107 protein-coding genes, 5 tRNA genes and 2 pseudogenes (1 of these 114 running past the window's edge) are annotated in these 113549 nt (G+C 61.7%); 65 read left to right on the top strand and 49 right to left on the bottom strand.

Features of this window, described 5'->3' with window-relative positions; all coding sequences use genetic code 11:
* Positions 1-60: 60 nt before the first annotated feature.
* The 8 genes from ROSMUC_RS00835 (at position 61) to gap (ROSMUC_RS00805) (ending at position 8959) form a co-directional block, all read left to right on the top strand.
* The gene (locus ROSMUC_RS00835; protein ID WP_052115205.1) at positions 61-1857 is read left to right on the top strand and encodes a calcium-binding protein; all 1797 of its coding nucleotides are present in this window, start codon (positions 61-63) and stop codon (positions 1855-1857) included.
* 109 nt (positions 1858-1966) lie between these two features.
* The gene (locus ROSMUC_RS21245; protein WP_102105824.1) at positions 1967-4777 is read left to right on the top strand and encodes a nidogen-like domain-containing protein; all 2811 of its coding nucleotides are present in this window, start codon (positions 1967-1969) and stop codon (positions 4775-4777) included.
* Positions 4778-5019: 242 nt separating this feature from the next.
* On the top strand, positions 5020-6021 hold the full coding sequence (gene gap, locus ROSMUC_RS00825) for a type I glyceraldehyde-3-phosphate dehydrogenase (RefSeq protein WP_037268494.1): 1002 nt from the start codon (positions 5020-5022) through the stop codon (positions 6019-6021).
* Positions 6022-6225: 204 nt separating this feature from the next.
* A complete protein-coding gene (locus ROSMUC_RS00820) occupies positions 6226-6474 on the top strand; it encodes a PepSY domain-containing protein (protein ID WP_037268493.1) in 249 nt (82 codons plus the stop codon).
* Positions 6475-6544: 70 nt separating this feature from the next.
* Entirely contained in the window at positions 6545-7084 is a 540-nt protein-coding gene (locus ROSMUC_RS00815) for a cytochrome b/b6 domain-containing protein (protein ID WP_037268491.1), read from the top strand.
* The gene (locus ROSMUC_RS00810; RefSeq protein WP_037268490.1) at positions 7081-7602 is read left to right on the top strand and encodes a helix-turn-helix transcriptional regulator; all 522 of its coding nucleotides are present in this window, start codon (positions 7081-7083) and stop codon (positions 7600-7602) included. The genes ROSMUC_RS00815 and ROSMUC_RS00810 overlap by 4 nt, the downstream gene beginning before the upstream one ends.
* Positions 7603-7669: 67 nt before the next feature.
* Positions 7670-7813, top strand: a complete 144-nt coding sequence (locus tag ROSMUC_RS20925) for a hypothetical protein (RefSeq protein ID WP_037268488.1) — start codon at positions 7670-7672, stop codon at positions 7811-7813.
* Positions 7814-7906: 93 nt separating this feature from the next.
* A complete protein-coding gene (gap, locus tag ROSMUC_RS00805) occupies positions 7907-8959 on the top strand; it encodes a type I glyceraldehyde-3-phosphate dehydrogenase (protein WP_037268486.1) in 1053 nt (350 codons plus the stop codon).
* A gap of 6 nt (positions 8960-8965) precedes the next feature.
* Here the strand turns inward: gap (ROSMUC_RS00805) and coaD are convergent, their stop codons facing one another.
* From coaD to ROSMUC_RS00790, 3 genes are all read right to left on the bottom strand, one after another.
* Positions 8966-9457: a pantetheine-phosphate adenylyltransferase gene (gene coaD, locus ROSMUC_RS00800; protein WP_037269746.1), complete on the bottom strand. Its 492-nt coding sequence runs from the start codon at positions 9455-9457 to the stop codon at positions 8966-8968.
* A gap of 62 nt (positions 9458-9519) precedes the next feature.
* On the bottom strand, positions 9520-9954 hold the full coding sequence (locus ROSMUC_RS00795) for a CBS domain-containing protein (protein ID WP_037268481.1): 435 nt from the start codon (positions 9952-9954) through the stop codon (positions 9520-9522).
* A 60-nt stretch (positions 9955-10014) separates the two neighbouring features.
* A complete protein-coding gene (locus ROSMUC_RS00790; RefSeq protein WP_037268478.1) occupies positions 10015-10911 on the bottom strand; it encodes a LysR family transcriptional regulator in 897 nt (298 codons plus the stop codon).
* A 104-nt stretch (positions 10912-11015) separates the two neighbouring features.
* Between ROSMUC_RS00790 and ROSMUC_RS00785 the strand changes: the two genes are divergently transcribed.
* On the top strand, positions 11016-12515 hold the full coding sequence (locus ROSMUC_RS00785) for a CoA-acylating methylmalonate-semialdehyde dehydrogenase (protein WP_037268477.1): 1500 nt from the start codon (positions 11016-11018) through the stop codon (positions 12513-12515).
* 67 nt (positions 12516-12582) lie between these two features.
* Here the strand turns inward: ROSMUC_RS00785 and ROSMUC_RS00780 are convergent, their stop codons facing one another.
* Positions 12583-13443, bottom strand: coding sequence for a hypothetical protein (locus ROSMUC_RS00780; RefSeq protein ID WP_037268476.1), 861 nt, complete (start codon positions 13441-13443; stop codon positions 12583-12585).
* 231 nt (positions 13444-13674) lie between these two features.
* Here ROSMUC_RS00780 and ROSMUC_RS00775 point away from each other — a divergent pair, with 231 nt between their 5' ends.
* Positions 13675-14235 carry a L,D-transpeptidase gene (locus tag ROSMUC_RS00775; RefSeq protein WP_037268475.1) on the top strand — a complete coding sequence of 187 codons (561 nt, stop codon included), beginning with the start codon at positions 13675-13677 and terminating at the stop codon, positions 14233-14235.
* Positions 14236-14430: 195 nt separating this feature from the next.
* Here ROSMUC_RS00775 and ROSMUC_RS00770 read toward each other — a convergent pair whose 3' ends face one another.
* The 4 genes from ROSMUC_RS00770 to ROSMUC_RS00755 form a co-directional block, all read right to left on the bottom strand.
* Entirely contained in the window at positions 14431-15042 is a 612-nt protein-coding gene (locus tag ROSMUC_RS00770) for a DNA-3-methyladenine glycosylase I (RefSeq protein WP_037268472.1), read from the bottom strand.
* A 3-nt stretch (positions 15043-15045) separates the two neighbouring features.
* On the bottom strand, positions 15046-15333 hold the full coding sequence (locus ROSMUC_RS00765) for a YciI family protein (RefSeq protein WP_037268470.1): 288 nt from the start codon (positions 15331-15333) through the stop codon (positions 15046-15048).
* A 10-nt stretch (positions 15334-15343) separates the two neighbouring features.
* Positions 15344-15916, bottom strand: a complete 573-nt coding sequence (locus tag ROSMUC_RS00760) for a TetR/AcrR family transcriptional regulator (protein ID WP_037268468.1) — start codon at positions 15914-15916, stop codon at positions 15344-15346.
* An 81-nt stretch (positions 15917-15997) separates the two neighbouring features.
* Complete coding sequence (locus tag ROSMUC_RS00755; protein ID WP_052115204.1) at positions 15998-16774, bottom strand: AraC family transcriptional regulator; 777 nt, start codon at positions 16772-16774, stop codon at positions 15998-16000.
* 87 nt (positions 16775-16861) lie between these two features.
* On the opposite strand from ROSMUC_RS00755, the gene ROSMUC_RS00750 reads away from it, so the two are divergent.
* The 3 genes from ROSMUC_RS00750 (at position 16862) to ROSMUC_RS00740 (ending at position 18338) form a co-directional block, all read left to right on the top strand.
* Positions 16862-17398 carry a peroxiredoxin-like family protein gene (locus tag ROSMUC_RS00750; RefSeq protein WP_037269742.1) on the top strand — a complete coding sequence of 179 codons (537 nt, stop codon included), beginning with the start codon at positions 16862-16864 and terminating at the stop codon, positions 17396-17398.
* Positions 17399-17468: 70 nt separating this feature from the next.
* Positions 17469-17726: a hypothetical protein gene (locus ROSMUC_RS00745; protein WP_037268465.1), complete on the top strand. Its 258-nt coding sequence runs from the start codon at positions 17469-17471 to the stop codon at positions 17724-17726.
* Between the two features lie 135 nt (positions 17727-17861).
* On the top strand, positions 17862-18338 hold the full coding sequence (locus ROSMUC_RS00740) for a hypothetical protein (protein WP_037268462.1): 477 nt from the start codon (positions 17862-17864) through the stop codon (positions 18336-18338).
* Between the two features lie 154 nt (positions 18339-18492).
* On the opposite strand, the gene ROSMUC_RS21240 is transcribed toward ROSMUC_RS00740, so the two are convergent.
* Positions 18493-18708, bottom strand: a complete 216-nt coding sequence (locus ROSMUC_RS21240) for a hypothetical protein (RefSeq protein ID WP_245875083.1) — start codon at positions 18706-18708, stop codon at positions 18493-18495.
* Positions 18709-18717: 9 nt separating this feature from the next.
* On the opposite strand from ROSMUC_RS21240, the gene ROSMUC_RS00735 reads away from it, so the two are divergent.
* The 3 genes from ROSMUC_RS00735 (at position 18718) to ROSMUC_RS20775 (ending at position 21363) form a co-directional block, all read left to right on the top strand.
* Positions 18718-19296, top strand: a complete 579-nt coding sequence (locus ROSMUC_RS00735) for a GNAT family N-acetyltransferase (RefSeq protein WP_245875082.1) — start codon at positions 18718-18720, stop codon at positions 19294-19296.
* A gap of 266 nt (positions 19297-19562) precedes the next feature.
* Positions 19563-20750, top strand: a complete 1188-nt coding sequence (locus ROSMUC_RS00730; RefSeq protein WP_037268459.1) for a DUF262 domain-containing protein — start codon at positions 19563-19565, stop codon at positions 20748-20750.
* Positions 20734-21363, top strand: a complete 630-nt coding sequence (locus ROSMUC_RS20775) for a HEPN domain-containing protein (RefSeq protein ID WP_146005657.1) — start codon at positions 20734-20736, stop codon at positions 21361-21363. The genes ROSMUC_RS00730 and ROSMUC_RS20775 overlap by 17 nt, the downstream gene beginning before the upstream one ends.
* Before the next feature lie 59 nt (positions 21364-21422).
* Here ROSMUC_RS20775 and ROSMUC_RS20770 read toward each other — a convergent pair whose 3' ends face one another.
* Positions 21423-22325: a hypothetical protein gene (locus ROSMUC_RS20770; RefSeq protein ID WP_146005656.1), complete on the bottom strand. Its 903-nt coding sequence runs from the start codon at positions 22323-22325 to the stop codon at positions 21423-21425.
* A 358-nt stretch (positions 22326-22683) separates the two neighbouring features.
* On the opposite strand from ROSMUC_RS20770, the gene ROSMUC_RS00710 reads away from it, so the two are divergent.
* The 10 genes and pseudogenes from ROSMUC_RS00710 to ROSMUC_RS00670 all read left to right on the top strand — a co-directional run bounded on the left by ROSMUC_RS00710 (position 22684) and on the right by ROSMUC_RS00670 (position 32625).
* The gene (locus ROSMUC_RS00710; protein WP_037268450.1) at positions 22684-23826 is read left to right on the top strand and encodes an acyl-CoA dehydrogenase family protein; all 1143 of its coding nucleotides are present in this window, start codon (positions 22684-22686) and stop codon (positions 23824-23826) included.
* Positions 23823-24872 carry an enoyl-CoA hydratase/isomerase family protein gene (locus ROSMUC_RS00705; protein WP_037268448.1) on the top strand — a complete coding sequence of 350 codons (1050 nt, stop codon included), beginning with the start codon at positions 23823-23825 and terminating at the stop codon, positions 24870-24872. The genes ROSMUC_RS00710 and ROSMUC_RS00705 overlap by 4 nt, the downstream gene beginning before the upstream one ends.
* Positions 24869-25741, top strand: coding sequence for a 3-hydroxyisobutyrate dehydrogenase (gene mmsB, locus ROSMUC_RS00700; protein WP_037268447.1), 873 nt, complete (start codon positions 24869-24871; stop codon positions 25739-25741). Before ROSMUC_RS00705 ends, mmsB begins: the two co-directional genes overlap by 4 nt.
* Complete coding sequence (locus ROSMUC_RS00695) at positions 25741-26394, top strand: Crp/Fnr family transcriptional regulator (protein WP_037268445.1); 654 nt, start codon at positions 25741-25743, stop codon at positions 26392-26394. The genes mmsB and ROSMUC_RS00695 overlap by 1 nt, the downstream gene beginning before the upstream one ends.
* A 126-nt stretch (positions 26395-26520) precedes the next feature.
* Positions 26521-27507, top strand: coding sequence for a cobaltochelatase subunit CobS (cobS, locus tag ROSMUC_RS00690; protein ID WP_037268442.1), 987 nt, complete (start codon positions 26521-26523; stop codon positions 27505-27507).
* 21 nt (positions 27508-27528) lie between these two features.
* The gene (locus ROSMUC_RS00685) at positions 27529-27915 is read left to right on the top strand and encodes a hypothetical protein (RefSeq protein ID WP_037268439.1); all 387 of its coding nucleotides are present in this window, start codon (positions 27529-27531) and stop codon (positions 27913-27915) included.
* The gene (locus tag ROSMUC_RS20765; RefSeq protein ID WP_146005655.1) at positions 27909-28403 is read left to right on the top strand and encodes a hypothetical protein; all 495 of its coding nucleotides are present in this window, start codon (positions 27909-27911) and stop codon (positions 28401-28403) included. The genes ROSMUC_RS00685 and ROSMUC_RS20765 overlap by 7 nt, the downstream gene beginning before the upstream one ends.
* Positions 28404-28422: 19 nt before the next feature.
* Entirely contained in the window at positions 28423-30300 is a 1878-nt protein-coding gene (gene cobT, locus ROSMUC_RS00680) for a cobaltochelatase subunit CobT (RefSeq protein ID WP_037269736.1), read from the top strand.
* Between the two features lie 116 nt (positions 30301-30416).
* Positions 30417-32220: pseudogene (locus ROSMUC_RS00675) on the top strand (aminopeptidase P family protein).
* Between the two features lie 63 nt (positions 32221-32283).
* The gene (locus tag ROSMUC_RS00670; protein WP_037268438.1) at positions 32284-32625 is read left to right on the top strand and encodes a DUF427 domain-containing protein; all 342 of its coding nucleotides are present in this window, start codon (positions 32284-32286) and stop codon (positions 32623-32625) included.
* A gap of 70 nt (positions 32626-32695) precedes the next feature.
* On the opposite strand, the gene ROSMUC_RS00665 is transcribed toward ROSMUC_RS00670, so the two are convergent.
* Positions 32696-34339, bottom strand: a complete 1644-nt coding sequence (locus tag ROSMUC_RS00665; RefSeq protein ID WP_245875081.1) for a chloride channel protein — start codon at positions 34337-34339, stop codon at positions 32696-32698.
* A gap of 181 nt (positions 34340-34520) precedes the next feature.
* On the opposite strand from ROSMUC_RS00665, the gene ROSMUC_RS00660 reads away from it, so the two are divergent.
* Entirely contained in the window at positions 34521-35897 is a 1377-nt protein-coding gene (locus tag ROSMUC_RS00660) for an FAD-binding oxidoreductase (RefSeq protein ID WP_037268437.1), read from the top strand.
* A 75-nt stretch (positions 35898-35972) separates the two neighbouring features.
* On the opposite strand, the gene recN is transcribed toward ROSMUC_RS00660, so the two are convergent.
* The 3 genes from recN to ROSMUC_RS00645 all read right to left on the bottom strand — a co-directional run bounded on the left by recN (position 35973) and on the right by ROSMUC_RS00645 (position 40258).
* On the bottom strand, positions 35973-37622 hold the full coding sequence (gene recN, locus ROSMUC_RS00655; protein ID WP_037268435.1) for a DNA repair protein RecN: 1650 nt from the start codon (positions 37620-37622) through the stop codon (positions 35973-35975).
* A 37-nt stretch (positions 37623-37659) separates the two neighbouring features.
* Positions 37660-38508, bottom strand: coding sequence for an outer membrane protein assembly factor BamD (locus tag ROSMUC_RS00650; protein WP_037268433.1), 849 nt, complete (start codon positions 38506-38508; stop codon positions 37660-37662).
* Between the two features lie 151 nt (positions 38509-38659).
* Positions 38660-40258, bottom strand: coding sequence for a phosphoenolpyruvate carboxykinase (locus tag ROSMUC_RS00645; RefSeq protein WP_037269732.1), 1599 nt, complete (start codon positions 40256-40258; stop codon positions 38660-38662).
* Between the two features lie 296 nt (positions 40259-40554).
* Here ROSMUC_RS00645 and ROSMUC_RS00640 point away from each other — a divergent pair, with 296 nt between their 5' ends.
* From ROSMUC_RS00640 to ROSMUC_RS00630, 3 genes are read left to right on the top strand one after another with little or no spacing between them, the layout of a single operon-like run.
* A complete protein-coding gene (locus tag ROSMUC_RS00640) occupies positions 40555-41082 on the top strand; it encodes a flavin reductase family protein (protein ID WP_037268430.1) in 528 nt (175 codons plus the stop codon).
* Positions 41083-41092: 10 nt separating this feature from the next.
* Positions 41093-42565, top strand: coding sequence for an aldehyde dehydrogenase (locus ROSMUC_RS00635; protein ID WP_037268427.1), 1473 nt, complete (start codon positions 41093-41095; stop codon positions 42563-42565).
* Positions 42566-42580: 15 nt separating this feature from the next.
* Entirely contained in the window at positions 42581-43639 is a 1059-nt protein-coding gene (locus ROSMUC_RS00630; protein WP_037268420.1) for an LLM class flavin-dependent oxidoreductase, read from the top strand.
* A 37-nt stretch (positions 43640-43676) separates the two neighbouring features.
* Here the strand turns inward: ROSMUC_RS00630 and ROSMUC_RS00625 are convergent.
* Together ROSMUC_RS00625 and ROSMUC_RS00620 are read right to left on the bottom strand one after the other, a co-directional pair.
* Positions 43677-43753 (bottom strand) — tRNA-Asp (locus tag ROSMUC_RS00625).
* 127 nt (positions 43754-43880) lie between these two features.
* Positions 43881-43957: transfer RNA gene (locus tag ROSMUC_RS00620), tRNA-Asp, on the bottom strand.
* A 201-nt stretch (positions 43958-44158) separates the two neighbouring features.
* Here ROSMUC_RS00620 and ROSMUC_RS00615 point away from each other — a divergent pair.
* On the top strand, positions 44159-45637 hold the full coding sequence (locus tag ROSMUC_RS00615; protein ID WP_037268418.1) for an ABC transporter substrate-binding protein: 1479 nt from the start codon (positions 44159-44161) through the stop codon (positions 45635-45637).
* A 234-nt stretch (positions 45638-45871) separates the two neighbouring features.
* Here ROSMUC_RS00615 and ROSMUC_RS00610 read toward each other — a convergent pair whose 3' ends face one another.
* Positions 45872-46513, bottom strand: coding sequence for a helix-turn-helix transcriptional regulator (locus ROSMUC_RS00610; RefSeq protein ID WP_037268415.1), 642 nt, complete (start codon positions 46511-46513; stop codon positions 45872-45874).
* 227 nt (positions 46514-46740) lie between these two features.
* On the opposite strand from ROSMUC_RS00610, the gene ROSMUC_RS00605 reads away from it, so the two are divergent.
* The 5 genes from ROSMUC_RS00605 to ROSMUC_RS00585 all read left to right on the top strand — a co-directional run bounded on the left by ROSMUC_RS00605 (position 46741) and on the right by ROSMUC_RS00585 (position 52216).
* Positions 46741-47949 carry an aminotransferase class V-fold PLP-dependent enzyme gene (locus ROSMUC_RS00605; protein ID WP_037268413.1) on the top strand — a complete coding sequence of 403 codons (1209 nt, stop codon included), beginning with the start codon at positions 46741-46743 and terminating at the stop codon, positions 47947-47949.
* Between the two features lie 12 nt (positions 47950-47961).
* Positions 47962-48903: an HpcH/HpaI aldolase/citrate lyase family protein gene (locus ROSMUC_RS00600; protein WP_037268412.1), complete on the top strand. Its 942-nt coding sequence runs from the start codon at positions 47962-47964 to the stop codon at positions 48901-48903.
* Between the two features lie 42 nt (positions 48904-48945).
* A complete protein-coding gene (locus ROSMUC_RS00595) occupies positions 48946-50136 on the top strand; it encodes a malate--CoA ligase subunit beta (protein ID WP_037268411.1) in 1191 nt (396 codons plus the stop codon).
* A complete protein-coding gene (gene sucD / locus ROSMUC_RS00590) occupies positions 50136-51017 on the top strand; it encodes a succinate--CoA ligase subunit alpha (RefSeq protein WP_206018408.1) in 882 nt (293 codons plus the stop codon). Before ROSMUC_RS00595 ends, sucD begins: the two co-directional genes overlap by 1 nt.
* A 149-nt stretch (positions 51018-51166) precedes the next feature.
* Positions 51167-52216 (top strand): zinc-dependent alcohol dehydrogenase family protein, encoded by a 1050-nt coding sequence (locus ROSMUC_RS00585; RefSeq protein ID WP_037268409.1) that lies wholly within the window; start codon positions 51167-51169, stop codon positions 52214-52216.
* A gap of 292 nt (positions 52217-52508) precedes the next feature.
* On the opposite strand, the gene ndk is transcribed toward ROSMUC_RS00585, so the two are convergent.
* Entirely contained in the window at positions 52509-52931 is a 423-nt protein-coding gene (ndk, locus tag ROSMUC_RS00580) for a nucleoside-diphosphate kinase (RefSeq protein WP_037269730.1), read from the bottom strand.
* A 135-nt stretch (positions 52932-53066) separates the two neighbouring features.
* Between ndk and ROSMUC_RS00575 the strand changes: the two genes are divergently transcribed.
* Positions 53067-54914, top strand: a complete 1848-nt coding sequence (locus tag ROSMUC_RS00575) for an ABC-F family ATP-binding cassette domain-containing protein (protein ID WP_037268407.1) — start codon at positions 53067-53069, stop codon at positions 54912-54914.
* A gap of 4 nt (positions 54915-54918) precedes the next feature.
* Here ROSMUC_RS00575 and ROSMUC_RS00570 read toward each other — a convergent pair whose 3' ends face one another.
* Positions 54919-55287 carry a hypothetical protein gene (locus tag ROSMUC_RS00570; protein WP_037268405.1) on the bottom strand — a complete coding sequence of 123 codons (369 nt, stop codon included), beginning with the start codon at positions 55285-55287 and terminating at the stop codon, positions 54919-54921.
* A gap of 77 nt (positions 55288-55364) precedes the next feature.
* On the opposite strand from ROSMUC_RS00570, the gene ROSMUC_RS00565 reads away from it, so the two are divergent.
* Genes ROSMUC_RS00565 through ROSMUC_RS00555 form a run of 3 tightly spaced genes read left to right on the top strand, consistent with a single transcriptional unit; the run spans position 55365 to position 57050 of the window.
* The gene (locus ROSMUC_RS00565; protein WP_170062540.1) at positions 55365-55784 is read left to right on the top strand and encodes a MarR family winged helix-turn-helix transcriptional regulator; all 420 of its coding nucleotides are present in this window, start codon (positions 55365-55367) and stop codon (positions 55782-55784) included.
* 43 nt (positions 55785-55827) lie between these two features.
* Entirely contained in the window at positions 55828-56454 is a 627-nt protein-coding gene (locus ROSMUC_RS00560) for a MarC family protein (RefSeq protein WP_037268403.1), read from the top strand.
* A 17-nt stretch (positions 56455-56471) separates the two neighbouring features.
* The gene (locus ROSMUC_RS00555; protein WP_037268401.1) at positions 56472-57050 is read left to right on the top strand and encodes a TIGR02281 family clan AA aspartic protease; all 579 of its coding nucleotides are present in this window, start codon (positions 56472-56474) and stop codon (positions 57048-57050) included.
* Positions 57051-57089: 39 nt separating this feature from the next.
* Here ROSMUC_RS00555 and ROSMUC_RS00550 read toward each other — a convergent pair whose 3' ends face one another.
* The 9 genes from ROSMUC_RS00550 to lptF form a co-directional block, all read right to left on the bottom strand.
* Complete coding sequence (locus ROSMUC_RS00550; RefSeq protein ID WP_037268399.1) at positions 57090-58412, bottom strand: pyruvate dehydrogenase complex dihydrolipoamide acetyltransferase; 1323 nt, start codon at positions 58410-58412, stop codon at positions 57090-57092.
* Positions 58413-58425: 13 nt separating this feature from the next.
* Positions 58426-59796 (bottom strand): pyruvate dehydrogenase complex E1 component subunit beta, encoded by a 1371-nt coding sequence (locus tag ROSMUC_RS00545; RefSeq protein WP_037268397.1) that lies wholly within the window; start codon positions 59794-59796, stop codon positions 58426-58428.
* A gap of 15 nt (positions 59797-59811) precedes the next feature.
* Positions 59812-60822: a pyruvate dehydrogenase (acetyl-transferring) E1 component subunit alpha gene (pdhA, locus tag ROSMUC_RS00540; RefSeq protein ID WP_037268395.1), complete on the bottom strand. Its 1011-nt coding sequence runs from the start codon at positions 60820-60822 to the stop codon at positions 59812-59814.
* A gap of 130 nt (positions 60823-60952) precedes the next feature.
* On the bottom strand, positions 60953-61804 hold the full coding sequence (rsmA, locus tag ROSMUC_RS00535; RefSeq protein ID WP_037268386.1) for a 16S rRNA (adenine(1518)-N(6)/adenine(1519)-N(6))-dimethyltransferase RsmA: 852 nt from the start codon (positions 61802-61804) through the stop codon (positions 60953-60955).
* Entirely contained in the window at positions 61801-62772 is a 972-nt protein-coding gene (gene pdxA / locus ROSMUC_RS00530) for a 4-hydroxythreonine-4-phosphate dehydrogenase PdxA (RefSeq protein ID WP_037268384.1), read from the bottom strand. The genes rsmA and pdxA overlap by 4 nt, the downstream gene beginning before the upstream one ends.
* The gene (locus ROSMUC_RS00525; RefSeq protein WP_037268381.1) at positions 62769-64013 is read right to left on the bottom strand and encodes a peptidylprolyl isomerase; all 1245 of its coding nucleotides are present in this window, start codon (positions 64011-64013) and stop codon (positions 62769-62771) included. Before ROSMUC_RS00525 ends, pdxA begins: the two co-directional genes overlap by 4 nt.
* 5 nt (positions 64014-64018) lie before the next feature.
* Complete coding sequence (locus ROSMUC_RS00520) at positions 64019-66190, bottom strand: LPS-assembly protein LptD (protein ID WP_037268378.1); 2172 nt, start codon at positions 66188-66190, stop codon at positions 64019-64021.
* Positions 66187-67278, bottom strand: coding sequence for an LPS export ABC transporter permease LptG (lptG, locus tag ROSMUC_RS00515; RefSeq protein ID WP_037269725.1), 1092 nt, complete (start codon positions 67276-67278; stop codon positions 66187-66189). Before lptG ends, ROSMUC_RS00520 begins: the two co-directional genes overlap by 4 nt.
* Positions 67275-68396, bottom strand: coding sequence for an LPS export ABC transporter permease LptF (lptF, locus tag ROSMUC_RS00510; RefSeq protein ID WP_037268376.1), 1122 nt, complete (start codon positions 68394-68396; stop codon positions 67275-67277). Before lptF ends, lptG begins: the two co-directional genes overlap by 4 nt.
* 149 nt (positions 68397-68545) lie before the next feature.
* Between lptF and ROSMUC_RS00505 the strand changes: the two genes are divergently transcribed.
* Entirely contained in the window at positions 68546-70033 is a 1488-nt protein-coding gene (locus ROSMUC_RS00505) for a leucyl aminopeptidase (RefSeq protein WP_037268372.1), read from the top strand.
* Positions 70033-70491 (top strand): DNA polymerase III subunit chi, encoded by a 459-nt coding sequence (locus ROSMUC_RS00500; RefSeq protein WP_037268369.1) that lies wholly within the window; start codon positions 70033-70035, stop codon positions 70489-70491. The genes ROSMUC_RS00505 and ROSMUC_RS00500 overlap by 1 nt, the downstream gene beginning before the upstream one ends.
* Positions 70492-70497: 6 nt before the next feature.
* On the opposite strand, the gene ROSMUC_RS00495 is transcribed toward ROSMUC_RS00500, so the two are convergent.
* A complete protein-coding gene (locus ROSMUC_RS00495) occupies positions 70498-70794 on the bottom strand; it encodes an FtsB family cell division protein (RefSeq protein ID WP_037269723.1) in 297 nt (98 codons plus the stop codon).
* A 129-nt stretch (positions 70795-70923) separates the two neighbouring features.
* Between ROSMUC_RS00495 and ROSMUC_RS00490 the strand changes: the two genes are divergently transcribed.
* The gene (locus tag ROSMUC_RS00490; protein ID WP_037268357.1) at positions 70924-72555 is read left to right on the top strand and encodes an acyl-CoA dehydrogenase family protein; all 1632 of its coding nucleotides are present in this window, start codon (positions 70924-70926) and stop codon (positions 72553-72555) included.
* 38 nt (positions 72556-72593) lie between these two features.
* Here the strand turns inward: ROSMUC_RS00490 and ROSMUC_RS00485 are convergent, their stop codons facing one another.
* Complete coding sequence (locus ROSMUC_RS00485) at positions 72594-73310, bottom strand: PA1136 family autoinducer-binding transcriptional regulator (RefSeq protein WP_037268351.1); 717 nt, start codon at positions 73308-73310, stop codon at positions 72594-72596.
* Positions 73307-74173, bottom strand: a complete 867-nt coding sequence (gene hchA, locus ROSMUC_RS00480) for a glyoxalase III HchA (protein WP_037268348.1) — start codon at positions 74171-74173, stop codon at positions 73307-73309. The genes ROSMUC_RS00485 and hchA overlap by 4 nt, the downstream gene beginning before the upstream one ends.
* A 291-nt stretch (positions 74174-74464) precedes the next feature.
* Between hchA and ROSMUC_RS00475 the strand changes: the two genes are divergently transcribed.
* Positions 74465-74899: a DsrE family protein gene (locus ROSMUC_RS00475; protein ID WP_037268345.1), complete on the top strand. Its 435-nt coding sequence runs from the start codon at positions 74465-74467 to the stop codon at positions 74897-74899.
* Positions 74900-75021: 122 nt separating this feature from the next.
* Here ROSMUC_RS00475 and ROSMUC_RS00470 read toward each other — a convergent pair whose 3' ends face one another.
* The 3 genes from ROSMUC_RS00470 to ROSMUC_RS00460 all read right to left on the bottom strand — a co-directional run bounded on the left by ROSMUC_RS00470 (position 75022) and on the right by ROSMUC_RS00460 (position 78608).
* The gene (locus ROSMUC_RS00470; RefSeq protein WP_037268341.1) at positions 75022-76818 is read right to left on the bottom strand and encodes an ABC transporter transmembrane domain-containing protein; all 1797 of its coding nucleotides are present in this window, start codon (positions 76816-76818) and stop codon (positions 75022-75024) included.
* Positions 76819-76918: 100 nt separating this feature from the next.
* Positions 76919-76992: transfer RNA gene (locus ROSMUC_RS00465), tRNA-Gly, on the bottom strand.
* 56 nt (positions 76993-77048) lie between these two features.
* On the bottom strand, positions 77049-78608 hold the full coding sequence (locus ROSMUC_RS00460) for an asparagine synthase-related protein (RefSeq protein ID WP_037268338.1): 1560 nt from the start codon (positions 78606-78608) through the stop codon (positions 77049-77051).
* Positions 78609-78790: 182 nt separating this feature from the next.
* On the opposite strand from ROSMUC_RS00460, the gene ROSMUC_RS00455 reads away from it, so the two are divergent.
* Positions 78791-79684 (top strand): hypothetical protein, encoded by an 894-nt coding sequence (locus tag ROSMUC_RS00455; RefSeq protein ID WP_037268336.1) that lies wholly within the window; start codon positions 78791-78793, stop codon positions 79682-79684.
* Here ROSMUC_RS00455 and rlmB read toward each other — a convergent pair.
* A complete protein-coding gene (gene rlmB, locus ROSMUC_RS00450; RefSeq protein WP_037268329.1) occupies positions 79666-80442 on the bottom strand; it encodes a 23S rRNA (guanosine(2251)-2'-O)-methyltransferase RlmB in 777 nt (258 codons plus the stop codon). The genes ROSMUC_RS00455 and rlmB overlap by 19 nt on opposite strands.
* Before the next feature lie 135 nt (positions 80443-80577).
* Here rlmB and ROSMUC_RS20920 point away from each other — a divergent pair.
* The 4 genes from ROSMUC_RS20920 (at position 80578) to ROSMUC_RS00435 (ending at position 84110) form a co-directional block, all read left to right on the top strand.
* Positions 80578-80661 (top strand) — tRNA-Tyr (locus ROSMUC_RS20920).
* Positions 80662-80870: 209 nt separating this feature from the next.
* Positions 80871-82283, top strand: a complete 1413-nt coding sequence (locus ROSMUC_RS00445) for a metal-dependent hydrolase family protein (RefSeq protein ID WP_245875080.1) — start codon at positions 80871-80873, stop codon at positions 82281-82283.
* Positions 82283-83014, top strand: coding sequence for a porin family protein (locus tag ROSMUC_RS00440; protein WP_037268321.1), 732 nt, complete (start codon positions 82283-82285; stop codon positions 83012-83014). Before ROSMUC_RS00445 ends, ROSMUC_RS00440 begins: the two co-directional genes overlap by 1 nt.
* A 91-nt stretch (positions 83015-83105) precedes the next feature.
* Positions 83106-84110, top strand: coding sequence for a hypothetical protein (locus tag ROSMUC_RS00435; protein WP_037268318.1), 1005 nt, complete (start codon positions 83106-83108; stop codon positions 84108-84110).
* A 21-nt stretch (positions 84111-84131) separates the two neighbouring features.
* Here the strand turns inward: ROSMUC_RS00435 and ROSMUC_RS00430 are convergent, their stop codons facing one another.
* The 7 genes and pseudogenes from ROSMUC_RS00430 to ROSMUC_RS00400 all read right to left on the bottom strand — a co-directional run bounded on the left by ROSMUC_RS00430 (position 84132) and on the right by ROSMUC_RS00400 (position 90530).
* Positions 84132-85061 (bottom strand): AEC family transporter, encoded by a 930-nt coding sequence (locus ROSMUC_RS00430; protein ID WP_037268315.1) that lies wholly within the window; start codon positions 85059-85061, stop codon positions 84132-84134.
* Between the two features lie 5 nt (positions 85062-85066).
* Positions 85067-85864, bottom strand: coding sequence for an MBL fold metallo-hydrolase (locus ROSMUC_RS00425; protein ID WP_037268313.1), 798 nt, complete (start codon positions 85862-85864; stop codon positions 85067-85069).
* Positions 85864-86655 carry a TatD family hydrolase gene (locus ROSMUC_RS00420; RefSeq protein WP_037268310.1) on the bottom strand — a complete coding sequence of 264 codons (792 nt, stop codon included), beginning with the start codon at positions 86653-86655 and terminating at the stop codon, positions 85864-85866. The genes ROSMUC_RS00425 and ROSMUC_RS00420 overlap by 1 nt, the downstream gene beginning before the upstream one ends.
* 20 nt (positions 86656-86675) lie before the next feature.
* The gene (locus ROSMUC_RS00415; protein WP_037268307.1) at positions 86676-87800 is read right to left on the bottom strand and encodes a DNA polymerase III subunit delta'; all 1125 of its coding nucleotides are present in this window, start codon (positions 87798-87800) and stop codon (positions 86676-86678) included.
* Entirely contained in the window at positions 87797-88423 is a 627-nt protein-coding gene (gene tmk, locus ROSMUC_RS00410) for a dTMP kinase (protein ID WP_037268304.1), read from the bottom strand. Before tmk ends, ROSMUC_RS00415 begins: the two co-directional genes overlap by 4 nt.
* Complete coding sequence (locus tag ROSMUC_RS00405) at positions 88420-89583, bottom strand: D-alanyl-D-alanine carboxypeptidase family protein (protein ID WP_037268302.1); 1164 nt, start codon at positions 89581-89583, stop codon at positions 88420-88422. Before ROSMUC_RS00405 ends, tmk begins: the two co-directional genes overlap by 4 nt.
* Before the next feature lie 15 nt (positions 89584-89598).
* A pseudogene (locus ROSMUC_RS00400) lies at positions 89599-90530 on the bottom strand (SPOR domain-containing protein).
* Positions 90531-90799: 269 nt separating this feature from the next.
* Between ROSMUC_RS00400 and ROSMUC_RS00395 the strand changes: the two are divergent.
* Positions 90800-90887, top strand: a tRNA-Ser gene (locus ROSMUC_RS00395).
* Between the two features lie 15 nt (positions 90888-90902).
* Here the strand turns inward: ROSMUC_RS00395 and ROSMUC_RS00390 are convergent.
* Both ROSMUC_RS00390 and ROSMUC_RS00385 read right to left on the bottom strand, forming a co-directional pair.
* A complete protein-coding gene (locus tag ROSMUC_RS00390; protein WP_037268301.1) occupies positions 90903-93242 on the bottom strand; it encodes a Tex family protein in 2340 nt (779 codons plus the stop codon).
* A gap of 84 nt (positions 93243-93326) precedes the next feature.
* Positions 93327-93797: an Rrf2 family transcriptional regulator gene (locus tag ROSMUC_RS00385; protein WP_037268299.1), complete on the bottom strand. Its 471-nt coding sequence runs from the start codon at positions 93795-93797 to the stop codon at positions 93327-93329.
* 58 nt (positions 93798-93855) lie between these two features.
* Between ROSMUC_RS00385 and ROSMUC_RS00380 the strand changes: the two genes are divergently transcribed.
* The 8 genes from ROSMUC_RS00380 to ROSMUC_RS00345 are packed head-to-tail and all read left to right on the top strand — an operon-like array spanning position 93856 to position 103015.
* Entirely contained in the window at positions 93856-94323 is a 468-nt protein-coding gene (locus tag ROSMUC_RS00380) for a hypothetical protein (protein ID WP_245875079.1), read from the top strand.
* 11 nt (positions 94324-94334) lie between these two features.
* On the top strand, positions 94335-96542 hold the full coding sequence (locus ROSMUC_RS00375) for a NosR/NirI family protein (RefSeq protein WP_245875078.1): 2208 nt from the start codon (positions 94335-94337) through the stop codon (positions 96540-96542).
* Positions 96543-96544: 2 nt separating this feature from the next.
* Positions 96545-98497 carry a TAT-dependent nitrous-oxide reductase gene (gene nosZ, locus ROSMUC_RS00370; RefSeq protein WP_037269721.1) on the top strand — a complete coding sequence of 651 codons (1953 nt, stop codon included), beginning with the start codon at positions 96545-96547 and terminating at the stop codon, positions 98495-98497.
* Positions 98498-98500: 3 nt separating this feature from the next.
* Entirely contained in the window at positions 98501-99835 is a 1335-nt protein-coding gene (locus ROSMUC_RS00365) for a nitrous oxide reductase family maturation protein NosD (RefSeq protein WP_037268292.1), read from the top strand.
* Positions 99804-100697 (top strand): ABC transporter ATP-binding protein, encoded by an 894-nt coding sequence (locus ROSMUC_RS00360; protein ID WP_037268290.1) that lies wholly within the window; start codon positions 99804-99806, stop codon positions 100695-100697. Before ROSMUC_RS00365 ends, ROSMUC_RS00360 begins: the two co-directional genes overlap by 32 nt.
* Positions 100694-101527: an ABC transporter permease gene (locus ROSMUC_RS00355; protein ID WP_037268289.1), complete on the top strand. Its 834-nt coding sequence runs from the start codon at positions 100694-100696 to the stop codon at positions 101525-101527. The genes ROSMUC_RS00360 and ROSMUC_RS00355 overlap by 4 nt, the downstream gene beginning before the upstream one ends.
* Entirely contained in the window at positions 101524-102099 is a 576-nt protein-coding gene (locus tag ROSMUC_RS00350; protein ID WP_037268286.1) for a nitrous oxide reductase accessory protein NosL, read from the top strand. The genes ROSMUC_RS00355 and ROSMUC_RS00350 overlap by 4 nt, the downstream gene beginning before the upstream one ends.
* 1 nt (position 102100) lies before the next feature.
* Positions 102101-103015, top strand: coding sequence for an FAD:protein FMN transferase (locus ROSMUC_RS00345; RefSeq protein ID WP_037268283.1), 915 nt, complete (start codon positions 102101-102103; stop codon positions 103013-103015).
* Positions 103016-103021: 6 nt separating this feature from the next.
* Here ROSMUC_RS00345 and ROSMUC_RS00340 read toward each other — a convergent pair whose 3' ends face one another.
* Entirely contained in the window at positions 103022-103480 is a 459-nt protein-coding gene (locus tag ROSMUC_RS00340; protein WP_037268281.1) for a GatB/YqeY domain-containing protein, read from the bottom strand.
* Between the two features lie 163 nt (positions 103481-103643).
* Between ROSMUC_RS00340 and carA the strand changes: the two genes are divergently transcribed.
* Together carA and ROSMUC_RS00330 are read left to right on the top strand one after the other, a co-directional pair.
* Positions 103644-104792 (top strand): glutamine-hydrolyzing carbamoyl-phosphate synthase small subunit, encoded by a 1149-nt coding sequence (carA, locus tag ROSMUC_RS00335; protein WP_037268278.1) that lies wholly within the window; start codon positions 103644-103646, stop codon positions 104790-104792.
* Positions 104793-104910: 118 nt separating this feature from the next.
* Positions 104911-106818: a glycosyltransferase gene (locus tag ROSMUC_RS00330; RefSeq protein ID WP_245875077.1), complete on the top strand. Its 1908-nt coding sequence runs from the start codon at positions 104911-104913 to the stop codon at positions 106816-106818.
* Here the strand turns inward: ROSMUC_RS00330 and ROSMUC_RS00325 are convergent.
* Positions 106759-107403, bottom strand: coding sequence for a GntR family transcriptional regulator (locus ROSMUC_RS00325; RefSeq protein ID WP_037268274.1), 645 nt, complete (start codon positions 107401-107403; stop codon positions 106759-106761). The genes ROSMUC_RS00330 and ROSMUC_RS00325 overlap by 60 nt on opposite strands.
* Before the next feature lie 108 nt (positions 107404-107511).
* Here ROSMUC_RS00325 and ROSMUC_RS00320 point away from each other — a divergent pair, with 108 nt between their 5' ends.
* The 3 genes from ROSMUC_RS00320 to ROSMUC_RS00310 all read left to right on the top strand — a co-directional run bounded on the left by ROSMUC_RS00320 (position 107512) and on the right by ROSMUC_RS00310 (position 109696).
* Positions 107512-108156, top strand: a complete 645-nt coding sequence (locus ROSMUC_RS00320; RefSeq protein WP_037269719.1) for a pyrimidine 5'-nucleotidase — start codon at positions 107512-107514, stop codon at positions 108154-108156.
* 86 nt (positions 108157-108242) lie between these two features.
* A complete protein-coding gene (locus ROSMUC_RS00315; RefSeq protein WP_037268273.1) occupies positions 108243-108461 on the top strand; it encodes a hypothetical protein in 219 nt (72 codons plus the stop codon).
* Between the two features lie 32 nt (positions 108462-108493).
* On the top strand, positions 108494-109696 hold the full coding sequence (locus tag ROSMUC_RS00310; protein WP_037268272.1) for a UbiH/UbiF family hydroxylase: 1203 nt from the start codon (positions 108494-108496) through the stop codon (positions 109694-109696).
* Positions 109697-109699: 3 nt separating this feature from the next.
* On the opposite strand, the gene ROSMUC_RS00305 is transcribed toward ROSMUC_RS00310, so the two are convergent.
* The 3 genes from ROSMUC_RS00305 to ROSMUC_RS00295 form a co-directional block, all read right to left on the bottom strand.
* Complete coding sequence (locus ROSMUC_RS00305) at positions 109700-110827, bottom strand: aminotransferase class V-fold PLP-dependent enzyme (protein ID WP_037268267.1); 1128 nt, start codon at positions 110825-110827, stop codon at positions 109700-109702.
* Positions 110828-110891: 64 nt separating this feature from the next.
* A complete protein-coding gene (locus ROSMUC_RS00300) occupies positions 110892-111350 on the bottom strand; it encodes an Lrp/AsnC family transcriptional regulator (protein ID WP_037268264.1) in 459 nt (152 codons plus the stop codon).
* Positions 111347-111802: an Lrp/AsnC family transcriptional regulator gene (locus ROSMUC_RS00295; protein WP_037268261.1), complete on the bottom strand. Its 456-nt coding sequence runs from the start codon at positions 111800-111802 to the stop codon at positions 111347-111349. The genes ROSMUC_RS00300 and ROSMUC_RS00295 overlap by 4 nt, the downstream gene beginning before the upstream one ends.
* A gap of 127 nt (positions 111803-111929) precedes the next feature.
* Here ROSMUC_RS00295 and ilvC point away from each other — a divergent pair, with 127 nt between their 5' ends.
* A complete protein-coding gene (gene ilvC / locus ROSMUC_RS00290) occupies positions 111930-112952 on the top strand; it encodes a ketol-acid reductoisomerase (RefSeq protein ID WP_037269717.1) in 1023 nt (340 codons plus the stop codon).
* Positions 112953-113018: 66 nt separating this feature from the next.
* A protein-coding gene (locus tag ROSMUC_RS00285; protein ID WP_037268253.1) for a DMT family transporter crosses the window boundary here: on the top strand, positions 113019-113549 show its 5' portion. 387 nt of this gene lie beyond the right edge of the window; only the first 531 of its 918 coding nucleotides appear in the window; its start codon is at positions 113019-113021; its stop codon lies off the right edge, out of view.

The following is a 113549-nucleotide window of genomic DNA, read 5'->3' as shown; positions in this document are numbered from 1 at the left end:
CTTAAAATCATGGGACAAATTAGGTAGCGACCAGAACTTCCAATACAAGGACCTGATATTTTGGACAATTTCACCGCGAACTCGCAAACGCCAGGCTTTTTGGAAATTGGTGGATTTGTCAGTGGCAGCGTTGAGGACGGGATAGACTGGATTGCGGTCAACCTAGAGGCAGATACGGCCTATAAGTTCGAGATCGACATGGGGCTTCCCTTCGTTCAGATCCTGTCCCCTGACGAAGTTCGGTTGATGAACAATACCGGGGACCCAGAGCTTCGGTCTGACCAAGACAATGTCTTTATTTATTCGCCGAGGGAAACCGGCCGACATTTTATCACAATCCACGCGACGTTCGGACCCATGGGGGGCGGATTGGACAACTACGTCATCCGAGCAACCGTGTTTCACGACGAGGTTCCCGGCGATGTGACCACGCACGCAACCCTGGCGCCCAACACCTCGATCCAAGCGCAGATGGATTTTGGCAACGACTATGACTGGTTCGCAGTGGAATTGACCGCGGGTGAGGCCGCGAGCTTTGAACTGGACGGCATCGCGTTCTCCGATCTGTCGGTGCGGGATGCCGATGGAGAAAGCCTCGCAAGCTCGGATGCGCGAGCGACAAACAAGTATGTGACCTACATTCCAGACGAGTCCGGCACATTCTATGTCAGCGCGCGATATGCAGTGGGATACGACAGATATGCCAACTTTTTTCCCATCCCCTATTCCGTCACATGGGTAGACGCAATTCTCCCTGTGACCGAAGTCGGCACTCTTGGGAATGACACGCTTTTGGGCAATCGTGATGATGATTTCCTTAACGGTCTTGCCGGTGATGATCGTCTCGCGGCGGACGAAGGGAACGATACGCTTTTGGGTGGCGATGGCAACGACACACTCTTTGGTCAGGAGGGCGATGACGAGATATCCGGCGAAAGCGGGGATGACCGCCTGAACGGCAGTCTCGGCCACGACACCCTCAACGGCGGTGAAGGTCACGACTCCCTCAGCGCCGGATTGGGGGATGACTCGATCACCGGTGATGCTGGAAATGACAATATTGGTGGCGGGCTGGGCAATGACACGATTGACGCAGGCGATGGCGACGACATCGTTGGCGGTGGCTCAGGAAACGACCTGATCACCGGCGGTCTCGGGGATGATTTTCTGTCCGGTGGCTGGGACCGTGATACCTTGGACGGTGGCGACGGCCATGACACGCTGACAGGGGCCAGCGGCGCGGATCACCTCTCGGGGGGTGCGGGCGATGACATAGTTGCCGGTGCGTCCGGCAATGACCGCATCACGGGCGACGCGGGCAATGATCGCCTGTCCGGCAGCGCGGGCGATGACCGGGTTGATGGGGGCGACGGGGCCGACCGGATTGGAGGCGGCTCAGGCCGAGATACGATCATCGGCGGCGCAGGTGACGACCAAGTCGGCGGCGGCAAAGGCGACGACAGCATCCAAGGCGGGAGCGGCAATGACGACCTCTCGGGTGGCAGCGGTGCGGACACGATTGAGGGCGGCGATGGCAATGACACGGTCAACGGCGCACGTGGCGACGACGTACTCAGCGGCGGCACGGGCGCGGATCACTTCGAATTCACCGTCGCTCAAGAAGGAGAAACCGATAGCGTTCTCGATTTCGAAGATGGCGTCGACCATATCGTCATTCGGTTCATGGCCATCGAGACACCAGACGTGAACATTGCCCCCCCGGCGGCAGAACCCTTCGAGATGCTGCGCATCTCCGACACCGCCAGTGGTGCAGCGATTTCCTTCAACGGACAGACTGTAACCGTCCAAGGTATCACCGCCGCGCAACTCACAGTGGACGATTTCACGTTCCTCTGATGGCAGCTCTGAATTAATGCATGCGAAACTCCGAATATAAATCACTTCACAGAATCGTGAGCATGCTGTTTGATAGGGGTGGCAATTGTAAAACTGGGGAGTTTTCATCATGGAAGGCCTTAACATACCGGGAACAATCGAGGCGGATAACCTCCTCGGCACAGCCGATGACGATACCATCACCGCGAATAGCGGCGATGACACGCTCACCGGCGGCGGCGGCAACGATCTGTTGGATGGCGGCGCAGGGTTCGACACGGCAGTCTTCGTGGGCAATGCCGCCGATTATACCGTGGGATTGAACGCGAGCAATCAACGCACGATCACCCAGACGGCGACCGGCGACACCGACATCTTGCTCAACATCCAGCGCCTGCAATTCGACGACATCAGCACCGATGTCCTGCTCAACCCCGACAACACCAGCCCCGGCCTGATCCGGGGTCTGGGCGGCGACTCCGGATTTGGCGAGGATTTTCTGGACCGCAACGACGACGGCTCGACCGGTCAGATCGACATTACCCCGATCTTCGAGAACGGGCTCAATTTCTTTGGAACCGTTTACCAAGGTCTCTGGATCAACAACAACGGCTCCGTGACCTTTGGCGCGGCGCGCAGTACCTTCACACCCGACGTCATCACGGGGGTATCAAATAACCCCGAGATCACGCCCTTCTTCGCCGATGTCGATACGCGCGGGACCACAGTCACCCCCACCCCGGGCGGCAATTCGCAGGGCACCAACCTTGTGCATTGGGATTTCAACACTCTGGGCGACCAGTTGATCGTGACTTGGGACGACGTGGGGTATTTCAGCAGGAGCACCGACCTGCTCAACGCCTTCCAACTCATCCTGACAGATCGCGGCAACGGCGATTTCGACATTCAGTTCCGCTATGAAGACGTGAACTGGACCACAGGTGGTGCCAGCGGCGGCACCAACGGCCTTGGCGGCACGGTGGCACGCGCAGGCTATACCTCGGGCACAGGCGTCGAAGGCACGTTCTTTGAACTGCCGCAATCCGGCAATCAGGATGAAATCCTCAGCCTGGATGTGATCCCCGGCAATACCGGTCTGATCGGCATCTGGAACTTTGCCGTGCGCAACGGCGGCGTGGTCGAGTCCATCGTCCCGCTTCTGCCGCCGGTCGGCGCGGGCGGCTGGGTTGCGGGTGACCCGCATTTGGCGACACTCGACGGGGTTGGCTATGACTTCCAGGCGGCGGGCGAATTTGTCTTGCTGCGCGGCACTGACAGCGATTTCGAGCTTCAGGCGCGGATGGTGCCGGTGGGCGACAACGTCAGCATCAATCAGGCCATCGCCACCAACCTCGGTGGCACGGCGGTGATGATCGACGCCAATGATGCAACACCGCTGCATATCGACGGCGTGGCCACTGAGCTTGAGGATTTCGGCTCTGTCGCGGTCGGCAATGACCGCATCTTCCGCGAAGGCGATACTTATATCATCGTCTATGCGGGTGCGGATAACGTGGTCAATGATGGCGACAGCCAGGTGCGCGTGATCGTGCGTGACGGGCGGGTCGACATCGACGTGCGCCTCAACGAGGAGTTGCTGGGGCGTCTGGAAGGTCTGCTGGGCGATGGCGACGGCGACGCCAGCAACGATGTCGCGCGCGCGGATGGCAGCGTACTGGCGCGTCCCTTTGCCTTTGCCGATCTCTACGGACAATACCGCGAGGATTGGCGCGTCGCCTCGGACGCGCAAAGCCTCTTTACTTATGACACAGGCGAAAGCCTCGATGGCTTCTATCTGCCGGAATTTCCGGGCGAGATCGTCAGCCTCGATACGCTCGATCCCGCTATTCGGGATGCGGCGATTGCGGCGGCGCTCAATGCGGGCTTGATCGAAGGCACCCCCAATTTCGAGAACGCCGTGCTCGACTTTGCCCTGACGAACGACAGCTCGTTCTTCGATTCGGCAGCCGAAGTGCCCGCAACCGTGACCGAGACCGTCACAACCGCCGATCCGGTGTCGCTCAACCTGACGGGAACCGAAGGCAACGATACCCTGCTCGGCGCAGCTCTTGACGACACGCTCAGCGGTCTGGGCGGCGATGACCGGCTGGAAGGGCGCGGTGGCAATGATCAACTCAGCGGCAGCGAGGGCGATGACACGCTCGACGGGGGCGATGGCGATGATCGGATGTCGTCCTCGGACGGCAACGATCTGGCCATTGGCGGTCTTGGCAACGACAACATCGGCGGCGGCCTGGGGAATGACACCATCGACGGTGGCGACGGTGACGACATCATGGGCGGTGGCTTTGGCGCGGACAGCATCACCGGCGGCAATGGCAATGACGTGGTCGCGGGCGGGGCGGACAATGACACGCTCTCGGGGGGTGACGGCAATGACAGCATGTCCGGCAGCTTCGGCAATGACCTGATCGACGCGGGCGATGGCAATGACGACATTGGCGGCGGCACCGGTCAGGATACCATTGACGCAGGCGCGGGCGACGACAGCGTGGGTGGCGGCGAAGGCGATGACAATATCCTTGGCGGCGACGGCAACGACTTCCTCGCCGGCGGTGGCCGTGACGACATCATCGACGGCGGCGCGGGTAATGACACGATCAACGCAGGCGCCGGCAATGACCAGATCACCGGCGGCACCGGCGCGGATCAATTCGTCTTCTCGTCCTTCTTTGACGGTGAGGTCGATGTAATCACCGATTTCGAGGATGGCATCGACAGCTTCTTCATCCGCCGCATCGATCCCGACACCGGGCTTCAAAATATCGACAACGGCGGCAACGGCCTTGCCGGGTTCGTGACGGCGATGAATATCGTCGATACCGACGCGGGCGCGCAGATGACCGTGAACGGCAACACGATCCTTGTCGAGGGCATCACGGCGGCGCAGCTGACCGTGGATGATTTCACGTTCCTGTAAGACGGACGCGCCAATCAACGACAGGGGCACCTTCGGGTGCCCCTATGTTTTTGGGGCAGGTTTGCGCCACCATCCCGCACACGCCCGCCATCCTGCGTTAGCGCAATCACCGGCACGCCCATACACAGGACCTAAAGGTTAACGCTAACATCCTGTATTTCAACTGGAAACCGACTTTTACCGCTTTCCGGTCCGCTTTGGCGCGTCTATACGGACGCCAATTCAGCTATCAGGAGTCGCCCATGACCATCACCGTAGGAATCAACGGTTTCGGCCGTATCGGTCGCGCCACGCTTGCCCATATCTCCGAGAGCCTGCGCAATGATATCAAGGTCGTCAAGGTGAACGCGACCGGCCCCATCGAGACGGCGGCACATCTGATGCGCTATGACAGCGTGCATGGCCGCTTTGCCCATCCGATCACCGTCGAGGGCAACACCATGGACCTTGGGCGCGGTCCGATCCAGATGTTCTCGACCTATGACATGAACGAACTCGACTGGGACGGGGTCGATGTCGTGCTGGAATGCACCGGCAATTTCAACGACGGCGCCAAGGCCAAGACGCATCTGGAGCGCGGCGCACGCAAGGTGCTGATCTCGGCCCCGGCCAAGAATGTCGACCGCACCGTGGTTTTCGGCGTCAACCACGATGCTCTTCTGGCCTCCGAGCGGATGATCTCGAACGGCTCTTGTACAACCAATTGCCTCGCCCCCTTGGCCAAGGTGCTGAATGACAGCATCGGCATCGAGAGCGGCATCATGACCACGATCCACGCCTATACCGGCGACCAGCCGACGCTGGACCGCCGCCACAAGGACCTCTATCGCGCCCGTGCTGCCGCCATGTCGATGATCCCCACCTCGACCGGGGCCGCCAAGGCATTGGGCGAGGTGCTGCCGGAACTGGCGGGCAAGCTCGACGGCTCGGCCATTCGCGTGCCCACCCCCAATGTCTCGGCGGTGGACCTGACCTTTGTCGCCAAGCGCGACGTGACCAAGGCCGATGTCAACGCCGTGGTTGCCGAGGCCGCCGCAGGCGCGATGAAGGGAATCCTCGGCTATGATCCCGAGCCCAAGGTCAGCATCGACTTCAACCACACCGAGGAAAGCTCGATTTTCGCGCCCGATCAGACCAAGGTGATCGGCAACCGTCTGGTGCGTGTTCTGGCATGGTATGACAACGAATGGGGCTTCTCCTGCCGCATGGCGGATGTCGCGGTGGCCATGGGCCGGTTGCAGTAATCACAGCCTACGCGCCAACAGTCGCCCCCGGTGCCATGCGCCGGGGGTTTTTCTGTGCCCCTGCCCCAGATTTGCACCCTAAACTCCGGTTATAGAGGGCGATTTTGCACCTCTAGTCCAATGGCCCGGCGTAATCGCACCCTGCATATGAGGTCCCACCGAGGCAGTCCCGCCCCGGTCTGCTACAGCAAAAGGACCCTTCCCATGACACGTATCATCGCTCTTGCCCTTGCCCTCACTTTGGGTGGCATGGCTCATGCCTCCGATGGCAAGGCCGTGGATGGCGCCAAAGCCGAAGAGATCAAGGCCACGCTGACTGAACAAGGCTACGAGGTTCGCAACATCAAGACCGAAGACGGCATGTACGAAGCCTACGCCATCAAGGATGGCGTGAAATACGAGATCTACCTCAACGAGGCGCTCGAAGTGGTCAAGACCAAGCAGGACAATTGATCCGCGACCGTCCCTCCGGGACCGGGCCGTCAGCGCCCGGTCTCTCCCCTTTAGAACACAGGAAATTCCCATGACCGATCACAAGATCTGGGACCCGTTCATCCGGCTCTTTCACTGGTCGCTTGTCGCGGGATTCGCGGCCAACGCCCTGATCCTCGATGACGAAAGCAAGGTCCATGAATGGGTGGGCTATGCGGTGGTGGCGCTTGTCGGGCTACGGTTGCTCTGGGGCTTTGTCGGCCCGCTCAGCGCCCGGTTTGCCAGTTTTTTTCCCAGCCAAACCGCCGTCATGGAACAGATTGGCGATATCGCCACGCATCGCCGCCGGGCCCATCTGGGCCATAGCCCGCTGGGGGCCTTGATGATTTTCAATCTGCTGGCCGTGATGCTGGCCATCGGCGTCACAGGCTATATGATGACCACCGATGCCTACTGGGGTGTCGAATGGGTTGAAGAGGCACATGAAATGCTCGTTGTCTGGGCAGAAATCTCGGTCGTTCTACATATCGCGGCGGTCGTCTTTGAAAGCTGGAGAACGGGCGTCAACCTGCCGCGTGCCATGATCACGGGCAAGAAATCCGTGCCCGACGACGTTCGACTCGCCCGATGAAGCAAACCGTCAGCAGCCATCCGGTCACGCTCGTCCTCTTGATCGCGGTGCAGAGTTTCTGCGCCGCGTTCTTTCTTTGGGATGTGGCCTCGGATCTTGCGCCAGACGGCGTGCGCGCTCTGGCCCATCTGCATCTTGCCATCGAGACGGGGGCGGCTCTGGCGCTGTTGTCCGCCATCGTGTTCGAAGCGCGCTATCTCATGGCCCTTCTGCGACGCAAGGCGCATCTCGAAGAGCAGGTCTCGATTGCAACCGGCGCCTTTCATGACATCATTCTTGCGCATTTCGACCGTTGGACCCTGACCCCGGCGGAACGCGATGTAGCCATGTTCGCGATCAAGGGATTCTCCGTCACCGAAACGGCCGAGTTGCGCGGCTCGGCCCCCGGCACGGTCAAAGCTCAGCTCAACGCGGTTTATCGCAAGGCCGGAGTTTCCGGTCGGGGTGCGCTCCTTGGGCTGCTGGTCGATGAGTTATTGGCGGGTCCGCTGGTCGAGGCAACGCCGGACCGCCCCTGATCCGCCTTGCATGGACACAGGCTCTGCGGCATACCCATGCTGAACGGACGAAGCGAAAGCGCGCGGCATGACCAACACACTCGCGATCAGCCTTGGGGGGATTATCCTTCTGGCTCTCGGGGCCGACGCCGTGCTGAACGACAGCACCGCAACCCTGTTCCTCGGGCGCAAGCTGATTGATCTGATCGAGTATCTCGCCTTCTGGCGATAAACCTCCTGTGACCCCCCCCGGCATTGACTCGTTTCGAAATTCGTTTATGTTCGCTTTAAATTGTTAGCGCTAACATTACTCTCGGAGGATACCATGCCCCTGAAACTCGCCATCAACGGATTTGGCCGCATCGGCCGCAACGTGCTGCGCGCGTTGCTCGACTCGGGCCGCGATGACATCACCGTTGTCGCCATCAACGATCTGGCCCCGGTCGAAACAAACGCCCACCTGCTCGAATTCGACAGCGTGCATGGCCGCTTTCGAGGCCAGATCACCACGACCGCCGACAGCATCGACGCCGGGCGCGGGCCGATGCGTGTCACCGCCCTGCGCGACCCCGAGGCACTGCCTTGGGCAGATGTCGACATCGTGCTCGAATGCACCGGCATTTTTACCGACCGCGACGCAGCCGCCCGCCACCTCAAGAATGGAGCGCGGCGCGTGCTGGTCTCTGCCCCCTCGGCGGGGGCCGACCGCACCGTGGTTTACGGCGTCAATCACGCGGATCTGACCGCCGCCGACGTGATCGTGTCGAACGCCTCTTGCACCACCAACTGCCTCGCCCCCTTGGCAAAGGTGCTGCATGAGAGCATCGGCATCACCCGTGGTTTCATGACCACGATCCACAGCTACACCGGCGATCAGCCGACACTCGACACCATGCACAAGGACCTCTACCGCGCCCGCGCGGCGGCGCTCAACATCATTCCCACCACCACCGGTGCCGCCCGTGCCGTGGGTCTTGTGCTGCCCGACCTTGCCGGGCGGCTCGACGGCACCGCCATCCGCGTGCCCACCCCCAATGTCAGCGTCGTGGACCTGACATTCGAGGCCGCGCGCGACACCAGCGTGGATGAGATCAACACCGCCGTGACCCGGGCAGCCAAGGGCGCGCTCTCGGGCGTGCTCGATGTCACCACCCGCCCGCTGGTCTCGTCGGACTTCAACCACGATCCGCACAGCTCGATCTTTGCCACCGATCAGACGCGGGTGATGGAGCGGCGGATGTGTCGCGTGCTCAGTTGGTATGACAACGAATGGGGCTTTTCCAATCGCATGCTCGATGTCGCCGCCGAAATGGGCCGTCACCTCGACTCCGGGCGTGGCCCTGCGCCACGCCACGCACGGGTGATGGAACCCACCTGAACGGCGTCAAGAAAACTTGGCCAGCAACGCCTCGCGGACCGGGGGTGTGACGAATTTGGTCACATCCCCGCCCAACCGGGCGATTTCCTTGACCAATTTCGAGGCAATCGCCTGATGATTGGCATCGGCCATGAGAAAGACAGTCTCGACCGAATTGTCCAGCGCCCGGTTCATGCCGACCATCTGGAATTCATATTCGAAATCCGCCACCGCCCGCAGCCCGCGCACGATCACCTGCGCGCCCACATCATGCGCGCAATTGATCAGCAGGTTCTCAAACGGATGCGCCACAATCTCGGTACCGGTCTGCGCGCTCAACTTGGCGCATTCCGCCTCGATCATTTCAACCCGCTCTTCCAGCGTAAAGAGCGGCCCCTTGTCCCGGTTGATCGCAACCCCCAGAACCAGCCGGTCCACCAGCACTGCCGCACGGCGGATAATGTCGATATGGCCCAGGGTGATCGGGTCGAACGTGCCGGGATAGAGACCAATGCGCATGCGGCCCTCCATTGCTGCAATCGCCGCTCACGCAACAATACTATGCAAGGGGATGCAAGTGCTTAGTAGCCCATGATCATGCCTTCAAGGGCAGTCTTCTCCATCGCCAGCTCTTCCAGCCGCGCCTTGACCACGTCGCCAATGGTCACGATCCCCACCAGCTTGCCCGCCTCGACGACCGGCATGTGACGAAACCGGCCATCGGTCATCCGTGCCAGCACCGCATCGGATGTATCCTGCCGCGAACAGCAGACCGGGTTGCGGGTCATCATCTCGGAGACGGTTTCGGTCATGCAGGCCACGCCGCGCACGGCCAAACTGCGCACGATGTCACGCTCTGACAGGATGCCCTCTACGCCCTCACCGTCACGCGACACGACCAGACCACCAATTCGGCGCTCGGCCAGTATCTGCGCCGCCTCCGAAACCTTGGTCTGCGGTGTGATCGTGATCACCGCGCTATCGCCCTTGGATTTCAGGATTTGCTGCACCAGCATGACACGGCCCTCCGCAAGAATATGTCCATTAAATCAGCGTGATCTATAATAAAATTTCTGTCAAGTGCGCGCCTCCAGGGCCTGCACCTCTTGGCGCAGCCCCTCGACCAGCGCCGTGGCGAAACGGTTCTGCCGTTCCAGCCGCCGATCATCGGCATGGCGCACCAGATAAAAGCTGCGGGTGAGCGAAAATTGCGCGGGCAGCACCTTTTGCAGCCCCCGCGCCCAAGGCAGTGAGAAATCGTGCAACACCCCGATCCCGCCCCCCTGCCGCACCCAATTGAGCTGCACCGACACCGAATTCGACGCAAGGCCGACACGCTCGATCCCCGCCTCGCTCAGATAGTCCAGTTCCTTGTCAAAGATCATATCGGGGATATAGCCCACCATCCGATGCGCGCGCAGGTCCGCCAGCGTCGAAATCGGGGGATGCGACCGAAGATAGCGCGCTGTCGCCGCCAGATGCAGCCGGTAATCGGTGATCTTCTGCACCGTCAGCCGTCCCGCCGTGGGCGGGCTCACCGCGATCACCATATCCGCCTCGCGCCGGGTCAGGTTAAAGACGCGCGGCAGCGCCACGATCTGAATCTCCAGATCCGGGTTTTGCGCGCCAATCGCGGCGCAGACCTGCGGCAACAGGAAATTGGCGCAGCCATCCGGCGCACCGATGCGGATCTGCCCCGCGATTCCCCCCGCCTGCCCGGCCATTTCTTCAGCGGCCTCCTGCATGGCGGTTTCCGCCCGCAGCGCCGGCCCCATCAACCGTTGCCCCGCCTCGCTCAAAACATACCCCGTGGGCGATTTGGCAAAAAGGGGCGCGCCCAGCTCTTCCTCCAGCCGCGCAATGCGCCGCCCGACCGTCGCCGGATCAATTCGCAATATCCGCCCCGCCCCCGACAGGCTCTCGGAGCGGGCAACTGCGAGGAATATGCGAATATCGTCCCAATGCGGCGTCATTCCCGGCCCCCTTTGCAGAAATGCAAATCACTTTTGGAACATTGCCTCTTTCCGCAGGAGTTTTGCAAGACTACCCTGCCGCCAACCAAGGAGGAGGAATCCCGATGCAAGAGCTTACTCATTATATCAACGGTCAACACGTCAAGGGCACTTCCGGGCGCTTTGCAGATGTGTTCAACCCCGCAACCGGCGAAGTGCAGGCCAAATGCCCGCTCGCGAGCGTCGAAGAAATGGATGCCGCCGTCGCCGCGGCACAGGCCGCCCAGCCCGCATGGGCCGCCACCAACCCACAGCGCCGCGCCCGCGTGATGATGGAATTCGTCCGCCTGCTCAACCGCGATATGGACAAGTTGGCCGAGGCGCTCAGCCGCGAACACGGCAAGACCTTCCCCGATGCCAAGGGCGACATTCAGCGCGGCCTCGAAGTGGTCGAATACTGCATCGGCGCGCCGCAAATGCTCAAGGGTGAATTCACCGATGGCGCGGGCCCCGGCATCGACATCTATTCCATGCGTCAGCCGCTTGGCGTGACGGCAGGTATCACGCCTTTCAACTTTCCGGCCATGATCCCGATGTGGATGTTCGCCCCGGCTCTGGCCTGTGGCAACGCCTTCATCCTCAAGCCGTCCGAGCGTGACCCCTCCGTGCCGCTGATGCTGGCCGAACTGATGGAAGAGGCAGGTCTGCCCAAAGGCATCCTGCAGGTCGTCAACGGCGACAAGGTGGCCGTGGACGCGATCCTCGATCACGAGGTGATCCAGTCCATCGGCTTTGTCGGCTCGACCCCGATTGCACAATACATCTACGGGCGCGGCTGCTCCAACGGCAAGCGCGTGCAGTGCTTTGGCGGTGCCAAGAACCACATGATCATCATGCCCGATGCCGATATGGATCAGGCCGCCGATGCGCTGGTTGGCGCAGGCTATGGCGCGGCGGGCGAACGCTGCATGGCGATTTCGGTCGCGGTTCCGGTGGGCGATGAAACCGCCGACCGCCTGATCGAAAAGCTGGTGCCGCGCATCGAAAAGCTGAAGGTGGGGCCCTACACCGCTGGCAATGACGTGGATTACGGCCCGGTCGTGACCGCCGAGGCCAAAGCCCGCATTCTCGGACTTGTCGAGACAGGCATCGCACAGGGTGCCAAACTCGTGGTCGACGGGCGCGATTTCAAATTGCAGGGCTATGAGGATGGCTTCTTTGTCGGGCCGCATCTCTTTGACCACGTGACACCCGATATGGACATCTACACGCAGGAAATCTTTGGCCCCGTGCTCTCGACCGTGCGCGCAGGCTCTTACGAAGAGGCCCTGAAGCTGGCGATGGACCACGAATACGGCAATGGCACCGCGATCTTTACCCGCGACGGCGACGCCGCGCGCGATTTCGCGGCCCGTATCAATATCGGCATGGTCGGCATCAACGTGCCCATCCCCGTGCCGCTGGCCTATCACACCTTCGGCGGCTGGAAGAAATCCGGCTTTGGCGATCTCAACCAGCACGGTCCGGATTCGTTCAAATTCTACACCCGCACCAAGACCGTGACCGCCCGCTGGCCGTCCGGCATCAAGGAAGGCGGCGAGTTCAATTTCAAGCCGATGGATTGATCCTCAACCACCACTCACGGCTCAGGGCCCCGGCATCACGCCGGGGCCTTTTTCATGACCTCACCCGTTATCCCACCGGCCCGATCTGCATCGCCTGTTCGATCATCGCCGCGACCGAGCCGTGGACATCGGAATCCGCCCAATAGGCATTATGCGACAGCGGGTTCCACGCGCTCAGCGCATTGCCCGCGCTGATCCAGCGATCCCGCAACTCTCCGCGCTCTTTCAGCGCCGCATAACCCCCGCCTGCCCCCGCCAGAGGCATTCCCAGAATGTCATTGCGACTATTGAGGTTGATCCACCACGGCTTGAACCATTTGCCCGCCGGAATGGCGGTGCCGGGACGGTCGATGGCCTTGACCTCTCCGGGCCTGCAACTGAACGTAAAGACCGGGATATTACAGCCAAAGGTGATCACTCCCGCCATGGTCTCGAACCGCTGAAACGGGGTGGGGGCGGTGGTGTGCCCCTTCTGCAAATCCCAGATATGGTTCGAGATGATGTGCCCGCCCAGCGAATGCGCCAGCACGATCAGCGGCGCGCGGCCCCCCGTCACCCCTTCCAGATGCGCGATGGCGTTCGACACGCGGGCATGGACCTCCGGATAGACATAGGCGTGATCGCCCTTCTCCCACCGGTAAGAGGCAGCATCGGCCAGCCGGTGCATCACGAAATCCCGCCAAGCCATCCAGTTGGCCTCGCCCGCCAATGCCTCATCCATATACTGCTGTTGCCGCTCTTGCAGGATGTCCGACCAGAAAATCTCGCGCCATCCGACCAAGGTGTCAAAGCGCGTAGCCCCCATCCGCTTGCGCAAGCCCGCGTAAAGATCGCGGGAAAAGCTGACGGCATTGGCCGCCTGCGGCCGGTCGCCTTGGCTGCCCATGCCGTGAATGACCGCCACGGCAACCCGGTGTTCCTCTGGCATCGCAATGCCCCCTTGAAATATGTATGCTGAAATCAAAGCGCCTTATCTTGGCAAGAGACCATAAAACCGCCTGTCGCGCAATCTTGGGGCGAATGGCATGGCGACATCAAAAAGCTCTCCATGATGACAATCCCGTGAGCGTGTCCGGGTATCCGCCCCCGCAGCTCTTCGCTTTTGCCGCCATCCTCCTTAAGTAGCGTGCAGCAGTCACCACAGAGAGGATGAAATCCCGTGAAACCCGGCCTTCTGACCCGCCGCCATGCCATAGCCACCGGCGTTGCAGCCCTTGCAACCCCCGGTATCCTGCGCGCCGAACCCGAGACCACTAACCGCCGCAACGCGTCCGCCTTTGTCACCCGCGACTGGCGCGACCATTTCGACAGTTTGGGCAAGGGCGCTCTCTTGGCCGATATCGACAGCCGCGCGCTGCATTACTGGGGACCGGATGGCGAGACCTACGCGCTATATCCCTCCTCCGTGCCGATGACCGAGGACCTCACGCGCCGCGGCTATACAGAGATCGTGCGCAAGCGCGTCGGCCCCGACTGGACACCGACCCAATCCATGCGCGAACGCGATCCTACCCTGCCCGCCTATATGCCCCCCGGCCCCGGCAACCCGCTGGGCACCCATGCGCTCTACCTCAGCTGGCCCGCCTATCTCGTCCACGGCACCCACGACACCCGCAAGATCGGGCGGCAATCCTCTTCGGGCTGCATCGGCCTCTATAACGAGCATATCGAGGAACTCTTCGCCAAGGTCGAGGTCGGCACGCAGGTGCTCTTGCTCTGAGTGGATCGGGCCAGCGTGTCCCAATCGCAGCCCGCCGCACATAGACCCCAGAGGCCGCCGGGATCAGCCCGGCGGCCTTTTCCGTGACGTGCGGGGGGGGGCGGGTGTTGCAGGGGCGTTGCACCTGCGCCGAATGCTGCCCCCTGATCTTCGGTGCAAGGCTGGATTGAGCCCACCTCTACTCTGTGGCGATCCTCAACAAGGCGGCCTTACAAATCCATGTCTTGCCCGCTCCACCTTGTCGCGAATGACGCACCCCTCCGCATGATCGTTCATGAGTCCAGTCGCCTGCATGAACGCAAAAATCGTCGTGGGTCCCAGGAATTTCCAGCCCCGCCTTTTCAGTTCCTTTGCCAAAGCGCGCGAGGCGGCGGAGGTCGACATGGTCTGGGGCTCCGCAAGGGTATCTGGTGCGGGTTCAAACCGCCAAACGAATGCCGCAAGCGAACCTTCTTTCTCGACCAGTTCCTCCATACGCTGCGCGTTGTTGATGGTCGCCTCGATCTTGCTCTTGTTTCGGACAATCCCTGTGTCCGCCATCAGGCGCGCCCGGTCCGCATCCCCGAAGGCCGCTATTTTCGTGTAGTCGAAACCGGCAAAAGCCGCGCGAAAATTCTCGCGTTTGTTCAGGATCGTGCGCCAGCTCAGGCCGGACTGAAAACTCTCAAGGCAGAGCTTTTCAAACAGCCGAATGTCATCAGAAATCGGAAAGCCCCATTCGGTATCATGATAGTCGAGAAATTCGGGCGCAGCATTGCACCAGCGACAACGAGGCTGGCCATCCGGCCCTGTGACCAACTTCTCCATCGCTCAGCCTTTCAAGGCGTCGAGGCCCGGTGCCGTCTTTTTGACGTCCACTTCAATGAATTCGGCGGTGACGACGTCGTTGATGACGAATGGATCGGCCTTCACGCGTTTCTCAACCTCCCCACGGCTTTCGCCGATAGCCAGGATCGCGCCGCCCCCTTCGGGCGTCAACGAGCCAACGCATTGAAAAACACCGTCGGCAAAACCGTTTGCAATCCATTGGTTGTGTCCCGCCATAAAGTCTTTGGCGGCGGCTTTGTTCGCGGAGAACTTGAGCAGGATAATGAACATGGTTAGCCTTTCAGCGATGTTTTGTCGTGACAGTATCGAGCCAGTCTTCAAGTGCGGCCACTTCGGCCCGCAGATAGGTTTCATCACGATAGGCAGAGGCCATGACCGCAATGCCCTGCGAACGCCCAAGAAGGTGGAGTGCAAGAGATACGGACTCGTCGCCATGGCCCAACGCATGAAATTGGTCGGCGAGCCAATCCCGAAACAGGGTAAATACCTCGGCGGCACGCGATTGCGCGACGTGATCAAGTTTTGCAAGTTCTGTCGTGAGCGTACCCACGGGACAGCCAAAGGCCATGATCCTGGTCTGGTTGGTCAGCAGGATGCGAATGAAGGACAAGATGCGCGCCTGGGGCAATTTGTCGGCGTCCCAACTCTCGAGCATGCGCGCCGTCTTTGCCAGCCTCCGGTCGATGACGGCGTCAAGGATGTCGTGTTTGGATTTGAAGTGGTGGTAGAAGTTGCCCCGCGAAATCCCGACCGCATCCGCAATATCCGCGAAGGATGTCGCCTCGAACCCATTCTCATAGAACAGGTCGTCCGCTTTTTGCTCGATAAGGTCACGCGTCTTGGTTCGGGTCATGGGCACCTGCCTGAAGGTCAGATAAGGTCAGATAAGGTCAGATAAGGTCAGATAAAATTTAGGACGATTGTCCTAATTTTGTCAATCCTTCAAAACCGGACGCTCGTTCTTCGTATATGCGCCTTGTGCACGCCGCAGCGCGATCGGCGTCTCGCCGTGGTGCTTTCTGAACGCCCTTGAAAATCCCTCCACTGACGAGAAACCATAGCGTCGCGCAACCACGTCGACCCGGTGTCCTTTCGCGATGTCTTGCCGCGCCAATGTCAGCCGCCAGCGCCGAAGATAAGAGGCTGGTGGTTCGCCCACTTCCGCCAAAAACCTCTCGGCGAACCGGCTCAGGGACATGCCGGCGAGCAGCGCGAGATCCTCGTTGCGCCACGCCTGCCCCGGACGGTCGTGCATCGCGACGATGGCCCGGCTCAGGCGCTGATCCGAGAGGCCGGCGAGAAGTCCGGGTCGTGTGTGTCCGGCCTCGATCTGCGCACGCATCATCCGCACGATCAGCACTTCGCCAAGACGGCTCAACACGGAGTCCACGCCGCATCGTTGCCCGATGATCTCGGATTGCATCATTCGCACCAGTCCAATGCTGTCCGGATCACGCTGCAGATCAATCGCGACCGTTTCGGGAAGCGCGGTCAGAAAGGGATTTTGCGCACCGCTCCAATCGACGAGCGCCCAAAAGAGGACCGGGGCCTCATTCGTTGGCAAACCGGTGCCGCGCGTCCGAAAGCACGCCTGGTGCGGTGTGCCGTCGGGGGCCGTGCAGACAACCAGGTTCGCGTTTTCCGCCAGCGCTGGCCTCACAGCCAGCTTGAACCTGTCGATCAGGGTCGTAAGTCGGTCGTATCGTTCCATCTGGGTTTTTCGGTCTGATTTTCAGGATTTTGATGATCATAAGTCTGATACTGAGAGGGCGCAACCTTCCTAATGGAGAGACACCTGATGCTTGTTCCCCGCCAGAAAACCCCGGATCTGAAGCTTCCGACGCTCGATCACGGCACCTTTGAGCTGTCGTCCGAGACCTCGCCCCGCGGCACCGTGATCTGTTTCTATCGCGGGCTGCATTGCCCGATCTGCGCCACCTACCTGACCGAGTTCCAGAAACGGGTCGCCGATTTCGCCGAACGCGGTGTCGGCACGATCGCGGTCAGCTCGGACGGCGAGGATCGCGCCCGGGAGATGGCCACCAGGATCGGCGCGGACACATTGCGCTTTGCCTACGACCTCTCTCTGGCGAAGGCGCGCGAATGGGGGCTGTATATCTCGACCTCGCGGGGCAAGACCTCGATCGGGATCGAAGAGCCGGCTCTCTTCTCTGAACCGGGCCTCTTCATGGTCACACCGGAACAGTCGCTTTATTACGGTTCGGTCCAGACCATGCCCTTCGTTCGGCCGCATTTCTCGGAACTCGTCGGAGCGCTGGATTTCGCGATCAAGAACAACTACCCGGCGCGCGGAGAATATACAGGCGCGGTCTGACGGCGGCCGCCCAAGTGGACGCCTTTGGCCGCTTGCGCCGCCAAGGCTTCAAGTGCCGCGTGGTGGTGACATGAAGCTCGCCATTCACCACGCGAGCCCCATTCCCGACACCTATCGCGCCGCCCGGGTCTCCAGCCTCTTCAACGTCGAGGGCGACGCGGATTTCCGCATCGAGGTCGAGGCTGATCTGGCCGCCCGCCCGTGGCAGATCGGCCTCATCGTCGGCTCCTCGGGCAGCGGGACATCCTCGCTCGCGCCCCTGGCTCGAGCACGTCCGACCCGCGTTCGAATGACCGGATCTTGCCCTTTGATCCGCCCAACTCAGTAAGCGCCAACGACAGCAAACACCACTATGGATTGAAATAATTTGATTTTATGCACTTTATAGCTGAAGCTTCAGTCAGCCAAGTGCGTGTCGAAGCGATTCGATGAGGCACATGGCAAATTGACAAGGAGAGATTTAATGGACGCCAAAGAATTTTCACCAGATCATACGATCTATAAAAACCTGCTGATGGAAGGCGGCCTGAAAGGCCGTGTGCCCGAAGGCGAGCTGAAACATTTCGTCGCGCAAGCGACGGCTGCCACGGCGCTCGCGCCCATAGGTGCGAAGGGATCAGTTGTCATGGGTTTGATCTACGGCAACGTGACCTGCAATCCTACGGAAGATCCATACAAGGTCTGGTCATTCGACGAGTCAATTTGGGGCCTCGGCGCAGCGGGCGGTTCTGCAATTGGGTTCCTCTACACCGCCTATACTGCTTGGGATCCGTTCTTCAAAAGAACAACTGGGTTCCACGTACAGGGCGCCGGTGAAGGCGGTGGCATACTCCAGATCAACTTTCTAGAGGGTGCCACGCCTATCGGCCAGTTCAATGGTGCGATGGCCGGTGCCGGAGCCCTCGAGGGCGGCGCGAACGGCCGTTGGAAACACTCCTGACAGACGGATGAAAACCGAGGGGGTGATGGAGTTTCAACTCCCCCTCAAGAAAACTGCCAAGTATGACCCTATCCTGTCTGCGCTCTTCAAATCGTCGTTGAACTTCACAACAATCAGCTTGCTGAAATTCCACGCCACGCTGATTGCGGCAAAGTCATTGGCTTTGAACGGAATTATTGCCTAACCTCACCTCTCGACCGGCGAGCAGTTCCGCGCCGAGCTCGCGCGCATTCTGGCCGAGCGGCCGAGCTTTGCCATTCTCGACGAATTCACCTCGACCATCGACCGGCGCGTCGCCCAGATCGGGGCCGCCGCCTTTGCCAAGGCATGGCGGCGCGGCACCGGCCAGTTCGTCGCCGTCACCTGTCACGAGGACGTGGTGTCCTGGTTGCAGCCCGATTGGGTGATCGACACCCGCCGCGCCGAGTTCCGCTGGAGGCGTCTTCGACGGGCACCGCGCATTGCCATGGACATTCACCAGACAGACGGCTCCTTCTGGCCCGCCTTTGAGCCGCATCACTACCTGAAGCTGCCCCGCATGATCGCGGCCAATTACTACGTGGGGTTCGTCGACGGCGCGCCGGTGGCGCATCTTGCCGTCTCGACCCGGCCGGGGCTGGTCGAGGGGCGCGCCTGTCGCCTCGTCGTCATGCCCGAATGGCAGGGCGCGGGGCTGGGCCTGCGCTTTCTCAACGAGGTCTGCGCCCTCTGGCGGCGCGGCGTGAACCGCTATGACAAACCGATGCCGATGCTCTTTCACACCTCGCACCCGGGCCTCGCCGCCGCCCTGCGCCGCGATCCCCTCTGGGCGCAGGTCTCGGCCATCCTCTACGCCGAATCGAAGGAGCGCAGCATGAAGACCCTCGCCGCCGCCCGGGCGCGCAAAGGCCTGAAGCCCGCCGGGACCGGCTACGGCGGGCATTTCCGCGCCGTGCAGGGGTTTCGGTATGTGGAGTGAAAGGGGGTGTTTAGGGGGGTGTTTAAGAGGGGTTGAAACTGTCGTTCGCATTCCGGAACAATGATCGGATTCAGCCCGAGGCGGGCCGATAGCAGGCTCTCAGAAATCCGGCGCAGGTAGGGCGGAACTGCGGGCACTAGCTGCATTTGCAGCGCGTAAAACCTCGAACAAAGGAAGCGGACAAGCGCAATACTGCAAAAAGTCGACAGTTGATTGACTGCTAGCCGGTTACACTTAGAGTGAGATAAAATGAGCAGGAGGTTGGTATGGCTTACGAAGACAGAGACGAGCAATTCGAGGAATTGGAACCAACCGAAGAAGGTGAAAGCTCGAATGTAACGGCAGCGGAGTTCTCGTCTCTTTTGATCTCACCGACCGACTGGACAATCGAGACTCTGTATAGACAAATCGGCAGCCAAATAAACCTTTCACCAGAATTTCAACGTCGAAATGTATGGTCTTCAAGAGCCAAGATTAGCTTCATTGAGTCACTCTTCTTAGGGATTCCGATCCCGCAGATTCTTCTATCGGCCAGTGGTGGTAGCAGTAAGTCATTCTTAGTTCTGGACGGCAAACAAAGACTGTTGACCATCAAGGAATTTATAGATGGAGAATTACCCAGCGGGCAAAAGTTCCGACTGAAAAACCTTAGAGTACTATCTGACCTTGAGGGACAGACATGGGAAGAAATTGAAAAAAATGAGGACTGGCGGTTCGAGTTACTAAACCAAACACAAAGGACAGCGGTGATCCGAGGCTGGGAAGACGATAGAATACTATACGAGATATTCCATCGTCTCAATTCGGGTTCCGTGAAATTATCTCCGATGGAACTGAGGATGTCGCTGTATCCGGGAGATTTTTTGAAGTTCATCATTCAATGGACAGATCAAGTTGGACCGCTACACGAGTTGATTTCCAAGAAAAGCCCAGACCCAAGAATGAACGATGTCGAGTTAGCCGCGCGGTTTCTCGCGTTTTCTGATCCGAAGCTCACTTACGCTGGCGATCTAAAGAAGTTTCTTGATGAGTTATGCACACGCTACAACACCGAGATGGCTGAAAATGAAGGCGCGATTGAAGCTATTAAATCACGTCTGAGCAACATGAATGACGCCATCGCCGCAGGTATAGAAATTTTTCCCGACAAGAAGTTTTGTCGGAAATTTGTGGATGGAGTATACGAAAGCCGATTCAATAGAGCGCTTTTTGATGTCCTTGTCGGAGCATTGGCGAACCCTGAAGTTCGGGCTTGGGCACGCAACAATTCGGCAGAATTTGTCAACGGTTTTGAACAGACATCAGCAACAAATGCTTTCAGGAGGGCTGTTGAGACAACGACCAAGTCAGTTGCCTCAACACACACAAGGTTCGCTAGTTTTTATGCAAAAGTTTCTGAAATAACTGGTGTTCAACTCAATCTGCCGGCGATTGCAAATGAAGTCACCAACTGAACCATACAAGTCGCTTGTCGCGTCCCTCAGAAATATTCGAAAAATTCTCGCACGAGTTCCTGAGAGCGAATGTGTAAGCCCGCTTGATCACTTGAAAGTACAATCCTACGTGCTTCTAGCTCACGCCGCCTTTGAACAGTACATAGAGGAAATCGTCACGGTCGTATCCCGAAATGCGCATTCGCAGCTTAAAAAGGACGACAGAGTCTGTCGAGCAATGTTGAGTCTTGTTACCTCTGAGGCGATGCACCAAGTTGAAGGTGACGTTGCGCGGCGCAAAATAAAGTCTTCGATGGCGTCCGACCTACTTGGGTTTGCTTCAAGTGCAGTGGCAAATCTCACCCTTGATATTCAAGCGAACCACGGCGTTACCACTGCCGATCAGAGAAAACTGCTTTTGCAGATTGGAATTGATCCCGAACAGGTTGATCTAACCGTATCCGCTGCATTGAACGCCTTCGGAACAAAAAGGGGCTCCATCGCCCATAAAGTCAAAATGAAAACCTCGGAGACTAGGAGCTCTGTTTTGTCAGAGACAACGCAGATCCTTACTGGGTTGCTTGCATTTGACGCTGCCGCTTGCTTGCAGCTCCAAGAGGGAATGGTGAGATAAAAACAAAGAGCGTATGGTTAATAGTAGCGCTTGGAGATCGATGAGCGAAGCTATCCGTGTCAAAACCAGATTTCATCTCCGTGAATCTCTTTCTGAGTATGCTCAACAAATCTCTCAACAACACAAAGGGTCTCTGCAACATAACCTTTAGTCAGGACAGTTAATTTATGGCCCTCTTTGTCTACGCCATTCCTATGGACACAGTCGTGCCGATAACCGATGTCGATCTTTAGTCGTTCCAGGTCTACCCTATTTGGAACGATGGATATTTTCAAAGCGTTCTCGTATAGTCGTGCGACTTCGGCAACTTTGTGATAAAGTCGGTTTCGAAGGCTCATTTGTATTTCATCTTTAACAATTTCCGGGTTTGCCAAAATGTCAGTCAGCGGAAACTTAGCTTGCGATAGAGGCCCATCTTTTGCGAGCAGCAACTGCATGGCTGTTGTAGAAGCCGTTACATTCTTTATCAGTGTATCACAGAAATATGCTTCGAAGGCTGTAATCGCCTGTGAAAAGACCATGCGAATAAGAAGGCCTTTTACATGATCGTTCACGTGGTCTTCCAAAATACCCCTTAGCTGTCCAATAGTAGACCTGAAAATCTCATGCGGGTTCTCTGGAATGACATAGTTTTCCCATTCATCCGCATCAGATGGCTGTGAATAGTATGGCATATCTGCATGCACAGCGGTGTTGGGATGGTCAGGAATATGAATGTCGCAATGGCTGGGGCCAGCATATGCATAGCCGTCAAAAACTGCGTCACATGCAGTACAGTGTAACTCCACTTCACCGTCCGAAATCATGTCTGAGGCTTTTTCACCGGAAAAATCCGGTTCCGGTACTCTGACTGTGATATGCACGTCCGTTTCACATTCGGGGCATTGAAACCAAACCTGAGAATCAAACGACTGACTATTGAATAAGCCTTCGTCGATAGCCTGATCCTTTACTCCGCTCAATATAACGCTCCCTATTTGTGCTGCTCAATCTACACGATCCGGGAACACGACCAAAGTCCGCTTTTTCCGCTTTGCTGTCGTATGAAGCCTGCAATTGTTGCGCTCGAGATCTAATGACCGGTTCCGTGAAGCTGCGGCGCGAAACCGGACTTTCAGGCAGACGGCAGCTCTGGGCCGGCGATGAGAGCCGCCGCTCTCTCAAAAACCGGTTGCTGTAAACTTCACTGTAATTCACTGCAAACTTCGCTGTCACGCTACACACACGCTACATTCGCTGTCACGCTACACCCCCCTTTGCAATAGTTCTGAAATAGTTTTTAATTAAACAGCCGTTCATTTCAGCGTAGAGGAGCCGCCGATGGATTTCGCCCTTACCGAGGAACAGACCGCCATTTTCGACATGGCCCATGCCTTTGGACAGGACCGCATCGCGCCCCATGCCCGCGATTGGGAACGGGCCGGCACCATCCCCAAGGAGCTTTGGCCGGAAATCGCGGCCCTTGGCTTTGGCGGTCTTTATGTGAGCGAGGAGGCGGGCGGCTCGGGGCTCTCGCGCCTTGATGCGACGCTGGTGTTCGAGGCGCTGTCGATGGCCTGCCCCTCGGTTGCGGCCTTCCTGTCGATCCACAACATGTGCGCCAAGATGATCGACAAATTCGCCAGCGCAGAGATGAAGGCGCGCGTTCTGCCCCGCGCCCTGACCATGGAAACGGTCCTGTCCTATTGCCTGACCGAGCCCGGTTCCGGCTCTGACGCTGCCGCCCTCAAGACCCGCGCCGAGCGCACCAACGAGGGCTATACGCTCAACGGCACCAAGGCTTTCATCTCGGGCGGCGGCTATTCCGATGCCTATGTCGTCATGGTCCGCACCGGCGCTGACGGCCCCAAGGGCATCTCGACCGTCTATGTCGAAGCGGGCACAGAGGGCCTCAGCTATGGTGGGCTCGAGGATAAAATGGGCTGGCGCAGCCAACCAACCCGACAGGTACAATTTGACAATTGCAACATTTCTGCCGAGAATCTGGTGGGCGAAGAAGGCAAAGGTTTCACTTATGCGATGAATGGCCTTGACGGCGGGCGGCTCAACATCGCCGCTTGCTCGCTTGGTGCGGCGCAGCAGGGTCTCACCCAAACACTCGCCTATATGGCCGAGCGTCGCGCCTTTGGCCGGCCCATCAACGACTTTCAGGCGCTGCAATTCCGCCTCGCCGATATGGAGATCGAGCTTCAGGCCGCCCGCACCTTCCTCCGTCAGGCGGCGTGGAAGCTCGACAATGACGCGCCCGATGCCACCAAATTCTGCGCCATGGCCAAGAAATTCGTGACCGAAACCGGCAGCCGCGTGGTCAACCAATGCCTGCAACTGCATGGCGGCTACGGCTACCTTGCCGATTACGGGATCGAGAAACTGGTCCGCGACCTGCGCGTCCATGAAATTCTCGAAGGCACCAACGAGATCATGCGCCTGATCGTGGCGCGGCAGTTGCTGGCGGACCAATGAGCGCCGATATCCACATCCGCAAAGAGGGCCGCGCCGGGCGCATCACCCTCACCCGCCCCAAGGCGCTGAATGCGCTGAGCTATGACATGGCCACCGCCATCGAGGCGGCACTGGATGACTGGCGCGACCAGGATGACGTGGCCCTCATCCTGATCGACGCAACAGGCGACAAGGCCTTTTGCGCCGGCGGTGACATCCAGCAGCTTTACGACACCGGGCGCGCGGGCGACTACGACTTTGGCCGCCGCTTCTGGGCCGATGAATACCGGCTCAATGCCAAGATCGCGCACTATCCCAAACCCTATGTCGCGCTGATGCAGGGCTTTGTCATGGGCGGCGGCGTGGGCATTTCCTGTCACGGGTCGCACCGCGTCACCTGCGAGAGCACGCAAATCGCCATGCCCGAATGCGGCATCGGCCTTGTGCCCGATGTAGGCGGCTCGCTGATCCTTGCGCGCGCCCCCGGACGCTTGGGCGAATACCTCGGCACCACCGGCAGCCGCATGGGGCCGGATGATGCCATTCATGCCGGTTTCGCAGATACTTACGTGCCAGAGCTCAAGTGGCCCACCCTCACCGCCGCCCTGGTGGAGACCGGCGATCCGGCCGTGATCGCCGTCCACGCCGAGACACCGGCCCCCGGTGCCTTGCGCGCCCTCAGCCCCCGGATCGACCGCCATTTCGGTGGCGAGACCCTGCACGACATCCTCAACGCCCTGCGCGCCGAGGATTGCGATTTCGCCCGCGACACATTGAAACTCCTCAGCCGCAATTCGCCCCTCTCGATGGCCTGCGCCATCGAGATGATCCACCGCCTGCGCGGCCCCGCCGCCGATATTACGCGCGCCCTTGGCCTTGAATACCGTTTCACCTATCGTGCGATGGAACAGGGCGATTTCCTCGAAGGCATCCGCGCCGCGATCATCGACAAGGACAGAAAACCGAACTGGAAACATGGGCTTGACAGCCTGCCCGGCATAGCGGTCGCGCAGATGCTGCAACCCTTGGGCAAAAACGCCCTGACGCTGGAGGAGACAGGAACATGAAGATCGGGTTTATCGGGCTGGGCAACATGGGTGCGCCGATGGCGGCCAATCTGGCCCGCGCGGGCCATGACGTCACCGGCTTTGACATGGCAGAGGTCAAGATCGACGGCGTGGCCATGGCCACAAGCGCCGCAGAGGCCGCGCGCGATGCCGCCGTTGTCATCACCATGCTGCCCAACGGGGCCATCCTGCGCCGCGTCGCCGCCGAGGTGATCCCGGCCATGACCCCCGGCGCCGTGCTGCTCGACTGCTCCACCGTCGATGTCGCCAGCGCCCGTGATGTGGCGGCAGAGGCACAGGCGGCGGGTCTCTCGGCCCTTGATGCGCCCGTGTCGGGCGGCGTCGGCGGGGCCACAGCAGGCACGCTCACCTTCATGGTCGGCGGTGATGAGGCGGGCTTTAACGTCGCCCGTGAACTCTTTGACATCATGGGACAAAAGGCGGTGCATTGCGGCCCCTCCGGCAATGGTCAGGCGGCCAAGATCTGCAACAACATGATCCTCGGCGTCACCATGATCGCCACCTGCGAGGCCTTTGCCCTGGCCGACAAGCTGGGGCTTGATCGGCAGGCGATGTTCGATGTGGTCTCGACCTCTTCGGGCTATAGCTGGTCGATGAACGCCTATTGCCCGGCCCCCGGCGTGGGCCCCAAATCCCCCGCCGACAACGATTACAAGCCGGGCTTTGCCGCCGACCTCATGCTCAAGGACCTGCGCCTGTCGCAACAGGCGGCCGAGGCGGCGGATGCCGACACGCCGATGGGCCGCGCCGCCTGTGACCTCTACACGCAATTCGTCGAGACCGAGGATGGCGCGGGCCGCGATTTCTCGGCCATGCTGCCCCGGTTCGAGAAACGCGGGCGCGGCTGATGGCATGGGTGGCGCGCGCGCCCGGCCTGCCGCCGCTCGACCCCGAGGCGCGCGCCCTGCTCGACCGCCTGACGCCGATGGCCGCGCCTGCGGGCACCGTGCTCTTTCACCCCGGCGATACGGTCAAGGGCTTCGTGGTCATGCTCTCGGGCCGGGTCGATGTCTATCTTACCGGCGCTTCGGGGCGCGAACTCCTGCTCTATGCGGTCGAGCCGGGGCAGAGCTGCGTGCAATCCACCCTGGGCCTCATGGGCGGCGACGATTACTCCGGCGAGGCGATCACGCGCACGGCTTGCGAACTTGTGCTCGTGCCCCGCGACACATTCTTGCGGCTCATGGATCTCTCCGACGCATTCCGGCATTTCGTCTTCGCCGCCTTCGCGCAACGTCTGCAATCCATGATGCACCTGCTCGACCGCGTGGCCTTTCAGCGTATTGAGACCCGCCTCGCGCAATGCCTACTCGACCGGGCGGCGGGCGGCACGCTCCATGCCACCCATGCCGAAATCGCCGTGATGATCGGCTCTGCCCGCGAAGTGGTCTCGCGCCGCCTCGATGCGTTGGCGCGGCGTGGGATCGTGACCGTTGAGCGCGGCATGGTGCGGATTCTCGACCCCGAAACCCTCGCCGACATCGCTCAAAGCACCGACTGACCGCGGGATCAGGCCAAACGCACCCCCGTCATAAGGCCAGCGCAATCTTGCCCCTTCCCCTTGCCCTCTGCTGCGATATGTTGCACGACGAGACCTGAGAAACGACCCGATTGAAGGACCGGCGTAATGGCTGACGGAATGATGGACATCAACGCGAAACCGACCGAGGAAATCTCGGTCCGCGAGACATTCGGCATCGACACCGACATGATCGTCAAGGGTTTCGCCACCCGAACCGAGCGCGTGCCGGACTTGGACTCGACCTATAAATTCGATCCCGACACCACGCTTGCGATCCTCGCCGGATTTTCACACAACCGCCGCGTGATGATCCAAGGGTATCACGGCACCGGCAAATCGACCCATATCGAACAGGTCGCCGCGCGGCTCAACTGGCCCTGCGTGCGCGTCAACCTCGACAGCCACATCAGCCGGATCGACCTCATCGGCAAGGACGCGATCAAGCTGCGCGACGGCGTGCAGGTGACGGAATTCCACGAAGGCATCCTGCCCTGGGCGCTGCGCAACCCGACCGCCATCGTGTTCGACGAATATGACGCAGGCCGCGCCGACGTGATGTTCGTGATCCAGCGCGTGCTCGAGGCCGACGGCAAGCTCACGCTTCTGGACCAGAACGAGGTGATCTCGCCCAACCCCTATTTCCGTCTTTTCGCCACGGCCAACACCGTGGGTCTGGGCGATACCACCGGGCTTTATCACGGCACCCAGCAGATCAACCAGGGCCAGATGGACCGCTGGTCGCTCGTTGCCACGCTGAACTATCTCAGCCATGATGCCGAAACCGCCATCGTGCTGGCCAAGAACCCGCTCTACAACACCGCCGACGGGCGCAAGACCATCAGCCGCATGGTGACGGTCGCGGACCTCTCGCGCACCGCCTTCATGAATGGCGAACTCAGCACCGTCATGAGCCCCCGCACCGTCATCGCATGGGCACAAAACGCCAATATCTTCCGCAATGTGGGCTACGCCTTCCGCCTGACCTTCCTGAACAAATGCGACGAGTTGGAGCGTCAGACCGTGGCCGAATTCTACCAGCGCTGCTTTGACGAGGAACTGCCCGAGAGTGCCGCGAATGTGAAAGTGCGGTAACTACAACCAATAGGAAAAAACATGAAGCTTTTGACATTCCTGTCGACACTCGCCGTGATAGCTCTGGTGGGGTGTGGCCAATCAACCTCCCCCGAGCAACGCGCACAAATCGCGAAGAACAAAGCTACCAATGACGCCATCTGGAAGACCCGTAAAACTACAACGGTGAATGGAGTTCCATATGAAGTCGCTGTCAGCCCAGATCGGTCTTATGCCCTTGTCGCCCCTGCCGGGAGCAAAATCTGGATCATGTCTGATATGGTTACAGCCGTTAATAATGTTTCTGGCTGTAAGGGCCAACCTGACTTTCTTTTGAGTATGATGGCGGGCGGCAATCTGAGCCAGCCAATCGATATGACAAAAGTAAAGACGAACATCGATCAAATGCGTTCCGATTTGAAATGTTGACGCTCAGGATTGCTCTTTGCTTATCCATTCTGATAATTTCGGGTTGCGCAACGCCGCAGCCCAACACAAGGGCGGTTGCGATTAATGAAGTTGCAGCGAGGAACATCGAATTTGAAAACTACCCAGAGGCCGGAAACACTTACCTTTCATTTTCCTCGGCCCATGGTTTTCAAGTGAATTATATCGCACGGAATGGAAATGCATGGCTCTGGTATCCGGGTAATCGCGCGGCATTGAAGGAAGAGTGGATGCTTGATCCACAGCGTAACGCGATATGCTGGCGCCACCCGGAAAACAGTTATAATCCGGTTACAAAATCAAGAGGCGGCGCTTTTGCCTGTAGCGATCTGCGTTTTGCGCGAAAAACGATCGTGTCACAGCTGTCCGGCGATGCGTTCAATCTATCATCAGGACGTATTCCTTATGTCGGAGAAAAATGCTCGGCTCCCCGTGAGTTTGCATTTGACCACGAGCGTTTCTCCTGTTGATCGCGAAGGAGGCGAGAGCTTGAACAAACCCACCGACAACCCCGCCGATCCGTTCAAAAAGGCGCTCGCCAACGCCACCAAGGTGATGGCGGACGATTCCGAGCTGACGATCAGCTATTCGGTGGACCCCAGCGGCCTCTCGGGCGAGGCGATGCGCCTGCCGCAGGTCTCGCGCCGCATGAGCCGCGAAGAGGTGCTCTTGGCGCGCGGCACCGCCGATGCGCTGGCGCTGCGCCACAAATTCCACGACGCGGGCACCCATGCCCGCTACGCGCCCCCCGGCGACATGGCGCGCGACCTCTACGAGGCGATGGAAACCGCCCGGTGCGAGGCGGTGGGCGCCCGCGACATGCCCGGCACCGCCACCAATATCGACGCCAAGATTGCGCAGGACGCCAATCGTCTGGGGTTCGAGCGCATCACCTCCACCGCCGACGCCCCCCTGCCCGCCGCCGCAGGCTACCTCATCCGCCACCTCGCCACAGGCCGCGACATGCCCGCAGGCGCGCAAAACGTCATGAACCTCTGGCGCGGCTTCATCGAGGAACAGGCCGGCGGCACGCTCGGCGCGCTTCAGGATACCCTCGCCGACCAGACCGCTTTCGCCAAATTCGCCCGCCGCATCATCGAGGATCTGGGCTACGGCGACCAGTTGGGCGATGACCCCGACAGCATGGACGACGACCAGCAGGACGAGGCCGAAGAAACAGGCGAAGAACAGGAAGAGCCCGACAGCACCGGTCAGGACGACAGCCAGGAAACCGAGGCCGAAGCCGACCCCGAGCGCAGCCAGGACGAACAGCAGGACGCGGCTCAGGCGCAGGTCAGCATGGAGGATATGGCCGACGAAGAGATGCAGGACGAAACCGAGCTGCCCGAGGGCGAAGCCCCGCTCGAGCCGCCCGCCCCTGCGCCCATTTCGGATGCCGATCCCCATTACACCGTCTACAACACCGCCTTTGACGAGGAAATCCGCGCCGAGGATCTGGCCGACCCGGTCGAGCTCGAACGCCTGCGCGCCTATCTCGATCAACAGCTGGAACCGCTCAAGGGCGCGGTCAGCCGCCTTGCCAACAAGCTGCAACGCCGCCTTCAGGCACAGCAAAGCCGCTCGTGGGAATTCGACCGCGAAGAGGGCATCCTCGACGCAGGCCGTCTTGCGCGCGTGGTGGCCAACCCCACCACTCCGCTCAGCTTCAAGGTGGAAAAGGATACAGAGTTTCGCGACACGATGGTGACGCTGCTTCTGGACAATTCCGGCTCGATGCGCGGTCGCCCCATTTCCATCGCCGCCATCTGCGCCGATGTTCTGGCGCGCACGCTGGAACGCTGCTCGGTCAAGGTGGAAATCCTCGGCTTCACCACCCGCGCCTGGAAAGGCGGCCAAAGCCGCGAAAAATGGCTGGCCGAGGGCCGCCCGCAATTGCCCGGCCGCCTCAACGACCTGCGCCACATCGTCTATAAATCCGCCGATGCCCCCATGCGCCGCACCCGCGACAATCTCGGACTGATGATGAAAGAGGGGCTCTTGAAGGAAAACATCGACGGCGAGGCGCTCGAATGGGCGCACCGCCGCATGATCCAGCGCAAGGAAGCGCGCAAGATCCTGATGGTGATCTCCGACGGCGCGCCGGTCGATGACTCGACGCTCTCGGTCAACCCCGCCAATTACTTGGAAAAACACCTGCGCGACGTGATCGCCATGGTCGAGCGCCGCAAACAGGTGGAACTGCTGGCCATCGGCATCGGCCATGACGTGACCCGCTATTACCAGCGCGCCGTGACCATCACCGACGCCGACCAATTGGCGGGTGCCATGACCGAGCAGCTTGCCGCGCTTTTTGACAGCGACCCGCGCGCCCGTGCCCGCGTCATGGGCATCCGCCGCGCGGGCTGATCCCGCCTGTTTCCTTTGGCCCGGTTTCATCTGGCCCGAAATACCTCGGGGGAGGCCCGGATGAAATCCGGGACGGGGGCAGCGCCCCAAACCCCGACCGCCCCGCAGGAGAACGCATGTTTCAATCCTTCACCCAACCCGCACACCCCGATCAGGGCCCGCCCCGGCTGGCGCACCTGCGCCGCGCCATGGCCGAGGCCGGGCTTGCGGGCTGGCTCGTGCCCCGCGCCGATGCCCATCAGGGCGAATACGTGGCCCCCTGCGATGACCGTCTGGCTTGGCTCACGGGCTTTACCGGTTCTGCCGGGTTCTGCGCGGTGCTGCCGGATGTGGCGGGTGTATTTACGGACGGGCGCTACCACGTGCAGGTCCGCGGCGCAGGTCGCCATCCCGCATTTCACCCCCGTTGATTGGCCCGACACCCGACTTGGCCCCTGGCTGCGCGAGCATCTGCCAGAGGGCGGCACGGTGGGCTTTGATCCCTGGCTCTATACCCCCGAACAGATCGACGCCCTGACCGAGGCGCTGACCGGCACCGCAATCCGCCTTGAACCCCATGCCAACCTGATCGACGCCATCTGGTCCGATCGCCCCGCGCCCCCGCAAGGGGCCATCACCCCTTGGCCCGACACGCTCGCCGGGGCCAATTCTGCCGAGAAACGCGCAGCCTTGGCCGAAACCCTGCGCAAGGCTGGCCAGAAATCGGCGGTCCTCACCCTCACCGACTCGATCGCGTGGCTCTTCAATATCCGGGGCCGTGACATCCCCCGCAATCCGGTCGCACAGGGCTTTGCCATCCTGCACGATGACGGGCGCGCCGCCCTCTTCACCGACCCCGCCAAGCTGGATGCCGCTGCCCGCGCACATCTGGGACCAGAGGTCACGCTCAGCCCCCCCGACGCGTTCGAGGCGGCGCTGGCCAACCTCCCCGGCCCGGTGCGCCTTGACCGCGCCTCTGTGCCTTTGCGCGTGGCTCAGGTGCTCGACGCCGCCAATATCCCCCATGTCTGGGGCGCTGATCCCTGCCTCCTGCCCAAGGCGCGCAAGACGCAAGCCGAAATTTCCGCCACCCGCGCCGCCCATCTGCGCGACGGGGCCGCGATGTGCGAGTTCCTCAGCTGGTTCGACGCACAATCCCCCGGCACGCTCACCGAAATCGACGTGGTGCGCCAGCTCGAGCAGGCCCGCGCCACCACTGGCAAACTGCTCGACATCAGCTTTGACACCATCGCCGGCTCGGGCCCCAACGGCGCACTGCCGCATTACCGCGTGACCGAGGCCAGCAACCGCCGCCTCCTTGACGGCGAGTTGCTCGTGCTCGACAGTGGCGGGCAATATCTCGACGGGACCACCGACATCACACGGACCCTGCCCATCGGCACCCCAGGTGCCGCCGAGCGCGCGGCCTTCACCCGCGTGTTGCAGGGCATGATCGCCATCTCGCGCCTGCGCTTCCCAAAGGGGCTGGCCGGGCGCGACCTCGATGCTATCGCGCGCATGCCGCTATGGCTCGCGGATCAGGATTACGCCCATGGCACAGGCCACGGCGTTGGTGTGTATCTCTGCGTCCACGAAGGCCCGCAACGCCTCTCGCGCCTCTCGGAAACTCCGCTTGAGCCGGGGATGATTCTCTCCAATGAGCCGGGCTATTACCGCGAGGGCGCTTTTGGCATCCGAATCGAGAACCTCATCGTCGTGACGGCGCTCGACCCGGCTCCGGGCGGCGACGGGGCGACCCAGCTTGGGTTCGAAACACTGACCTATACCCCAATAGATACCCGCCTCATCGACGACACTCTGCTCACGAAACCCGAACGGGACTGGCTCAACAGCTATCACACCGCCTGCCGCGACAAGATTGGCCCTCTGCTTTCGCCTCCGGCCCGGCTATGGTTGGACAAAGTAACGCAGACAAGCTGACATATTCCTGTTAGGTTCCTGCGTCAGACCAAAATCAAGATCAAAAGAAAAAGGGGATGGACAATGGCACGTATCACGATTCGCAAGGCCGAGGGCACCTGGACGGTCCGCGCCGGGGGCGCCGTTCTGGCCGAGAGCCGCAATGCGCTGGAATTGACCGAAGGCGATTATCCCTTCGTGATCTATTTTCCGCGCGCCGACATCGCCATGGCCTTTCTCGACGAAACCGAACAATTCAGCCATTGCCCCTACAAGGGCGACGCGCGCTATTTCTCGATCATCACCAAGAGCCAGACTCTTGAGAATGCCGCCTGGAGCTATGAATCCCCCAAGCCCGACGTGGCCGAAATCAAGGATCACATCGCCTTTTACGCGACAGAGTCGGTGACCGTCGAACGGGTCTGACCCGGCTTTAAAGCGTTTGAATTGGCGCAATTTCGAACCAAAAAGTCACTCAACTTTTTCTGAAATTGCTTTAGCTGTGCTCTTCCTCTGACACCGCCGCCAAGGCGCGGTTATAGGCCTTGAGCGCATCGACATGAAACAGCGCGCCCGACAATTCGGGCGGCTGATCCCCCCCCGACAGCGTGACCACCGGCACAAAGGGCACATTCGCCCGCTCGAAGAGCGGCATCGCCTGTTCCAGCGTGGCGGCGACGTCCAGATAAACCCCCTGCTCGATCAAGGACCAGCACTGGTCAGCATCCGCTGCGCGCGCATCATCCGGCGCGCGCATCACCTTGGCCACCCGGAACATGCCCAAGAGGTAATCCTGCGGCCCCGCCGCAAGCCGAATACCCCGCCGCATCAGCTGCGCCAGAAAGAACGACCGCCGCACCAGCCGTGATCCCAGCGCCGTCGAGGTCGAGACCGCCACCATCACCGCCAGCCCCGTTTGCCAGTCCCCCGTCAACTCGAACACGATCATCGTGGTCGAGATTGGCGCGCCCAGCACCGCCGCCGCGACCGCCCCCATGCCCGCCAGCGCATAGAGCGTGTGCGCGCCGGACAAGTCGGGCAAAAGCGCTGTCGCCACATGGCCAAAGGCCAACCCGGTCAGCGCGCCGACCATCAGCGATGGGGAAAAGACCCCGCCCCCCATCCGCCCGCCAATGGTGATCGCCACCGCCACCACCTTGAGCACGGCAAACACCGCCGCCTCATGCCACAAGAGCTTGCCGGTCAGCGCCGCCGAGGTGGTCTCATACCCAACCCCGATGATATGCGGAAACCAGATCGCCATGACGCCCAGAAGCGCCCCGGCCACCATGGGCCGCAACCAGCGCGGCAGGCCCAGCCGCGCCTGCACATGCCCCGCCACATCCTCGGCCAGAAAGATCGCCCGCATCAGGGCGGCGGCCACCACGCCGCATACCAGCCCAAGGATCAGAAAGGCCGGCAATTCCGCATAGAATTCCAATACACCAGCCTCAGGCAACGTAAATTCGGTGACGCCCCCAAACTCCAGCCGGTTGATCACCGTGCCCGCCACGCTGGCAATGGCAATCGGCGCAAAGGCATGCACCGCGAAATGCCGCAGCACCACTTCCAGCGCGAAAAGCGCCCCGGCAATGGGCGCATTGAACGAGGCCGAGACCGCCGCCGCCACCGCACAACCCAAGAGGTCGCGGCCCGTGACCCCATCGGCATGGATGCGCTCGCTCACCCAAGAGGAAATAACCCCGGCCAGATGCACCACCGGCCCTTCACGACCCGAAGAGCCGCCCATGCCCAGCGTGATCAGCGACGCCGCCGCCGAGGCCAGACCCTCGCGCCGCTCCACCCGCCCCTCATAGAGCGCGGCCCCCTCGATCACATCCGCGACAGAGCGCACCCGCCCATCGGGGGTGAACCGATGCAGGATCAGCCCCACCACCAGCCCGCCCATGATGGGCAGCACCAGGATCCAGTACCACGGCAGATGTTCCGCATAGCTATGCAGCCGCGCCACATCCTCGGTGCCGTAAACCAACCCTTGCAAGGCGATGATCCCCTTGCGAAAGAGCAGCGCCGCAAAGCCTGCGGCAATGCCGATGCCAAGGGCAATCAGCCAGAATTGAAACTGGCTCGGCCCCCGCTTGCGCAGCACGCGCCAACCCTCGCGCAGGCTCTCGACCATGCCCCGGTACAACTGGACCCAAAAGGATGACTCTTCGGCCTGCATCTCTCCCCGTCACGCGGCACGCGCGCTTCTCAACCGGCGCGGCTCGCGCGATTCTTTCCCTGCGCGGCAAGCGCGCTTTTCCCTTACGGCGACATGCATTAGGTTGCGCCCAACGACCCATCTAGAAAGCCGCCCCATGGACATCGCCCGCGCCATCGCCGACCTGCAAACCTCTCTAGGCCATGGGATCACCCTGTCCAAGTCCGATCTCGACCTGCATGGCCAAAGTGAATCGCATTTTCCAGCCAGCCCGCCCGATGCCGTTGTCTATCCAGAGAACACCGCAGAGGTGGCCGAGATCGTGACCATCTGCGCCCGCCACCGCGTGCCGGTCGTGGCCTGGGGCACCGGCACCTCGCTCGAGGGGCAGGCGCAGGCGTTTCGCGGCGGCATCGTGGTCGATTTCTCGCGCATGAATGCCGTGCTCGAGGTGGCCGAGGCCGACATGACCGCTCGGGTGCAACCGGGGCTGACACGCGAGGCGCTCAACACCGCGCTGCGCGCCTCCGGCCTCTTCTTTCCGGTCGATCCTGGGGCCAATGCCTCGCTCGGCGGCATGGCCTCGACCCGCGCCAGCGGCACCACCGCCGTCCGCTATGGCACCATGCGCGACAATGTCCTGGCGCTCGAGGTCGTGACCGCCACGGGCGAGGTGATCCGCACCGGCACCGGCGCGCGCAAATCCTCGTCGGGCTATGATCTCACCGGGCTTTTCGTGGGGGCTGAGGGCACGCTCGGTCTCATCACCGAACTCACCTTGCGCCTCGCGGGCCAGCCCGAGGCGATTTCCGCAGCGGTCTGCGCCTTCGACAGCGTGGCCGATGCGGTGGCCACCGTGATCGACACCATCCAATGCGGCATCCCCATGGCGCGGATCGAGCTGATGGACACCGAAAGCGTGCGCGCGGTCAACGCCCATTCCGGCATGTCCCTGCCCGAGAAACCCCATCTCCTGCTCGAATTCCACGGCACCCCCGCCAGCACCGCCGAACAGGCCGAAAGCTTTGGCGCCTTGGCGCGCGAGCATAACGGATCGGATTTCGACTGGGCCACCCAAACCGAGGCGCGCAATGCCCTCTGGACCATGCGCCACAAGGCCTATTACGCCATCCTAGCCTCTCGCCCCGGCGCGCGCGCTATCGTTACCGACATCTGCGTGCCGATCTCGCGTCTGGCCGAAGCAATCGAAGAGACCCGCAGCGATCTCGTCCAATCCGGCGTCATGGGGCCGATCCTGGGCCATGTCGGCGATGGCAATTTCCACGCGATCCTGCTCATCGACCCCGACAACCCCGCCGAACTCGCCGCCGCCAAGGCCGCCTCCGACCGCATGGTCACGCGCGCCCTGGCCCTTGGCGGCACCGCCACGGGCGAGCATGGTATCGGCGTGGGCAAACTCGATTACATGGCACGCGAACACGGGGAGGGCTGGGCGCTGATGGGCACGATCAAACAGGCCTTCGACCCGCTCAACATCCTCAACCCCGGCAAACTCGTGCCGCCGAGAAACTGACGCCGCGCTTCATCTGGCCGCAAATACCTCGGGGGAGTCCCGGACTTGATCCGGGACGGGGGCAGCGCCCCCATCTCACCCCTCCATCAACGCCTCGGCGGCGGCGCGGGCCTCTGGCGTGATCCGCTCGCCCGACAGCATCCGCGCGATCTCGTCCACCCGGTCCGCGCCTGTCATCGCCCGCACGGTCGAGAGCGTTTCCTCCCCCTCGACCCGCTTCTCCACCCGCCAGTGATGCGCACCGCGCGCGGCCACCTGCGGCGAATGCGTGACCACCAACACCTGACCGCCCGCCGCCAATTGCGCCAGCCTGCGGCCCACCGCATCCGCCGTGGCCCCGCCCACGCCCCGGTCGATCTCGTCAAAGATCATCGTCACGCCGCTATCGGTGCCCGTGAGGCACACCTTGAGCGCCAGCAGAAACCGGCTCAATTCCCCGCCCGAGGCGATCTTGGCCAGCGGCCCCGCCGGTGCGCCGGGATTGGTCGCCACCTGAAACACAACGTCATCCTGCCCTGATGCCCCCGGCTCGGCCCGGCGCATCTGGGTCGTGAACACCGCCCGCTCCATCTTGAGCGGGGCCAGCTCCGCCATCACAGCCACGTCAAGCCGCGCCGCGGCCTCGGTTCGCGCCGCACTCAGCGCCTCGGCCTTTGCGGCATACTCGGCCTCCGCCTCGGCCACCGCCTCCGCCAGCGCGCGCATATCCGCATCGCCCCGGTCCAGCGCCGTCAACTGCGCGCGCAAGCCCTCGGCAAACCCCGCCAGATCGTCGGGCAAAACCCCATGTTTGCGCGCCAGCCCCCGGATCGCAAAGAGCCGCTCTTCCACCGCCTCAAGCTCAATCGGGTTGAACTCGAGCGCCTCAAGGCACTGCAGCACGCCGCGCCCCGCCTCGTCGAGTTCCACCAGCGCCCGGCCGATTGCTGCGATGGCCTGATCCAATTGCCCCTCGGCCCGTTCTGCCGCGCCTTCCAGCCAGCGCAGCGCATCGCCCGCCGCCCCTTCGGCCCCGTTGAGGCCCAGCGCCTCGGCGGCCTTGGCAATATCCTCGCGAATACGCTCCGCCCCCTGCATCATGCGGCGGCGCGCGTCCAAAGCCACCTCTTCGCCGGGTTCCGGGTTCAGCGCATCGAGTTCCGCCACCGCATGGCGCAGAAACTCCTCTTCCGCGCGCAAGGCCGATTGTGCCGCCTCTGCCGCAGCCTGCGCCTTGCGCTTGCCCGCCAGATCTCGCCACGCGGTGCGCACGGCCTCGCGCTGCACACCCAATTCGCCAAACGCATCCAGCAAATCGCGATGCGCCTTGGGATCGAGCAGACCGCGATCATCCTGTTGCCCGTGCAATTCGACCAGAACATCCGACAATTGCCGCAGCACCTCGCCCGACACCCGCCGGTCATTGACCCAAGCGGTCTTGCGCCCATCGGCGCTGTTGACCCGGCGCAGGATCAATACCTCATCCTCGGGTAATCCCGCCTCGCGCAGCACGGCGCGCGCCGGATGATCCGGGGACAGGTCGAACTCGGCCACCACCTCGCCCTGATCGGCACCCCGGCGCACCAATTCCGCCCGCCCGCGCCAGCCCAGAACGAACCCCAGACTGTCCAGCAGGATCGACTTGCCCGCGCCGGTCTCGCCGGTCAACACGTTTAGGCCCGGCTGGAACACAAGGTCCAGCCGGTCGATGATCAGCATGTCGCGAATCTCTAGCGCGCGCAGCATCAGGCGATCCCGTCAGGCAGGGGCATCCCCGCCCCCTCTAGAGCCAGCGACCCTGAATGGTCTGCCGATAGATTTGCTGCAACCAGCCGTCGCCAGCCGCCTCCAGCGTATAGCCCCGCCCGGTCAAGAGCTTGTAGCTGTCCTCATACCAATCGGTGCCCTGGAAATTGTGGCCCAGAATGGCCCCGGCAGTGCGCGCCTCGTTCACCAGACCCAGCGACAGGTAGGATTCCACCAGCCGGTGCAGCGCCTCGGCGGTATGGGTCGTGGTCTGGAAATCCTCGACCACCACCCGGAACCGGTTGGCGGCCGCCGCGAAATTGTCACGCTTGAGGTAATAGCGCCCGATCTCCATTTCCTTCGACGCCAGGTGGTCAAAGGCCAGATCGAATTTCAGGATCGCGGCATTGGCATATTCGCTGTCGGGATACCGCTCGATCACCTCGCGTAGCGATTGCAGCGCCTGAAAGGTCAGCCCCTGGTCGCGCCCGACTTCGTCGATCTGGTCGTAATAGCTCAGCGCCAGCAGGTATTGCGCATAGGCCGCGTCCTCATCGGTCGGGTAAAAGTCGATGAAGCGTTGGGCCGCGGCACGGCTTTCCTCATAGGCCTTGTCCTGATGATGGGCAAAGGCCTGCATGATCACCGCCCGCTTGGCCAGGTCCGAATAGGGGTAGAGCCGCTCGACCTCGGCAAAGCTTTGCGCGGCCAGATCGGGATCGCGCTGCGCCAGATCATACTCGCCACGCTCGAAAATCTGCTGCGCGGTATAATTCTCGTAATTGACGTTGCCACGCTCGACGCTTTCTTTTTCACCACAGCCCGCTATGACCATGGCCACAGCAAGGGCACCCAACAGCCGGACCCGGGACGTGCCGATTCTCATGCGCGATCTCACTCTCAGTTGCGATGCGCGGGTCGTAACGCCCGCGTCGCCCCGGTCCTAGCACATTAATTTGCGGTGCAAAACGCCTTTGGCATGTTTTGGCACCCCCCCGAACACCCCATCCGAGGGCACCGGGGGGCCAAACCCGATCTTAGCCCAGCGCTACCGCGCGCAGATCGTCATCAACATGCGGCAAATATTGCGCAAAATTATCCGCAAACATCTGCACCAGCTTGGCCGCCTGTGCATCATAGGCCGCCGGATCATGCCATGTACGGCGCGGATCAAGCAGCACATCGGCCACGCCCGGCACCGATACCGGCACATCAAAGCCGAAATTCTCGTCCTTGCGGAACTCGACCCCGTTGAGCGAGCCATCAAGCGCCGCGGTCAAGAGCGCGCGCGTGGCCTTGATCGGCATCCGCGATCCGGTGCCATAGGCCCCGCCCGTCCAGCCCGAATTGACCAGCCAGCACGACGCACCTTGGCTCTCGATCTTGGCGCGCAGGAGGTTGCCGTAAACCTCGGGGCGGCGTGGCATGAAGGGCGCGCCAAAGCAGGTCGAAAACACCGGCTGCGGCTCGGTCAGGCCCCGTTCGGTCCCGGCCATCTTGGCGGTAAAGCCCGACAGGAAATGATACATCGCCTGTGCAGGCGTCAGCCGCGCGATGGGGGGCAGCACGCCAAACGCATCGCAGGTCAGCATCACCACATTGCGCGGATGCCCCGCAATCCCGGTGGCCGAGGCATTGGGGATATAATTCAGAGGATAGGCGCAACGCATATTCTCGGTCAGGCTCGAATCCTCATAGTCCAATTTGCGCGTCTCGGCGTCATAGACCATGTTCTCGATCACCGTGCCGAACATCGAGCAGGTGGCATAGATTTCCGGCTCCGCCTCGGCGCTCAGATGGATGGTCTTGGCATAGCAGCCACCCTCGAAATTGAACGTGCCCGTGTCGGACCAGCCATGCTCGTCATCGCCCAGCAGCGTGCGGTTCGGATCGGCCGACAGCGTGGTCTTGCCGGTGCCCGACAGACCAAAGAAAACGGCGGCATCCTCGGGGTCGTCCTTGGCATGGTTGGCCGAGCAATGCATCGGCATCACACCCTTTTCGGGCAGCAGATAGTTCATCAGCCCAAAAATGGATTTCTTGTTCTCGCCGGCATATTCGGTGTTACCGATCAGGATCAGCTTGGCGTCGATATTGACCGCGATCACGGTCTCGGACCGGCAGCCATGGCGCTCGGGGTCGGCCTTGAAGCCGGTGCAGTTGATGACCGTGTAATCGGCCACGAAATGATCCAGCGCCTCGCGCTCGGGGCGACGCAGCATGTGGCGGATAAAGAGGTTGTGCCACGCCAGTTCATTGACCAGCCGCACGTTGATGCTGTGCTCGGGGTCGGCCCCCGCGACCAGATCCTGAACAAAGACTTCGCGTCCCGCCAAGTAGGCCAGCATATCCTTGTGCAACTGATCGAAATGCTCGGGCGACATGGGCAGGTTGTTGTCCCACCAGATCGTGTTTTCCGTGGTCGGCGTGCGCACTGTGAACTTGTCCTTGGGCGACCGGCCGGTGAATTCACCCGTGCTCACCAAGAGCGTGCCGCCCTGCCCCAATTCTCCTTCGCCGCGCTGCACCGAGGCCGCGACCAAGGCAGGCTCCATCAGGTTGTAATGAACCTTGCCCAGACCCGAAATTCCCTGATCTTCCAGCCGAAAACGCGGATTTACCCGTCCTGCCGTCATGTCTTTCTCCCTTTTGGGCGTGGGCGCCCTACCCTGTCCGACACCGCTCCGGCGGCGCATTCCTGTCAGCTAGTCCAGCGTCATACGGATTCGCAACCCGCAAACAAGCCCGTTTTTCCAAGTTAGCGCAATCACTTGGCAGGAATCCGCAATGCTGCAGGTGCAAACATCCCGTACAGAAGGTCAATTCGAATTATTCGAACATATGCAGCAAAACAATTCGTTTTCAAAAATTCACCATTCATGTCAGCCTGTAACGGCCGATCAAAACCACCTGCCAAACCCAAGGACAGCCCATGCAACAGCCCCTCCCCGCCCCCGTGGACAGAGACAGCTTCGTGCACGCCATGCGCCGCGTCGCGGCCTCGGTGACCGTGGTCACGACCGATGGGCCGATGGGCCGGTTCGGGGCCACGGTCAGCGCCTTTGCCTCGGTCTCCGCCGATCCACCCTCGGTCCTCGTGTGCCTGCACGGGCAGAGCCGCATCGCCCGCGCCGTGGCCGCCAATGGCCGGTTCTGCGTCAATGTCCTGCCCGAAGGCAGCACCGACATCGCCGACCGCTTTGCCGGGCGGCATGACGGATGGATCACCGATCGCTTCTCGGGCATCGACTGCTACGGCACGCCGGGTACCGCCCCCCTCTTGGAAGGGGCCACCGGCTTTGCCTGTGATCTCGCACAAAGCGTGTCCTCGGGCAGCCATCTCATCGTGATCGGCCATGTCACCAGCGTCTTCGACGCCGGTGCCGCCCCCCTCGCATGGCGTGACGGCGGCTATCACAGGGTCATCCCCAAGGATGCCCCGTGCTGCGCGGCGGAATAAGGGGCCAGAGATGATCACACACTATCAAATGCTGATCGACGGCGCTTGGGTGGATGCCTCGGACGGTGGCCGGTTTGACACCTTCAACCCCGCCACCGGCACGGTTTGGGCCACCGCCCCCGAGGCGACAGAGGCCGACGTGACCTGCGCCATCGAGGCCGCGCATCGCGCCTGTTACGACGGCCCCTGGGCGCGCATGACCCCCACTCAACGCGGCCAATGCCTGCGCCGCCTGGGCGATCTCCTGGCCGACCACAGCGAAGCCTTGGGCGAAATCGAGACCCGCGATTCCGGCAAGATGTTCAAGGAAACCCGCTGGCAGGCCAAGTATATCGCCGAATTCCTGCATTTCTACGGCGGGGCCGCCGACAAGATCACCGGCGAAACCCTCCCCATCGACAAGCCCGACATGTTCGTCTTTACCCACCGCGAACCCTTGGGCGTGGTGGCGGCCATCGTGCCTTGGAACAGCCAGCTTTTCCTGACCGCCGTCAAACTCGGCCCGGCCCTCGCCGCGGGCAATACGCTCGTGCTCAAGACCTCGGAACACGCCCCCGCCGTGATTCTCGAATTCGGGCGACTGATTGCAGAGGCGGGCATCCCCGACGGCGTGGTCAATATCGTCACTGGCCATGGCGATCCCTGCGGTCGCGTGCTCACCTCGCATCCGCTTGTGGCGAGGATCAGCTTCACCGGTGGGCCGAACGCGGCGCGCCATGTCCTCACGAACTCCACCCAGAATTTCGCGCAGGTGAGCCTTGAGTTGGGTGGCAAATCCCCTTTTCTCGTCTTTGCCGATGCCGACATCGAAAGTGCCGTGAACGGCGCGGTCGCGGGCATCTTCGGCGCCTCTGGCCAAAGCTGCGTCGCAGGCTCGCGTCTGATTGTGCACGAGGATATTGCCGACGATTTCCTCACCCGCCTCTGCGCCATCGCCCGCAGCATCCGCATCGGCGACCCCATGGAGGAGGAAACCCAGATGGGCCCGCTTTGCACCCGCGCGCAACTCGATCATATCGAACGCGAGGTCGCCCATGCCCAGACCCAGGGCGCGCGCCTGATCTGCGGCGGAAAACGCGCGGCAGCAGGCGAGATGTTCTTTGAGCCCACGATCCTCGATTGCCCCTCCCCCGACCTGCGCATCGTCGATACCGAACTTTTCGGCCCGGTCCTCTCGGTCCTGCGCTTCAAAACCGAATCCGAGGCGCTGACCCTCGCCAATGGCTCCGAACATGGTCTGGCCGCAGGCATCTTTACCCGCGACAGCGCCCGCGCCCTGCGCATGTCACGCGCGGTGCGCGCGGGCATCGTCTGGGTCAACACCTACCGCGCCATCAGCCCCATCGCCGAATTCGGCGGTACGAAATCCAGCGGCTATGGCCGCGAGAGCGGCTTTCAGGCGCTCTACGATTACACACGGCCCAAGACCGTCTGGATGAACATGTCCGACGATCCCATGGCCAACCCCTTTCAAATGCGCTGATCACAGGAGACCGGCATGAAATTCCACCTCGCAATCAATCTCGAACGGCTCGATCCTTCTGCGGATATGAAGGCGCTGCGCGACCACACGCTCGAAATGGTGCAAATGGCCGAGGCGGGCGGCTTTGAAATCGCCTGGGCGGCAGAGCATCACGCACTTGAGATGACCATCGCCCCCAATCCCTTTCAGATCCTGACATGGTGGGGCGAGCATACCAGCCGCATCCGTCTGGGCGTGGGCGTGGTCAACGCCGCCTATTGGCACCCCATCCGCCTTGCCGGCGAGGCCGCGATGCTCGATCTGCTCAGCGACGGGCGGCTCGAATTCGGCATCGGCTCGGGCGCCTATCAGCGCGAGTTTGACCGCATGATGCCCGGCCTCGCTCAGCCCGATAGCTGGCGCTACATGCAGGAATCGCTGCCCGTAGTGCAAAACCTCTGGGCAGGCGATTACGCCCATGACGGCGAATACTGGCAATTTCCCACCGCCACCTCCTGCCCCAAGCCGGTGCAATCCGAGGTGCCGATCTGGGTCGCCGCCCGCGCGCCCATCACCTTCGACTACGCCGTGGAACATGGCTGCGACATCATGAGCTGGCCGCTCACCATGCCCTTTTCCGAGGCCGAGAATTACCGCGCCCGGCTCGACGCCGCGATTGCCAGGAATGGCGGGCGCTATGATGGACGCTGGGCGCTCATGCGGCACACGGCGGTCTATGAAACCGAGGACGACCGGCAGGCGTCCTTGGCCGCCCTGCGCCGCGTGCTGGGCCAATTCGGCAACCTGATGATGAAACGCGGCGAGGTGGTCAACGGCTTCCCCGATCCCGTCCCGCTGGCAGAGCTCGAGGGCAACGCCCGCACCGATCCCGCCATGCTCGAAGAAAACCTCGCCTTCGGCAGCCCCGACACCGTGGCCGAGAAGGTCCGGCAATACGAGGGCTTGGGTGTCGATGCCTTCATCTACTACGCGTCCATGGGCCTCGATATGGAGCGCCAGAAACGCTCGCTGCAACTCTTCATCGACAAGGTGATGCCGCAGTTCGCCGGACAAAGCATCGCCGCCGCAGAGTGATCCGCAAGGGCGGGTCTGTCAGGCATAAGGGGGAAAGTGGCGCGGTTGACGGGGCTCGAACCCGCGACCCCCGGCGTGACAGGCCGGTACTCTAACCAACTGAGCTACAACCGCGCGTGGGAGGCTGCATAAGCGCCCCCCGCGCGCCCGTCAATCCCAAAATCGTGAATTTCCAGACCGCTCCAGGAGTACCCCCAAACACAAAAGCCCCCGCAATTGCGGGGGCCTTTGATGTCTGCGGTGGCGCGGTTGACGGGGCTCGAACCCGCGACCCCCGGCGTGACAGGCCGGTACTCTAACCAACTGAGCTACAACCGCCCGCAGCAACACCGGGGGCCAGCCCCCGACGTGTGGCGCTTCTATGCCGGGGCCGCGCGCCCGTCAAGCACTGGCTGCTGGAAATTTCAACTTTCCTGCGCCGCAGGCCGCACGCCCAAATCGTGATGCCCAAACCGCCCGAAAGGTTTGATTTTCGCGCCCACCCTTGCCACACTCCGCCCAACCTCGGGAGAGAGACCAATGCGGCCCATCCTGCTCATGATCCTGTGCCTCATGCTCGCCGCCCCCGCTGGCGCTGCGCCCACCGGCACGTTTCGCCACGCGCATAACGTGGGCTTTGGCGCCCATTCCAGCCTCGATCCCGCCTCCAAGGGGCGCGTCCTCCAGATCATCGAGAAAATCCAGAGCCGCCTCGTGCGCCCCGGTCGCAGCGGCAAACCTGCCCCCGATCTTGCCACGTCCTGGACCCCCAATGCCGATGGCACGCTCTGGACCTTTCAGATCCGCGACGGCGTGCGCTTTCACGACGGCAGCACGCTGGATGCGGGCGATGTGGTCTATTCGATCAAGCGCGTCATCGACCCCGATTACGGCAGCCCGGCGCGCGCGGCGGTCAAGATGATCACCCGTATCACCGCCACCGGCCCGCTCCGCGTCGAGATGCAGCTCGACGCGCCTTTTGCCGACTTGCCGCTGCAATTGATGGACCCGCGCCTGCGCATCATCCCCGAGGGTTCAGGCGACACGATTGACCAGACCGGCATCGGCACCGGGCCATTCCGGGTCGAGAAATTCGATCCCGATGGAATCACGGTGCTCACCGCCAATGAGGACTATTGGGAAGGCCCCCCCGCCCTCGCGCGGATCGAGGTGATCGGCGTGCCCGATGCGCAGGCCCGGCTTCAGGCGTTTCTCAGCGGACAGCTCGACATGGAACGCGGCATCGCGCCCATGATGCGCCGCGCGCTCGACAAATCGCTGCGCTATCAACTGCTCGAGATTCCCACCGGCAACTGGATGGGGCTGGCCTTTCGCACCGATGTGCCGCCCTTTGACGACCCCCGCGTACGCGAGGCGCTGCACCTGACCGTGGACCGCGAAGAGATGCTGCAACTGGCGCTGGATGGTGGCGGGGTGATTTCCTGCGATACGCCCGTGGCCCCCAATGACCAATACCGCGCCGAAATGGAATGCCCCGCCAACCCCGAGCGTGCGCGCCAATTGCTCGCCGAGGCAGGCTATCCCGATGGGGTCGATGTCGATGTGCATGTCTCCGCCCTCGATCCCACTTGGCCGGTGATCGGTGTCGCGTTTCAGGAACAGGCGGCCCGCGCAGGCATCCGCGTCAACCTGATCAACGCCGCCGCCGATGGCTATTGGTCAAACGTCTGGATGAAAAAGGACGCCTTCAGCACCTCTTGGGGCGAGCGCCCCGCCGATCAGGCGCTGAACGAGGCGTTTCACTCCACCGCCAAATGGAACGAGACCTTTTACACCAATTCCAAATTCGACCAACTGCTCGAAACCGCCCGCGCCGAGCTTGATTTCAAACGCCGCCGCGCGCTCTATATCGAGGCGCAGGAATATCTGGCGATGAATTCTGGCACGATCATCCCCTTTCACGTCACGCAACTGGTGGTGCTCTCCAACCGCGTGACCCATTTCGATCCCGTACCCAACGACGCACTGCGCTGGCACCTGGTGACAGTGGTGGATTGAGGGGGATTTTCGCGGTCATCCGCAGCACTCAACCCGCGCGGAATCAAGGCGCGTAGCGCCGCCGCGCAGCGCCCGTCCGCCCCCTCGGGCGGGCGCTTTTGCGACGCAGCGGGTTCTTGATGGCGCGGAAGTATTCGGCAGTCATAAAGTGCCATCCACTCCTGTTTCAGCGCCCTCCCGGCGGACGGGCACCGCGCGGCACGCCATCGGCGTGAACATCAGCGATAGGTCCCCTCAATACGTCCCCGCCACATATTTCGCGATGGCCCCGCCGCGCGAATTCACATCCAGCTTCTGGTAAATCGCCTTGAGGTAATATTTCACCGTATTCTCCGACAGGCCCAGCCGCGCCGAAATCTGGAAATTCGTGAGCCCATCCACCAGCAGCCCCAATATCTCGTGTTCGCGCCGCGTCAGGCTATCTCCCTGCTCGCCCATCAACCGCTTGAGGATCTCAACCGGCAGGATGCTGTGCCCCTCGACCAGATGACCCAAAACGCGCGGCAGGCTGCTCAGAACCTGCCCCATCATGCAGACCGAATGCGCCCCGGCTTTGACGGCCGTGCGGATGAATGCAAACTCCGCCTCCTCGGCCACCACCACCACCATCACGCGCGGATGATCACGTCGCAGCATCTCCAGCACCCGGCCCAGATCGGCATCCGCCAACCGGACACCCAGCACGAGAATCACCCGCCCCGGCCGCTCGCCCAAGGCTTTGCGCAGGCTTGCAAGGTCCGTGGCAAAAGGGCCAAGCCGCACCGCCGGAATCTGCGCCACCAATGATCCCAGACCCTGACAGACAATCGCCTGCCGGTCGGCCACGATCACCTCGGGCACGTCCAATCCTGCGTCCTCAACGGTCGCGTCAATCATATCTCGCACAGTCTCCTCCTCCTGCCCCCTTATACAAGACCAAGGAAAGCTCTGAAATCAAACGATTTTTCAGAATGCAACGGCATACCGCCGCGCCCCCACCGGGTAGCCCCCGCCTACCCGCCAGGGCTATGCGTCCCCCGCATGGCCGCGCTTTTCCATGCGCGCGGGCATTACGCCACGTCCACGACCCACGCATAAAGGGCCAAGCCTGAAGGAGGACAGACATGAACGGCCATTCCCATCTTTTTATTCCCGGACCCACCAATGTGCCTGACGAGGTGCGCCGCGCGATGAATATCCCGATGGAGGATATGCGCGCGCCGGATTTCGGCGATTTCATCCTGCCCCTTCTGTCGGATCTGAAAAAGGCGTTCCGCCTGACCCATGGCCGCGTCTTCGTCTATCCGACCTCGGGCACCGGCGCCTGGGAGGCGGCCATTTCCAACACGCTGAACACCGGCGACCGCGTGCTCATGTCGCGTTTCGGCCAGTTTTCAATGCTTTGGGTCGATATGGCCGAGCGTTTGGGCCTCGATGTCGATCTGTGCGAGGTGGACTGGGGCAAGGGTGTGCCGGTCGAGGATTATGCCGCCAAACTCGCCGCCGACAAAGAGCACAAGATCAAGGCCGTCTTTGCCACCCATAACGAGACCGCCACCGGCGTCACCTCCAACATCGCCGCCATTCGCGCGGCCATGGATGCGGTGAACCACCCCGCTCTCCTCTTCGTCGATGGCGTCAGCTCCATCGGCTCGATCGAATTCGAGATGGAGGATTGGGGCGTCGACCTCGCCGTCGCAGGCTCGCAAAAGGGCTTTATGCTTCCCGCCGGTCTGGGCCTTCTGGGCGTCAGCGACAAGGCACTAGAGGCCCATAAGCGCGCCAAAATGCCGCGCTGCTACTTCAGCTTCGAAGATATGATCAAGCTGAACGACACCGGCTATTTCCCCTATACCCCCGCCACGCAGCTCCTGCGCGGGCTGCGCTGCTCGCTCGACATGCTGCTCGCGGCAGGGATGGAGAGCGTTTGGGAACGGCATCACCGTTTGGCCACCGGCGTGCGCGCCGCCATTGCCGAATGGCAGGGCTGCAGCCTCGTGGCCCATGGCGCGGAATGGCACTCCGATACCGTGTCGGCCATCTATGCGCCCGAGGGCGTCGATGCCCGCGACGTGATCGCCACCGCCTATCACAAATACCAGACCTCGCTTGGCTCGGGCCTCGCCAAACTGGCCGGACGCGCTTTCCGCATCGGTCACTTGGGCTCGCTCAACCCGGTGATGCTCTGCGGGGCGATTTCGGCGGCTGAAATGGCACTCCGCGACGCTGGCGCGGTGATCGAACCGGGCTGCGGCATCGCCGCCGCACAGGAACATTTCCGCGCCTCCACCCCCACCATGCAGGCGCGGCTGGCACCCGCCCGCGCCGCCTGATCGGGGATTTCAATGAGCTACACACTTCACCCGCTGAAAAAGCAACGCCTGCAACGCTCGGAACTCGCCGTTCCCGGCTCCAGCCCCGCGATGATCGACAAAGCGGCCGACTCGGACGTCGATTACATCTTCTTTGACCTAGAAGATGCCGTCGCCCCGCCGGACAAGGTGCAGGCCCGCGCCAATATCATCCAGGCGCTCAATGACATAGACTGGAAGGCCAAGGGCAAGACCATCTCGATCCGCATCAACGGGCTCGACACCCATTACATGTATCGCGACGTGGTCGAGATCGTGGAGCAGGCAGGCCAGCACCTTGATACGATCCTCGTCCCCAAGGTGGGAGTGCCCGCCGATCTCTACACCGTCGAGACCATGGTCAGCCAGATCGAGACGGCGATGGGCTTTACCCATCAGATCGGGCTTGAGGCGCTGATCGAAACCGCCCTAGGCATGGCCAATGTCGAGGCGATTGCTGCGGCCCCCGGACGGCTCGAGGCGCTGCATTTCGGCGTGGCCGATTACGCCGCCTCGAACCGCGCCCGCACCGTGGTGATTGGCGGTCTCAACCCCGATTACCCCGGCGACCAATGGCACTTTGCCCTCAGCCGCATGACCGTCGCCTGCCGCGCCTACGGATTGCGCGCCATCGACGGGCCGTTCGGCGATTTCTCCGACCCGGACGGCTATACGCTCTCGGCCAAACGCGCCGCCACCTTGGGGATCGAGGGAAAATGGGCGATCCACCCCAGCCAGATCGCGCTCGCCAACGAGGTGTTTTCGCCCCCTGAGGCCGAAGTCACCCGCGCCCGCCGCATCATCGAAGAACTGCGCAAGGCCGAAGCCCAGGGCAAAGGGGCCGCCAGCCTTGATGGCAAGATGATCGACGCGGCCTCCGAACGCATGGCCAACAACGTCATCAGCGTCGCCGACGCCATCGCCGCCAAAGGCTGAGGGCCAGCCCGATAAGGCCAACCAGAAAAGGGAGGACTACAAATGGACATCCACGAATTCCAGGCCAAGGAACTCTTGAAACGCTTTGGCGTGCAGGTGCCGCGCGGCGGCATCGCCTATAGCCCCGAACAGGCTGTCTACCGCGCCTCGGAACTGTCGGGCGACCGCTGGGTGGTCAAGGCCCAGATCCACTCCGGCGCGCGCGGCAAGGCGGGCGGGGTAAAGATCTGCAAGAACGAGACCGAAATTTCCGAGGCTGCGCAATGGATGCTCGGGCGTATGCTCGTGACCCATCAAACCGGCCCCCAAGGCAAATTGGTCAGCCGCCTCTATGTCGAAGAGGCCACCAGCATCGCGCAGGAAATCTATCTGGCCTTCGTGATGGACCGCAAGGAAGAGCGCGTCGTCGTCGTGGCCTCCGGTCAGGGCGGCATGGAAATCGAAGAGATTTCCGCGCAAGAGCCCGAATCGATCATTCGCTCGGTGGTCGATCCGGCGGTGGGGATGCAGGCGTTTCAGGCGCGCGAAATCGCCTTTTCCCTCGGCCTTGATGCCGCCCTCATCCCGCAGGCGGTCAAGACCATCATCGGCTGTTATCGAATGATGGAGGAAACCGACGCCAATATGGTGGAAATCAACCCGCTCGTTGTCACCACCTCGGGCGAGATCATGGCGCTGGATGCCAAGGTCAGCTTTGACGACAACGCCCTCTTCCGTCGCCCCGAAATCTCGGAACTGCGCGACAAGAGCCAGGAAGACCCGCGTGAAACCTTCGCAGGCGACCGTGGCCTCAACTATATCGGCCTTGATGGGCAAATCGGCTGCATCGTCAACGGCGCAGGCCTCGCCATGGCCACGCTCGACATGATCAAGATGGCGGGGGGCGAACCGGCCAACTTTCTCGACGTGGGCGGCGGGGCCAGCCCGGAACGGGTGCTGATGTCCTTCAACGCCGTGCTCAACGACCGCAATGTCGAGGCGATTCTCGTCAATATCTTCGCAGGCATCAACCGCTGCGACTGGATCGCCGAGGGCGTCATCCGCGCGGTGCGGGAATTGAACCTCACCCTGCCCCTCGTCGTGCGCCTCTCGGGCACGAATGTCGAAGAGGGGCGCAAGCTGATCGCGGAAAGCGGCCTGCCGATCCTGACCGCCGACACCTTGGCCGAGGCCGCCGATCTGGTGGTCCGCGCCTGGTCCGACACCAAAACCACCGTCAAGGGAGCTGCATGATGGCCATTATCATCGACAAGAACAGTCGCGTGCTCGTGACCGGCCTCACCGGTCGCATCGGCAGCTTTCATACGCAGGACATGATCAACCACGGCACCAACGTGGTGGGCGGCGTGACCCCCGGCAAGGGCGGGACCAAGCATAACGGCCTGCCCGTCTTCAACACCGTCAAAGGGGCGGTGGCCGAAACCGGCGCCGATCTCGTGATCTGTTTCGTCCCGCCCCCCTTTGCCGCCGACAGCATCATGGAAGCGGCAGATGCGGGCATCACCACCTGCGTCTGCATCGCCGACGGCATCCCCGCCAGCGACATGATCAAGGTCAAGCGCTACATGCGCCGCTACAAGGCGGAAAAGCGCATGCGCCTCATCGGCCCCAACTGCGCGGGCATCATCACCCCCGGCCAGGCCTTTGCCGGTCTCATGCCGCCGCATATCTACAAACCGGGGCGCGTGGGCATCATCGGGCGGTCGGGTACGCTTGGCTACGAGGCCGCCAGCCAGATGAAAGAGCGCGGCATCGGTGTGTCCACCTCCGTGGGAATCGGCGGCGATCCGATCAACGGCTCGTCCTTCCGCGACATTCTCGAACTCTTCGAGAATGACCCCGACACCGACGCCGTGGTCATGGTCGGCGAAATCGGCGGCCCGCAAGAGGCCGAAGCCGCCGCCTATATCCGCGACCACATGACCAAACCGGTGGCCGCCTATATCGCCGGTCTCTCGGCGCCCAAAGGGCGACGCATGGGCCATGCCGGGGCCATCGTATCCGCCTTCGGCGAATCAGCGCAGGAAAAGGTCGAGATCCTCTCCGAGGCGGGTGTGACCATCGTCCCGACACCCTCCTCCTTCGGCGAGGTGGTCGAGCGGATGGTCGCCTGATCCGCCGACCTTGGGGTCGCTTCTCCCTGTGGCGGCCCCGACCCTTCCCGGACCTTACAAAATCAGGTGTAGAACCTTACAAACCTTACAGGCTTGCATAGCCTCAGACCCGCCCCTAGGCTGCGCAAAATTTCAGCCATAGGTGCCTGATGCGCGCTGCCCTCCTGACCCGCTACAATACCCCCACCGAAATCACCGAAGTGCCCGATCCCGAGTGTCCTCGCGACGGCGCGGTGATTGCCGTGCGCGCCTGCGGCGTCTGCCGCTCAGACCATCACGCGTGGAAAGGGGCCGATCCCGATGTCATCCTGCCGCATGTCATGGGGCATGAATTCGCGGGCGAAGTCCTTGAAATCGGGCCGGAATGTCGGGCCTTCGCGGTGGGTGACAGAGTCACGGCCCCCTTCATTCTGGGCTGCGGCACCTGCCCCGATTGCCGGGGCGGCGAGCCCACGATCTGCAATCATCAACAGGTCATCGGCTTTACCGGATGGGGGGCTTTCGCTGAACGCCTCGCCATCCCGCGCGCCGATTTCAACCTTGTGCGCCTGCCCGATACGATGGGCTATGCCGCCGCCGCTGGCATGGGCTGTCGCGTCACAACGGCCTTTCGCGCCGTGATAGATCGGGCAAAAACTCAACCAGGTGAATGGCTTATCGTCCACGGTTGCGGTGGCGTGGGCCTCTCGGCCATCATGATCGGCGCGGCAATCGGCGCGCGTGTTCTGGCCGTGGACGTCAACCCTGAGGCCTTGCGCATCGCAAAAACCCTCGGCGCAACCCTTACTCTTGATGCCAGCCAAGCCCCGGATGTGGGGGCCGCCGTGCGCGACCTGACCCAAGGCGGCGCGCATGTGTCTCTGGACGCGCTCGGCATCACCGATACCTTCCACAACTCCTTGAAAAGCCTTCGAAAAATGGGACGGCATGTGCAGATTGGAATGCCTCTCGGGCGCCACGCGACGCCCGAATTGCCTCTGCTGGAGCTGGTTTATTCCCGGCAAATCACCCTCCACGGCACCCGTGGCATGGGCGCGGACCGCTTTGCCGCGCTCTTTGCCATGATCTCTGCCGGGCACCTCGACCCCGACCGCCTGATCACCAAACGCATCGGATTGTCTGGGTTGAACGATGCACTTAGCGCCATGGACGGCTTTCAAGGTTACGGCGTCACCGTGGTGGATCAGCTAAGCGCCTGATTCGCCATAGTTCTGCCATAATTGCACCCTAGCTGCGCCGCGAAACTTACCGATACTGTAAGGATAACCAAAGGTCAGGGTGCTCAACCCCTGCCAGCATCAACGGAGCAGTCCAATGCCACAGGCCACACCCCCAAAGTCAGGGGCCAAATCCGCACCCCCTCAACCTGCGCCCCGACCGCAGACCAAGCCAATCGCAGCGACAGTCTACCAGGATTTCGCCAGCATCTGAGAAATGAAAAAGGCCGCATCCCAATGGGATACGGCCTTTTCCTAATCTATCACTTCAAGATCAGCCGACCAGTTCGAGGCCCGAGAAGAAATAGGCGATCTCGACTGCTGCGGTTTCGGCCGCATCCGAACCGTGGACCGAGTTTTCACCAACCGACTCGGCGAATTCCGCGCGGATCGTGCCGGGGGCCGCATCCTTGGGGTTGGTCGCACCCATGACTTCGCGGTTCTTGGCCACGGCACCTTCGCCTTCCAGAACCTGCACCACAACCGGACCAGAAGCCATGAACTCGCACAATTCGCCGTAGAACGGGCGCTCTTTGTGCACTTCATAGAAAACGCCTGCCTGCGCGGGCGTCAATTGAATGCGCTTCTGCGCGACGATGCGCAGACCTGCATCCTCGAACTTGGCATTGATCTTGCCGGTCAGGTTGCGCTTGGTCGCGTCGGGTTTGATAATGCTCAGCGTGCGTTCAACAGCCATTTCAGCCTCTTTTCCGTAGGTTTCACCGGCCCGGCCCCTTGCCCGACCGCGTTTGATCGCGGGTCCGATAGCATGCGCACCGCCCCTTGAAAAGCCGCGATTGACGGCGGCGCACACATACGGCATGCGGGGGCCATGTTGCACATAGATGATATCACCTATTCGGTCGCGGGCCGCACCCTGATCGAAAACGCCTCTGCCTCTATCCCCGATGGCCACAAGGTCGGCATCGTGGGCCGCAATGGCACGGGCAAGACCACCCTCTTTCGCCTCATCCGGGGCGAACTGGCGCTAGAAGGCGGCAGCATAAGCCTGCCCTCGCGCGCGCGCATCGGCGGCGTGGCGCAGGAGGTGCCGGGGAATGAGGTGTCTCTCCTCAATACCGTTCTGAGCTATGACACGGAACGCGCTGAACTCATGGAAGAATCCGAGCGCTCGACCGATGGCGCAAGGATCGCCGAGATCCAGACGAGGCTGGCCGATATCGACGCCTGGTCCGCCGAGGCGCGCGCCGCCAGCATCCTCAAGGGGCTGGGATTCAACGACGAGGAACAGCTCATGCCCTGCTCCGCCTTTTCCGGCGGCTGGCGGATGCGTGTGGCGCTCGCGGGCGTTCTCTTTTCACAGCCCGACCTCTTGCTCCTTGACGAACCGACCAACTATCTCGACCTCGAAGGGGCGCTGTGGCTGGAAACCTACCTCGCGCGCTATCCGCATACCGTGCTGATCGTCAGCCATGATCGCGGGCTTCTCAACCGCGCTGTGGGATCGATCCTGCATCTTGAGGATAAAAAACTCACGCTTTATCAAGGGGGTTACGAAACTTTCGCGGAAACCCGTGCCGCCCGTCTCGCCGCCGCCGCATCAGAGGCGAAAAAGCAAGACGCCCGCCGCGCGCATCTTCAGAGCTTTGTCGACCGTTTCCGCGCCAAGGCGAGCAAGGCTGTGCAGGCGCAATCGCGCCTCAAGATGATCGCCAAGCTCAAACCGATCACGACCCCACAAGAAGCCGCACTCAAACGCTTTACCTTTCCGACGCCCGAAGAACTCTCGCCGCCCATTCTGCGGATCGAGAGCGGATCGGTCGGCTATGACGGCGTGCCGGTGTTGCGGCGGCTGAACCTGCGGATTGATCAGGACGACCGGATCGCGCTCCTTGGCCGAAATGGCGAAGGAAAATCCACGCTTTCCAAGCTCTTGGCAGGTAAACTTGAACCGCTCGAGGGGCAAATTCACAAGGCGTCCAAATTGCGTGTCGGGTATTTCGCGCAACATCAGGTCGAGGAATTGCACCTTGATGAAACCCCGATCGACCACATCCGCCGCCTGCGCCCAGAAGAGGCCCCAGCCAAACTGAGGGCACGCTTGGGCGGTTTTGGCATCGGCGCGGAGCAGGCGGAAACGCTGGTGGGCAAGCTTTCGGGCGGTCAAAAGGCGCGGCTCTCGCTGATGCTGGCCACGCTCGATGCACCGCACATGCTGATTCTCGACGAACCAACCAACCACCTCGACATCGAGAGCCGCGAAGCGCTGGTTGAGGCGTTGACCGCCTATTCCGGCGCGATCATTCTGGTCAGCCATGACATGCATTTGCTAGGGCTGGTGGCGGATCGACTGTGGCTGGTGCGCGATGGCGCGGTGGCCCCCTATGAGGGCGATCTGGAGAGCTATCGCGCCATGCTGCTCAGCGGTTCTGACACCGAAAAGCCTGCTGAAAAGCCCAAGGAAATCAAGGCCAAGAAGCCTTCGCGCGATGCCATACTCAAACTGCGACAGGATGTGAAACGCTGCGAGGACCGCATCGCAAAACTTCAGGACATGGAGTGTAAGGTCGCCGCAAAACTGGCCGATCCTGCAATCTATGACGACATCCATGGTCTGACCCAATGGCAAAAGAAATACGCCGAGATCGAGGATGGCCTATCCCTTGCCGAAACCCTTTGGATGGAGGCGTTGGAGCGGCTGGAAGCAGCGGAACGCTAGCCGGTTATCTCGGTAACGCCTGCCACTGCATCCACCCCATGGCCCCAACGGCCAAGGCCACGATCAAGGCCACCCCCTGCCCGGCTGGCGTAGTGATCCAGAGCCCTGTCAAGATGAGGGCGAGGGTCATCACAACCCATCCCAGATCCCCGAGACAAAAGAACAGCACTTCGGCGCGCTTGGGCGCACGGGCTTCGCGTACGCTGAGCCATAAAAGGACTCCGTTCCCGATCAACCCCACCCCAAGACTGACGATCAACCAGACAGGGGCCGTTCCGAGAAACGCTGCCACGGTCCACGGTGCAGCAAGGAAAATCAGGCCAAAACTCAGGCAAGAGGCCGCATTCAGACGCAAGACGGTTGCAAGAGGCATGAGAACGCTCCACTGTTGTCAACGTAATTGACGATATAGAGCAGCACCCCACCATGTCAACCAAATTGACAACATACATGCCCGATAGTCTGACCCTCGACCTTTATCATGCGGCCCGTGGGTTCGAGGAACGCTTGACCCGACATCTCGCCAAGGCATTGAAAACAGAGCATGACATCGCCCTCAGCCCTGCCCAACTCGGATTTCTGGCTGCGCTCATCTGTGGTGAGAACACCGCATCCGATGTGGCGCGGCGTATGGGCATCAGTAGACAGGCCACGCAAAAGCAAGCCGCCTCACTGGTCGGTCTGGGGTATCTCGTTGTCAGCCCAGATCCGATACGGCGCAATCAAAGCCGCATCACCTTTACCGATAGCGGCGTACAGTTGATGGCACTCTGCCGGGCTAAACTTGCGGAGTGGGACGCGGATCTCACGGCTGAGGCCGAAACCCTGCGCCGGGCAGCCGCGATCATGACACGCGCGCTGCCAGAATGACTTTGCCCTTGGCATTTCACCCCGGAAATGGTGCAAGGACCTTATGGATACCACGTTTCTCATAACGGCCTTTGTCACGCTCTTCGTGATCATCGACCCAATAGGGATGACCCCGCTCTTCGTGGCGCTGACCCAAGGGATGAGCACGGCGCGGCGACGGGCGATTGCCATTCGCGCCTGTGTCACCTCGGCACTGCTCTTGATCCTCTTTGCGGCTTTGGGCGAGGCGGTCCTGGGTTTTATCGGCATTTCCATGCCGGCCTTTCGCATCGCGGGTGGATTGCTGCTGTTTCTCACGGCCCTCGACATGCTTTTTGAGCGGCGGGGAGAGCGGCGCAAGGGACAGGCCGATGCGGCAGAGGAGGAAGACGGCGACGATCCCTCGATTTTTCCTATTGCCATCCCATTGATCGCCGGGCCGGGGTCGATTGCGACGGTGATCCTCTTGGCTGGACAAAAACCGGGGGCCGAGGGGCTGATCTGGGTCATCGGCGTGATGCTGTCGGTTATCACCTTGGTTTTCTTTATGTTTCTCACCTCCGGCCTCTTGGAACGCGCGCTTGGCAAGGTGGGCATCAACGTGGTGACACGGCTCTTGGGGATGCTGCTGGCGGCCTTGGCGGTGCAATTCGTCCTCGACGGCTTGCGCGGCTTTGGTCTGGCAGGCTGAGCGCCTATATACAGGCCATGCAAGATTTTGATTTCTCCAGACTGACTTACCTCGTGATCCTTGGATCCGTGCTCGTTGTGTGGTTCGTGGCGCAAAACCGTGCCTCACTGGGAAAGTTGGCGCAACAGGCGTTGATCTGGGGACTGATTTTTGTCGGGGCCCTGGCGGCGGTCGGTCTGTGGGAGGATATTCGCCAGACGGTGCGCCCGATGCAGAGCGTGGTGTCGGGCGACCGGATCGAATTGCCGCGCGCGCCGGACGGGCATTACTACCTGACCGCAGAAGTGTCCGGCGTGCCGGTGCGCTTTGTCGTCGATACCGGGGCCAGCCAGATCGTGCTGAGTCAGGAGGATGCCGAACGGATCGGGATAGACACCAAGAGCCTCGCGTATCTGGGCCGCGCCTATACTGCCAATGGTGAAGTGCGCACAGCGCCCGTGCGGCTTGAGAACCTCGTCGTTGGTTCGGTGCGCCACGAAAATTTGCGCGCCGTGGTCAATGAGGGCGACATGGGCCAATCATTGCTCGGGATGGACTATCTACAACGCTTTGCCAGCATCGAGATCACCGGAGGGCGTCTGATCCTGAACCGCTGAACAAGGGTACGCCCCGACCTTGGGCCGGGGCGTCGTTCCTTAGGCCAGCATGACCATCGGATTTTCGAGGTTCTCGACAATCTGCGTCAAAAGCTCGGCACCGAGCGCACCGTCGATCACCCGGTGATCGACCGAGAGCGTCACCGACATGACCGTAGCCACGGTCAATTCGCCATCCTTGCCTACCACCGGCTTTTTCAGACCGGCACCCACGGCTAGGATCGCCCCGTGCGGCGGGTTGATCACGGCATCGAAATTCTCGATCCCGAACATGCCAAGGTTGGAAATGGCAAAGGTACCGCCCTGATACTCCTGCGGTGCCAGCTTGCGGTCGCGGGCGCGTTTGGCGAGGTCTTTCATTTCTGCCGAGAGGGCGGAGAGCGATTTCATCTCTGCATCCTTCAGCACTGGGGTGAAAAGCCCGCCTTCAATGGCCACGGCGACGGCCACGTCCGAAGGTTTGAGGCGCAGTACCTTGTCACCGGCCCAGACGGCATTGGCATCCGGTACCGCCTGAAGGGCGAGCGCGCAGGCCTTGATGATAAAATCGTTCACCGAGAGCTTGACGCCACGCGGCTCCAACTGCTTGTTCAACTCGGCGCGGAATTTCATCAGCGCATCCAGACGGATTTCGCGGCGCAGGTAGAAATGCGGCACGGTCTGCTTGGCCTCGGTCAGGCGCGCGGCAATGGTCTTGCGCATCCCATCGAGCTTGACCTCTTCATAGGCGCGTCCCTGATACATCGCCACCACGGCATCCGACGACGGGCCAGCGGGGGCTGCGGCGGCCGGCGCTGCGGACTTGGGTGCGGCGGCCTCTGTGGCAGCTGCGGCAGGGGCCGTGCCAGCCTTGGCTCCTTCGACATCCGCCTTGACGATCCGGCCGTGCGGTCCGGACCCCGTGATCCCGGCCAGATCAATGCCCTTGTCCGCCGCGATGCGACGGGCGAGCGGCGAAGCAAAGATCCGGGCTCCATCACCAGATTTCGGCGCGGCGGGCGCGGGCTTGGCGGCACTTGCAGCCTGCGGTGCGGCTTCAGCTTCAGCTTCTGCTTCGGCTTGCTTGGCCGCCGGGGCCTCGGCCTTGGCCGGGGCACTGGAAATATCCGCAGCACTTTCGCCCTCGTCCAGCATAACCGCAATCGGCGTGTTGACCTTGACCCCTTCGGTGCCCTCGGCCACCAGGATCTTGCCAACGACGCCCTCGTCCACCGCCTCGAATTCCATCGTGGCCTTGTCGGTCTCGATCTCGGCCAAGAGGTCGCCGGCGGAAACAGTATCGCCTTCCTTGACCAGCCATTTCGCCAGCGTGCCCTCTTCCATCGTGGGCGAGAGGGCGGGCATCAGAATTTCGGTTGCCATTGTCGTCTCTCCCTCAGCGATAGGTCACTTGGCGCACGGCGTCGATCACCTCTTGGGTGGACGTCAGGGCCAGCTTTTCCAGATTGGCGGCATAGGGCATCGGCACATCCTTGCCCGTGCAATTGATGACCGGCGCATCGAGATAGTCGAACGCCTTTTGCATAAGAACCGACGAGATATGGTTGCCAATCGAGGCCACCGGCCAGCCCTCTTCCACCGTCACGCAGCGGTTGGTCTTCATCACGCTCGCAATCACCGTATCCGTATCCATCGGGCGCAGGGTGCGCAGGTCGATCACCTCGGCGCTGATCCCATCCTCGGCCAGCTTGTCGGCGGCCTCAAGCGCGTAGGTCATGCCGATGCCAAAGCTGACGATTGTCACATCCGTGCCCTCGCGCCAGATCTTGGCCTTGCCGAAAGGAATGGTGAAATCGTCCATCTTGGGCACTTCGAAAGAGCGGCCGTAGAGGATTTCGTTTTCAAGGAATACCACCGGGTTGGGATCACGAATGGCGGTTTTCAACAGACCCTTCGCATCCGCCGCGGAATAGGGCTGAACCACGCGCAGGCCGGGCACCTGGGCGTACCATGCTGCGTAATCTTGGCTGTGCTGCGCGCCCACGCGCGCGGCAGCGCCGTTCGGGCCGCGGAACACGATGGGGCTGCCCATCTGGCCGCCCGACATATAGAGGGTCTTGGCGGCGGAGTTGATGATCTGGTCAATCGCCTGCATGGCAAAGTTCCAGGTCATGAATTCGACGATAGGCCGCAAGCCCCCCCAAGAGGCCCCCACCCCAATCCCGGCAAAGCCATGCTCGGTGATTGGCGTGTCGATCACCCGCTTGGCACCGAATTCCTCGAGCAGGTTCTGGGTGATCTTGTAGGCGCCTTGGTATTCGGCCACCTCCTCGCCCATGACAAAGACCGTATCGTCGCGGCGCATTTCCTCGGCCATGGCGGAATTGAGCGCTTCGCGCACCGTCATGCTCTGCATCTCTGTGCCTTCGGGCCAGTCCGGGCTGGTGTTGGCCTTCGGTGCTTCGGGGGCTTTGGCGGTTGCAGGAGCGGGCGTGGGCGCGGCGGCGGGGGCTGCCTCTGCCGTCTTGGTGGCAGGCGCGCTTGCCACGTCATCGGCACTCTCGCCGTCCTCTAGCATTACCGCGATGGGGGTATTGACCTTGACCCCCTCGGTGCCGTCGGCGATCAGGATCTTGCCCATAACGCCTTCATCGACCGCCTCGAATTCCATCGTGGCCTTGTCTGTTTCGATTTCGGCGAGGATGTCACCGGCCTTGACGGTGTCGCCTTCCTTGACCAGCCATTTGGCCAGCGTGCCCTCTTCCATCGTCGGCGAGAGGGCGGGCATCAGGATTTCGGTTGCCATTGTCGTCTCTCCTCCTCAGGCGTTCTGCGGTGCCGCATCGGCAATAATATCGGTCCAAAGCTCCTCGAGCGCGGGCTCAGGGCTTTCCTTGGCGAACTCGGCACTGGCGTTCACCACATCCTTGATCTCTTTGTCGATCGCCTTGAGGTCCTCTTCGGTAGCGTGACCGCCCGACACCAGCAACTCGCGCACGTGTTCGATGGCATCCTTTTCCTCGCGCATCTTCTGCACCTCTTCGCGGGTGCGGTATTTGGCGGGGTCGGACATGGAATGGCCGCGATAGCGATATGTCTTGATCTCGAGAATGTAGGGGCCAGCACCCGAGCGGCAGTGCGCGACGGCCTTGTCGCCCGCCTCTTTCACGGCCAGCACGTCCATGCCATCGACCGCCTCGCCTGGAATGCCAAAGGCCTGCCCGCGCGTGTAGATATCCGGGCTGGAGGTCGAGCGTTTCTGCGACGTGCCCATGGCGTATTGGTTGTTCTCGATCACGAAGATCACCGGCAACTGCCAGAGGGCGGCCATGTTGAACGTCTCATAGACTTGCCCCTGATTGGCCGCGCCGTCGCCGAAATAGGTGAAGGTCACGCGATCATTGCCAAGGTATTTGTCCGCAAATGCCAGACCTGCGCCCAAGGGCACGTTGGCCCCCACGATGCCATGTCCGCCGTAAAACCGCTTTTCGGTCGAGAACATGTGCATCGAGCCGCCCTTGCCCCGGCTATAGCCGCCCTCGCGCCCGGTAAGTTCAGCCATGACGCCATTGGGGTCCATACCGCAGGCCAGCATGTGCCCGTGGTCGCGGTAGGTGGTGATGCGGCGGTCGCCTTCTTCGGCAGCCGCCTCGAGACCGACAACGACGGCCTCTTGACCGATGTAGAGGTGGCAGAAGCCGCCGATCAGGCCCATGCCATAGAGTTGACCAGCCTTTTCCTCGAATCGCCGGATCAGCAGCATATCGCGATAGTATTGCTTGAGATCTTCGGCTGAAACGTTTGGTTTCTTTGTGCTTTTCCGGGCAACCATGAGGCGGCGACTCCTTGTTGGCAAATATAGTTTAGCATTAAACTATTTCATACACCAATCGCGCCTCGGTTGCGAGAGGGAATTTTACGTGGGGGAAATTGGCGCGTATGCGATCAAGAGCCTCGGGTTCTCAAGCCTCTGCCCCACCCGGCATGACCCGTGCGAGCGCGCAAAACTGCTCGAGACTTACGGTTTCGGCGCGGTCCGTGGGCTGTATGCCCGCCGCCAACAGCCGATCCTCTATATCCGGTGCCGCCCCTTTGAGCGCCGCGCGCAGCATCTTGCGGCGTTGGTTGAAGGCGCGGGCGACGACGCGCTCCAATATCTTGGGGTCAGCGGGGAAACGCGGCTCGGATAATGCTGTCAGATGCACCACCGCACTCGAGACCTTGGGCGGGGGGGTAAAGGCGCCCGGCGGCAGGTGCATCACGATCCGCGGCACCGCACGCCATTGCGACAAGAGGGCCAGACGGCCATAGGCCTTGCCCCCCGGTTGCGCCACGATCCGTTCGGCCACTTCGCGCTGAAACATGAGGGTGAGCGACTGCCAGAAGGGGGGCCAATCGGGCGGCGTAAGCCAGCGAACCAGCAATTCAGTGCCGACATTGTAGGGCAGGTTCGACACCACGCGAATTGGCGGCGTCAGATGTGCCAGAGGGTCCAGATCAAGCGCATCGGCATTGTGCACCATGAGGCGGCCCGGTGCCGCCTCGGCAATCTCTTGCAGCGCAGGCAGACAGCGCGCGTCTTTCTCAATGGCGAGCACATGACGCGCGCCCTCCATTAAGAGCCCGCGGGTCAATCCACCGGGACCGGGGCCGATTTCAAGCACGTCGCATGCGGTCAGATCCCCGGCCTGCCGGGCGATTTTTGAGGTAAGGTTCAGATCGAGCAGGAAATTTTGACCCAAGGATTTACGGGCAGAAAGACCATGTGCCGCAATGACCTTGGCCAGCGGCGGAAGGTTGTCGAGCGCACTCATCTGCGGCGTGCCTCACCCATGATCTGCGCCAGTTTCAGCGCCTCGATCAAAGAAGTGGGATTGGCCCGCCCCTGCCCTGCGATATCCAAGGCCGTGCCATGATCCGGCGAGGTGCGGATAAAGGGCAGGCCGAGCGTGACATTGACGCCCCGGTCGAAATCCAGCGTCTTGATCGGGATAAGCGCCTGATCGTGATACATGCAGATCGCGGTGTCATAATTGGCGCGGGCAGCAGCATGAAACATCGTATCCGCCGACATCGGACCTCGCAGGTCCAGACCCTCGGTGCGCAGACGGGCCAAAACAGGCGCAATCACCTCGATCTCTTCACGCCCCATCTTGCCCCCCTCCCCGGCATGGGGGTTAAGGCCCGCAATGGCCAAACGCGGCGCGCTGAGGCCAAAATCGCGGATCAAGGCGGCATGGGTGATGCGAATGGTCTCTTCCAGCAGATCGGGCGTCAGCGCCTGCGGCACATTGAGAAGCGGTATGTGGATTGTAGTTGGCACCACGCGCAATTGATCCGAGGCCAGCATCATCACCACGCGGTCCACCCCTGCCAGATGCGCGAGATATTCGGTGTGCCCCGGAAAGCCGAAGCCCGCCCCATCCTGAAGCGCCTGCTTATGGATCGGGGCTGTGCAGAGCGCCAGTGCCGCGCCGGATTGCACAAGATCGACACCGCGCGCGATCACGTCTATTACACCGCGCGCATGGGTTGGGTTCGGTGTGCCAAGCGTCAGAGGCCCCTCAAACCCATGCTCCAACACCGGCAAGGAATGGGCGCAAACCTCCGAGACTTCGGCGGGATCGGTAATACGCGCAATGGGCGTGCCAGAGGGCAAATGAGCAGGGTCACCAATCAAGAAAAATGGCAGGGCGCCGCGCAGACTATCCCAGGCGGCGGCCACGATTTCGGGTCCGATGCCCGCGGGCTCTCCGCAGCTGAGCGCGATTGGCGTGCTCACTTCTCGACGATCCGCGCCTCGGCGCGCAATTGTTCGAGATAACCATTGGCAAAGGATTCGATCCGCTGGTTGCGGATGAAGTTCGAGAGATCCTCGACCGACGGTGCCTCGCCATCCACCTTGGGCGAGCGACCACAGAGCATCAGGAACACCAGCGTTTGACCATTGGCGCGAGTCACGCTGGTCGAGCTTTCACCGGGATCAAGCGAGGCGAGCGCCATGGCGATATCCTGCGGAATTTCCTCGGGGGCCTTGGACCCACGCTCGAGCACCTCGGGCGGCTGACCATAGGCCACACCGTAGAGATCATCGCAAGTATCGACCGCGGCCCCAACCTGCGCCGCGCGCTGCAAAGCCGCTTCGCTGCGCCCACCGGGTATGTAATAGGCCGCGTATTCAATGGCGGAATACTCGGGCGTCGGCACCGTCGTCTCCTCGATGTCGCGCATGTAAAAGAGCGCCAAGGCTCCATCGAGCGGCAGCGGATCGGACACCTCGCCAGGGGCCAGCCCCAACACGATGGGTCGTAGCCCGGCGGGCAATTCCGACAGCGCAACCCAGTTCATCCGCCCACCCCGTCCAGCAGAAGGCGCGGCGGAATAGCGGCGTGCGGCCTCAGCGAATGCGCCTTCGCTGGCGGATTCGGCAATGGAGGCAGCCAAGGCTTGCTTGGTCTCTGCGTCCTCAAGACTTGTGACGGGCAGGATGATTTCCGACAAGAGCACACGCACCGCAGCACCACCTGTCAGAGCGCGCGTCGCGCGTTCCAGATCATCCTCGCTCACAGAGACACGGGCGGCAAAGCGCGCGCGCGTCAACTCGCGCCATGTGATCCCTGCGCGCACGAATTCGCGGAACGACTCTTGCGATACCCCCGACTGCCCCAGTGCGGCAATAAGCTGATCCGCGGTCATATTGGCGCGTCCGGCGAATTCTTCCATCCCGGCGCGCACCATATCGTCTTCGAGCACAAGACCCGAGGTGCGGGCCGCATCAAGCTTGATGCGTTCCTCTATCAATTGCTCCCGCGCCAGCCGCTGCGGATCACCGGGCGCGCGGAAGAGGGTCAAGAGGCGCGCACGCTGCTGCAACTCATAGCCGGTGATTGCCTGATCGTTGACATGGATTTGCGGCGAGAACAGATTTTGCGCCTGCACCATACCCCCGCTCAGGGACCACCCCGTTACGCCGACAACGGCAAGGGTCAGAGCGGCAGTCAGGCGGCGGAGGATGGGTGTCATTCTGGTCAGTTCCTGCAAGTCCGGGTAAAGCTTGGGTCACGGGTCGCGGAGGAGAACCCCTTAAACCCTACCGTAAAGCCGATGTTGGTTTCCGGTTCAAGGATAGTCGAAGAGGTAAACCGGCGCGAGACCGAAAGCGTGACGTCCACGCATTCATTTGAATATGTCAGCCCTGCGCCGGCGCGGACGCTGCGCTCAGCCGCCGCATCAAATCGCCATTCGGCATGGCCGGTCCAGTGCTGCGCGAAACGATAACTGCCGTCAATCGCCCACTCGGACACTTTCGCGGGCCGGTTTTCGGCGGGATCAGCCGACAGCCAGACATAAGTGGCCGCAATGTTTGTGTCATCATTGCGCCAACTGGCGCGAGCCTCGGCCTTGGTCGTGTCGAACATGGCATCGAACAGCCCCCGCGCTGTGACGGTCAGGCCGGTGGCATTGCGGAACTGCCCGGCAATCAGGAGGTCCGAGGCTCGGGCGCGCAAGCCCGAAGACTTGGCAAAGCTGGGCGTCAGACCGTCGCTCTCCAGCAAGCGCTCGTCGCGCCAGACTTGGCCCAACGCAAGGCTCCCTTGCCAACCCGCCGGATCAAACCGGGTATAGCTCACCCCATAGGCGGCACTGTACCCACGTTCGCGGCGGTCGGGGGCATTGAAGCGCGAGGGATTGAAAAGATTGCCCTCGTCAAACTCGATTAGTGTCGCCTCATCAAGCGGAACATCGGGATTCGATCCGCCGCTCCACGACAATTGCGCCACGGGCTCGATCACATGGGTCACGGCATGGCGGGTCGATTTGAGCAGCGGCCATCGTAGTTCCAGCGCGAGCGTGGGGGTCAGTTCGGTCGCCTGCGATGCGGCGGTGACACCGGCTTGCGAAATCTCGAAATGATCGACGATCAACCCGGTCTGAAGGTTGGCCAGCACGCCAGCCGGCAGGGTCCAGCCGCGATACCAGTCCACGCGGCTGGTGAGCCGCGTCACATCGCGCCCATCGGCATAGCGATCAAGCGTGGCCAGCGTCGAATCAGAGCTGCGGTAATGGCTGTGCAGCGCCGCGCCAAACCGCAACTCGCCCCCGAGGCGCGCCGGAAAGAACCGCCGTTCATACTCGGCATTGCCCGCAAACGTGGGCAAGGTCGCGTTGCTCTCGCCCACACGACGCGACTGGAAATGCGTGATCGCACCGCGGATATATTCGTCGCGGCGCGCACGTTCGATCGACACCTCATTGATCAAGCGGTCCTTGTCGGAGAACCCGTGATCCAGCAAGAACGTATCGTCGCTCGCCAGTTCGACATTGAACCGCAGGGTAAAATCCTGCGGCAATTCGAACCGCCCCGCACCGAACAGATAGCCGCGGGTTGGATCGGGGCTGAAATCATCTTCAGCCACTGCACCGTTGAATTCGATCTCGCCCTTGCGAAACGCCTGCCGATAACGGAACTCAAGCCGCTTGGAATTGGTCGCAAGGAACGGTGCCAGCGTCAGGTCGCGGCTGTCGCCAATCGGGATGAAGTAAGGCACGCGGATGCCGGTGCCCAAAAGCGACGAATTCACCAGCGAAGGTGTCAGAAACCCGCGTGACCGATCAACGGTTGGATCAGGCAGGCGCAGACGCGGCAGATAGAGAACGGTTGTGTTCAGAATGCGAAATTGCGCGTTGTCAAAATAGAGCTGACGTTCCTGTTCGTCATGGATCACCCGCTGTGCCCGGATTTGCCAGAGTGGCGGACGGCCGTTGTCACAGACGCGGCAAGAGGTGACGGCAGTCTTGTAAAGCTGGTTGAATCGCGCATCGGTGCGGCGCATCTCGACCGCCGCCAGTTGCAATTGATCCTGCATGACGATCCGCGCCCCGCGCAGAATGCCATTGGTCAGATCGCGGTCAAGCTCGGCGCTGTCAGCCACGACCAACGCCCCCTCGACATCCGTCAGGGTCAGCGGCCCGGTGATCACCAACTGGCCGGTGTCGTGGTCATAGGCAATTTCGCGCGCCGTGAGGCGGCGCCCCTGATAGAGTGCTTCGACATTGCCGGTCGCAATCAGGCGGTTGTCCGCCGTCAGACGCACATCATCCGCGACCAGAACCGCCGGATCAGAGGGCGGTTCCTGCGCCGCAAGCGGGGGTGCAAGACAGAGCAGAAAAGCAAGGAGAAGGCGCAAAGACCGGGTCATCCGTCCTCCAGATGAAGCAGGATACCGAGACCGATGAAGAGCGATGCCACAGGCGGTGCCCAGGCCGCCAGAAGGATCGGAAGCTGGCCGTTCTCGCCCAAGATATGCGCGAAATTGCGCACGTAATGCAGGCCGAATCCCAAAAGAACCGCCGTCAGCACCGAGAGCCCGACATTGGCCCCGCGCGTGTGCCCCATGGTCAGTGCCGCCGAAATCAGAACAAGCGCCACCAGAAAGACCGGCTGCGCCAATTCGCTCTGGAACCAAATGGCATAGCGACGCGCAGAAAATCCAGCCTCCTCCAGTTGATCTATGAACTTCGGCAACTCCCAGATCGGGATGTATTCCGGGCTGCCGAAACTGTCGAGAATGCGATCTTGGGTCAGGTCCGAGGGCACGCTCAATTGCGCCTCTTGGCGTGCCGTTGCCTCGGGGTTGATGTTCTCGGCGAGGTCCCAAATCTTGGCATCTTCCAGCAGCCAGGCCCCCGCCTCAAGCCGCGCCGTATTGGCGCTGATACGTCGCAGGGGCTGGCCGTCCGGGGCAAAGTCGTAAAAGCTGGGGCCATACAGGGTGCTCAGATCAGAGCTGGACCGGGCAGCATAGATGACCGTCTGGCCTGCCGTCCCCCCCTGCCGCAACCAGAGCCCCTCCGACGCAATGGCAAGATCAGAATAGGTTCGACCAGAGTAGCTGTTGACCAGATCGTGATGTCGTTTCGCGGTGGCCGCCACCAGCGGATTGCCCACTGCCAGCCCTAAAAGGCCAATAGCAAGCGCCACCGCCGCAGGGGCCAACAGCCCGCGCAGCGCAGACCGCCCAGAGGCTCGCAACACCACCATCTCGGACGAGCGCGCCAACCGCAGGAAAAGTGCAACCGAGGCAAGAATCATCACGAGCGGAATGATCTCGTAATAGGCTTCGGGCAGTTTCAGCAGCACGATGCCCAACACCTGCCCAAAGGCCAGTTCAGGGAAATCGCCCAACTCATCCATCAGGTCAATCAGCCCCATTATCACGATCATCGTGATCGTCACCGCCATGAAGCTCATGAAGAACCGTCGGCCAAAATAACGCTCGAGTATCATGTCGACGCCTCCGCCGCAGGACGCCTGTGACGCAGCCGCCGCCATAGGCCCGGATAGCTGGCCAGCGTCAGCAATAGCCCCGAAAGCGCCAACCCGATCAACGCGGGAAGATATAGCAGCGGCCAGAGCGCCCCACTGACCATAACCGGCGCTAGGACGAGACTCTCAACAATCTTGAGCCCCACCAAAAGACCAAAGGCCAGAAGTACCTGACGCCAGACGCCAAACCGGCTATGCGCCCCCACAAGCAGGGTGCAGAATCCCACCAGCGCTGCGATGACACAAAGAAGGGCCGCGGTGACGCGGCCATGCATCTGGGCCATCACGGCCCCGACACTGACGCCCGTACGCTCAGCAACTCTCTCCGGGTCTCGCAGCATCTCGAGCGTGCTGGCAAACGCCACCTCATCGAGGTTGACCACATCTCGCTGAACAAGGCTGCTGATGTCATAGGAAAAATCATCAAAATAGGTCGTGAAGAGCCGGTTTTGCTCAGCGCGGATATTCTGGGCCAGACCGGACACCATGACCAGCCTCGTACCGCTCCCCTCTTGCACCAGATAGGCGCGGGACGAGGTATAGGTCACAGGTGCCTCTGGGTCGCGCCGATCAGAAAGGAACACGTCACGCAATTCACCTGACAGCGTGATCTCGCGGATATAAAAGGTCACGCCGGGGGCAGGATGCAGAAATTCGCCCTCGCTCAGCAATTTAGCCGTGATGTTGCGCGACACCTCGTCCAGCCGCAAGCGCAACTGGCTCAGACTGGTCGGAATGAGGAAATGCGCCAGGAGCGACATCATCAAAGCGACGATCACGCCAAACACAAAAACCGGGCGGGCCAAGCGCAACGGTGAATAGCCGGTGGCCTGCATCACTGTCAGCTCGCTTTCGCTGGACAGGCGGTTGACCACGTAAACGGCGGAAGCAAAGGCCGCGATCGGCAGCACGACGCCGATCACCCCCGGCAGTGTCAATGCCGTGAATTCCACAAACACCCAAGCGGGCTGGCCATCCCCGATCAGCCGGTCGAACATGCGCACCGCCTTGTTGATCCAGAAGATCGAAACCAGAACGAGCGCAAAGAAACCGAACAAAACCATGAATTGCGACAGCATGTATCTGTCGAATCTGGTCACACTTATCCCCCGTGGCAGCAGTCTTGCCGGGCAACCTAGCGGAATTGATTGCGGGGGAAAACTGCTAACTGGTCATTGGCGACGAGCCGCGCTAGGTCTTGGGCTAGCCGAACCAAGGAGAGTCCCCGATGACCCAACCCCTGCCCGTTGTCTTTGCCGAAACTGACCTGGAGGCGCTCGCCACAACGCCCGGTCGTATCGCCGTGATCATTCCCCCTGAAGGCAAGCTGGATGCAGGCGCGCGCAAGATCAACCGCATGACGCGCGGCACCCTCGCGCGGCTGGTCGAAGCGGCGGCACTCAATGACAAGAAGGCCGGCGACGTGATCACAATCAACTGGCCGACGGGCATGCTGGCTGAGGCGGTCGATGTGGTCATTCTGCCCCGCAGTGCCAGCCCTGCCGAGAGTCGCCGTGCGGGCGTCAATCTCGGGCGCCTCAAGGGGGACAAGCCGCTTCTCATCCTGGGGTCTGCGTTGCGGCGTCCGGTCGATGTCCTGCTGGGCGTGCTCCTGCGTGCCTATGATTTTACCCCGCACAAGACCCCGCCCAAATCCGAGACCGGCCCCAAAGAACCGGGCGCCGTCACGCTGATGACCGGCAGACCGGATGAAATCAAAGCCGAGGCTGCGCCCACTATGGCCCTCGCCGAGGGTGTGTTCTTCACCCGCGATCTCGTCAATGAGCCTGCCAATCACTTGACCACCACCGAATTCGCCAATCGCATCTCCGCGATGAAGGATCTGGGTCTCAAGATCACCATTCTTGAAGAAAAGGACATGGAGAAGCTGGGGATGGGTGCGCTCTTGTCAGTCGGCCACGGCAGCGTCAGCCCGTCAAAACTGGCGATCATGGAATGGCTGGGCGGGCCAAAAGGCGAGGCTCCTCTGGCCCTGATCGGCAAGGGCGTGGTATTCGACACCGGCGGTATCAGCCTGAAACCGGCAGCGGGCATGGAAGAGATGACGATGGACATGGGCGGCGCCGGCGTGGTCGCTGGTGTCATGCGTACGCTGGCTCTGCGCAAGGCCAAGGCAAACGTCGTGGGCCTCGTAGGCATCGTGGAAAACATGCCGTCGGATCGTGCGACCCGTCCAGGCGATGTTGTGACCTCGATGAAGGGTGACACCATCGAGGTAATCAACACCGACGCCGAGGGGCGGCTCGTGCTGGCAGATGTGCTCTGGTATGCGCAGGAAACCTACAAACCGCGCGGCATGGTTGATCTGGCAACCCTTACCGGAGCCTGCATCGTGGCCTTGGGCCATGAGAACGCCGCCGTTCTGAGCAATGACGAGGGGCTCTGCAACGCCTTCCTGCGTGCGGCCAAGACCGAGGGCGAAGGTGCGTGGCGCTTGCCACTTGGGCAGGGCTATGCCGATATGATCAAAGGCCAGATCGCCGATATAAAGAATTCCGCCGGACGCCCCGCAGGCACGATCACGGCAGCCGAGTTTCTTCACCGTTTCGTACAAGAGGGAATGCCATGGGTTCATCTCGACATCGCGGGCGTGGCCAGTGTCAAGGCTGACACGACCTATGCACCCAAAGGCGCAACCGGCTGGGGCGTTCTGGCGCTCAACCGACTGGTGGCGGACATGCTCGAGGAGAGTTGATGGGGGCCGCCTATTTCTATCATCTGACGCGCCAACCGCTTGAGGCAACGCTGCCCATGCTCTTGGAGAAATCCTTGGGCGCGGGCTGGCGGGTGGTGGTGCGGGGACGGGATGCAGCGCGGCTTGCCTGGCTGGATGAGCGGCTCTGGCTGGGGCCAGAGGATGGGTTTCTGCCGCATGGCATTGCTGGCGGGCTGCAAGATGCCGATCAGCCAGTTTTGCTGACAACTGAAAGCGCTTGTCCGAACGGGGCGGCCTGCCTCATGGCAATCGACGGGGCAGAGGTGCGTGCCGAAGAGGTACAGGCGATGGAAAGGGTCTGCATCCTCTTTGACGGCAATGACGATGCAGCGGTTCAGGTGGCGCGCGGTCAGTGGAAAGCGCTGACCGGCGCAGGCTGCGCCGCGCAATACTGGTCCGAAGCGGGCGGTCGTTGGGAGAAAAAGGCCGAGGCGTGACGCAGATCAGCGGATCACGATCTCGTCGCTGCGCAGCAACCCAAGCACGTCGCGCGCCTGCTGATCCAATAGATCAAGGTCAAGATAGCCATCCGACAACCGCCGGGTCAGGTTCTCCATCCGCGCCACACGAGCGTTGAGTGCCTCAAGCTGGGCCTGCAACTCTACACTTTGCGCGTCGATTTCCGCGCGGCGGAACAGCCCGTAGTCCCCTTGCACAGCCGCAAATGTAAAGTACGCCCCCAGAAAAAAAGCAATTAGGAAAAAGATCAAAAGGCCCCAAGGGCGGCTGCGGGGTGTCATGCTCTGGTCTGCCTCTTCATACCGCCTCGTATCGGGCGTTTCCGGCACCATGCCACAGGCGGGACGCTTTGTGAATCCCCTTTCACCAGACAACTCTACGCTCTAGCATACCCGCCAAAGGAGAGCCCGATGCACGGCAGCCCGCCAAAGGACATGCCCGGCACCCATGAGGTGACCAACCAGCCCGCGCCACGGGGCGATCTCGATCTCTGGGCGAATGATCCGGGCTTGCAGAGCCATGCAACGGCAGCAGGGGCAGATCCCGAAGTGCTTGCGGCCTATGGCGCAAAGTTCGGCACAGAAGCCCTCCGCGCAGCAGGGCGCTCGGCCAATCGACACCCGCCGGAACTCGTGCTTTTTGATACAGGCGGGCGTAGATTGGACGAGGTGCTCTTTCACCCCGCTTATCACGACCTCATGCGCGTTGGTATCAGCGCAGGCTACGCGGCTCTTCCGTGGGAGGGGGCAAAGGGCGGTCATGCCAGCCATGCCGCTTTGGTCTATCTCACCTCTCAGGTGGAGCCGGGTGTGTGCTGTCCAATGACCATGACCTATGCCGCTGTGCCCGCACTCCGGGCGGACAAGGCGCTCTTTGCCGACTGGGTGCCCAAGCTCACGGCCCGTGCCTATGACCCGGCTCCCAAGCCACTCGTGCGCAAGCCAGGTGCCACACTCGGCATGGCAATGACCGAAAAGCAGGGGGGATCGGACATTCGCGCCAATACCACCACCGCCACGCCCGAGGGTGATACCTATCGCCTCATCGGGCATAAATGGTTCTGTTCCGCACCGATGTCGGATGGGTTTCTGACTCTGGCGCAAGCGCCTGAAGGGTTGACCTGTTTTCTGGTGCCCCGTTGGTTAGACGACGCGCGCAATGGTATTCAGATTCAGCGCCTTAAGGATAAACTTGGGAACCGCGCCAATGCGTCCGCGGAGATCGAGTATAACGGGGCAATTGCCTATCGTTTGGGCGACGAGGGCGCAGGGCTGCGCACCATTCTCGAAATGGTGCATCACACGCGACTGGATACGGCCATGGCCCCGGCAGGGTTGATGCGCGCGGCACTGGATCACGCACACTATTGGACGCGCAATCGGTCCGTCTTTCAAAAGCAACTGATTGACCAGCCCTTGATGCGCGCCGTTCTGGCAGATCTCATACTCGATTGGGAGGGCACACTAGCGCTTGGGCTACATGTGGCGCGAGCATTTGACGGGCGCAGCGCCGCTGAGCGCGCGTTTGCCCGGCTTGGCGTAGCGCTTGCGAAATTCCTCGGCAACAAGCTTTGTCCCGGCGTGGTTTATGAGGCGATGGAGATCATGGGCGGCATGGGCTATGTCGAAGACACCCCCCTGCCCCTCTTGTATCGCGAAGCCCCGCTCAATTCGATCTGGGAAGGATCGGGCAATGTCATCTGCCTCGACATCCTGCGGACTCTGCGCAAAGAGCCCTTGGCCGGCGAGGCGTTGAGCACGGAACTGGCCAGCGTCGCGGGGCAGGACCGGCGCTTTGACGCTGCCCTCAAGGCGCATATGCAGAGCTTTCCCAAATTGCCCGAAGAGGCGCAGGCGCGGTGGTATGCCGAAAGCCTCGCCACGCTTCTGACAGCCTCGGTGCTGATGCGGCAGGCACCCGGTGTTGTCGCCGAGGCTTATATCGCCACGCGGCTCAGCGAGCCACGAGGACGGGTGGCCGGGGCAATCGGCACGCTCGATACTACAGCGATTCTGGCACGGTTGGGCGATGGGGACACCTGATCAAAGCACGCCAAGCTTGGGAACAGGTGAACTGTCGCTCAGTCTGGTAACCCGTCCAATTGACCAAGCCGAATGGCCGCCTGCACCGCCTGTGCCGTGGTCTTGACAGCCAAACGATTGCGCGCGTTACGCAGGTGATTTTCAACCGTCCTCTGAGAAATTCCCAGAGTGCCGGCAATCTCGGCCCCTCGGCGCCCGGCCGCAACCCAAGCCAGAACCTCGCGTTCGCGCGTCGACAGAGGGCCCGTTTCGGGGCTCTCACCTTCGATCAAAGCGCGGCTGACCCGAAAGGCCTGCTCCGCCAACAAGGTCAAAAAAAGTTGCACCCGCCGAGAGGCGTCGATGCGGCTGCCTCCAAAGCTCACCGCACCCTCCAAGCCAATCGGCCCGTAAATCGGCACCTGAAACCCATTGGTGCCCGACAGGCTCGGGGTGCGCACAACCCGATATTCGGCATTCGGCGCCTTGGTCCAGAAAAACGGCGCGCTGAACTTAAGTACATTGAGGGTGATGGGGCATCTCTGGAGATAGGTTTCGGCATCAACTGTGCTGCCATCACCGAACCAATCACCTTTGACCCAATACACCCTGCTCACGATCTGCTCCCGCTGCGCAGCTGCCGAAAACAGCAGCACCCGGTCATACCCAAGCGGTTCACAGGTCTCGCAGATAACCTGCGAGACCCCTTCAAGCGTTGTGGCCTCCTCTAGCCGCAAAAGAACTGAAAGAACCGAATCCGCGGGCTCATGGCTCACTTTTTGTGCACCTCAGCCAACAGTTCCGTCGCCGCCAGTTTGCCCAAGCCATTACCAGCCAAAGGGCTGTCACCGGTCAGGATTTTACCATCCTTGTGGACCTGACCGGAAATACCCTCGTTGAGAATCTCAAAGCCGATGGCCTGCAATTCCTCTCCGAATTTCCACGTCAGATGCCCGGGCATATAGCCAATCTCGGGGGTTTGCGCGTCCATTGCATCCGGAAAGGCCACGATCTTGCGGCCTTTGTAGATCGTGCTGTCCTTGCCCACGGCCAAAAAGGCAGCAGGGCCGTGACACAGCGAGATCAGAAACTTGTCCTCGGCTGCAACCCATTCAAGCAAGGTCTTGACCTCCGCACTCTCGGGCAGACCAATCAATGCACCATGCCCACCGGGGATAAACACCCCGATGTAGTCTGACCCTCCCTCAAGCACTTCTGCGACGACATCCCGCAGTTTCATAGGTGCTTTCAAGGCTTCGGCATATTTTGCGAACAGGCCCATTACCTCAGGGTCCTGCCTCGGCATGGCCCAGAGTTCAAACTTGGCTGGATAACCAGAAATCGTCGCGAAATCGAAGCCAAACCCAGCCTTATCAAGATGATAGAGCGGAAGGAGGGTCTCGACTGGATGATTTCCGGTCGAAAACATCGTGCCATTCTCCATCCGCAAATAGCGTTCATCTGCACAGATCACCAAAATCTTCCAGCGCCCTCCGGAATAGGGACGAGGATAGTCCGCCCCCGACAGATCGGAAACCGGCGCGGTAAACTGGCTCAGGGAATAGGGCGAGGGGAAAAAGGCATTATCTTCGGCGGGATCGGGCGTGGGGCGCATGTCCGAGGACTGTGGTGTCGACATCTAGTACTCTCCGTTTCAGGCATGAGGTTACACAATTATGCCGCCAGTCGCGCTGACAAAATGGGGGAAATCCCTCAGTTTTGGTATCTCGACACGAAAGCGAGCCCAGTGAAGACGCAGAATTTGGCGCAATTTCGAACCCAGAGGGTCTGTCAGCTTTCTCTGAAGCTGCCTCAAATTCTTCTTTCCGAATGTGATTGATCCAGATCAAGGTCGATAGGCCTGCACACAGCCTAGGGTGACCCTGAAAACACGGATTCAGAATTCATCTTTGCTAGAAAAGAGGACATCATGCGCGAAATCATCACCGCAGCGGCGCTCGGTCTGGCCACCCTCACAAACCCCGCCACCGCCGAAGACTCCAAAAAGATGGTTACGATCCTGACCAGTGCAGAGCCGCAAACCCAACTGATGGGCATGGTCCTAACCATGCAGACGATAAAGGCCGGGGCGAGTTCTTATGTGTTGCTCTGCGGACCCGCTGGAGACTTGGCTCTCAAAGAGGCACCGGCCAGTGCCACCGCGCCACAGGCCCCCATGGGCATGAGCCCGCAAGGCCTGATGCAGAAGATCATCGAGGCTGGGGCCACGGTTGAGGTCTGCGCCATCTACCTGCCCAACAAGGGCGTAGATACGACAGCTTTGGTCGAGGGGATCAGCGCCGCAAAACCGCCTGCCGTGGCCGCGCGCCTTCTGGCGGATGAGACGCGGATCATGTCCTTCTGAGGGCTGATCTGCGGGGCCGCCTCACATTCCCGCCCGGTGTAATCGGTGAATTGGTCCTGAACGGGACGCGTTTGCGAGGCGGTCCACCACAACTTACGAATTACGAAGGCGCTTCGCGCCGCTCAGGCCGCCTCTCCATCGGTGAATTGCAAACGCGCAAGCCGCGCATAGAGGCCATTCTCGGCCACAAGGCTGTCATGCGTGCCCTGCGCCACGATCCGGCCCTGATCCATCACCACGATACGATCCGCCTTTTTAACTGTCGCTAGGCGGTGCGCTACGATGATCGTTGTTCGGGTGCGGGCCATCGACTCAACCGCCGACTGGACTGCGCGTTCACTCTCGGCGTCAAGCGCTGATGTCGCCTCGTCCAACAGCAAAACCGGCGCATCGCGCAAAATGGCGCGGGCAATTGCGATCCGCTGTTTCTGTCCACCTGACAGCATCACACCTCGCTCTCCGACATAGGTATCGTAACCATCAGGCAGACGGGCGATGAAATCATGCGCGTTGGCTGCGCGCGCCGCCGCCTCGATCTCGGCCTTGGTCGCGTCGAGACGTCCAAACCGGATGTTGTCGCGCGCCGAAGCGGCAAAGATCACCGGGTCCTGCGGCACAAGCGCCAGATCGCGGCGGAAATCGTGCCGCGCCATATCCGAGAGTGCCACCCCATCCAGAGTGATGCGCCCCGCATCCGGATCATAGAACCGCTGGATCAGTTGAATGACGCTGGTCTTGCCCGCGCCCGAGGGACCGACAAGGGCCACGGTTTCGCCGGGGCGGATGGTCAGGGTCACGTGATCCAGCGCCGGGATACCCGGACGCGACGGATAGGCGAATTGCACGTCCTCAAAGGCGATTTCGCCTCGCACCGGGCGCGGCACGGCCAGAGGGCCCGCAGGATCGCGCACCGGGTCTTCGGCCTGCAAGAGTTCGACCAGACGCTCGGTGGCACCTGCCGCGCGCTGCAACTCGCCCCAGATTTCCGACAGTGCCGCAACTGCCCCCGCAACCATCACCGCATAGATGACGAATTGCACAAGGCTTCCCGCCGTCATGCCGCCCGCGCGTACATCGCGCGCGCCGATCCAGAGCACACCGACAATGCCGGTGAAAACGAGGAAAATCACGATCACAGTCATCAGCGCGCGGGTATTCACCCGGCGGCGCGCGGCATCATGGCTGCGCTCCGTCACATCGGCAAAGCGTGCCCGGCTCTCGCTCTCATGCGTAAAGGCCTGCACAGTCTGCACCGACAAGAGCGCCTCGGAGGCATTGCCGGAACTCTGCGCTATCCAGTCCTGATTTTCGCGACTCAGCACGCGCATCCGCCGCCCTAGGGTGAGAATGGGCACGATCACCAGAGGTACGATCAAAAGAACCAGCCCCGTAAGCTTTGCCGAGGTCAGCATCATCAATCCCATGCCACCAATCAGGATCAACAAATTACGTAGAGCAATCGAGACTGATGACCCGATAACCGAGAGAATGAGGGTGGTATCCGTGGTGATCCGGCTGAGCACCTCGCCGGTCATCAGCCGCTCGAAGAAGGCCGGGCTCATGCCGATCACGCGGTCGAACACTGCCTTGCGGATATCGGCGACCACGCGTTCGCCCAACCGGGTCACAAGCAGATACCGCATCCCGGTGCCGACCGCCAAAAGCGCAGCAATCAGCACCGCCGCGGCGAAATACTGATCGAGGATGGCCCCATTCTCGGCACTGAAATTGTCCACCACGCGGCGCACCGCGAGCGGAAGCATCAAGGCCACACTGGCGGTGATAACCAACGCCAGAATCGCCGCCGTCAGCAGTTTGCGGTAGGGGCGCAGGAATGGCCAAAGTTCAGCCAACGCGCCCACATGTTTCGATTTCTCGCGATCCAGCAGATCAGCCCCGTTTTCGGCCCTGCGCACCATAGACTTCTATTCCTCATCCTTTGCCCAAGGTTCTTGGCGGGCGATCACGCCGGGGTCAAGTGGACAGATCAGCCGCAGGTCTTATTCGCATGGGAGAGAATGGAGCGGGCGGCGGGAATCGAACCCGCGTCTCTTGCTTGGAAGGCAAGGGTCTTACCATTACACAACGCCCGCGCTCTAGGGCTAGTTAGTAGAGGCGCGCCCAAGGGTCAAGCCCGGCCGAGCCAACATCACGCGCGGCGTTTTCTCGCAGATTCGGCGCTGACCTGCTCTGGTGCACGCGCCACGGCGGCAGCGACACGCAAATCCCGTGCCGGTGAGGGGCCGTCGATATTGGACAAGTCGGCCGAAATCTCGTTGTCGAAGGGCACCGACAAGAGATCCGGGTTCATGCGATAGAGAAGATCATCCACCGGCTTTGCGCCGATGCGATAGGTCACGTCGATACTGAGACTCAGTTCGATCATCCGACGGCTGTTGAACGGCGACATATAAAAATGACGGTGCAGGCCCGGAAAGGTCATGCCGAGGGAAGACGCGTAATAGACCTCAAGGAACATCATATCCACCGCGCGCGACCGCGCCACAGGCGACAGGGTGCGATGCCAGGCCATGAATTCCGGCATGAACCGCGTATAGACCTCGTCATTGAAATGGTTGCGCGGCACGATCAGCAGTTTCTCGATCTGCCACCGGAAATCCTTCCAATGGGATATCTCGGCCTTGCGCACAAAGACCGCGCGTAGAAGGTCGGTCTGATGCCCACGCAGCACGACCGAACCCGGTGTGAGACAATGATTGACGTCGCGCGCCAGTTCACTGGGCAGCGGCAAAACTGCCCCTGCCGCCAGATGGAAGCATCGCTCGCTCCGCCGGACCCGGCGTGGCACGGGACGTAGCGTGCGGCGATCATGGACCTCGTGCTCGACCTCCATCACAGCCGCAAGACGCTTGGCGATTTCAGCATCAATCCGCGTGGCGTAATTCGTCACATGGGTAAAAACCTGGCGGATAGTCTGCATATGCGGCCCGGCAAACGCCGCGAGCAGCCGGCTGTCGCGCCCTCCTGACAGAGGCATGGCGCAGTCATAGCGCGCAGCGATCGCCCCTATGCTGTGCCGGGCGGTGTTGATCAGCTCGTCATAGACCGCTTCGAGCCCGCCCTCGGGCATGTCGAAACTGTCTTCGCGCGGCCAGTAACGATTCTCGTGGAAATTCGCGAGATCGAGATAGAAGGACGGATTCATGCGCCGAACCCGCGCATCGCGCGTATGAAACAGGGAATACTTGCTGCCATAGGCCTCGTTGATGCTGTGGTCATAAAGCGGGTGATCCTGCACCGCATCCTCGATACACAGCTTCAGGCTAGAGCCGACACGGCGCGTCTGAGGGTTGTAGACAACGCCAAGCATCCCGACCGGATCGCAATAGATGCGCTCGTCTCCGCCCGAGGTCACGATGATCGTGAAGCGCCCTGCGAAGGCGTTGAGATGCCTTTCAAAATCGCTGAAAAACTCTGGCACACCGGCAGAGAGATCGCCAAAGCTATACTCTCCCTCGATTACCCCGTCCGGTCCCGTGGCAATCCCGAGCAGCAACCCGATGAAAATCCCATCCCGATCATGCAGTCGCGCGACCGGCAGGGCACGCCCCGTCAGGACCCGCCAACCGCGACAGGCAGAGACCTTCATCCCCTGAGGATCAATCCCCCGCCGACTAATCACGTATTGATATTGGAACACCTCTTCGAACGAAAGTCCGAGTTCGGCGCTTTCCTGCCTTGCCAACATGTTTTCTGCTCAATTGTTTATTTTTTCTGAACAGTAGCCTGATTTGCTTGAATCTGTAAACGATTTTAAGGCTTTCAGGGACAGACAGAGGTCCAAAACACGTGGCTGGATCCGTAAAGCGTTTCGGCTTCTGGCAGCTTTACGTTAGGCTGGTCTTGTCTGTCTGAATCAGGATATGCCCGATGGCCGATGATCTCCCCTCCCGACCGGACCTGCGCGACCTGCCCTTTGACATCGACCTGCGCCGCCTCAATCTGGGGGTGGGGTATGTGGCACTTGGTCTGCCGGTGTCGCTCGGGCTGGTGTCGATCCTGACCAACACCTGTTTCAACGCCTCGATCAGCCACTATTACTTTAGCCGGGTCGGGGGCGATATCCTTGTGGGGGCGCTCAGCTTCATCGGCCTGTTGCTGATGTTCTTTTACAGCTTTCGCGCGCCGGGGCGCGAAGGGTGTTTGGGGTGGCATTGGTACGATGTGGTGCTGTTAAAACTGGCCGGCGTGGCGGCCGTCATCGTGGCCTTTGTGCCTACCACCGGCTCGGGCTGTGCATACACAGGCCAAGTGGCGCGTGTGTTCCTGACCAATACCAGCGGCTCAGAGGGGTTTCACCCGCCCGGCGGCACGGTCGAGGGGACGATCAGCTACGATTTCTGGGCCAGTTTCGCCCCCATCGGCCTAGATGTGCCCACGGCCCTGCAAATGATGCACTTCGGCGCGGCAGGGGTGATGTTTCTCGTCCTAGGGTATTTCTCGACCTATGTCTTCACCCGCGAGAATACCACCGCGGCGCGCCTCGCGGGCAACCGCAAGGACCGGCGCAATCTGTGGTATCGCATACTTGGGCGGATCATCTTTGCCGTGGTGGGCGTGCTGGCGATCAAGGCGGCACTACTGGAGATGATCCTGCCGCTTGCTCTTGCACAGAGCATCGAGGCCATCTGGGACAGCCTGCGCCTGACATTCCTGTTCGAATCTCTTGGCCTCTGCGCCTTTGGCCTCAGTTGGATGATCAAGGGGCGTTTCATCGCGGCCTTTGAGGATGCCGCATCCCGCCCTCAACCCCGCGCGGCGTAGAGGGCCACGGCGGCCGCATTGGATACATTGAGTGAGCCGAAATCATTGGCGAACTCGATCCGCACCAACGCATCGCAGACCTCGCGGGTGCGCTCGCGCAGGCCCGGCCCTTCGGCCCCGAGCACAAGCGCCACAGGCCGGTCACGCTTGCCCTCCAACGCAGCCTCGATGCTCATCTCCGCCTCACCGGCCAACCCCAGCACCAGATACCCCATCGCCTGCAACTCGATGATCGCATCGGCCAGATTGCGCACGCGCAGATAGGGCTGCCGTTCCAGCGCGCCGCTGGCGGTCTTGGCGAGGGCCCCGGTCTCGGGCGCGGCGTGGTGACGGGGGGCGATGACCGCCCGCGCACCGAACACTTCCGCAGAGCGAAGGATCGCGCCCACGTTATGTGGGTCCGTTACCCGGTCCAAGAGCACCACACGGGGGGCGGTGCGCCCGTCTCCCAGACAAACCTCTGCCATCGGCCCCCAGTCCAACGGTTTGACCTCAAGCGCAGCCCCTTGATGCACCGAACCGGGATCAAGCGGCGCGTTGAACTTGCGCGGGTCTACCTCTTCGGGCGTGATTCCGCTGGCGGCAATCGCCGCCTCCAGCTTGTCGGCGGCGTTTTTGGTCACGATCAGGCGCAGTTTTTCGCGATCCGGGTTCTCCAGAGCATCGCGCACAGCATGCAACCCAAACAGCCACACGGTTTCAGAGGCTGCTGCCCGCTTGGCCTGTTCCTTGTCGATCACCCAACGGGGTTTTTTCATGGCTGTACGGCCCCTCTTTTCCGGCCTGCGACAATGCGACGGGCGGCCACCGCTTGCAAGCTATTTTCCGGTTGACGCAGCATCCGGCCACTAGTAATCAGCCCCCCACGTCCGGCGCGCAAGTGCTGGGAAAGTGGGCGACAGGCCGCAAGGTGTGGCAGGGGACTGTAACTCCCTCGCGGAGACGCACGCCTGGTTCGATTCCAGGGTCGCCCACCACTTTCCCCCCTTTTTTCAAGGGCCTTTTGCCCATAAGAAAGTTTTTCCACCGCGCGCTTTGCGTGCGCCTTCGTTGACGCAGCCTCTCTTGTCGCTACCTTATCGAAAATGATGGTGCGTTCCGTGCCTTCTGCCCTCAAAGACATAGAAGAGAAGCAAGACGAATGTGTCAGATTTGCAGGTCCGCGCACCAAATCCCGCATACTGCCTTGGATTGCTGTCTCTGCGGCGCGCCGACAACGCAGGCGGCCTTTGCTCGGATCGAGGCGGACCTCAACCGTCGTGCGATGTTGGGCGGAGCAGCGGCTGTTGTCGGTCTTTATGCAGGGTTCGGGTTGGCGTCAAAACCGGCACGTGCCCAGACCCCCGGTCGTCCCCTGCTCCTGACCAATCTGCGCTATTTCAACGGCCATGACCTTGCCCTGATACACGGGCACGATATCCTGATTGAGGGCGGGCGCATCATCGGCCTACCCCCTGCGGGACAAGGACCGGCCGAAGCCGAGCGCATCGACTGCGGCGGGCGCGCGGTCATTCCCGGTCTGATCGACGCACATTGGCACAGCACGCTTGTCGCCGTGACACAGATTCAGGCGATGAGCGCCGACATCGGTTTTGTGCATCTTATGGCAGGTCGCGAGGCCGGGGCCACGCTCTTGCGCGGGTTCACAACCGTGCGCGACACTGGCGGCCCGGCTTTTGGCCTCAAGCTAGCCATTGATCGCGGCGCCCTGCCCGGCCCGCGCATTCTTGCGTCGGGCGCGATGATTTCGCAAACCTCAGGGCATGGCGATTTTCGCATGACTTCAGAACTTCCACGCGCCGATGGCGATCTGAGCTATAGTGAAAGGGTCGGCGTGGTGGCCATCGCGGACGGGCGCGCCGAGGTTTTGCGCCGCACCCGCGAGCAGTTGATGAAGGGCGCCAGCCAGATCAAGATCATGGCCGGGGGCGGTGTCACCTCGCTCTATGATCCGCTCGAGAGCCTGCAATATACCGAAGACGAGATGCGCGCCGCCGTCGAGGCGGCAACGGATTGGGGCACCTATGTCTGTGCCCATGTCTATACACCCAAGGGCATCCAACGGGCACTCCGCGCAGGGGTGAAATCCATTGAACACGGGCAATTGGCGGATCTGGCAACCGTGCGGATGATGCGCGAAGCAGGCGCTTGGTGGTCGATCCAGCCCTTTCTTGCAGACGAGGACTCTAACCCCAGCAGCGACCCACGCCAGAATGCCAAGCGGCAGGAAGTGTCCGCAGGCACCGTTCAAGCTTTTGACATGGGCCGCACCGAGGGGGTCAGCATGGCCTTTGGCACCGACATCCTGATGAACCCCGCAGGGGCCCAAAGCCAAGGGCGGCAACTGGCCAAGCTGACCCGCTTCATGGCCCCGCTCGAGGCGCTGCGCATGGCGACGGGGGCGGCGGGCGATTTGCTGGCCATGTCTGGGGAACGCATGGGCTATGAGGGACGCTTGGGCGTGATTGCCGAAGGGGCAATGGCCGATCTTTTGGTGGTCGAGGGTGATCCCGAGGCAGGGCTAGACTGGCTGGACCGGCCCGAGCAGAGCCTTGCCATGATCCTCAAGGGCGGGACGGTCATGAAGGACATGCTCTGATGAAAAACGCGCTGCTGGCCTTCTGCACGATCCTCAGCCTCGCTGCCCCCGCAAGTGCACAGGACTGGAGCGCGCAGATAACGCCCTATGCTTGGGGGGCGGGGATCGGTGGCACGATCACGCCGCGCGCAGGCGGCCCGTCGCTGCGCTTCGACAAGGGGCTTGCAGAGGTTCTCGAAGACCTAGACACGGCGTTTTTTCTCACGGGCTATGCGCGCTATGATCGTTTCGTGGTGATGGGCGACCTGTCGCAATCGGCCAGCTCACGGCGCGGCACGGTGCCATTCCCCGCCCCCGGCCTGCCTGCGCGGGGCCGCATCGAGCAATCCTCGCTGACGCTGACCGCAGGCTACCGGGCGTTGACAACACCCGATGCGACGGTGGATGTCATGGCAGGTCTGCGCCATTGGCGGGTCGAGGGGCAGGCGACAACGCCAGTGCCTGGCCTTGCTGGCGGGATCGACGTGAGTTTCACCGATCCGATCCTTGCCGCGCGCACCAATATCCGCCTTTCGGACCGATGGTCGGTTATAGGCTATGCCGATGTCGGCGGCTTTGGCGGAGGCTCAGACATGACATCGCAACTTGTCGGCACGCTCAACTGGCGGGCCAATGACCGGCTTTGGCTCTCGGCGGGCTACCGGCATCTGTATGTGGATTACAGCAAGAATGGGCGCAAATTCGACGCGACATTCTCGGGACCACTTGCCGGTTTGACCCTGCGCTTTTGATCCCCGCGCGGTACCGCCCTGCGATAACCACTTTATCTGCGCCATGGAAAACTCCATAGTGTCGGCGGCAGTCAGGCAGGATCACGACAGAATGGCCCCCCAAAAACAGGCGCCCCAGAACTATAATATCCTGATCGTCGGTCAGGCTGGCCGTTTGCAATACGAGGCCATTCTCTTTGCGGCGTCGCTGCGCGCCGCCTCGCCTGACTTTGCGGGTCGTCTCTTTGTGGCAGAGCCGCAGCCGGGGCCGCTCTGGCGCGACGACCCGCGCATAAAGGATGCGGACAGCCGCGCGCTATTGACCGATCTGGGCGCGGAATTCCTGCCGTTCGAGAGCCGCCATTTCGGCGCGGCCTATCCCTATGGCAACAAGATTGAGGCGCTCTTTGCTCTGCCCAAGGGAGAGCCTTTCGTGTTTTTCGATACCGATACGCTGATCTGTGGTGATCTCGCATCTGTGCCCTTTGATTTCAGGCGGCCCACGGCCTCTTTGCGGCGCGAGGGCACCTGGCCGCAGATCGAGCTTTATGGTCCGACCTACAGCCAGATATGGAAATCGCTCTACGACCGCTTCGGGCTTGATTTCGAGGCCTCGCTTGACCCAAACCAACCCGATGGCTACTGGCAGCGCTATCTCTATTTCAATGCGGGTTTCTTTTTCTACCAATGCCCGCATGTCTTTGGACAACGCTTTCTCGACTATGCACTTGGCATCCGCGATGACCCGCCACGCGAACTGCTCCTGCAATCCCTGGACCCCTGGCTTGACCAAGTGGCCCTGCCCTTGGCGATCCATGCCCTTGGCGGCGGGCGCGATACCCTGCCACCCGGCCTTTTGGATGGCGCGGTCAGTTGTCATTACCGGCTCTTGCCGCTGCTCTACGCGCGCGAGGCCGACCATGTCGTTGAGGTTCTGCACGAGGTGACGGCCCCCAACAAGATCAAACGCGTGCTCAAGAATTACGATCCCGCCAAGCGGATGATCTATCAGGGGCGTGGGCTGAAAGTGCGGGCTCTGTTTGACCAGAACGACCTGCCGCGCCGCGAACAGGTGATCCGCAATACGATCAAACGCAACGGGTTCTGGATGCGTTGACTCCGCCCCAAGTGCCTTGGATCACGGCAAAATCTGCAGCCAGACCCACGCCGTGACAATTGTGAACGCGGTTGACAAGAGCACGCTCGATGCCGCAACCCGCTTGGCATGGCCGTAGATATTGGCAAAGACATAGGCATTGACCCCCGGCGCCATCGCCGCCGTCACCACCGCAGAGCGCACGCCCTCAACCGGCAGGCCAATCCCCAGTCCAAGTCCAAAGGTGATCGCGGGATGTACCACCAATGAAATCAGGCAAACATATAAGATCACCCGCAAATCGCCTTCGGGGCGGTATTGCACCAGCACGCCACCCAAACCAAAGAGCGCCGCAGGCAGAGCGGCGCGCGCCATGAGATCAAGCCCATCCTCAACCGGCGTCGGCAGCACCAGTCCCGACAGGTTTACAACAAACCCCGCCGCAACCCCCATGATCAGCGTGTTGGAAAACATCGCCTTCAGCACCTTGACCGCCACCCTTGGCCCAGCCGTTCCCCGCGCCTTGACGATTTCCATTACAGTGATGCCCAGACCGTAGCAAAACGGTGAATGCACCGCGATGATGGCGAAATTCGCGGCCAGGGCATCGGCACCATAGGCGCGCTCCATAATTGGCAGGCCCAGAAGCAGCGAGTTGGAAAAGAGGCAGCAAAAGCCGATGGCAACTGCATCCTCCCACGAGCGGCCAAAGATAAGGCGTGCCCCAAAAAGCCCGAGGGCAAAGCCTGAGCTTGCGCCGACGTAGAAACTGAGCAAAAGCCGCCAATCGAAACTCTGCCCCAGATCGAGACGGGAAATCGCAGTAAAAAGCAAACAGGGAATGGCGAATTTCTGAGTGAAGCTCATCAACCCATCTACGCCCGCCTGACTGAACCAGCGTCGCCAGACCGCGAGATAGCCAAAGCCGATCACCAGAAAGACCGGCAGGATGATTTCGAAGAGCGCCTGCATCGCGCTCAGACCGTATAGCGCAGGATCATCCCGTCATAGGCGGGCGTCACATGCGCAGGCGTCTCCTCTTCCACGGTCTGATAATCAAGGTCGATATGCATATTGGTCAGCACGGCCCGGCGCGGGGCCGCGCGGGCGATCCATTCAAGCGACAGTGCCAGATGGGCATGCGTCGGATGTGGGGTGCGGCGCAGCGCATCCAGGACCCAGCAATCGAGCCCGCTCAGCACCGGCCAGACATCCTCGGGGATAGCGGCCACATCTGGTAAATAGGCCAGATCCCCCACGCGAAAGCCAAGAGCGTCGATCGAGCCATGATTGACCTGAAACGGCTCGAGGCGAATGGTCCCGCCCGCGCCCTCGATCTCGAACGGGCCGTCAATCGTGTTCATGTCGAGAATGGGGGGATAGGGGCTGTCTTTGGGTTGAACAAAGGCATAACCGAACCGCGCATATAGCGCGTTTTGCGTGTCGCCATCGGCCCAGACCGGCAGGCGCTGACGCATGTTGAACACGATCATCCGAAGATCGTCGATACCATGGACATGATCGGCGTGGGAATGCGTATAGACCACGGCATCCAGCGCGCCGACGCCCGCATCCAGCAGTTGTGCGCGCAAATCGGGCGAGCTGTCGATCAACACGCGGGTGATGCCGCCCTCGCTTTCCCGCTCTATCAGCAGCGAACAGCGACGGCGCGTGTTGCGCGGGTTTGTGGGGTCACACTCGCCCCAATGCCCACCAAGACGCGGCACGCCACCGGACGATCCGCAGCCCAGAATGGTAAAGCGCATCTCGGCCATCACAGCACCGCCTTGGTAAAGAGCCGCTCGAAATTGGCCTCGGTCTGCGCGGCAAACTCAGGCCAGTCCATCCCGAAGACCTCTGCGCCCTTTTGGCCCGTGTGAAGCGTATAGGCAGGCTCGTTGCGGCGACCACGATGGGGGGGTGGTGCCAGATAAGGCGCATCGGTTTCCAAGAGGATTCGGTCCACCGGGGCGCTTGCAAAAATATCGCGCAACGCCTGGCTCTTGGGGAACGCGGCGATGCCCGACATCGACAGGTAAAACCCCAGATCAAGCGCCGCGCGCGCGAGCGCCGCACTCGACGAAAAGCAATGCATGACGCAAGTGTAGTCACCGTTGCGATATTCTTCGCTCAGGATGCGGGCCATGTCGTCATCCGCGTCGCGGGCGTGGATAATCAGCGGCAGACCCGTGCGCCGCGCCGCCTCGATATGCACGCGCAGACTGGTTTTCTGCACCTCGGCACTCTCGGCGGTGTAGTGATAATCAAGGCCCGTCTCACCGATGCCGACAAACTTCGGATGTTCCGCCAGTTTCACCAGTTGATCGACCGTTACCAAGGGCTCTGACGCGGCGCTCATGGGATGGGTGCCCGCGGCGTAGAACACCGGCGCGAATTTCTCGGCTATGGCACGCACTTGTGGCTCTTGCCGCAGTTTGGTGCAGATCGTCACCATACGTTGCACGCCAGACGCGACGGCACGCGCGATCACCGCATCCCGCTCTTCGTCGAAATCGGGAAAATCGAGGTGGCAATGGCTGTCAGTGATACGAATGTCGGTGCTCATGCCTGTCCTCGGGCGGGGGCTCAGGCCCCGGCTGTTTGCTGAATCCTGAACACCGTATCTAGGACCAGACTGGCAGGGTCAAGGTTGACCGCCCGCCCATGCCGCGCGCGCGCACCAATCACCTCGGCACAATCCGCCCAATCGCGTCCCTTGCGGGCATCGGGCGCCAGCCGCGCCAAGAGCGCCGCTTCTCCGGGTGCCGCCTCGGCGCGTGGTGCGTGGCCGGTGGCCCCAGCTCGCGCCAGACGCGCCAGCAAAAGGTCTGTCAATGAAAACAGCAGGTCAAGCCGCTCTTCTGCACCCCGCGTCGCCGCCGCCTCGGCCAGGCGCAGGGCGCGAAGACGGTCAAGGCGCGGCAGGCTCTCCAGCAAGCCCACAAGCTCGGCATAGAGTTTGAGGCCCCCCAGATTGAGCAGCCGCACCGCAGCCCCGACCGAGCCGCCCGACAATTCCGCCAGTGCCACCGGATCGCCTTCGGGCGCTATTCCCGCCTGCTCCAGCGCCTGTGCAATCTCTTGCGGTCCCAGAGGGGCCAGCCGCAGCGTACGACAGCGCGAGCGGATCGTGGGCAAGAGGCCAGAGGGTTGATGCGAGACGAGCAACATCACCGTCCGCGCCGGCGGCTCTTCCAGCATTTTGAGGATGGCATTGGCGGCTTGGGTGTTGAGGTCGTCCGCCGCATCGACAATCACCACCCGGTGCCCACCGTCCGCCGCGGAGAGGGCAAAGAAATTACCGAGCTTGCGCACTTCGGAAACACGAATTTCGGCAGCAAGACGGTCGCCCTTGTCGGTGGGTCCCCGCCGCAACAAAAAAAGCCCCGGATCAGAGAGCGCCAGCAAACGCCGCGACACCGGATGATCCGGGGCGATGTCCAGCGTTTCAGGTGGTGGTGGTGCACCAAAGAGCCCCTCCTCCTGCACCAGCGGTGTGGCCAGCAAGAACCGCGCAATGCGCCACGCAAGCGTCGCCTTGCCCACGCCACGAGGCCCGGTGATCAGCCAGCCGTGATGCAGCCGCCCGGTGTTGAACGCATCGAGAAACTCGGACTCTGCCGTAGCTTGGCCAACAAGCTGTACCGTCTCGCGCGGGTGTGGCGCCCCCTCTACGCGGTCCGGTTCGGGTAAGAAGCCATCCTCGCTCATGGCAGGTGCGCCTGCACCACGCGGGCCACGTCCTCGGCCACCGCGTCCAGGTCGCGCGCGCCGTCGATCACCGCAAACCGCGGGGCAAATTCCTGCGCCAAGGCCAGAAAACCGGCGCGCATTCGTGCCTGCATCCCTTCGCCAAAGGATTCAAACCGCGCCTCGCCCCCGCCACGCGACAGCGCGCGGCCCAGACCCACGCCGGGATCAATATCAATCAATACCGTCACATCCGGCTCTCGCCCGATCATCAACTCATGCAACTGGTCCACCAGCCCGCGCAGATCACTCCGGCCAAGGCCCTGATACATTCGTGTGCTATCGGCAAAACGATCACAAATCACAACCGCGCCACGTGCCAGTGCGGGGGCAATCACCCGCTCCAGATGGTCCCGCCGCGCAGCGGTGAAGAGCAGGATTTCCGTTTCGGCGGACCAGCGGTCCTTGTCACCTTCGAGCACAAGACGCCGGATTTCCTCGGCCCCCGGACTGCCCCCCGGTTCGCGCGTAAGCACCACATCGCGCCCCATGTTGCGCAACGCCTCGGCAAGCCGCCGCGCCTGCGTGGATTTGCCCGACCCGTCGATCCCCTCAAAGCTGATGAACAGCCCCTGCCCGCTCAAAGCGCCCCCTCGGGGCCCTGCTGCAAGCGCGTCAGGAGCACGCCCGAGACCGTGCGTATACGTGTCATGAACCCGCCCTGCGCCACATTCTCGGCAGCCACCAAAGGCACGCGCGTCGACGGCAGGCCCTGGGGCGCAAAGACCAACTCAGCCACCACATCGCCCTTGGCCACCGGCGCACGCACCGGCCCGGTGTAAACCACCTCGCCCTTCAATTCGCCGCCATCGAGCACCGGCAACAAGGTCGACACGTCCTCGGCCACAGTCAGACCCACGCTGGGGGCTTCGCCCATCCAGACCTCGGCACGCGCCACTTCCTGACCCGCCGTCAGCACGGACTTCTGGGCGAATTGCCGGAAAGCCCAGTTCACGATCGACTCGGATTCGCGCGCGCGATCTGCTGCGGTAGCCAGCCCGGAGATCACAAAAACCACACGCCGATCGCCCTGCTTGGCCGAGCCGGTCAGGCCAAAGCCCGCCTGTTCTGTATGCCCGGTCTTGAGCCCATCCGCCCCGATCCCCAGCCCCAGCAGCGGGTTGCGATTGCTGATATTGCTGGGCGCGCGCCCGTCAAAACGAAACTCTGTCTCGGCAAACATCGGGTAAAATTCGGGAAAATCCTCGATAATGTGCCGCGCCAGCAGCGCCAGATCGCGCATGCTCATGACATGCCCCTCGGCAGGCCAGCCGCTGGCGTTGCGAAACATCGAGTTGGTCATGCCCAATTGCTGCGCACGCTGCGTCATAAAGCGGGCAAACCCGGCCTCAGTGCCATCGGGGCTGAGCGCCTCGGCGATTACCGCACAGGCGTCATTTCCGGACAAGACGATGATGCCGCGCAACAAATCCTCGACCCGCACCCGGTCGGTGGTATCGAGAAACATGGTCGAGCCACCATAACTCATGGCGTGCTGAGATACCGGCAGGCGCTCGTCCAGTGTCAGCCGCCCGTTGCGCACCGCCTCGAAGGCCACATAAAGCGTCATCAGCTTGGACATCGACGCAGGCGGCATGGGCGTGTCGGCGTTCTTGTCGAGGAGCACCGTCCCGGTGGTCACGTCCATGACATAGGCAGCCTTAGCACTGGTTTCAAAGGCCTGCACAGGTAGTGCCACCCCAAGGCAGAGCGTGGCAGCGGCGATATGGCGGATTAGGCGCATCAGACCCTCCTGATCTCAGTTGGTGACGGCATAGGCGTCTTCAAAACCGATGCCTTGGATCTTCTTTAGCAGCGCGCTGCGCTCTGAGGCGTTGGTCGCAGGACCCACGATCACCCGCCAAAAGGCCTTGCCTTGACTGTTTTGCTCCAGCACCGTGGGCACCATTCCGGCTTGTCGCATCGCGGTCGCCGTATTGCGCGCATTTTCCTCGACACTGAAAATCCCGATCTGGATAAAGGGCTTGTCGAGCCCCGAGACGCGCGCCGGAGCAGGTGTGGACGCAGGTGATGGGGGCGGTGCTGCCGCCGCGATCGCTTGGGGCGCAGGCGCCGTGCTTGCGGAAGCTTCGGCCGCGTCAATGCGCCGCCGCGGCGCCAGCGAGCGGGATCAAGGGCTGTGGCTTCGATCTCTGATGGAGCAGCAAGTGTTGCGGCCTCTTCCGGATCGGTATCGGGCTCGGGGCTGCTTTCCTTGGCTTCTTCGCGGCGCAGGGCCGTCACGTTGAGCTGAACCGGCGCCCCCGCCAACATACCAAGGGCCGCTGCGGCGTCCGACGACACCTGCAACGCCGGGCCGGGAATATCCCGCGCGCGACGGAAAAGCGCGCCGATCACGAATTTCGAACCCGATGTGCTGCGGATAATGACCCGCTCGGGTTCCTTGACATCGGGATGCGCCACCCAGACACCGCCAAGCGATGGTCGTCCATCCCAAAGCCCCATATCCGTGACCTGGAACACATCCGGGGCCTCGACATCGCGCTCCACCAGCCTGACCGACGCGCGCGCAGGTGTGGTCCCCTCTGCAGAGGATTGCCCGGCGCGGTCAGGTTTGAGCCATGAAGGCGCGCCCTCTTCGCATCCCGCCAGCAGCAGCATCGCCGCACCGACTAAGACGAGCCGCGATACCCGCACCTGCACGCCCTTGCCCTGTTCCGCAAATGTCATCTCTTGCCCCTTGCCCTTTGCCCCATGCCTATGTGCGCAAGCGGTCGGCGTACTCTGCCGGTGGTCCGGTCTTGCCTGTTATCGTCCCGGTCCTGTCGCGCGCCCGCACTCTAGCGCCTTGCCCCCCGCGTGAAAAGTGCGCAGGCGGGCGATGCGCGATTTTCCCCGTCATCCCCCCCTTTCAGAATCGCCCGGACCTCTGTAGGCACGTTTGAACCACAAATGAGTGCGACATCGGAACATCCCGAATGACGCCCTCGGCACGGCACGGAAGCTTGGCAGAGTGGTCGATTGCACTGGTCTTGAAAACCAGCGTACCGAGAGGTACCCAGGGTTCGAATCCCTGAGCTTCCGCCACCCCCCAGAGACAGCCTAGGTTTTACCGCGCATGGCCGCGCGAAGGGCGTCACCCAAGGCCCCTTGACCGGACTGAGACTCTGGTTTGGCGGCGCGCACCGGCGCATTATGGCGTGCGTTCGTCGGCTTGCCGGATTTCGATGCTTGGCCCTTGTCGGGTGCCTTGCCGCCCCTTGCCTCTGGCGCGCCGCCCTCCTTGCGCATACTCAGGCCAATGCGTTTGCGCGCGACATCGATCTCGGTCACGCGGACCTTGACCACATCACCCGCCTTGACCACCTCATGCGGATCTTTGACGAAACGGTCGGCCAATTGGCTGACATGCACCAATCCATCTTGATGCACGCCGATATCGACAAAGGCACCGAAGGCCGCGACATTGGTAACCGTGCCTTCCATCAACATGCCCGGTTTTAAATCCTTGATATCGTCTACCCCATCGGCAAACCGCGCGGTGACAAAGCTGGGGCGCGGATCGCGGCCGGGTTTCTCCAACTCGGCCAGGATGTCCCGCACTGTGGGAAGACCGAATTTATCGTCCACAAAATCCTCGGCCCGCAGACCATTCAGCGTCTCGGGTGTGCCCATGATGGCGCGAATATCGCGCCCACAGGCCTGGACGATCCGCCGCGCCACGCCATAGGCCTCTGGGTGCACCGATGTCGCGTCCAACGGCTCAATGCTGTCACGGATACGCAGGAAGCCGGCGCATTGCTCGAACGCCTTAGGTCCCAGCCCCGCCACCTTCAACAGCGCCTTGCGCGAGGCAAAAGCCCCCTCCTTGTCGCGATGCGCCACGATGGCCTGTGCCAAGGACGCGCCCAGCCCAGCCACGCGCGCCAAAAGCGGGGCAGAGGCCATGTTGAGATCGACACCGACCGCGTTCACCGCATCCTCGACCACGGCATCGAGCGCCTGCACCAACCGCCGCTGATCGACGTCATGCTGATACTGGCCCACACCAATCGACTGCGGCGTGATCTTGACCAGTTCCGCCAACGGGTCCTGCAACCGCCGCGCGATTGACACCGCCCCCCGCAGGCTGACATCGAGATCGGGAAATTCCTTGGCCGCCAGTTCCGAGGCGGAATAAACCGACGCCCCCGCTTCGGACACGATGACGCTCATCGGTCGCTTGGCCCCTTGCGGCAAGAGTTTCAGCGCCTCCGCCACCATACGCTCTGTCTCGCGGCTGGCGGTGCCATTGCCGATGGCGATCAATTCCACGCCATGCTTGCGCACCATCTCGAGCACCGCCACTTGCGCCCCGCGCAGATCGTTCTTGGGCTGAAACGGATAGAGCGTGGCAGTCTCGATCAGCTTGCCCGTGGCATCCACCACCGCCGCCTTTACGCCAGTGCGGATACCGGGATCGAGACCCAAGGTCGGGCGCGGTCCCGCCGGGGCGGCCAGCAGCAAATCCTTGAGATTGCGCGCGAAGACGGTGATCGCCTCGTCATGGGCGCGGTTGCGCAACTCGCCCATCAGATCGACATACATCGACAGGCTCAGCTTGACCCGCCAGGTCCAAGCGGCCACGCCCCGCAACCACATGTCCCCCGGGCCTTTGCCGGGAATTCCAATCGCTGCCTCGACCATGCCCACAGCCCGCGGGGTGCCCGTGTCGGGATCCGGGGCAATATCGAGTGTCACGATCTCTTCCTTGGCAGCCCGCAGAATAGCCAGGGCGCGGTGCGAAGCAATTTTTGACCAGTGCTCGCGGTGGTCGAAGTAATCCGAGAACTTGGCCCCCGCCTCTTCTTTACCCGCCAAAACGCGGGCACTGATGACGGCCTCGGCGCGCATGAACGCGCGCAAACGGCCCAGAAGCGTGGCATTCTCGGTCAATTCTTCGGCCAGAATGTCCCGCGCGCCCTCGAGCGCCTCTTTGACGGTGCCCACGGTGTCACTGAGATAGCCTGCGGCCAGTTCCTCAGGCACGGCAGAGCGCTCGGCCAGAATCGCCCGCAACAGCGGCTCCAGCCCGTTTTCGCGCGCAATCATCGCCTTGGTGCGGCGTTTGGGCTTGAAGGGCAGGTATATATCCTCAAGCACAGCCTTGGTCTCAGCCCCGGCGATGGCACGCGCGAGCGTCTCTGTCAGCTTGCCTTGATCCTTGATTGAGGTCAGGATCACCTGACGCCGCGCTTCCAACTCGCGCAAATAGGTCAGCCGCTCAGCCAGATTGCGCAGTTGCGTATCGTCGAGACCGCCCGTCACCTCTTTGCGATAGCGCGCGATAAAGGGCACGGTCGCGCCGCCATCGAGCAGCCCCACCGCGGCGGCTACCTGATTTGGGCGCGCGTCGATTTCAGCGGCGATAATGCGGGCGATATGCTCGGCTGTGTCTGTCACTCTGGGCCCCCTCGGATGATCTGAGAGGCCCGTGATAAACGCAGATGAAACCAAGGCCAAGAGGCCGCGCGTTAAGACACGACCTCAGGCAGGATCGGCCATATGCGGCCCGCGTCGTGGATACTGATCCATCTGCGGCACATCGAAATAGCGCGGCGAAATTGCCAAATCAGCCAGCGTGAAGTCGTCAAAAGTGTTAAGGAAATTGGTCAGGGCGAGGTTGAGCACGATCGGCAGCCGACAGCCTTTGGTGATGCGACAGGCGTTGTCGGACGAAAAGCACTCTGCCAAAGCGAACTCTGGTTCCATGCCGCGCACCACCTGCCCGAGGTTGATCTCACGCGGCGGCCGTGCAAGCCGAAAACCGCCGCTGCGCCCGCGAACCCCCTCCAGGAACCCCTCATGGATCAGTTGCAACACCACTTTCTTGAGATGCGCGCGTGAGATGTCATAGAGCTTTGCCGTCTCCTCGATGGTGGTCAATTCACCGGGTTTCAGGGTCGCGGCATAGAGCAGAACACGTAGGGAATAATCTGTAAACTTTGTTAGACGCATACCAACCTCCGAATACCTGACATCATTCCGAAAGCGTTGGAAATGGCAAGTGGTCAGCTTGTCACGCTACATCACAAAAGAGTTATTTTATTTGACCCATATCAAGGCCTGCTTCGGCGACTCAAGACATGCTTGCGCTATGACCCGGATATATGCCCCTTTCCTGCTGACTTGCATGCTTGCGCTTTCCTTGGCGTCGGGCGCTGTGACCGCAGGCCGGGCGGCAGGTCTTGCCGCGTTCAAGGCCACGCTGACGCAGATGGTGATCTGCGCCGGGTCCGAGGGCGAAAAAACCGTCCATCTTGCCCGCGATGGCACGCCGGTAGACCTGCCACATTGCGAAAAGATAATGTGCGACCATTGTTTACAGACCGGGTCCCACGCCGTTGTCACCGCGCCGTTTCAACTTGATGCACCGCGCGTGACAGGTGCCGGTCAGGTAGAGCCCGGCGCAGACCTACATCATCCAGAAATAATACTGATCGCTCAAATTCGCGCGCCCCCGGCCGCGAAAGCGACAGCATGAAAGACCACCCGATGCCTTTTGCCTCCCTCTTGCGCCTATGTGCGATTGCCCTTCTGGCGCGTATCGCCGCCTTCTGGATCGTTCTGCTGACTTTAGCCTCGGCGGCGCAGGCGCAATCCCCCTACCTTGCAACTTATCTGGCCGAAGTGCCCGCCGCGACGCTGGTCGAGGGTGCTGACAGCTATGGCGCGATGCGCAGTGACGTGCCTGTGGCCCCAGTGCTGCGGGGCGGAGAAACGATTGGCTGGGCCTTCATCACCTCCGATTTCGTGGGCACCACCGGCTACTCCGGCAAACCCATTCATGTCATGGTTGCTGTCGGCCTTGATGCCAAGCTGACCGGCGTCAAGCTGGTCAAACACTCTGAGCCCATCGTTCTGATCGGCATCCCCGAGGCCAAAGTGGCCAAACTGGTCGCGGATTTTGTTGGCCTCGATCTGGTCGCCGAGGCCGAAGCAGGCGGATCGGCGCATGAGCTTGACATCATATCGGGTGCGACCGTCACCATCATGGTGATCGACGATTCAATCACCCGCTCGGGCATTCGCGTGGCGCGGGCTTTGGGTTTGGGCGGCCTTGCGCCGCTCACCGCCCCGACCGGCCCGAAATTCGAGGTGAACCCTGACGCAGACGCCGCCGATGACTGGCTCACCCTGACAGGGGATGGCACGCTGCGCCGCATGTCTCTGGATGTGGGGCAGGTCAATGCCGCCTTTGCCGGGATGGACGATCCCCGCGCCGCCGCCCGCCCGATCACCGCCCCCGAAAGCGACACCTATATCGACATGTATGCCACGCTCATCAGCGTGCCCGCCATCGGACGGCGACTGCTGGGCGAGGCGGAATTCGCCAATCTGACCGATTGGCTAGAGGAGGGTGAGCATGCCATTCTGGTGGCCGCCCGTGGTCTCTATTCCTTCAAGGGATCGGGCTATGTGCGCGGCGGCGTGTTCGACCGCATCATTCTGGTGCAAGGCGAGGATTCGGTGCGTTTTCGCGACCGGGGCCACCGCCGCGTGGGCGAAATCATGGCCGATGGCGCGCCCATGCTCTCGGAAATGGATATTTTCAAGATCCCCGCCGATGCCGACTTTGATCCCGCAGAGCCATGGCGCCTGCAACTCCTGTCGCAGCGTGACGTGGCGGCCATCGAACGGGTCTTTACCACCTTCGATCTTGGCTATCAGTTACCGGCCGCCTACCTGCGTCCCGTCGCCGGTCCTGCGCCCATTGTGGCCCCCGAAGCCGTGACCGAGAGCGCGGCGCAAACCGCTCTCTGGTCCCGTATCTGGCGCGACAAGGCTGTCGAAATCGCAGGTCTTGGCGCGATGCTCACGATCCTCACCCTCGCCTTCTTTTTCCAAAGCTACCTCGTGCGTTCTGAGCGGGCGACAACATGGTTCCGCATGGGGTTTCTCACGGTCACGCTGGTGTTTCTGGGCTGGTATGCCAATGCGCAACTCTCGGTCGTGAACCTGATGGCGCTCTTTGGCGCGCTGACCACGGATTTCAGCTGGCAGGCGTTCTTGCTCGATCCGCTGACCTTTATCCTGTGGTTCGCAGTCGCCGCAGCGCTGATCTTTTGGGGGCGCGGGGCCTATTGCGGCTGGCTCTGCCCGTTTGGCGCGCTGCAAGAGCTGACCAACCGCATCGCGCGCAAGCTGGGCGTGCCGCAATGGACCCTGCCCTGGGGCCTGCATGAACGCCTCTGGCCGATCAAATACATGATTTTCCTCGGCCTTTTCGGGGTATCTCTGGCCTCGATCGAACAGGCCGAGCATCTCGCGGAAATCGAGCCCTTCAAGACCGCCATCGTGCTCAAATTTGCCCGCGCCTGGCCCTTTGTCGCCTATGCTTTGGCCCTCTTGGCGGCGGGGTTGTTTGTCGAGCGGTTCTATTGCCGCTACCTCTGCCCGCTTGGCGCGGCGCTCGCCATTCCCGCCCGGCTGCGCATGTTCGATTGGCTCAAGCGTTATCGTGAATGCGGCAACCCCTGCCAGACCTGCGCCCATGAATGCATGGTTCAGGCCATCCATCCGACCGGAGAGATCAACCCCAATGAGTGCCTCAACTGCATGCACTGTCAGGTTCTCTACCAGTCGGAGACCAAATGTCCGGTCGTCATCAAACAACTGAAGCGCCGCAAGAGCGCCTCAGACAGCGCGGCAGCGCTGGACCGGATGATCGCAAACCACCCAAACATGAAGAAAGGACAATGATCATGTCAACCGATGCCAAGAAATCCGGGATCAGCCGCAGGGGCCTGTTAGGGGCCACCGCTGGTGGCGCTGCGGCCTTTGGGGCAATAGGCGCGTCGCGCATGGCGCTGTTGGGCGGGGCGGCCGGTGTGGCAACCGCCGCAGCAACGGCCCCCACCAAGGCCACTGCCGCCGCAGCCTCATCTCATCTCGCGCCCGGCGAATTGGACGAATATTACGGCTTTTGGTCCTCGGGCCAGACCGGCGAGGTGCGTATCCTCGGCATTCCCTCAATGCGCGAATTCATGCGCATTCCTGTGTTCAACCGGTGTTCCGCGACCGGCTGGGGCCAGACCAATGAATCCCTCAAGGTTCTGACCGAAGGGATGTCTGAGCGCACCAAGAACTACCTCGCCGCCAATGGCAAGAAGGTACACGACAATGGCGACCTGCACCACGTCCACATGTCCTTTACCGAGGGCAAGTATGACGGGCGCTTCCTGTTCATGAACGACAAGGCCAATACCCGCGTCGCCCGCGTGCGCCTTGACGTGATGAAGGCCGACAAGATACTCGAAATCCCCAATGCCAAGGCCATCCACGGTCTGCGTCCGCAAAAATGGCCGCGCACCAACTATGTCTTTGCCAATGGAGAGGATGAGGGCCCGATGGTCAATGACGGTCAAATCCTCGACGATCCGTCGCAATATGTGAACTTCTACACCGCCATCGACGCCGACAAGATGGAAGTCGCGTGGCAGGTGATGGTCTCGGGCAATCTCGACAACACCGATGCCGATTATGACGGCAAGTATGCTTTCTCGACCTGCTACAATTCGGAAATGGGCATCTCGCTGCCGGAAATGACCGAATCTGAACGCGATCATGTCGTGGTCTTCAACCTCGCCGAGATCGAAAAAGGCATCGCTGCGGGTGATTTCATAGAATTGAACGGCGTCAAGGTGATCGACGGGCGCAAAGGCCAGAACAAGGACTATACGCGCTACATCCCCGTGCCAAACAACCCGCATGGCTGCAACATGGCCCCCGACAAGATCCACCTCTGCATCGCGGGCAAGCTTTCGCCCACGGTGTCGGTGATCGACGTGCGCAAGCTTGACGCGGTCTTCTACGAAGGGGCCGACCCGCGCTCTGCCGTGGTGGCCGAGCCGGAACTGGGCCTCGGACCGCTCCATACTGCGTTTGACGGCAAGGGCAACGCCCTGACCACACTCTTTCTCGATAGTCAGGTTGTCATGTGGAACATTGAGGATGCGGTGCGTGCCTATGCGGGCGAAACCGTCGATCCGATCCGCTCCAAGGTGGATGTGCATTACCAGCCCGGCCACAACTCTACCTCGATGGGTGAGACGTTGGAGGCGGATGGCAAGTGGTTCATCTCGATGAACAAATTTTCCAAGGATCGGTTCCTCAACGTCGGCCCGCTCAAGCCCGAGAACGAGCAGCTCTTCTCGCTCGATGGCACAAACCTGACACTCCTTCATGACGGCCCCACCTTTGCTGAACCGCATGACAGCATCATTGTCCACCGTTCCATCGTGAACCCGCGTAACAATTGGGATCGCAACGATCCGATGTGGGCAGATGCCCGCGCGCAGGCCGAAAAGGACGGGGTCAATATCGACGAATGGACCGATACGATCATCCGCGACGGCAACAAGGTGCGCGTTTACATGTCGAGCGTGGCCCCTTCGTTCAGCATCGAGAGCTTCACCGTCAAGGAAGGCGACGAGGTGACGGTGATCGTCACCAACCTCGACGACATCGACGATCTGACACATGGCTTCTGCATGGGCGATCACGGCGTGGCGATGGAACTCGCCCCGCAGGCCACCGCCTCGACCACCTTTGTCGCAGCCAAGCCGGGGGTCTACTGGTATTACTGCCAGTGGTTCTGCCATGCGCTGCATATGGAAATGCGTGGCCGCATGTTCGTCGAACCGAAAGGCGCCTGAGCCATGCTGCGCCTCATCCTTGGCCTGATCCTGTTTCTCACTGTGGCGATCCCGGTCGCCGCCGCCGAGCGGCATGTACCGGCTGAGATCGGGGCGCTTGCCACTGCCATCGCCGGGGCATTGCCCGGCGATGTGCTCACCCTCGCGCCGGGCCTGCACGCAGGCCCGGTGACACTCGACCGCGCCCTCACACTCGACGGGCAAGGGACGGCCACCATCGACGCAGGCAGCACCGGCAGCGTGATCACCATAACCGGCAGTGATATTACCGTGCGCGGCCTCACCCTGATTGGATCGGGCAGCGACCATGACGCCATCGACAGCGGCGTACAGATCACCCGAACTGCTGCACGTGTGCTGGTCGAAGACAACGACATCCTCGGCAATCTCTACGGCGTCGATGTGCATGGGCCCAAGGATGCCACTGTGCGCGGCAACCGAATTGTCGGGCGCACGGATCACCACATGAACAGCCGGGGCAACGGTGTCTATGTCTGGAATGCGCCGGGTACGATCATCGAAGATAACGACATCCGCCTTGGCCGCGACGGCATTTTCGTGAACGCCTCAAACAACGGCATATTCCGCCGCAACCTGATGCGCGACCTGCGGTTTGCGGTGCATTATATGTATGCCAACAACTCAGAAGTGTCGGGCAATATCTCAATCGGCAATACGCTGGGTTTTGCACTGATGTTCTCGGACCGGATCATCGTGCATGACAATCTCAGCCTCGCGGACCGCAGCCATGGGCTCATGCTCAACTACGCCAACAACGCCGATATTCGCGGCAATCTCGTGCGTGGCGGGGCAGAGAAATGCACGTTTATCTACAACGCCCACCGCAACCTGATCTATGACAACCGGTTCGAGGGCTGCGAGATCGGCATCCATTTCACAGCTGGATCGGAACGCAACGCCATCACCGGCAACGCCTTTGTCGGCAACCGCACCCAAGTGAAGTACGTCGGCACCAAGGATGTGGAATGGAGTCATGACGGGCGCGGCAACTACTGGTCGGACCATCCCGCCTTTGATCTGGATGGCGACGGCATTGCCGATGCCGGCTTTCGCCCCAATGACCTGATGGACCACATCCTGTGGTCGCAACCCGCCGCCAGCCTCTTGATGGGCGCGCCTGCCGTGCAACTGATCCGCTGGAGCCAGAAACATTTCCCCGCCTCCCTGCCCGGCGGCGTGCTGGATAGCGCGCCCCTGATGCGGCCCGTCACCGTGACGGTGCCCGATGACATCGCCGCGATGGAAGCGAAAGCAATAACAGACGCGCGCAACAGAAAGAATGACGATGACACGTTTAACCCTCTCGCAAGTCACTAAGCGCTACGACGGCGTGACCGCGCTCGACGCCGTGGGCTTTACCGTCGCCCCTGGTGAACGGGTGGCGCTCTTGGGCCACAATGGCGCGGGCAAATCCACGCTCATGAAGATCATCCTCGGCCTCATCCCCGCCACATCGGGACAGATCAAGGTATTGGACGCCGCACCAGGCAGTCAGGCCGCCCGCGAGGGCACCGCCTATCTGCCCGAAAACGTGGCCTTTCATCCCGCGTTGACCGGGCTGGAACAAATCCGCCTCTACCTGCGCCTGCGCGGTTGCGATCCGGCGCAGGCGATGGGCCTGTTGGAGCGTGTGGGATTGGGCCACGCCGCCCGCCGCCGCATAGGCACCTATTCCAAGGGCATGCGCCAGCGGGTCGGCCTTGCACAAGCGTTGATCGGACAGCCGCGCCTTCTGATTCTGGACGAGCCCACAAGCGGCCTTGATCCCGTGTCGCGGCGCGAGTTCTATGCTATCCTTGACGGTCTGGCCGCCGAGGGCGCCGCAATCCTGCTCTCGTCCCATGCCCTGACCGAGGTCGAGGCCCGCACCGACCGGATCGTGATCCTGTCTCAAGGGCGCCTCATGGCCAATGACACGCTCCATGCCCTGCGCCGTCAGGCCGCCTTGCCGATCCGCCTGCAAATCTCGGCGCATCCCGGCGCGGCGGATCAGGTGGCCGCACAACTCGCAGGCGGGCGGCGCAACGGTGTCATGGTCGATCTGACCTGCTCGCACCACGAAAAGCTGACCCGCCTTGGCCATATCGCTGCCCTCAAGGGATTGATCGAGGATGTCGAGATCATCCCCCCCAGCCTCGAAGACCTCTACAGCCATTTCAGCCGGAGAGATGATCAATGACCGCCCTCATCCGCCCCGTTTTCGCCCTTGGGGCCACCGAATTCCGCGTCGCGCTGCGCAATCGTTGGGTGACGATCACCGTTGCGCTGATGGCGCTCTTTGCCCTTGTCCTTTCGGCCGCAGGCAGCGCGCCCACCGGCGAGGTCGGCGTGGATGCGCTCTCGGTCACAGTGGCCAGCCTGACGTCCCTTGGCGTCTATCTGGTGCCGCTGATGGCGCTATTGATGTCTTTTGACGCCGTGGCGGGCGAGGTCGAGCGCGGCACGCTCTCGCTCACGCTGACCTACCCGGTGTCGCGCTCTGGCATTCTGATGGGAAAATTCGCGGCGCATCTGACGGTGCTGACGATCGCGGTCGGCGCAGGCTATGGGCTGGCCGCCATTGCCGCCCTTGCGACAGATCCCGAGGCGCTGACGGGTCTGCCCGCGCTCGTGCGCCTCTTCTGGTCCTCGATACTGTTGGGTGCAGTGTTTCTGGCACTCGGTTATACGCTCTCGGCCATCGCCCGGCGTCCGGGGGCGGCAGCGGGGCTTGCAATCGGCGTCTGGCTGGCATTTGTCGTGCTTTATGATCTGGGTCTCTTGGCAGCGGTGGTGGCGGATGGCGGCGGCGTCTTTACCACCCATGCTCTGCCGTGGCTCCTCTTGGCCAATCCCGCCGACGCCTTCCGCCTCTACAACCTTGCGGCCTCCGAGGCGACAGCAGCGGCCTCTGGCCTTGGCGGCGCGGCGCAGACCATTCCGGCAGCCCATGCGTTGATCTCGGTCCTGCTCTGGCCGGTTGGCGCCTTTGGTCTGGCGGTTGCCGCGCTGCGGAGGGTCACGCCATGAAATGGCTTCCGCTTCTCCTCTTGGCCATCACCCTTGCGGCCTGCAAGGAAGATGTGGCGACACGCCCCGAACCCGTGCCGCTGACGGCCGAGGCCGTCGGCCACTACTGTCAGATGGACCTCTTGGAGCATCCCGGCCCCAAGGCGCAGGTGCATCTTGAGGGCTTGGATCATCCGCTCTTCTTCAGTCAGGTGCGCGACGCCATCGCCTATCAGCGCATGCCCGAACAGAGCCACGCCATCACCGCTATTTATGTCAACGACATGGCCGCTCCCGCCGCCAGTTGGGAGCATCCCGGTGCCGAGAACTGGATTGACGCAACGGCGGCGCATTATGTCATCGGCTCGGATGCAACGGGCGGCATGGACGCGCCCGAACTGGTGCCGTTTCTTGACGCCAAGGATGCCTCAGACTTTGCAGATATGCGGGGCGGGCAGGTCCTGCGACTGGCAGAGGTTGCAGATGCCGAGGTGCTCTCGGCTGTGCCTATCGCGCCTGACAGCACCGACCGCGCCGAAGAGGACGATTTCGAGGCACGCCTGAACCAACTGTCCCGTGAAAGGCAGAACTGATATGACCCTCTCTCGCCGCCGTTTCCTGAGCATCTCCGCCGCAACGCTCGCCTTTGCCCACAGGGCGCAGGCCACGCCGCTCTACCGCTGGCAGGGCAATGCCCTTGGCGCACGCGCCACGATCACGCTCTGCCACCCCGAGGCGGCGCGGATCAGCGAGAGCGCCCGCGCCGAAATCGAACGGCTGGAACAGATTTTCAGTCTCTATCGCGCGACCTCTGCGCTCAGCCAACTCAACGCCGCCGGTCATCTCGACGCGCCGCCTTTTGAGTTGCTGGATTGCCTGTCTCAGGCCGCTGCCGCGCACCGCGCAACAGGGGGGCTGTTTGACCCAAGCGTGCAACCGCTCTGGGATCTCTACGCCCGCAGTTACAGCGCAGGCAATGCCCCCGCAGAGGCCGAAATTGCCGCCGCCCGCGCCCATGGAGCATGGGACGATCTACGCTATGACGCCGAAGCCATCACATTACGCCCCGGCATGGCGCTCACGCTCAATGGCATTGCGCAGGGCTATATCGCGGACCGTATCGCGCATCTCTTGCAGACCGAGGGATTGAACGACATTCTAATCGATACCGGCGAATTATGCGCCCTTGGCGGCAATCCGCAGGGGGGCGACTGGTCCGTGACGCTCGACGCGCCTGACCGCCCGCAAATCGGCCTGCGCGATCGCGCTCTGGCTTCCTCCGCCCCACGCGGCACTGTGTTTGACACAGAGGGCACAGCGGGTCACATCCTTGATCCTCGCACCGGCGCCCCCGCAACTGCACGCTGGCAACTCATCAGCGTCACCGCCAAAAGCGCCGCCATCGCTGATGCACTCAGCACGGCCATGTGCTTGATGTCCGCAGAGGAAATGAAAACGGCTGAGTCCGCTCTCTCTGGCGTCAAGGTGGTGCACAGCGCCCCCGCTTGAGACGACTTAACCCAGTCGCGCCTTGACCTGCGGCCCGACCGCGCCAAAATCCATCTGGCCTGCGTGACGCTCTTTGAGCTTGCCCATGATCTTGCCCATGTCGCGGATCGTGCTTGCGCCCACATCGGCGATCGCCTTGTCGATGGCGGCTGCAATTTCATCGTCTGCCAATTGACGCGGTAGGAATTCCTCGATCACCGCGATTTCCGCGCGCTCACGCTCTGCCAGATCAAGCCGGCCACCCTCTTCGTAGGCGCGCACGCTTTCGTTGCGCTGCTTGGTCATCTTGGCAAGAATAGCCATGATTTCCGCGTCCCCGACCGGGGTTGCCCCGTCCGCGCTGCGGCCGGCAATCTCCTGATCCTTGATCGCCGCGTTGATGAGACGCAAGGTCGCCAACCGGCCCGCCGCCTTGTCGCGCATCGCCTGTTTCAGGGCCTGATCGACCCGTGCACGCAGTTCCATTCCGTGTCATCCCCATGATCGTCACAAGAGAGAGAGCCTAACGCCAAGCGCCCCGCGATGGCAACCGCCGAGCAAGCCGCCCGCTGCCGCGATCAGACCCTTGACCCGACCCCGCCCCCCCCGTAGGTATGCGCAAATTTGCCCGAGCCGGAGACTCGCCCCCATGGCCCAAGCGTCCACCCCCCGCCCGACTGCCTGTCTTGCCCTTGCCGATGGCTCGCTGTTTTATGGCTACGGGTTCGGTGCAGTGGGTGTGACCACAGCGGAACTCTGCTTCAACACTGCGATGACCGGCTATCAAGAGATCATGACCGATCCCAGCTATGCCGGACAGATCGTGACCTTTACCTTTCCGCATATCGGCAACACAGGCGTAAATCCCGAGGATGACGAGACGGCCGAGCCGGTGGCCGCAGGCATGGTCGTGAAATGGGATCCGACCGAACCGAGCAACTGGCGCGCGCAGGAACATCTGATCAATTGGCTGGCGCGGCGGGGCCGTATCGCGATTGGCGGCATCGATACCCGTCGTCTGACACGTGCCATCCGTCAACAAGGTGCGCCGCATGTGGCCCTCGCCCATGATCCCGAAGGCAAATTCGATGTCGAGGCTCTGGTGGCGCGTGCGCGCAGCTTTGCCGGACTCGAAGGCATGGATCTCGCGAAGGATGTGACCTGCGCGCAGTCTTATCGGTGGGATGAAATGCGGTGGGCTTGGCCCGAGGGGTATGTCCGCCAGACCGATGCGCGGCACAAGGTGGTCGCAGTCGACTATGGGGCAAAGCGTAACATTTTGCGCTGCCTCGCAAGTGCCGGGTGCGATGTCACAGTGCTGCCCGCTTCCGCCACCGCAGAGGATGTGCTGGCCCATTCCCCCAATGGCGTATTCCTGTCCAACGGCCCCGGCGATCCGGCGGCAACGGGCAAATATGCAGTGCCGATGATCCGAGGCGTGCTGGAGGCAGGGCTGCCCCTCTTTGGCATCTGTCTTGGGCATCAGATGCTGGCACTCGCGCTTGGCGCTCAGACTATCAAGATGAACCACGGCCATCACGGCGCCAATCACCCGGTCAAGGACCTCGAAACCGGCAAAGTCGAGATCACTTCGATGAATCACGGCTTTGCCGTGGATAGCCAGACCCTGCCCGCCGGTGTGGTCGAAACCCATGTCTCTTTGTTTGATGGCTCGAATTGTGGTATCCGGATCAAGGATCGTCCGGTCTTTTCGGTGCAACACCACCCCGAAGCCAGCCCCGGCCCGCAAGATAGTTTCTACCTCTTCGAGCGGTTTGCGGCATCGATGGTCAAATAACTGCGAAAATCCCACACCTGTTAACCTGTCGTTAAAACATCGTTAACCAAGCGCGCGCTAGCCTTTCCTCAGCCGCAAGGGGAAGGGTCGCGACATGGGGATCTCCGAACTGCGCCATATGAGATCGCGCGATTTGGGCGCACAGGTGCCCATGAATCCACTGGGCCGCGAATTGGTGCGCGCCGGGACAATCAGCCGGTCGGATGCGACGCTGGCTGAAATGGTGCGGCTACATTGCGACACCTCGCTCGACCGCATTCTCCAGGCCGAAGGGCTGGCCACGGAAGACGACCTTCTTGCAGCGCACGCCCGCCGCCTCTCAAGCACGCGGCTGAGCGCCGAGGATGTGATGCGCGCAGAGCTGGTTGAGACCGGTCTTGATCCGCGATTTCTTTTGAAACATGGCATGCTGCCGATCCAGTCCGCTGCTGGTGTTCCCGTTCTTGCCACTGGCGGACCAGACAGTCTTGCCGCGCTGCGCCCTGCCCTGCCTCGCAAGCTGGACGGCGCGCGCGTCGTGATGGCCCCGCGCCACGCGATACAGGACCGCATCGCGCAAGAGCATCGCGACATTCTGCGCCAAATGGCCGAGGCGCGAGTGCCTGAAATTGAGAGTTGCCGCACCTGGGGTGTCCATCAGCACCGCCGTCTGCGATTGACGCTCGTGGGCCTTGCGGTGATCATAGCGCTGAGCCTTGCCTTTCCGATCACGGTTTTTGCCCTCTTTGCGGTCTGGGCATGCTTTACGCTCATTGTCTCAGCCGGGTTGAAAATCGCGGCCTTTCTGGCGCAGACTTCTGCCCGCTCTGACACGCCCCGTGGCCCCACCCCGCCACAACCCCTGCCCAAGGTATCGGTTCTCGTGCCGCTCTTTCGCGAAACCGAAATTGCCCATGCGCTGATTGCCCGTCTCAGCCGCCTCACATATCCAAAATGCCTGCTTGATGTGATCCTTGTGCTGGAAGAAGAGGATGCGCTGACCCGTCAGACACTGGCAGGTATCGACCTGCCGCCATGGGTTCGGCCCGTGATCGTGCCAGATGGCAAACCGCGCACAAAACCCCGCGCGATGAATTACGCGCTCGATTTCTGTCAAGGCGATATCATCGGCATTTTCGATGCAGAGGATGCGCCCGAGGCCGATCAGATCACCATCGTCGCGCGACGGTTTCAACAGGTGCCGCGCGACGTAGCCTGCCTTCAAGGGATACTTGATTATTACAATCCCACGCAAAATTGGCTCGCCCGATGTTTCACCATCGAATACGCCACTTGGTTCCGCTCCCTGATGCCCGGAATGGCCCGGCTTGGGCTGGCCATTCCGCTTGGCGGCACCACGCTCTATTTCCGCCGCGACGCGCTCGAGGAGTTGGGCGGGTGGGATGCGCACAATGTGACCGAGGATGCCGACCTTGGCTTTCGTCTGGCAAGGCATGGCTATCGCACCGAAATGATACAAACCGTGACCGAGGAAGAGGCCAATTGCCGGGCCTGGCCTTGGATCAAACAACGCTCTCGCTGGCTCAAGGGCTATATGACCACCTATCTCGTGCATATGCGCCGACCAAGATTGCTATATCAGCAGCTTGGGCCGCGCAAGTTCTGGGGATTTCAGGCACATTTCGTCTCGGCACTCTCGCAATTCCTGCTGGCGCCAGTCTTGTGGTCCTTTTGGCTGGTGCTCTTTGGCTTGCCTCACCCGCTTGACGGAACAGTTCCGCATGCGTTGCTGATGGCGTTGGGCAGTCTTTTTCTGCTGGTCGAGGTTCTGAATGTCTGCCTTCATATGGCCTCGGTCTCGGGGCCCCGACACCGGCATCTTATGGCTTGGGCCCCGACGATGCATTTCTACACACCGCTCGGGGCGATTGCTGCCTACAAGGCGCTTTATGAGCTGATCCTCAGGCCGTTCTTCTGGGACAAGACCACGCATGGCCTCTCCGTCACGGCCCGAGGGAGCCGCATCTCAAACGGTGGATTTGACCTCTCCGGAATCAAGCTTGAGCCGGGTCACAAAGGCCTTTGAGATGTGATCGCGCAGCGCCTTCGCGGCCCCAGCACTATCATGCGCCTCAATTCCAGCCACAATCGCATCATGTTCGCGCAGCGCATCCTCATCCCGACCAACCGCCGCGAGAGAGGTGGTCGCCAAAAGGGCCATCGAGCGATGCACAAGGTCCAGCTGCTGCACCAAAAAGCGGTTGTGCGACGCCAGATGTATCTGTTTGTGAAACCGCCGATTTGCGCGTGCCAGCTCCACCGGCTTACCCAAGAGCGCACGATCATCCTCGACCATATCGCGCAACACGCGCACCTCTTCGGGCGTGGCGTGGCGCGCGGCCAGCTCTGCGGCCAGCCCCTCCAACTCGGCACGCACCACATAAAGCTCGGCCAATTGGTTGTAATCCAACGAGGACACGATCAGGCTGCGCCCGTCCCGCGTGAGCATGGATTGCGTCTCGAGCCGCTGTAACGCCTCGCGTATGGGTGTGCGCGACACGCCAAAGCGTTCGGCCAGATCGCTCTCGACCAGACGGTCTCCGGGTTTGAAGATGCCGACGTCAATTGCCTCAAGGATCAGCGAATAGGCATCTGTGGGGGGCGGTTTCATCGGTACGTCCGTTTGTTCTGTGCATTGGCTGGGAACCTTACGCGCTTTGGCCGCGGGATCAAGCCTTGGGCGATTGCGCGCAATGTCGCGCCCGCTTATATCAGCGCTATGTCCAAACCTGATTTCACCCATATCCGCACCTGGGTCTTTGACCTCGACAATACGCTCTATCCGCCCTCTGCCCGCCTCTTCGATCAGATCGAGGCGCGGATGACCCGGTTTGTGATGGATATGCTGCGTGTGACCCACGCCGAGGCGGACCGTCTGCGCCATCACTACTGGCGCGAGCATGGCACCACGCTGGCGGGGTTGATGCGGGTGCATGATCTAGATCCCGGCCCCTATCTGGCGGCGGTGCATGACATCTCGCTCGATCAACTGGAGCCTGATGCCGCGCTGAACACCGCCATCCGCGCCCTGCCAGGGCGCAAGATCGTCTATACCAACGGCTCTGCCCCCTATGCCGAGCGGGTGATCGCTGCGCGCGGCCTGGCAGGCGCGTTCGACGCGGTGTACGGCGTGGAACATGCGGGCTACCGGCCTAAACCCGAACCCGAGGCATTTCAGGCCATCCTGACACAGGACCAAAGCGCGCCCGCCACAGCGGCCATGTTCGAGGATGAGCCACGCAATCTGGCGGCTCCGCATGCCATGGGGATGCGCACCGTGCATGTGGCTCCGGAGCGGGTCGAGGCAGACCACATTCACCACCACACCAATGATCTGGGCGGTTTTCTTGCACGTCTGGTCTGAGAGCTGCGGCGTTCCGTCCCTTTGAAGGCGGGTGGCGGGACATATTTATGCAGGGCTAGATTCATAATTACTCGACGAGGCCCGACATGACCGCGACCACAGCCCCCGCCAACGCCCGACACGCCGCCACCAAGAGCCATGACCCCGACGCGGCTGCCGTTGGCCCGATCCTGCTCAGCGTGGCGGTTTTTCTGGCCGGGTGGGCAACAAGCATTGTGCTCTGGGGGATTCCGGGGCTTTATATTCCCGCACTGGCCCTTGTGCCGGTGATCTGGGTGATGCTGATCCTGATTTCACGGGGCTGAGCGGGCGCTCTACCCTTTCGGAGGCTCTGAGAATGGCGCAGACGGACTATGACATCGTGGTGTCAGGCGGCGGTGTCGCCGGTCTGACGGCAGCAGCGGTTTTCGGCAGCGCAGGATTTTCCGTGCTCTGCGTCGACCCTGCCCCGCCCGTGACCGCGCGCGATGCGGACGGGTCGGACCTGCGCACCACGGCATTCTTGCAGCCCGCGCAGGCTCTCTTGGATCGGGCGGGTCTCTGGGCGCGGCTGGCATCGCATGCCTCCGACCTGCAAGTGATGCGGATCGTCGATGCGGGTGGCGAGATACCAGAACCGCGCGTCGTGCGCGAGTTCAACGCCAGCGATATTTCCGACCGTCCCTTTGGTTGGAACCTGCCCAACTGGCTCTTGCGGCGCGAAATGGTGGCACATCTGGACAGCCTGCCCTCCGTCACGTTCAAGCCCGGCACCGGAACGACCACCCTCTTTACCCGCGAAGCGGAGGCGCGCGTGGGGCTTAGTGACGGCACCCGCGTGAGATGCCGGTTGGTGATTGCCGCCGACGGGCGCAACTCTCCGATCCGTGCAGCCGCGGGAATTGACGTAAAAACAACACGTTATGGACAAAAGGCCCTTGCCTTTGCCGTCACCCATCCGATCCCGCATGACAACGTCTCGACCGAGATTCACCGCTCTGGCGGGCCCTTTACGCTTGTGCCGTTGCCCGATCACGACGGGCGGCCGTCTTCGGCCATCGTCTGGATGGAAGAAGGGCCAGAAGTTGCGCGTTTGGCCGCCCTGCCGGTACCTGAATTCGAGGCCGCGATGAATACGCGGTCCTGTCATCTCTTCGGTCCTCTGACGCTTGCGTCGCGCCGCACCGTCTGGCCGATCATCAGCCAGGTGGCCGAGCGGATGAGTTCTAAGCGCGTGGCGCTTGTGGCCGAGGCTGCGCATGTGGTGCCGCCGATTGGCGCACAGGGGCTCAACATGAGCCTTGGGGATATGCGGGTATTGCTGGAACTAGCCGAGGCGACACCAGACCGTTTGGGCGACCGCCAGATGCTCGACACCTACCATCGCCGCAGGCATTTCGAGGTGCAGGCGCGCGTGACGGGGATCGACCTGCTCAACCGCGCCTCGATGCTGAGCGCGCAGCCCCTGAGGGATGCGCGGGCACAGGCGCTAAGCGCAATCTATTCTCTGGCCCCGGTGCGCAAGACCCTGATGCAAATCGGCCTTGGCGCGCGGGGGTAAGGCTCAGAGCACCTTATCAAGCACCGTTTCCAACCGCTTGAGTGCGGCAGGCACATCATAGAGCTTGTCCAGACCAAATAGCCCGAGGCGGAAGGTGCGAAAGCCCTCGGGCTCGCCCACCTGCAGCGGCACGCCTGCGGCAATCTGCATGCCCTCCGCCATGAACTTCTTGCCGTTCTGGATGTCGGGATCGCTGGTATAGCTTACCACGACACCGGGCGCGCCAAAGCCGTCGGCGGCCACGGACGTGACACCGCGCGCGGCCAGCATGGCCCGCACACCATTGCCCAATTCCCACTGTGCATCGCGCAGCCGTTCGAACCCGTAATCGCGGGTTTCGATCATCGTGTCGCGGAACCCGCGCAGCGCGTCGGTGGGCATGGTCGCATGATAGGCATGGCCGCCATTTTCATAGGCCTGCATGATCGCACGCCATTTCTTGAGATCGAGCGCGAAACTGTCCGATGTTGTCTCTTCCAGCCGCGCCATGGCACGCGCCGAGAGCATCACCAAACCGGCAGAAGGAGAGGCCGACCAGCCCTTTTGCGGCGCGGAAATCAGCACATCAACACCTGTCGCGCGCATATCGACCCAGGCACAGCCTGAAGCGATGCAATCAAGCACCATCAGCGCGCCCACCTCATGCGCGGCATCGGCCAATGCGGTGATATAGTCATCCGGCAGGATCAGCCCCGCCGAGGTTTCCACATGCGGGGCAAAAACCACATCGGGCCTGGCTTCGTGAATTTTCGCCACAACCTCTTCAATGGGCGCCGGGGCAAAGGGCGTGGTCGCACCATTGCCGGTCTGTCGCGCCATGCAGACGGTCGTATCAGCGGTGAACTGACCCGCGTCGAAAATCTGGGTCCAGCGGAAAGAGAACCAACCATTGCGCACGATCAGCGCATGCGCACCGCGCCCGAATTGCCGCGCCACGGATTCCATCGCGTAAGAGCCGCCACCGGGGACGAGGGCCACCGCATCAGCGGCATAGACATCCTTGAGTATGGATGAAATATCACACATAACCTCTTGAAAAGAGGCAGACATATGGTTGAGCGAGCGATCGGTGAAGACCACCGAATATTCCAGCAGGCCATCTGGATCTACATGGTCGAGCAGGGCAGTCATGGGATGTCTCCTCTATCTTGCGGGCAAGATGGCGCGGGACGGCTCATAAGTCCAGTGCGTCACGTCAGCCGATTGGACCGGGACGGCGTTCTTCGCTCAAGAGCACGTTGGCCTCGACATCGCCAACCCCCGGCAAGGTCATGATCCGGCGGCGCAAAACCCGTTCAAAATCGGAAATGTCGCGGGCCACGACGCGCAGGCGATAATCATAGAGGCCAAGGATATGTTCCACCGTCTGCACCTCGGGGATGGCTGATACCGCGCGTTCGAAATCCTCTAGGCTGACACGGCCCTTCGTGGCGAGCTTGACACCAAGAAAAACCATGACCCCGAAGCCCAGTTTTTCATGATCCAATTCAAGACGTTGCCCCTTGATCACCCCGGTCTCGCGCAGGCGTTGCAGACGGCGCCATGTGGCAGGCTGCGACAGGCCAAGCGCGCGGCCTATCGCACTTGCCGATTGGGTGGCATCGCGCACCAGTTCGCGCAGGATCAGCCGGTCGGTGGTATCCAGTTCGATCATAGTGGCAGCACCTCGTCGGATTTGATCCGTGCCACATGCATCAGCGCCTCGATGTCGGCGATATGCGGCAGGGTCAGGATGGCGCTACGATAAAGCTGTTGATAATGCGCCATGTCGCGGGCAATGACCGAGAGGCGCAGGTCAACACGGCCCAGAAATGTCTGAATTTCAATAACTTCCGGCACGTTTCTTGCGGCTTCGATGAATTCGTCAAAGGCGCGGGGCTGTGTCTTGTCCAGCGTGATGCGCAAGGACACCTCGACCTCATAGCCAAGCGCGCGCCAGTCGATCACGGCACGGTTGGCGCGGATCACGCCGTCTTGCTGCATCCGCTCCAAACGGCGGGCACAGGTGGCAGGGGTCACACCCGCCCTCTCTGCCAAATCGGCGGCGCCGAGCGTGGGGGCATGTTGATAGTGGCGCAGGATGCGACGGTCCGTGTCGTCGAGCATGATTTTTACCAATATTTCCGATATGGCGAATGATTACTCTGAAAATCCCCTGAAATAAACCGAAATCACCGGTCCCTCTCGCCCACACATGCCTATGATGCCCCCATCAACCGAAGAGGAGAACGCCATGCGCGTCTATTACGATCGTGACTGCGACATCAACCTGATCAAGGATAAGAAAGTCGCCATTCTGGGCTATGGCAGCCAGGGCCATGCCCACGCCCTTAACCTGCGGGATTCAGGGGCAAAAAACCTTGTCGTGGCGCTGCGCGAGGGTTCGAAATCGGCCAAGAAGGCAGAGGCAGAAGGCCTCAAGGTCATGGGCATCGCCGAAGCGGCGGCCTGGTGCGACCTGATGATGTTCACCATGCCGGACGAACTGCAGGGCGAAACCTATCGCAAATATGTGCATGACAACATCCGCCCCGGTGCGGCGATTGCCTTTGCCCATGGTCTCAACATTCATTTCGGCCTGATCGAGCCGAAAGAGGGCGTGGACGTCATCATGATGGCGCCCAAGGGCCCCGGCCACACCGTGCGCGGTGAATACGTCAAGGGCGGCGGCGTGCCCTGCCTCGTGGCGGTCAACAACGACGCGTCCGGCAAGGCCCTGGAAATCGGCCTCAGCTACTGCTCGGCCATTGGCGGCGGTCGCTCGGGGATCATCGAGACCAACTTCCGCGAAGAGTGCGAAACCGACCTCTTTGGCGAACAGGCAGTGCTGTGCGGTGGCCTCGTCGAACTGATCCGCATGGGCTTTGAGACGCTGGTCGAGGCGGGCTATGCCCCTGAAATGGCTTACTTTGAGTGCTTGCACGAGGTGAAGCTGATCGTCGATCTGATCTATGAAGGCGGCATCGCCAACATGAACTATTCGATCTCGAACACGGCCGAATATGGCGAATACGTCAGCGGTCCGCGGGTCCTGCCCTATGAGCAGACGAAGAAAGAGATGAAGGCCATTCTGCGCGACATCCAGACCGGCAAATTCGTGCGTGACTTCATGCAGGAGAATGCCGTGGGTCAGCCGTTCTTCAAGGGCACGCGCCGGATGAACGACGCGCATCAGATCGAAGAAGTGGGTCAGAAGCTTCGCGCCATGATGCCGTGGATCTCTGCAGGCAAGCTGGTGGATCAAGAGAAGAACTGAACCCATTGAAATATAATGGGAAAGGGCATCCCTTTGGGGTGCCCTTTTTTGTCTGAGGGCCAAACCATGCAAGAGATTTCCACACTCAACTGGCTGAGGATCGGTGCTTTGGGCGTGATCTGGGGGGCATCCTTCATGTTCGTCTCGGTCGCCCTGACCGGGGTGGGGCCGTTCTTTCTGGCCGCTGTGAGGATTGTCTTGGGGGCGGGGTTTCTGCTGTGTCTGTTGCGGGTGAAGGGGCGGAGACTGCCGCCTTTGGGCGGAGTTGAGGGGCGTAAAATCTGGCAATTCGCCTTGGTTATGGCGTTGTTTTCAAATTTTTTTCCCTTCATCTTATTGTCTTGGGCGCAGCAATCCGTGGCCTCGGGATTTGCCGGGGTCTGCATGGCAGCGGTGCCACTCTTGATCCTGCCCTTGGCGCATTTTCTGGTGCCGGGAGAGCGGATGCATCTCAGGCGGCTGGTGGGGTTTGTTCTGGGCACGACGGGCGTTGTGGTGCTGATCGGGCCGGGTGCCTTCACATCGACCGGCAAGGACCTGGAATCCTTGGCAAGATTGGCCTGTCTCGGGGCAGCGGGGGGCTATGCGATTGGCTCG

The organism is Roseovarius mucosus DSM 17069 (assembly GCF_000768555.3).
In the GTDB taxonomy this organism is placed as follows: Bacteria; Pseudomonadota; Alphaproteobacteria; order Rhodobacterales; family Rhodobacteraceae; genus Roseovarius; species Roseovarius mucosus.
This window is presented reverse-complemented; position numbering and strand designations above follow the sequence as displayed.

Coding starts and splice junctions, on each gene's coding strand:
- ROSMUC_RS21245 (WP_102105824.1), top strand. CDS start 1,967: ATGGAAGGCCTTAACATACCGGGAACAATCGAGGCGGATAACCTCCTC.
- gap (WP_037268494.1), top strand. CDS start 5,020: ATGACCATCACCGTAGGAATCAACGGTTTCGGCCGTATCGGTCGCGCC.
- ROSMUC_RS00820 (WP_037268493.1), top strand. CDS start 6,226: ATGACACGTATCATCGCTCTTGCCCTTGCCCTCACTTTGGGTGGCATG.
- ROSMUC_RS00815 (WP_037268491.1), top strand. CDS start 6,545: ATGACCGATCACAAGATCTGGGACCCGTTCATCCGGCTCTTTCACTGG.
- ROSMUC_RS00810 (WP_037268490.1), top strand. CDS start 7,081: ATGAAGCAAACCGTCAGCAGCCATCCGGTCACGCTCGTCCTCTTGATC.
- ROSMUC_RS20925 (WP_037268488.1), top strand. CDS start 7,670: ATGACCAACACACTCGCGATCAGCCTTGGGGGGATTATCCTTCTGGCT.
- gap (WP_037268486.1), top strand. CDS start 7,907: ATGCCCCTGAAACTCGCCATCAACGGATTTGGCCGCATCGGCCGCAAC.
- coaD (WP_037269746.1), bottom strand. CDS start 9,457: ATGCGCATTGGTCTCTATCCCGGCACGTTCGACCCGATCACCCTGGGC.
- ROSMUC_RS00795 (WP_037268481.1), bottom strand. CDS start 9,954: ATGCTGGTGCAGCAAATCCTGAAATCCAAGGGCGATAGCGCGGTGATC.
- ROSMUC_RS00790 (WP_037268478.1), bottom strand. CDS start 10,911: ATGACGCCGCATTGGGACGATATTCGCATATTCCTCGCAGTTGCCCGC.
- ROSMUC_RS00785 (WP_037268477.1), top strand. CDS start 11,016: ATGCAAGAGCTTACTCATTATATCAACGGTCAACACGTCAAGGGCACT.
- ROSMUC_RS00780 (WP_037268476.1), bottom strand. CDS start 13,443: ATGCCAGAGGAACACCGGGTTGCCGTGGCGGTCATTCACGGCATGGGC.
- ROSMUC_RS00770 (WP_037268472.1), bottom strand. CDS start 15,042: ATGGAGAAGTTGGTCACAGGGCCGGATGGCCAGCCTCGTTGTCGCTGG.
- ROSMUC_RS00765 (WP_037268470.1), bottom strand. CDS start 15,333: ATGTTCATTATCCTGCTCAAGTTCTCCGCGAACAAAGCCGCCGCCAAA.
- ROSMUC_RS00760 (WP_037268468.1), bottom strand. CDS start 15,916: ATGACCCGAACCAAGACGCGTGACCTTATCGAGCAAAAAGCGGACGAC.
- ROSMUC_RS00755 (WP_052115204.1), bottom strand. CDS start 16,774: ATGGAACGATACGACCGACTTACGACCCTGATCGACAGGTTCAAGCTG.
- ROSMUC_RS00750 (WP_037269742.1), top strand. CDS start 16,862: ATGCTTGTTCCCCGCCAGAAAACCCCGGATCTGAAGCTTCCGACGCTC.
- ROSMUC_RS00745 (WP_037268465.1), top strand. CDS start 17,469: ATGAAGCTCGCCATTCACCACGCGAGCCCCATTCCCGACACCTATCGC.
- ROSMUC_RS00740 (WP_037268462.1), top strand. CDS start 17,862: ATGGACGCCAAAGAATTTTCACCAGATCATACGATCTATAAAAACCTG.
- ROSMUC_RS00730 (WP_037268459.1), top strand. CDS start 19,563: ATGGCTTACGAAGACAGAGACGAGCAATTCGAGGAATTGGAACCAACC.
- ROSMUC_RS20775 (WP_146005657.1), top strand. CDS start 20,734: ATGAAGTCACCAACTGAACCATACAAGTCGCTTGTCGCGTCCCTCAGA.
- ROSMUC_RS00710 (WP_037268450.1), top strand. CDS start 22,684: ATGGATTTCGCCCTTACCGAGGAACAGACCGCCATTTTCGACATGGCC.
- ROSMUC_RS00705 (WP_037268448.1), top strand. CDS start 23,823: ATGAGCGCCGATATCCACATCCGCAAAGAGGGCCGCGCCGGGCGCATC.
- mmsB (WP_037268447.1), top strand. CDS start 24,869: ATGAAGATCGGGTTTATCGGGCTGGGCAACATGGGTGCGCCGATGGCG.
- ROSMUC_RS00695 (WP_037268445.1), top strand. CDS start 25,741: ATGGCATGGGTGGCGCGCGCGCCCGGCCTGCCGCCGCTCGACCCCGAG.
- cobS (WP_037268442.1), top strand. CDS start 26,521: ATGGCTGACGGAATGATGGACATCAACGCGAAACCGACCGAGGAAATC.
- ROSMUC_RS00685 (WP_037268439.1), top strand. CDS start 27,529: ATGAAGCTTTTGACATTCCTGTCGACACTCGCCGTGATAGCTCTGGTG.
- ROSMUC_RS20765 (WP_146005655.1), top strand. CDS start 27,909: ATGTTGACGCTCAGGATTGCTCTTTGCTTATCCATTCTGATAATTTCG.
- ROSMUC_RS00670 (WP_037268438.1), top strand. CDS start 32,284: ATGGCACGTATCACGATTCGCAAGGCCGAGGGCACCTGGACGGTCCGC.
- ROSMUC_RS00665 (WP_245875081.1), bottom strand. CDS start 34,339: ATGGTCGAGAGCCTGCGCGAGGGTTGGCGCGTGCTGCGCAAGCGGGGG.
- ROSMUC_RS00660 (WP_037268437.1), top strand. CDS start 34,521: ATGGACATCGCCCGCGCCATCGCCGACCTGCAAACCTCTCTAGGCCAT.
- recN (WP_037268435.1), bottom strand. CDS start 37,622: ATGCTGCGCGCGCTAGAGATTCGCGACATGCTGATCATCGACCGGCTG.
- ROSMUC_RS00650 (WP_037268433.1), bottom strand. CDS start 38,508: ATGAGAATCGGCACGTCCCGGGTCCGGCTGTTGGGTGCCCTTGCTGTG.
- ROSMUC_RS00645 (WP_037269732.1), bottom strand. CDS start 40,258: ATGACGGCAGGACGGGTAAATCCGCGTTTTCGGCTGGAAGATCAGGGA.
- ROSMUC_RS00640 (WP_037268430.1), top strand. CDS start 40,555: ATGCAACAGCCCCTCCCCGCCCCCGTGGACAGAGACAGCTTCGTGCAC.
- ROSMUC_RS00635 (WP_037268427.1), top strand. CDS start 41,093: ATGATCACACACTATCAAATGCTGATCGACGGCGCTTGGGTGGATGCC.
- ROSMUC_RS00630 (WP_037268420.1), top strand. CDS start 42,581: ATGAAATTCCACCTCGCAATCAATCTCGAACGGCTCGATCCTTCTGCG.
- ROSMUC_RS00615 (WP_037268418.1), top strand. CDS start 44,159: ATGCGGCCCATCCTGCTCATGATCCTGTGCCTCATGCTCGCCGCCCCC.
- ROSMUC_RS00610 (WP_037268415.1), bottom strand. CDS start 46,513: ATGATTGACGCGACCGTTGAGGACGCAGGATTGGACGTGCCCGAGGTG.
- ROSMUC_RS00605 (WP_037268413.1), top strand. CDS start 46,741: ATGAACGGCCATTCCCATCTTTTTATTCCCGGACCCACCAATGTGCCT.
- ROSMUC_RS00600 (WP_037268412.1), top strand. CDS start 47,962: ATGAGCTACACACTTCACCCGCTGAAAAAGCAACGCCTGCAACGCTCG.
- ROSMUC_RS00595 (WP_037268411.1), top strand. CDS start 48,946: ATGGACATCCACGAATTCCAGGCCAAGGAACTCTTGAAACGCTTTGGC.
- sucD (WP_206018408.1), top strand. CDS start 50,136: ATGGCCATTATCATCGACAAGAACAGTCGCGTGCTCGTGACCGGCCTC.
- ROSMUC_RS00585 (WP_037268409.1), top strand. CDS start 51,167: ATGCGCGCTGCCCTCCTGACCCGCTACAATACCCCCACCGAAATCACC.
- ndk (WP_037269730.1), bottom strand. CDS start 52,931: ATGGCTGTTGAACGCACGCTGAGCATTATCAAACCCGACGCGACCAAG.
- ROSMUC_RS00575 (WP_037268407.1), top strand. CDS start 53,067: ATGTTGCACATAGATGATATCACCTATTCGGTCGCGGGCCGCACCCTG.
- ROSMUC_RS00570 (WP_037268405.1), bottom strand. CDS start 55,287: ATGCCTCTTGCAACCGTCTTGCGTCTGAATGCGGCCTCTTGCCTGAGT.
- ROSMUC_RS00565 (WP_170062540.1), top strand. CDS start 55,365: ATGCCCGATAGTCTGACCCTCGACCTTTATCATGCGGCCCGTGGGTTC.
- ROSMUC_RS00560 (WP_037268403.1), top strand. CDS start 55,828: ATGGATACCACGTTTCTCATAACGGCCTTTGTCACGCTCTTCGTGATC.
- ROSMUC_RS00555 (WP_037268401.1), top strand. CDS start 56,472: ATGCAAGATTTTGATTTCTCCAGACTGACTTACCTCGTGATCCTTGGA.
- ROSMUC_RS00550 (WP_037268399.1), bottom strand. CDS start 58,412: ATGGCAACCGAAATTCTGATGCCCGCCCTCTCGCCCACGATGGAAGAG.
- ROSMUC_RS00545 (WP_037268397.1), bottom strand. CDS start 59,796: ATGGCAACCGAAATCCTGATGCCCGCCCTCTCGCCGACGATGGAAGAG.
- pdhA (WP_037268395.1), bottom strand. CDS start 60,822: ATGGTTGCCCGGAAAAGCACAAAGAAACCAAACGTTTCAGCCGAAGAT.
- rsmA (WP_037268386.1), bottom strand. CDS start 61,804: ATGAGTGCGCTCGACAACCTTCCGCCGCTGGCCAAGGTCATTGCGGCA.
- ROSMUC_RS00525 (WP_037268381.1), bottom strand. CDS start 64,013: ATGACACCCATCCTCCGCCGCCTGACTGCCGCTCTGACCCTTGCCGTT.
- ROSMUC_RS00520 (WP_037268378.1), bottom strand. CDS start 66,190: ATGACCCGGTCTTTGCGCCTTCTCCTTGCTTTTCTGCTCTGTCTTGCA.
- lptG (WP_037269725.1), bottom strand. CDS start 67,278: ATGATACTCGAGCGTTATTTTGGCCGACGGTTCTTCATGAGCTTCATG.
- lptF (WP_037268376.1), bottom strand. CDS start 68,396: ATGCTGTCGCAATTCATGGTTTTGTTCGGTTTCTTTGCGCTCGTTCTG.
- ROSMUC_RS00505 (WP_037268372.1), top strand. CDS start 68,546: ATGACCCAACCCCTGCCCGTTGTCTTTGCCGAAACTGACCTGGAGGCG.
- ROSMUC_RS00500 (WP_037268369.1), top strand. CDS start 70,033: ATGGGGGCCGCCTATTTCTATCATCTGACGCGCCAACCGCTTGAGGCA.
- ROSMUC_RS00495 (WP_037269723.1), bottom strand. CDS start 70,794: ATGACACCCCGCAGCCGCCCTTGGGGCCTTTTGATCTTTTTCCTAATT.
- ROSMUC_RS00490 (WP_037268357.1), top strand. CDS start 70,924: ATGCACGGCAGCCCGCCAAAGGACATGCCCGGCACCCATGAGGTGACC.
- hchA (WP_037268348.1), bottom strand. CDS start 74,173: ATGTCGACACCACAGTCCTCGGACATGCGCCCCACGCCCGATCCCGCC.
- ROSMUC_RS00475 (WP_037268345.1), top strand. CDS start 74,465: ATGCGCGAAATCATCACCGCAGCGGCGCTCGGTCTGGCCACCCTCACA.
- ROSMUC_RS00470 (WP_037268341.1), bottom strand. CDS start 76,818: ATGGTGCGCAGGGCCGAAAACGGGGCTGATCTGCTGGATCGCGAGAAA.
- ROSMUC_RS00460 (WP_037268338.1), bottom strand. CDS start 78,608: ATGTTGGCAAGGCAGGAAAGCGCCGAACTCGGACTTTCGTTCGAAGAG.
- ROSMUC_RS00455 (WP_037268336.1), top strand. CDS start 78,791: ATGGCCGATGATCTCCCCTCCCGACCGGACCTGCGCGACCTGCCCTTT.
- rlmB (WP_037268329.1), bottom strand. CDS start 80,442: ATGAAAAAACCCCGTTGGGTGATCGACAAGGAACAGGCCAAGCGGGCA.
- ROSMUC_RS00440 (WP_037268321.1), top strand. CDS start 82,283: ATGAAAAACGCGCTGCTGGCCTTCTGCACGATCCTCAGCCTCGCTGCC.
- ROSMUC_RS00435 (WP_037268318.1), top strand. CDS start 83,106: ATGGCCCCCCAAAAACAGGCGCCCCAGAACTATAATATCCTGATCGTC.
- ROSMUC_RS00430 (WP_037268315.1), bottom strand. CDS start 85,061: ATGCAGGCGCTCTTCGAAATCATCCTGCCGGTCTTTCTGGTGATCGGC.
- ROSMUC_RS00425 (WP_037268313.1), bottom strand. CDS start 85,864: ATGGCCGAGATGCGCTTTACCATTCTGGGCTGCGGATCGTCCGGTGGC.
- ROSMUC_RS00420 (WP_037268310.1), bottom strand. CDS start 86,655: ATGAGCACCGACATTCGTATCACTGACAGCCATTGCCACCTCGATTTT.
- ROSMUC_RS00415 (WP_037268307.1), bottom strand. CDS start 87,800: ATGAGCGAGGATGGCTTCTTACCCGAACCGGACCGCGTAGAGGGGGCG.
- ROSMUC_RS00405 (WP_037268302.1), bottom strand. CDS start 89,583: ATGCGCCTAATCCGCCATATCGCCGCTGCCACGCTCTGCCTTGGGGTG.
- ROSMUC_RS00385 (WP_037268299.1), bottom strand. CDS start 93,797: ATGCGTCTAACAAAGTTTACAGATTATTCCCTACGTGTTCTGCTCTAT.
- ROSMUC_RS00375 (WP_245875078.1), top strand. CDS start 94,335: ATGCCTTTTGCCTCCCTCTTGCGCCTATGTGCGATTGCCCTTCTGGCG.
- nosZ (WP_037269721.1), top strand. CDS start 96,545: ATGTCAACCGATGCCAAGAAATCCGGGATCAGCCGCAGGGGCCTGTTA.
- ROSMUC_RS00365 (WP_037268292.1), top strand. CDS start 98,501: ATGCTGCGCCTCATCCTTGGCCTGATCCTGTTTCTCACTGTGGCGATC.
- ROSMUC_RS00360 (WP_037268290.1), top strand. CDS start 99,804: ATGACACGTTTAACCCTCTCGCAAGTCACTAAGCGCTACGACGGCGTG.
- ROSMUC_RS00355 (WP_037268289.1), top strand. CDS start 100,694: ATGACCGCCCTCATCCGCCCCGTTTTCGCCCTTGGGGCCACCGAATTC.
- ROSMUC_RS00350 (WP_037268286.1), top strand. CDS start 101,524: ATGAAATGGCTTCCGCTTCTCCTCTTGGCCATCACCCTTGCGGCCTGC.
- ROSMUC_RS00345 (WP_037268283.1), top strand. CDS start 102,101: ATGACCCTCTCTCGCCGCCGTTTCCTGAGCATCTCCGCCGCAACGCTC.
- ROSMUC_RS00340 (WP_037268281.1), bottom strand. CDS start 103,480: ATGGAACTGCGTGCACGGGTCGATCAGGCCCTGAAACAGGCGATGCGC.
- carA (WP_037268278.1), top strand. CDS start 103,644: ATGGCCCAAGCGTCCACCCCCCGCCCGACTGCCTGTCTTGCCCTTGCC.
- ROSMUC_RS00330 (WP_245875077.1), top strand. CDS start 104,911: ATGAGATCGCGCGATTTGGGCGCACAGGTGCCCATGAATCCACTGGGC.
- ROSMUC_RS00325 (WP_037268274.1), bottom strand. CDS start 107,403: ATGAAACCGCCCCCCACAGATGCCTATTCGCTGATCCTTGAGGCAATT.
- ROSMUC_RS00320 (WP_037269719.1), top strand. CDS start 107,512: ATGTCCAAACCTGATTTCACCCATATCCGCACCTGGGTCTTTGACCTC.
- ROSMUC_RS00315 (WP_037268273.1), top strand. CDS start 108,243: ATGACCGCGACCACAGCCCCCGCCAACGCCCGACACGCCGCCACCAAG.
- ROSMUC_RS00310 (WP_037268272.1), top strand. CDS start 108,494: ATGGCGCAGACGGACTATGACATCGTGGTGTCAGGCGGCGGTGTCGCC.
- ROSMUC_RS00305 (WP_037268267.1), bottom strand. CDS start 110,827: ATGACTGCCCTGCTCGACCATGTAGATCCAGATGGCCTGCTGGAATAT.
- ROSMUC_RS00300 (WP_037268264.1), bottom strand. CDS start 111,350: ATGATCGAACTGGATACCACCGACCGGCTGATCCTGCGCGAACTGGTG.
- ROSMUC_RS00295 (WP_037268261.1), bottom strand. CDS start 111,802: ATGCTCGACGACACGGACCGTCGCATCCTGCGCCACTATCAACATGCC.
- ilvC (WP_037269717.1), top strand. CDS start 111,930: ATGCGCGTCTATTACGATCGTGACTGCGACATCAACCTGATCAAGGAT.